The organism is Cupriavidus sp. FW306-01-F10A (assembly GCF_058782785.1).
The window spans coordinates 1-97579 of record NZ_JBYSYA010000023.1; the positions used below are offsets into that span (position 1 = coordinate 1).

General features: G+C 66.3%; 86 protein-coding genes, 5 pseudogenes and 2 riboswitches. Of the genes and pseudogenes, 61 read left to right on the forward strand and 30 right to left on the reverse strand.

All coding sequences use genetic code 11. The features are described 5' to 3' along the window. From AC3WLF_RS25325 to AC3WLF_RS25345, 5 genes and pseudogenes are all read left to right on the forward strand, one after another. A pseudogene (locus AC3WLF_RS25325) lies at positions 1–87 on the forward strand (ABC transporter ATP-binding protein); the annotation flags it as partial. Positions 88–97: 10 nt separating this feature from the next. After that, positions 98–982, forward strand: a complete 885-nt coding sequence (locus tag AC3WLF_RS25330) for a branched-chain amino acid ABC transporter permease (protein ID WP_492320632.1) — start codon at positions 98–100, stop codon at positions 980–982. Between the two features lie 71 nt (positions 983–1053). Further along, positions 1054–1998 carry a branched-chain amino acid ABC transporter permease gene (locus AC3WLF_RS25335; RefSeq protein ID WP_492340479.1) on the forward strand — a complete coding sequence of 315 codons (945 nt, stop codon included), beginning with the start codon at positions 1054–1056 and terminating at the stop codon, positions 1996–1998. Positions 1999–2290: 292 nt separating this feature from the next. Further along, complete coding sequence (locus AC3WLF_RS25340; RefSeq protein WP_492353471.1) at positions 2291–2698, forward strand: PAAR domain-containing protein; 408 nt, start codon at positions 2291–2293, stop codon at positions 2696–2698. 583 nt (positions 2699–3281) lie between these two features. Continuing rightward, positions 3282–3875 (forward strand): type VI secretion system amidase effector protein Tae4, encoded by a 594-nt coding sequence (locus AC3WLF_RS25345; protein ID WP_492320634.1) that lies wholly within the window; start codon positions 3282–3284, stop codon positions 3873–3875. 351 nt (positions 3876–4226) lie between these two features. On the opposite strand, the gene AC3WLF_RS25350 is transcribed toward AC3WLF_RS25345, so the two are convergent. After that, positions 4227–5540, reverse strand: a complete 1314-nt coding sequence (locus AC3WLF_RS25350) for a D-amino acid dehydrogenase (protein ID WP_492358989.1) — start codon at positions 5538–5540, stop codon at positions 4227–4229. A gap of 11 nt (positions 5541–5551) precedes the next feature. Next, a riboswitch (glycine riboswitch) is annotated at positions 5552–5670 on the reverse strand. Further along, positions 5671–5769, reverse strand: a riboswitch (glycine riboswitch). A 156-nt stretch (positions 5770–5925) separates the two neighbouring features. Between AC3WLF_RS25350 and AC3WLF_RS25355 the strand changes: the two genes are divergently transcribed. From AC3WLF_RS25355 to AC3WLF_RS25365, 3 genes are read left to right on the forward strand one after another with little or no spacing between them, the layout of a single operon-like run. Further along, positions 5926–8253 carry a TonB-dependent receptor gene (locus AC3WLF_RS25355; RefSeq protein WP_492358990.1) on the forward strand — a complete coding sequence of 776 codons (2328 nt, stop codon included), beginning with the start codon at positions 5926–5928 and terminating at the stop codon, positions 8251–8253. Positions 8254–8278: 25 nt separating this feature from the next. Continuing rightward, complete coding sequence (locus AC3WLF_RS25360; protein ID WP_492320637.1) at positions 8279–9502, forward strand: sialidase family protein; 1224 nt, start codon at positions 8279–8281, stop codon at positions 9500–9502. After that, complete coding sequence (locus AC3WLF_RS25365; RefSeq protein ID WP_492358991.1) at positions 9499–10002, forward strand: TlpA family protein disulfide reductase; 504 nt, start codon at positions 9499–9501, stop codon at positions 10000–10002. Before AC3WLF_RS25360 ends, AC3WLF_RS25365 begins: the two co-directional genes overlap by 4 nt. Positions 10003–10027: 25 nt before the next feature. Here the strand turns inward: AC3WLF_RS25365 and AC3WLF_RS25370 are convergent, their stop codons facing one another. The 3 genes from AC3WLF_RS25370 to AC3WLF_RS25380 all read right to left on the reverse strand — a co-directional run bounded on the left by AC3WLF_RS25370 (position 10028) and on the right by AC3WLF_RS25380 (position 12835). Continuing rightward, the gene (locus AC3WLF_RS25370) at positions 10028–11017 is read right to left on the reverse strand and encodes a Bug family tripartite tricarboxylate transporter substrate binding protein (protein WP_492320641.1); all 990 of its coding nucleotides are present in this window, start codon (positions 11015–11017) and stop codon (positions 10028–10030) included. A gap of 61 nt (positions 11018–11078) precedes the next feature. Further along, the gene (locus tag AC3WLF_RS25375; protein WP_492320642.1) at positions 11079–12059 is read right to left on the reverse strand and encodes a tripartite tricarboxylate transporter substrate binding protein; all 981 of its coding nucleotides are present in this window, start codon (positions 12057–12059) and stop codon (positions 11079–11081) included. 26 nt (positions 12060–12085) lie between these two features. After that, positions 12086–12835 carry a GntR family transcriptional regulator gene (locus AC3WLF_RS25380; protein WP_492320643.1) on the reverse strand — a complete coding sequence of 250 codons (750 nt, stop codon included), beginning with the start codon at positions 12833–12835 and terminating at the stop codon, positions 12086–12088. Positions 12836–12954: 119 nt separating this feature from the next. Here AC3WLF_RS25380 and AC3WLF_RS25385 point away from each other — a divergent pair, with 119 nt between their 5' ends. Beyond that, positions 12955–13809 (forward strand): amidohydrolase family protein, encoded by an 855-nt coding sequence (locus AC3WLF_RS25385; protein WP_492320644.1) that lies wholly within the window; start codon positions 12955–12957, stop codon positions 13807–13809. Between the two features lie 107 nt (positions 13810–13916). Further along, positions 13917–14532: pseudogene (locus tag AC3WLF_RS25390) on the forward strand (zinc-dependent alcohol dehydrogenase family protein); the annotation flags it as partial. Between the two features lie 16 nt (positions 14533–14548). Here the strand turns inward: AC3WLF_RS25390 and AC3WLF_RS25395 are convergent. From AC3WLF_RS25395 to AC3WLF_RS25410, 4 genes are read right to left on the reverse strand one after another with little or no spacing between them, the layout of a single operon-like run. Then, the gene (locus AC3WLF_RS25395; protein ID WP_492320645.1) at positions 14549–15244 is read right to left on the reverse strand and encodes a DUF2894 domain-containing protein; all 696 of its coding nucleotides are present in this window, start codon (positions 15242–15244) and stop codon (positions 14549–14551) included. After that, positions 15237–15884, reverse strand: a complete 648-nt coding sequence (locus tag AC3WLF_RS25400; protein ID WP_492320646.1) for an OmpA family protein — start codon at positions 15882–15884, stop codon at positions 15237–15239. Before AC3WLF_RS25400 ends, AC3WLF_RS25395 begins: the two co-directional genes overlap by 8 nt. After that, on the reverse strand, positions 15881–19018 hold the full coding sequence (locus AC3WLF_RS25405) for a DUF802 domain-containing protein (protein WP_492358992.1): 3138 nt from the start codon (positions 19016–19018) through the stop codon (positions 15881–15883). Before AC3WLF_RS25405 ends, AC3WLF_RS25400 begins: the two co-directional genes overlap by 4 nt. Before the next feature lie 10 nt (positions 19019–19028). Next, positions 19029–19769, reverse strand: a complete 741-nt coding sequence (locus AC3WLF_RS25410) for a DUF3348 domain-containing protein (protein ID WP_492320648.1) — start codon at positions 19767–19769, stop codon at positions 19029–19031. A gap of 116 nt (positions 19770–19885) precedes the next feature. Here AC3WLF_RS25410 and AC3WLF_RS25415 point away from each other — a divergent pair, with 116 nt between their 5' ends. The 5 genes from AC3WLF_RS25415 (at position 19886) to AC3WLF_RS25435 (ending at position 25790) form a co-directional block, all read left to right on the forward strand. After that, a complete protein-coding gene (locus AC3WLF_RS25415; RefSeq protein ID WP_492320649.1) occupies positions 19886–20494 on the forward strand; it encodes a glutathione S-transferase family protein in 609 nt (202 codons plus the stop codon). Positions 20495–20590: 96 nt separating this feature from the next. After that, positions 20591–21628, forward strand: a complete 1038-nt coding sequence (locus AC3WLF_RS25420; RefSeq protein WP_492358993.1) for a hypothetical protein — start codon at positions 20591–20593, stop codon at positions 21626–21628. 125 nt (positions 21629–21753) lie between these two features. Continuing rightward, a complete protein-coding gene (locus AC3WLF_RS25425; protein ID WP_492320651.1) occupies positions 21754–22443 on the forward strand; it encodes a LuxR C-terminal-related transcriptional regulator in 690 nt (229 codons plus the stop codon). Further along, positions 22440–24236: an ATP-binding response regulator gene (locus AC3WLF_RS25430; protein WP_492358994.1), complete on the forward strand. Its 1797-nt coding sequence runs from the start codon at positions 22440–22442 to the stop codon at positions 24234–24236. The genes AC3WLF_RS25425 and AC3WLF_RS25430 overlap by 4 nt, the downstream gene beginning before the upstream one ends. 177 nt (positions 24237–24413) lie before the next feature. Continuing rightward, complete coding sequence (locus AC3WLF_RS25435; protein WP_492356963.1) at positions 24414–25790, forward strand: DUF1214 domain-containing protein; 1377 nt, start codon at positions 24414–24416, stop codon at positions 25788–25790. A gap of 40 nt (positions 25791–25830) precedes the next feature. On the opposite strand, the gene AC3WLF_RS25440 is transcribed toward AC3WLF_RS25435, so the two are convergent. Further along, entirely contained in the window at positions 25831–26196 is a 366-nt protein-coding gene (locus AC3WLF_RS25440) for a glyoxalase superfamily protein (RefSeq protein WP_492356964.1), read from the reverse strand. A 155-nt stretch (positions 26197–26351) separates the two neighbouring features. On the opposite strand from AC3WLF_RS25440, the gene AC3WLF_RS25445 reads away from it, so the two are divergent. After that, a complete protein-coding gene (locus AC3WLF_RS25445; RefSeq protein ID WP_492356965.1) occupies positions 26352–27323 on the forward strand; it encodes an aliphatic sulfonate ABC transporter substrate-binding protein in 972 nt (323 codons plus the stop codon). A gap of 83 nt (positions 27324–27406) precedes the next feature. On the opposite strand, the gene AC3WLF_RS25450 is transcribed toward AC3WLF_RS25445, so the two are convergent. After that, positions 27407–29611: a phosphocholine-specific phospholipase C gene (locus AC3WLF_RS25450; RefSeq protein WP_492356966.1), complete on the reverse strand. Its 2205-nt coding sequence runs from the start codon at positions 29609–29611 to the stop codon at positions 27407–27409. Between the two features lie 47 nt (positions 29612–29658). Then, positions 29659–29868 carry a hypothetical protein gene (locus AC3WLF_RS25455; protein WP_492356967.1) on the reverse strand — a complete coding sequence of 70 codons (210 nt, stop codon included), beginning with the start codon at positions 29866–29868 and terminating at the stop codon, positions 29659–29661. A gap of 387 nt (positions 29869–30255) precedes the next feature. Here AC3WLF_RS25455 and AC3WLF_RS25460 point away from each other — a divergent pair, with 387 nt between their 5' ends. After that, positions 30256–30942, forward strand: a complete 687-nt coding sequence (locus tag AC3WLF_RS25460; protein ID WP_492320658.1) for a GntR family transcriptional regulator — start codon at positions 30256–30258, stop codon at positions 30940–30942. Positions 30943–30967: 25 nt separating this feature from the next. On the opposite strand, the gene AC3WLF_RS25465 is transcribed toward AC3WLF_RS25460, so the two are convergent. Further along, the gene (locus tag AC3WLF_RS25465; RefSeq protein WP_492320659.1) at positions 30968–31945 is read right to left on the reverse strand and encodes a Bug family tripartite tricarboxylate transporter substrate binding protein; all 978 of its coding nucleotides are present in this window, start codon (positions 31943–31945) and stop codon (positions 30968–30970) included. A 55-nt stretch (positions 31946–32000) separates the two neighbouring features. Then, the gene (locus AC3WLF_RS25470) at positions 32001–33236 is read right to left on the reverse strand and encodes a CaiB/BaiF CoA transferase family protein (RefSeq protein WP_492320660.1); all 1236 of its coding nucleotides are present in this window, start codon (positions 33234–33236) and stop codon (positions 32001–32003) included. 241 nt (positions 33237–33477) lie between these two features. Between AC3WLF_RS25470 and AC3WLF_RS25475 the strand changes: the two genes are divergently transcribed. Beyond that, positions 33478–34458: a quinone oxidoreductase family protein gene (locus tag AC3WLF_RS25475; RefSeq protein WP_492358995.1), complete on the forward strand. Its 981-nt coding sequence runs from the start codon at positions 33478–33480 to the stop codon at positions 34456–34458. Between the two features lie 76 nt (positions 34459–34534). Further along, a complete protein-coding gene (locus AC3WLF_RS25480; RefSeq protein ID WP_492320662.1) occupies positions 34535–35293 on the forward strand; it encodes an enoyl-CoA hydratase/isomerase family protein in 759 nt (252 codons plus the stop codon). 7 nt (positions 35294–35300) lie between these two features. On the opposite strand, the gene AC3WLF_RS25485 is transcribed toward AC3WLF_RS25480, so the two are convergent. After that, positions 35301–36191 carry a LysR family transcriptional regulator gene (locus tag AC3WLF_RS25485; protein WP_492320663.1) on the reverse strand — a complete coding sequence of 297 codons (891 nt, stop codon included), beginning with the start codon at positions 36189–36191 and terminating at the stop codon, positions 35301–35303. 111 nt (positions 36192–36302) lie between these two features. On the opposite strand from AC3WLF_RS25485, the gene AC3WLF_RS25490 reads away from it, so the two are divergent. The 17 genes from AC3WLF_RS25490 (at position 36303) to dmpG (ending at position 52245) form a co-directional block, all read left to right on the forward strand. Then, positions 36303–37421: a muconate/chloromuconate family cycloisomerase gene (locus tag AC3WLF_RS25490; RefSeq protein ID WP_492320664.1), complete on the forward strand. Its 1119-nt coding sequence runs from the start codon at positions 36303–36305 to the stop codon at positions 37419–37421. A 62-nt stretch (positions 37422–37483) separates the two neighbouring features. Continuing rightward, entirely contained in the window at positions 37484–38479 is a 996-nt protein-coding gene (locus tag AC3WLF_RS25495; protein WP_492320665.1) for a tripartite tricarboxylate transporter substrate binding protein, read from the forward strand. 143 nt (positions 38480–38622) lie between these two features. Beyond that, the gene (poxR, locus tag AC3WLF_RS25500) at positions 38623–40350 is read left to right on the forward strand and encodes a phenol degradation transcriptional regulator PoxR (RefSeq protein ID WP_492320666.1); all 1728 of its coding nucleotides are present in this window, start codon (positions 38623–38625) and stop codon (positions 40348–40350) included. Positions 40351–40871: 521 nt separating this feature from the next. Then, complete coding sequence (locus tag AC3WLF_RS25505; protein ID WP_013952185.1) at positions 40872–41096, forward strand: phenol hydroxylase subunit; 225 nt, start codon at positions 40872–40874, stop codon at positions 41094–41096. A gap of 50 nt (positions 41097–41146) precedes the next feature. Next, positions 41147–42142: an aromatic/alkene monooxygenase hydroxylase subunit beta gene (locus tag AC3WLF_RS25510; RefSeq protein ID WP_492352011.1), complete on the forward strand. Its 996-nt coding sequence runs from the start codon at positions 41147–41149 to the stop codon at positions 42140–42142. A 32-nt stretch (positions 42143–42174) separates the two neighbouring features. Next, on the forward strand, positions 42175–42456 hold the full coding sequence (locus AC3WLF_RS25515) for an MmoB/DmpM family protein (protein ID WP_010810419.1): 282 nt from the start codon (positions 42175–42177) through the stop codon (positions 42454–42456). A 35-nt stretch (positions 42457–42491) separates the two neighbouring features. Continuing rightward, complete coding sequence (locus tag AC3WLF_RS25520) at positions 42492–44012, forward strand: aromatic/alkene/methane monooxygenase hydroxylase/oxygenase subunit alpha (protein WP_492356968.1); 1521 nt, start codon at positions 42492–42494, stop codon at positions 44010–44012. Between the two features lie 32 nt (positions 44013–44044). Beyond that, entirely contained in the window at positions 44045–44404 is a 360-nt protein-coding gene (locus AC3WLF_RS25525; RefSeq protein WP_010810417.1) for a phenol hydroxylase subunit P4, read from the forward strand. Between the two features lie 37 nt (positions 44405–44441). Then, on the forward strand, positions 44442–45518 hold the full coding sequence (locus tag AC3WLF_RS25530; protein WP_492358996.1) for an NADH:ubiquinone reductase (Na(+)-transporting) subunit F: 1077 nt from the start codon (positions 44442–44444) through the stop codon (positions 45516–45518). 12 nt (positions 45519–45530) lie between these two features. After that, entirely contained in the window at positions 45531–45854 is a 324-nt protein-coding gene (locus AC3WLF_RS25535) for a 2Fe-2S iron-sulfur cluster binding domain-containing protein (RefSeq protein WP_492320672.1), read from the forward strand. Positions 45855–45923: 69 nt separating this feature from the next. After that, a complete protein-coding gene (locus AC3WLF_RS25540; protein WP_492320673.1) occupies positions 45924–46859 on the forward strand; it encodes a catechol 2,3-dioxygenase in 936 nt (311 codons plus the stop codon). A 48-nt stretch (positions 46860–46907) separates the two neighbouring features. Continuing rightward, the gene (locus tag AC3WLF_RS25545; protein ID WP_492320674.1) at positions 46908–48362 is read left to right on the forward strand and encodes a 2-hydroxymuconic semialdehyde dehydrogenase; all 1455 of its coding nucleotides are present in this window, start codon (positions 46908–46910) and stop codon (positions 48360–48362) included. A 9-nt stretch (positions 48363–48371) separates the two neighbouring features. Beyond that, entirely contained in the window at positions 48372–49154 is a 783-nt protein-coding gene (dmpE, locus tag AC3WLF_RS25550) for a 2-oxopent-4-enoate hydratase (RefSeq protein ID WP_492320675.1), read from the forward strand. Positions 49155–49190: 36 nt separating this feature from the next. Further along, positions 49191–49979, forward strand: coding sequence for a 2-oxo-3-hexenedioate decarboxylase (gene dmpH / locus AC3WLF_RS25555; protein WP_035816275.1), 789 nt, complete (start codon positions 49191–49193; stop codon positions 49977–49979). Continuing rightward, entirely contained in the window at positions 49976–50194 is a 219-nt protein-coding gene (gene thmT, locus AC3WLF_RS25560; RefSeq protein ID WP_492320728.1) for a 2-hydroxymuconate tautomerase, read from the forward strand. The genes dmpH and thmT overlap by 4 nt, the downstream gene beginning before the upstream one ends. A 24-nt stretch (positions 50195–50218) precedes the next feature. After that, complete coding sequence (locus AC3WLF_RS25565; RefSeq protein WP_492320676.1) at positions 50219–51163, forward strand: acetaldehyde dehydrogenase (acetylating); 945 nt, start codon at positions 50219–50221, stop codon at positions 51161–51163. A 17-nt stretch (positions 51164–51180) separates the two neighbouring features. Next, positions 51181–52245, forward strand: a complete 1065-nt coding sequence (gene dmpG / locus AC3WLF_RS25570) for a 4-hydroxy-2-oxovalerate aldolase (RefSeq protein WP_492320677.1) — start codon at positions 51181–51183, stop codon at positions 52243–52245. 37 nt (positions 52246–52282) lie between these two features. Here the strand turns inward: dmpG and AC3WLF_RS25575 are convergent. Together AC3WLF_RS25575 and AC3WLF_RS25580 are read right to left on the reverse strand one after the other, a co-directional pair. Beyond that, positions 52283–52381: pseudogene (locus AC3WLF_RS25575) on the reverse strand (SAM-dependent methyltransferase); the annotation flags it as partial. Between the two features lie 6 nt (positions 52382–52387). Beyond that, positions 52388–54112 (reverse strand): serine hydrolase, encoded by a 1725-nt coding sequence (locus AC3WLF_RS25580; RefSeq protein WP_492358997.1) that lies wholly within the window; start codon positions 54110–54112, stop codon positions 52388–52390. Positions 54113–54506: 394 nt separating this feature from the next. Here AC3WLF_RS25580 and AC3WLF_RS25585 point away from each other — a divergent pair, with 394 nt between their 5' ends. The 13 genes and pseudogenes from AC3WLF_RS25585 (at position 54507) to AC3WLF_RS25645 (ending at position 71184) form a co-directional block, all read left to right on the forward strand. After that, complete coding sequence (locus AC3WLF_RS25585) at positions 54507–56141, forward strand: methyl-accepting chemotaxis protein (RefSeq protein ID WP_492320679.1); 1635 nt, start codon at positions 54507–54509, stop codon at positions 56139–56141. A gap of 78 nt (positions 56142–56219) precedes the next feature. Then, positions 56220–57185 (forward strand): threo-3-hydroxy-L-aspartate ammonia-lyase, encoded by a 966-nt coding sequence (locus AC3WLF_RS25590; RefSeq protein WP_492320680.1) that lies wholly within the window; start codon positions 56220–56222, stop codon positions 57183–57185. Positions 57186–57260: 75 nt separating this feature from the next. Next, a complete protein-coding gene (locus tag AC3WLF_RS25595; protein WP_492320681.1) occupies positions 57261–58490 on the forward strand; it encodes an RtcB family protein in 1230 nt (409 codons plus the stop codon). Positions 58491–58536: 46 nt separating this feature from the next. Next, positions 58537–58713, forward strand: a pseudogene (locus AC3WLF_RS25600) (IS3 family transposase); the annotation flags it as partial. Positions 58714–59163: 450 nt separating this feature from the next. Beyond that, positions 59164–59361: pseudogene (locus tag AC3WLF_RS25605) on the forward strand (nucleotide sugar dehydrogenase); the annotation flags it as partial. A 205-nt stretch (positions 59362–59566) separates the two neighbouring features. Then, positions 59567–60835 (forward strand): flippase, encoded by a 1269-nt coding sequence (locus AC3WLF_RS25610; RefSeq protein WP_492352019.1) that lies wholly within the window; start codon positions 59567–59569, stop codon positions 60833–60835. After that, positions 60828–62060, forward strand: coding sequence for an O-antigen polymerase (locus tag AC3WLF_RS25615; RefSeq protein WP_492320683.1), 1233 nt, complete (start codon positions 60828–60830; stop codon positions 62058–62060). Before AC3WLF_RS25610 ends, AC3WLF_RS25615 begins: the two co-directional genes overlap by 8 nt. Next, complete coding sequence (locus AC3WLF_RS25620) at positions 62053–62997, forward strand: glycosyltransferase family 2 protein (RefSeq protein ID WP_492358998.1); 945 nt, start codon at positions 62053–62055, stop codon at positions 62995–62997. Before AC3WLF_RS25615 ends, AC3WLF_RS25620 begins: the two co-directional genes overlap by 8 nt. A gap of 412 nt (positions 62998–63409) precedes the next feature. Then, positions 63410–64657, forward strand: a complete 1248-nt coding sequence (locus AC3WLF_RS25625) for a hypothetical protein (protein ID WP_492358999.1) — start codon at positions 63410–63412, stop codon at positions 64655–64657. A 216-nt stretch (positions 64658–64873) separates the two neighbouring features. Then, entirely contained in the window at positions 64874–65383 is a 510-nt protein-coding gene (locus AC3WLF_RS25630) for a sigma-70 family RNA polymerase sigma factor (RefSeq protein ID WP_058698492.1), read from the forward strand. A 6-nt stretch (positions 65384–65389) separates the two neighbouring features. Further along, positions 65390–66406, forward strand: a complete 1017-nt coding sequence (locus tag AC3WLF_RS25635; protein WP_492356975.1) for a FecR domain-containing protein — start codon at positions 65390–65392, stop codon at positions 66404–66406. Between the two features lie 157 nt (positions 66407–66563). Further along, positions 66564–68732, forward strand: a complete 2169-nt coding sequence (locus AC3WLF_RS25640; protein WP_492359000.1) for a TonB-dependent receptor — start codon at positions 66564–66566, stop codon at positions 68730–68732. 10 nt (positions 68733–68742) lie between these two features. Further along, positions 68743–71184: a TonB-dependent siderophore receptor gene (locus tag AC3WLF_RS25645; protein ID WP_492320688.1), complete on the forward strand. Its 2442-nt coding sequence runs from the start codon at positions 68743–68745 to the stop codon at positions 71182–71184. Between the two features lie 158 nt (positions 71185–71342). On the opposite strand, the gene AC3WLF_RS25650 is transcribed toward AC3WLF_RS25645, so the two are convergent. Both AC3WLF_RS25650 and phnN read right to left on the reverse strand, forming a co-directional pair. After that, on the reverse strand, positions 71343–72335 hold the full coding sequence (locus AC3WLF_RS25650; RefSeq protein ID WP_492352024.1) for a tripartite tricarboxylate transporter substrate binding protein: 993 nt from the start codon (positions 72333–72335) through the stop codon (positions 71343–71345). 43 nt (positions 72336–72378) lie between these two features. Beyond that, complete coding sequence (gene phnN, locus AC3WLF_RS25655; RefSeq protein WP_492359001.1) at positions 72379–74184, reverse strand: phosphonate metabolism protein/1,5-bisphosphokinase (PRPP-forming) PhnN; 1806 nt, start codon at positions 74182–74184, stop codon at positions 72379–72381. Between the two features lie 354 nt (positions 74185–74538). Here phnN and AC3WLF_RS25660 point away from each other — a divergent pair, with 354 nt between their 5' ends. Beyond that, positions 74539–75084 (forward strand): MarR family winged helix-turn-helix transcriptional regulator, encoded by a 546-nt coding sequence (locus tag AC3WLF_RS25660; RefSeq protein WP_035816290.1) that lies wholly within the window; start codon positions 74539–74541, stop codon positions 75082–75084. A 108-nt stretch (positions 75085–75192) separates the two neighbouring features. Here the strand turns inward: AC3WLF_RS25660 and nadC are convergent, their stop codons facing one another. The 8 genes from nadC to fliL all read right to left on the reverse strand — a co-directional run bounded on the left by nadC (position 75193) and on the right by fliL (position 80534). Beyond that, complete coding sequence (gene nadC / locus AC3WLF_RS25665; protein ID WP_492320691.1) at positions 75193–76026, reverse strand: carboxylating nicotinate-nucleotide diphosphorylase; 834 nt, start codon at positions 76024–76026, stop codon at positions 75193–75195. Positions 76027–76149: 123 nt separating this feature from the next. Next, the gene (fliR, locus tag AC3WLF_RS25670; RefSeq protein WP_492320692.1) at positions 76150–76935 is read right to left on the reverse strand and encodes a flagellar biosynthetic protein FliR; all 786 of its coding nucleotides are present in this window, start codon (positions 76933–76935) and stop codon (positions 76150–76152) included. A 42-nt stretch (positions 76936–76977) separates the two neighbouring features. After that, a complete protein-coding gene (fliQ, locus tag AC3WLF_RS25675; RefSeq protein WP_492320693.1) occupies positions 76978–77247 on the reverse strand; it encodes a flagellar biosynthesis protein FliQ in 270 nt (89 codons plus the stop codon). Between the two features lie 40 nt (positions 77248–77287). Beyond that, on the reverse strand, positions 77288–78073 hold the full coding sequence (gene fliP, locus AC3WLF_RS25680) for a flagellar type III secretion system pore protein FliP (RefSeq protein WP_010810397.1): 786 nt from the start codon (positions 78071–78073) through the stop codon (positions 77288–77290). Then, the gene (gene fliO / locus AC3WLF_RS25685) at positions 78070–78525 is read right to left on the reverse strand and encodes a flagellar biosynthetic protein FliO (RefSeq protein WP_492320694.1); all 456 of its coding nucleotides are present in this window, start codon (positions 78523–78525) and stop codon (positions 78070–78072) included. Before fliO ends, fliP begins: the two co-directional genes overlap by 4 nt. Next, on the reverse strand, positions 78522–78971 hold the full coding sequence (gene fliN / locus AC3WLF_RS25690; RefSeq protein ID WP_010810395.1) for a flagellar motor switch protein FliN: 450 nt from the start codon (positions 78969–78971) through the stop codon (positions 78522–78524). Before fliN ends, fliO begins: the two co-directional genes overlap by 4 nt. Then, positions 78964–79983: a flagellar motor switch protein FliM gene (gene fliM / locus AC3WLF_RS25695; protein WP_010810394.1), complete on the reverse strand. Its 1020-nt coding sequence runs from the start codon at positions 79981–79983 to the stop codon at positions 78964–78966. The genes fliN and fliM overlap by 8 nt, the downstream gene beginning before the upstream one ends. 59 nt (positions 79984–80042) lie before the next feature. Then, complete coding sequence (gene fliL, locus AC3WLF_RS25700) at positions 80043–80534, reverse strand: flagellar basal body-associated protein FliL (RefSeq protein WP_011616679.1); 492 nt, start codon at positions 80532–80534, stop codon at positions 80043–80045. Positions 80535–81139: 605 nt separating this feature from the next. On the opposite strand from fliL, the gene acnB reads away from it, so the two are divergent. Further along, positions 81140–83731, forward strand: a complete 2592-nt coding sequence (gene acnB / locus AC3WLF_RS25705; RefSeq protein ID WP_492356982.1) for a bifunctional aconitate hydratase 2/2-methylisocitrate dehydratase — start codon at positions 81140–81142, stop codon at positions 83729–83731. A 158-nt stretch (positions 83732–83889) separates the two neighbouring features. Here the strand turns inward: acnB and AC3WLF_RS25710 are convergent, their stop codons facing one another. Continuing rightward, positions 83890–84549, reverse strand: coding sequence for a response regulator (locus AC3WLF_RS25710; RefSeq protein ID WP_492359002.1), 660 nt, complete (start codon positions 84547–84549; stop codon positions 83890–83892). Positions 84550–84773: 224 nt separating this feature from the next. On the opposite strand from AC3WLF_RS25710, the gene AC3WLF_RS25715 reads away from it, so the two are divergent. From AC3WLF_RS25715 to AC3WLF_RS25745, 7 genes are all read left to right on the forward strand, one after another. Then, positions 84774–86579 carry a hybrid sensor histidine kinase/response regulator gene (locus AC3WLF_RS25715; RefSeq protein ID WP_492357426.1) on the forward strand — a complete coding sequence of 602 codons (1806 nt, stop codon included), beginning with the start codon at positions 84774–84776 and terminating at the stop codon, positions 86577–86579. A gap of 101 nt (positions 86580–86680) precedes the next feature. After that, positions 86681–87385, forward strand: coding sequence for a glutathione S-transferase N-terminal domain-containing protein (locus AC3WLF_RS25720; protein WP_492352028.1), 705 nt, complete (start codon positions 86681–86683; stop codon positions 87383–87385). 141 nt (positions 87386–87526) lie between these two features. Then, on the forward strand, positions 87527–88858 hold the full coding sequence (locus AC3WLF_RS25725; protein WP_492357425.1) for a PQQ-dependent sugar dehydrogenase: 1332 nt from the start codon (positions 87527–87529) through the stop codon (positions 88856–88858). 77 nt (positions 88859–88935) lie between these two features. Beyond that, entirely contained in the window at positions 88936–89775 is an 840-nt protein-coding gene (locus AC3WLF_RS25730; protein WP_492359003.1) for an EamA family transporter, read from the forward strand. Positions 89776–89916: 141 nt separating this feature from the next. Continuing rightward, on the forward strand, positions 89917–90741 hold the full coding sequence (locus tag AC3WLF_RS25735; protein WP_492320700.1) for a class I SAM-dependent methyltransferase: 825 nt from the start codon (positions 89917–89919) through the stop codon (positions 90739–90741). A gap of 423 nt (positions 90742–91164) precedes the next feature. After that, entirely contained in the window at positions 91165–92244 is a 1080-nt protein-coding gene (locus AC3WLF_RS25740) for a type I restriction endonuclease (RefSeq protein ID WP_492320701.1), read from the forward strand. Positions 92245–92603: 359 nt separating this feature from the next. After that, positions 92604–92966 (forward strand): hypothetical protein, encoded by a 363-nt coding sequence (locus AC3WLF_RS25745; RefSeq protein ID WP_492352030.1) that lies wholly within the window; start codon positions 92604–92606, stop codon positions 92964–92966. A 127-nt stretch (positions 92967–93093) separates the two neighbouring features. On the opposite strand, the gene AC3WLF_RS25750 is transcribed toward AC3WLF_RS25745, so the two are convergent. Together AC3WLF_RS25750 and vapB are read right to left on the reverse strand one after the other, a co-directional pair. Continuing rightward, a complete protein-coding gene (locus tag AC3WLF_RS25750) occupies positions 93094–93504 on the reverse strand; it encodes a type II toxin-antitoxin system VapC family toxin (protein ID WP_492320703.1) in 411 nt (136 codons plus the stop codon). After that, the gene (gene vapB, locus AC3WLF_RS25755; protein ID WP_011616683.1) at positions 93504–93752 is read right to left on the reverse strand and encodes a type II toxin-antitoxin system VapB family antitoxin; all 249 of its coding nucleotides are present in this window, start codon (positions 93750–93752) and stop codon (positions 93504–93506) included. Before vapB ends, AC3WLF_RS25750 begins: the two co-directional genes overlap by 1 nt. Before the next feature lie 123 nt (positions 93753–93875). Here vapB and AC3WLF_RS25760 point away from each other — a divergent pair, with 123 nt between their 5' ends. After that, positions 93876–94736: a LysR family transcriptional regulator gene (locus tag AC3WLF_RS25760; protein ID WP_492359004.1), complete on the forward strand. Its 861-nt coding sequence runs from the start codon at positions 93876–93878 to the stop codon at positions 94734–94736. Between the two features lie 10 nt (positions 94737–94746). Here the strand turns inward: AC3WLF_RS25760 and AC3WLF_RS25765 are convergent, their stop codons facing one another. Then, the gene (locus AC3WLF_RS25765) at positions 94747–94995 is read right to left on the reverse strand and encodes a hypothetical protein (protein WP_492340463.1); all 249 of its coding nucleotides are present in this window, start codon (positions 94993–94995) and stop codon (positions 94747–94749) included. Positions 94996–95227: 232 nt separating this feature from the next. Here AC3WLF_RS25765 and AC3WLF_RS25770 point away from each other — a divergent pair, with 232 nt between their 5' ends. Both AC3WLF_RS25770 and AC3WLF_RS25775 read left to right on the forward strand, forming a co-directional pair. Further along, entirely contained in the window at positions 95228–96385 is a 1158-nt protein-coding gene (locus AC3WLF_RS25770; protein WP_492359005.1) for an acyl-CoA dehydrogenase family protein, read from the forward strand. Between the two features lie 325 nt (positions 96386–96710). After that, positions 96711–97579, forward strand: an 869-nt coding sequence (locus AC3WLF_RS25775; RefSeq protein WP_492359006.1) for a TolC family protein, incomplete at its 3' end; no start/stop codon positions are given.

Here is a 97579-nt window from a genome sequence, read left to right on the forward strand (position 1 = left end):
ATGGAGCATGGCAGCATCGTCGAACGCTTCGCAGCCAATGAGCTGGAGGCCAAGATGCCGGTGCTGCATGAACTGCTGGGCGTATAAGGAGCGACTCATGAACCTGTTTGAAATCCCGCTCCCGGCGCTGCTGTCGCAGTTGTTGCTCGGGCTCGTCAACGGCGCCTTCTACGCCATGCTGAGCCTGGGCCTGGCGGTGATCTTCGGGCTGCTGAACGTCATCAACTTCGCGCACGGTGCGCTCTTCATGCTGGGCGCGGTGCTGGCGTGGGCCGGCATGTCCTATGCCGGCCTCAGCTACTGGGTGATGCTGCTGCTGTCGCCGCTGGTGGTGGCCGCGCTGGGCGTGGGGATCGAGAAGACCATGCTGCGCTGGATCTACAAGCTCGACCACATCTACGGCCTGCTGCTGACGCTGGGCATCACGCTGGTGGTCGAAGGCATCTTCCGCTCGGTCTATGGCGTGTCCGGGCTGCCCTATGCGCCGCCCGAGGCGCTGCAGGGCGCCTCCGACCTCGGCTTCATGCGCTTGCCCAATTACCGCGTATGGGTGGTTGGGGCATCGCTGGCGGTCTGCCTGTCGACGTGGTACGTGATCGAGAAGACCAGGCTGGGCGCCTACCTGCGCGCCGGCACCGAGAACGCCAAGGTGGTCGAGGCGTTCGGCGTCAACGTGCCGCGGATGGTGACGCTGACCTACGGCTTCGGCGTGGCGCTGGCCGCGTTTGCCGGGGTGCTGGCCGCGCCGGTCATGCAGGTGTCGCCGCTGATGGGCCAGAACCTGATCATCGTCGTGTTCGCGGTGGTGGTGATCGGCGGCATGGGCTCGATCATGGGCGCGATCCTGACCGGGCTGGCGCTGGGCGTGATCGAAGGGCTGGCCAAGGTGTTGTACCCGGAAGCATCTTCCACCGTTGTCTTCGTCATCATGGTGGTGGTGCTGTTGTTGTGCCCGGCAGGGCTGTTCGGAAAGGAGAAGTGATGAGCGGACAATCTATCGCCGCAATCGGCATGCGGCAGCAGCAGGTGGCGGGGCGCCTGCCAAAGCAGGTGATGTACGGCGTGGTGCTGGCGTGCCTGCTGGCCGCGCCGCTGGCCGGTGCGTATCCGGTGTTCGTGCTCAAGGTGATGTGCTTCGCGCTGTTTGCGTGTGCCTTCAACCTGCTGATCGGCTATACCGGGCTGCTGTCGTTCGGCCATGCGGCCTTCTTCGGCGGCGCCGGCTATGCGGCCGGCCATGCGATGAAGGTGTGGGGCGTGACGCCGGAGATCGGCCTGGTCCTGGGCACCGGCACGGGTGCGCTGATCGGCTACGTGGTGGGCTCGCTGGCTATCCGCCGGCAGGGCATCTACTTCTCGATGATCACGCTGGCGCTGGCGCAGATGCTGTTCTTCATCTGCCTGCAGGCGCCCTTTACCGGCGGCGAGGACGGCCTGCAGGGCATCCCGCGCGGCAAGCTGTTCGGGGTGCTGCCGCTGTCGGACGACCTGACGCTGTACTACGTGGCGCTGGCGATCATCGTGGCCGCCTTTGCGCTGATCGTGCGCACGGTGCACTCGCCGTTCGGCCAGATCCTGAAGGCGATCAAGGAGAACGAGCCGCGCGCGGTCTCGCTCGGCTATGACGTCGACCGCTTCAAGCTGACCGCCTTTGTGCTGTCGGCGGCGCTGTCGGGGCTGGCCGGCTCGGTCAAGGCGCTGGTGCTGGGCTTCGAGACCCTCAGCGACGTGCACTGGTCGATGTCCGGCATGGTCATTCTGATGACGCTGCTGGGCGGGCTTGGCACGCTGACCGGGCCGATCGTCGGCGCGTTTGTTGTGATCGCGCTGGAGAACAAGCTTGGCGAACTGGGCAGCTACCTTGCGGCGGTGACGGGCATCGACTGGTTCAACGGGCTCGGGGAATCGGTGTCGATGGTGACCGGGATCATCTTCATCGTGTGCGTGCTGACGTTCCGCAAGGGGATTGTGGGGAGTTTGGGGCGACGCCCCGGGTGAGGCGAAAACCGTCTATGGAGTTTCTCCTCTCTCGCGCTTGCCGGAGAGGGGCCGGGGAGAGGGTATCCCTCCCTCAATGCGGCCTACAAGATGGGGCTGGAAGCCCACACGCGGCTCGCGCAGGCGATCGGGGAACTGATAGTGCGGGCGCAGGCCGAGCGTGCGGCTGCCGCACCGAGCGCCCCACAGCCAGGAGGCCGGTTGCGGTCGTCCCGCGAACAATAGGCTTCCGGCCGCCCGGCCGTCATGTAAGACTTTTGAAAAATCATCCCCAAATTTAGGCCATGTCTGATTGACTGCCGATTTCGGCTCAATGGCATTCGGCAAAAAAGCCGTTTCCAACCCAGGATCAATGATGCAAGACACGAAAACCAAGAAGATTTACGTTGCAGCATTCGAAGGTGCGAAGACCGCCAACGGCGGTGAAGTCGTGAAGGGTTCCAGCAATCAAAGCTACGATGGCCGTCCCATCGTCCGGGTTGGCGACGTGGCGACCTACCAGGATGGCAGTACAGCGGTGATTATGGCGGGCGCAGGCAACGCGTGCGAGTCAGCAGGCGTGCCGGTGGCCCTCATCGGCAGCCCCCGCAATGGGGACACCATTGTGTTCAGTCCCGTGACGGCGCTGGAATTCCACGAATCGGCAGACAAGCCTATCCTTGGCCTGCTCGATCCCGCCTACTATCCCGTGCGCGCCTAAGATGCCGTCATGCCGGATATTCGCTACGCACTCCGGAACGGAGACAAGACAAGCTCGGGCGGCATACTCATCGCCACGGGCCGCAGCATATTCCATCATGACCTGATAGTCGGTGTCGAAGGCGACCATGCAACCTGCCCCGCCTGCAAGGTGGGGGGGCGGTGATGAATGACTGTTATTGGCCGTCGATATAGACGGCAAACAGATGTTGGTGACTGGTGCGCGAGTCAATTGCAAGTGCCCGACTCACCCGGTTGTCATCCACTCGCGGACGGATTTCATTATTGAGGTGAACCGGGGAGGCCGCAATGCGCCGCCGCCGCCATCGTCCGCGTCCTTGGCCTCTTCGAACCTGACTTCGCCCGCGACAGGTGACTACGACGAGCAAGTCCGAGTCCGAGTCCGAGCGGGTAATACACCCTTGGAAGGCTACCCCTACTTCATCGAGACGCCCGACGGGCGAGCATTCTCTGGGTGTATAGACGAAAGCGGCAAGCTACCCCGCATATATACAGAGAATCTCAACGAGTACGCAATTTATTGGGGCGATGACGCTCTAGCAAGACAGGAAGAGGTATGAGGTATGCCCAATAAGAAAACGATCGTGACAACAAACGCGACACCGAATTCCATTAAGGAGGTGCAGCTTAAGGTGGTAACGTTTCAGGAACTCTGGGCCAACTATCCGTCGGGCAATCCATATGACAATCCGGCCTATTCCGATCAGTGCGCGATCCGAATGAGTGTTACTCTTCATCGGGTCGGCATCGAGATGAAGTCCTTTTCATCGAAGCTTGTGAAGCCGCTGTCCGGGCAGCCGAGTATCGGGCGTATTATTCTTCCGGCAGACGGGAAGGCCACTGCCACGCGAGCAAACGAACTCGGGGAGTGGTTGAAATTGCAGCCTTTTGCCGGGCTAGGGAAGGCGGAGAATATTACAGGGCGGGACTGGGTGGGCAAAGTAAAGGGGCGAACCGGAATAATAATGTTCGATGGCTATTGGGCGCGTGACGGAGAGGCGGCAGGGAATGCTAGCGGAGGCCATATCGATTTATGGAATGGGGAAAAACTTACAGGCTTTGGTACTGGTCTAAGAGTAAGTTGGAATATTGTGGTTCCAGGTGTTTGGTCAGATTTTCGCAACTCGAAGACAATTATTTTCTTCCCCATAAAATGAAGATACTGAGAGCAGTCATCGGCGCTATTGTTGGCGCTGTCCTGGCTACGCTTGCTGCTTGGGGCGGGTTATATCTCTTCGGCATTGTAGTGTTGCGCGGGACAGGAAGTTTGTTCGACACGAAGCAGCATGCAGCGAATCTGTTCTTTGTTGGCTGGTTCGTGTCTATGGTCGCAGCCTCATTAATTGGTGGATGGCTTGGATACTCATCCGGGCGAAGATAGGGCATCACGTCCACTATTCTTCAAGCGTATACATGCGCCGCCCCATGCTTCCATCATGGCGCGGCGCTGTTCGAGCACAGTGGCCCCTATCCCACAAGTGGGAGAGTGGGAGAAAACACCCGCGAACTCAGGCCTTGGCCAATGCCAGCGGCGCACCCGGCGCGACTGCCACGTTCGCGCCGAAATGCTGGTCGACAACTCCCGCCACCATATCAGCCGTCACCGCCGACAAAGTCCACCCCAGGTGCCCGTGCCCGGTGTTGTAGAAGATGCATGCCGCCCGCCCGCGCCCCACGCGCGGCAGCATATCCGGCATCATCGGCCGCAGCCCGGCCCAAGGCACCACGCTGCGCGTGCTGACGCCGGGGAAGCACTGCTGCACCCATTCCACCAGCGGGCGGATGCGGTCGGCGCGGATATCGCGGTTGTAGCCGTTGAACTCGGCGGTGCCGGCCACACGGAAGCGGTCGTCGCCGAGGCGGCTGGTGACCAGCTTGGTTTCGTCGTCGAGCAGGCTGACCACCGGTGCGGCGGCGCGGCTGGCCTCGTCGGTCAGGTTGACCGTGATCGAATAGCCCTTGACCGGATAGATGTTGACCCGGTCGCCCAGCCCCGCGGCCAGCGCGCGGCTGGCGGTGCCGGCGCAGATCACGGCGCCATCGAAGCTGGAGGTGGCCGTGTCGGCGCCGTCCTGCACGGTCACGGTGGCGCGCCTGCCGTCGGCCTTCACCGCCCGCACGTCCTGGCCGTACAGGCAGCGCACGCCCAGCCGATCGATGGCTGCGGCCAGGCCGCTGGTGAACTTGTGGATGTCGCCGGTGGAATCGCTCTCGGTGAAGTAGCCGCCGTAGTACGAGCCGGCCAGCGTCGGCTCGATCGCGCGCATCTCCTCGGGCGTCACGGCGCGCCGCTCCAGCCCGCCCTGCGCCAGCAGCGCCGAGACCCGGCCGGCATGCTCGAAGCCGGCCTTGTCGCGGTAGATATGGAGGATGCCTTCCTTCTTCAGGTCGAAATCGATGCCTTCCTGCGCCGCCCAGGCGAACAGGTGTTCACGCGCGGCGATGGCCAGGCGCGCGGTCTCGATGGTGTTGCGGCGGTAGTGGGGGATGGCGGCGATGAACTCGGCGAACCAGGACAGCTTGTGCCAGTTGGGCCGGGGATTGACCAGCAGCGGGGCGTCGTTGCGCAGCATCCATTTCATGCCCTTGACGATGGTCGACCAGTGGGTCCAGACCTCGGCGTTGGAGGCCGACAACTGGCCGCCATTGGCGAACGAGGTCTCCATGGCGGCATAGCGGTGGCGTTCGAACAGTGTGACGGAGAATCCGCGCCGGGCCAGCGCGTAGGCCGTGGTGACACCCGTGATGCCACCGCCGATGACAGCGATTGATTTCATGATCTGCAGGTTCCAGGAACGTCGATGGTGGGAGCCCGGACGCAATATGCGTGGCGGACGCCCCCTCTGTTCTGGACCTGAGAGATTCACGACACCCGGCCGCGAGGGCGGGGCGCGCTTGCTCCTTCGGTATGCCGGCGGACGATAGCGTCCGGCATTCTTCAGAGTGTACTGACTGGTGATGCCGGTCCTTTTGCCTGAGAGTTTCCGGGGCGGTTGCTCCTTCGGCGCTGTCCGCGGCGGGCGCCGCGACAGTCTCTCCCTGCATCACATTGGCTTGATGCCAATCGGGGCAATGTAGTGACAAGGCTCGACGTTGGATATGCGGGTTAACGCTTAGGCGGCCTGCCGCCCGCGTCGCTATGTCGCATCGGCCTGCGTCCCCGTGCCCCATAAAATGTCAGCGCTCGCTCTCGGGGAGAGGCGCCGTATGCTGCGCTCAGGTGGAGTGAGTCGAAAAAGACGACAACAAGGTTTTCCAGTGAAGAAAAATCGCATTGCACTGGCCGTTTCGGCGGTGCTGATGGGCCCCGCCGTCGCCGCCGCCCAGGTGGTGGACGCGCCCGAGCCGCTGCAGGAGGTGGTGGTCTCGGCCAAGTCGGAGCGCGCCGAGACGCCGGCGATACCGCCCAACACGCCCTCGCCGGCCTACGGCATCAGCAGCCGCCGCATGGCCGACTTCAATGTGGTGAACACGGAAGACGCCCTCAAGTACGCGCCCAACCTCGCCGTACGCAAGCGCTTCATCGGCGATATGAACTCGATCATCTCGGTGCGCAGCACCAGTTCGCGCCAGTCGGCGCGCGGGCTGGTGTATGCGGACGGCCTGCTGCTGTCCAACCTGCTGGGGTCGGACTTCAGCTTCCCGCCGCGCTGGTCGCTGGTCAACAGCGCCGAGATCGAGCGCATGGATGTGCTGTACGGCCCGTATTCGGCGCTATATCCCGGCAACTCGCTGGGTGCGACGGTGCTGATCACCACGCGCACGCCGGAGAAGCTCGAGGGCGATGCCAGCGTGCAGCTGTTCACGCAGCGCTTCAGCCTGTACGGCACGCACGACAACTTCAACGGGGTCCACGCCAACGCCTATGTGGGCGACCGCGTCGGCCCGTTCTCGTGGCTGGTCAGCGTGGACCGGCAGGACAGCAAGAGCCAGCCGTTGAGCTTCTATACCGCGGCACGCTCCACGGCCCGTGCCACTTCTGCCGACAAGCCGGTCACCGGCGCCTACTTCGACCAGGACCAGACCGGCCGCGACCGCGTGGTGATGGGCGTGAACAGCGAGGGCGTCACGCACACGGTGCAGGACCAGCTCAAGCTCAAGCTTGGCTACGACATCACCAATACCCTGCAGGCGCAGTTCACCGCGGCCTATTGGCAGCAGGACCGATCCAGCGCCACCGGCAGCTACCTGCGCGATGCCGATGGCAATGTTGTGTCGAGCGGTCCCGTGAATATCGGCGGCTATCGCTATGTGATTCCCGCCAACGCCTTTGCCCCCAGCAATGGCGAGGACGCGCGCTGGCTCTATGGCCTGTCGCTGCGCACGCGCAATGAGACCGGCTGGAATTTCTCGGGCGTGGCGTCGCTGTTCGATGTCAGCAAGGACATCAGCCGCAGCGCCAACACCGCCGGCAGCGGGCCGGGCACGGTGACCTATGGCGACGGCACCGGCTGGCGCACGCTCGACCTGAAGGCCGACTACCGCCCGCAGCAGCTGCAGGGCGGGCACTGGGTCACGTTCGGCTACCACTATGACAATTACCGGCTGAGCAACACCACCTACAACACCTCGGACTGGCAGGCGGTCACCATCACCGCCTTCAACAACGCCTTTGCCGGCAAGACCGAGACCCAGGCGCTCTATGCGCAGGACGCCTGGTACTTTGCCGAGGACTGGAAGCTGATCCCCGGCGTGCGCTATGAACACTGGCGCGCCTATGACGGCAGCCGCAGCCAGCCCGGCGTGGATATCGGCTACCCGGTGCGCAGCGAATCCAACTGGTCGCCCAAGCTGGCGCTGGAGAAGGCCTTCGGGCAGGACTGGCTGGGCCGGCTGTCGCTGGGCCAGGCCTATCGCTACCCGACTGTCAGCGAGCTGTTCCAGGGCCGCATCACCGGCACCGCGCTGATCAACAACGATCCCAACCTGCGGCCCGAGCGGTCATTCTCGAAGGACCTGACCTTCGAGCGCACGCTGGATTCGTCGTACTTCCGGGTCTCGGTGTATGAGGACGATATCCACGATGCCCTGGTCAGCCAGACCAATACCACGGTATTCCCGACCGTCACCAGTTTCCAGAACGTCGACCGCGTGCGCACCCGCGGCATCGAACTGGCCTATGACGCGCGCGATGTGTTCGTCAGCGGCTTCGACCTGTCGGCCAGCGGGGCCTACAACCATTCGAAGACGCTCGAGAACGCCAACAACCCGGCCTCGGTGGGCAAGTACTTCTACCGCATTCCCAAGTGGCGGGCCAACCTGATGGGCACCTATCGCATCACGCCGGCCTGGGCCGGCACGCTGGCCATGACCTATTCGGGGCGGCAGTACAATACGCTCGACAATTCCGACGTCAATCCCGACACCTTCGGCGGCACCAGCAGCTTCCTGACCTTTGATGTCAAGCTGACGTACCGGCCTGCGAAGAACGTGCGCCTCGGGCTTGGCATCGACAACCTCACCGACCAGCGCTACTACGTCTACCACCCGTATCCGGGCCGGACGTTCTACGCCGAGGCGAAACTTTCCTTCTGAGCACGTGAACAGGCTGACCATATCCATGCAAGGCGTTCGCCCCGGTTTCCGCTTGATCGTTGCCGGGCTGATGATGGCCGGTGCCGCGCTGGCCGCGACCGCGCAAACGCACGGCGATCACAGCGGCCACGGCGCGCAGGCCAAGGCCGCGAAGATGAGCGAGCTTGGCACCGGCGCCGCGTTCGACCGAAACGGCAAGCTGTGGGTCGCCTACAAGGACGGCCCTTACGTCGCGGTACGTGCATCGACCGACTACGGCCGCAGCTTCGGGCCGGCGCAGCATGTCAACAACGTGCCGGAGCAGGTCGCCGCCGATCATGAAAGCCGGCCCAAGGTCGCCGCGGGGCGCGACGGCGAGATCTTCGTCACCTGGACCCAGCCGCTGCCCAAGCCGTGGACCGGCTTTATCCGCTTTGCGCATTCCGCCGATGGCGGCAAGTCCTTTGCCGAACCGCTGACGGTGCATGCCAACCGCGACCAGATCGCCCACCGCTTCGACGCCATCGCGGTGGACAACGCCGGGCGCGTCTTCGTCAGCTGGATCGACAAGCGCGACGTGGTTGCCGCCGAGGCGCGCAAGCAGCCGTACGCCGGCGCCGCGGTCTACTACGCGGTTTCCGCCGACCAGGGCAAGACCTTCCAGGGCGACTACAAGATCGCCGACCAGTCGTGCGAATGCTGCCGCATCGCGCTGTCGCCCACGCCCGACGGCAAGATGCTGGCGCTGTGGCGCCATGTGTTCCCGCCCAACGCGCGCGACCACGCGCTGGCGCTGCTGGGCACCGACGGCAAGGCCACGCCGATGCAGCGCGCCACCTTTGACGACTGGCGCATCGACGCCTGCCCGCACCACGGCCCCGGCGCTTCGGTGGCGCCCGATGGCACGGTGCACATGGTCTGGTTCAACGTGCGCGAAGGCAAGCCCACGGTCTCGGTGGGGCGCTGGAAGGACGGCAAGCTGCAGGCACAGCGCCCGCTGGACGACCCGCGCGCGCAGCATGCCGACATCGTCGCGCTGAACGACAACGAGATCGCGGTGGCCTGGAAATCGTTCGACGGCCAGCAGACGCGGCTGTCCGCGATGCTGTCGCACGATGGCGGCAAGACCTGGCAGACGCGCAAGCTGGCCGGCACGGAGCGCGACTCGGACCAGCCGCACCTGCTGCAGCATGCGGGCCGCGCCTACGTGCTGTGGCGTACCGAGGCCGAGGGCTTCCAGGTGTTCCCGCTGGGCAAGGAGGGTGCATGATGCCATCCCGCCGCAAGCTGCTCGCCGCTGCCGTCCTGACCCTGGCGATGACGGCCGCCAATGCCGGTAGTCAACCGGCCGACCGCGTCGCCGTGTTCGCATCGGCCAGCGCCGCCCAGCTGGCGGCCAGCCAGAAGGGCAAGCCCTTTGTACTGGTGGTGTGGTCGCTCGACTGCGTCTATTGCAAGCGCAACTTCGACGCCATCGGCAAGCTGCGCGCGCGGCATCCGGACCTGCGCGTCGTCACGCTGGCGACGGACAACCCCGACGCGCTGCCACAGGTGCAGCAATTGCTCCAGCGCGTCAGGCTCACGCGCAACGCGTGGGTGTTCGGGCACGAGCCGCAGGAGCGGCTGCGCTATGCGGTCGATCCGGACTGGATGGGCGAGATGCCGCGCACCTACTTCTATCGCGCCGATGGCCAGCGGCACGGCGTGTCCGGCGTGATCAGCGACGCGGATTGGGACAAGCACCTGCGCTGGGCTGGCATCGCCGGCTGAGGCTGCGCCGGGAGCGGCTGTCCGTTCAATCCGGCTTGATTCCCGCGCGCGCAATGATGGGCTTCCAGCGCTGCTGCTCCTGCGCGATAAAGCGCGAGAACTCGGCCGGCGTGTCGCCCACCACAATCGCCGCATCCGCGCTCAGGCGCTCGACCGACGACTTGCTCTTCACTGCTTTCACGGTGGCGTCCGCCAGCTTGTCGGCGGCCGCCTGGGGCAGAGATGCCGGTGCCAGCAGGCCATACCACTGCGTCATTTCGAAGCCGGGATAGCCTTGTTCGGCAACCGTTGGCACGTCGGGCAGCTGGGGAATGCGCTGGGTCGTGCCGGTGGCGATGCAGCGCACCTTGCCGGCCTTGATGAACTGGATGATCGCCGGCGCGCCGACCGCGGCTGCGTCCAACCGCCCCGACAGCAGGTCAGTGATCTGCGGACCGCTGCCGCGATACGGCACATGGGTGATGAAGGTGCCGGTCGCGGCCTTCAGGTATTCAAAGGCCAGATGGCCGGCGCTGCCGTTGCCGGCCGAACCGTAGTTCAGCTTGCCGGGCTTGCTCTTGGCCAACGCCACGAACTCCTTCAGGTTCTTCGCGGGGACGTCCGGGTGGACCACGTACAGGCTCGGCACCTTGGACAGCAGCGAGATCGCGCGGAAGTCCTTGACGGGGTCATAGGGCAGCTTCGGGAAGATAAACGGATTGACCGCCAGCGTGCCGATATGGCCGAGGATCAGCGTGTGGTTGTCATCGGCGCGCGCGACTTCGCCCATGGCGATATTGCCGGCCGCGCCGGGCTTGTTCTCGACGAAGACTGACACGCCTAGCAGCTTGGTCAGCTCCGCCGCGGTGGAGCGGGCCACGATCTCCGAGCTGCCGCCCGGCGCGAACGGCACCACCAGCCGGATCGGCTTGGCCGGCCAGGCCTGGGCACGCGCCAGCGTTGGCGCCAGCGCGCACGCGCCCAGTGCGGCGGTGGTCTTGAGCAGATGGCGGCGAAGGGGATTTATCGGGGTCATGCATTTCTCCTGAAAGTTCTGTAGCTGGGCCGTGGTGGGGCAGAGTCGGTGCCAGTTGGTGCTATTCGGGCTTGATGTTGCCGTCCCGGATGACCTTGGCCCACAGCCGGGCCTGCCCGTCGATGAATTGCCGTGCCTGTGCTGGCGGCGCAGCGACGATCTCGCCGCCCAGCTCGGCCACGCGTTGCCGGATCTCGGGGCTGGTCATGACTTTCTGCAGGGCGTCAGCGAGCTTCGCTGCGATCGGGTCCGGCGTTGCGGCGGGCAGGAAGGCCGCGTTCCATTCATAGACCTCGTAGCTCGCCACGCCGGCTTCCTGCATGGTGGGCACGGACGGCAATGCCTGGGTGCGGGCATGGCTGGTCACCGCCAGCGGCTTCAGCTTGCCGGCCTTGATGTGCTGCAGGCTCGAAGCGACGTTGGCAAAGAACAGCGGCACCTGGCCGGCGATGACATCGGTCATGGCGGGGCCGCCGCCCTTGTAGGGCACATGCAATAGGTCGACCCCCGCGCGCTGCTCGAACAGCACGCCGGCCAGATGCTGCGCCGAGCCATTGCCCGAGGACGCAAAGGCGACCGAGCCCGGCTTTTGCCTGGCCATGGCCAGGACGTCGCTGACCTTGCTGGCGGGAAAGCCCGCCGTGGCCACCAGCACGTTGGGATAGCGCGCCAGCACGCCGACCGGCCGGAAGGCCTTGTCCGGATCGTAGGGCAGGCGCGGATAGAGGCTGGGATTCACCGCATAAGAGGAGGCATCGACCATCATGGTGTAGCCGTCCGGTGCCGCCTTGGCGACATAGGCGGCACCGATCTGCCCGCCGGCACCCGGGCGGTTCTCGACGACGACGGTCTGGCCCAGCTCGCGCCCGAGACCCGGCGCGATCAGCCGTGCCATCAGGTCCGCGCCGCCGCCCGGCGGATACGTCACCACGATCGTGATGGGCCGTGCCGGCCAGGCCGCGGCGGTGTCGGCGGCCTGCGCCAGCGTGGTGGTGGCGATCAGGGCAGCGACCGTGGCGGCGATCGCGTGGCGTGCGTGCATGGGTCTGTCTCCTCGGGTGCGGTCCGTCAGCGGACGTCCGCGGTATAGCGAAAGGCAAAGGCGTCGCCCCGCGTCAGCCGGTATTCGATGCAGTTGCCGCCCAGGTCGAAGGCATGCCGGGTCACGACCGCGCACGGATGCGCATCCGGCAAGTCCAGCAACGCTGCCTCGTCTGCTGCCAGCGTGCGGAAGGTCACTTCGTCAACGGCGCGATGGACCGTGATGCCGCAGGCGCTGCCCAGCAGCGGGTAGAGCAGGTCGCCCCACTGCGCCGCAGGGAGTTGCTGCAGGGCTTCGCAGCGCGGCAGCGGCAGCCAGATCGATTCCAGCAGCCGGGGCGTGTCCTCCAGCCAGCGGCGGCGCGAGATCGCCAGCCCGCGCGCACCGGTCGGCAGCCCGAAGCGGGTTGCCATGGCCTTGTCCAGGCGCACGGTGCGGCACGACAGGATTTCCGAGCGCGGCACCGCCGGCGCGCCATCGGCGCCGCCGAAGCGGAAAAACCGCATCAGGCTGGCCCCGTTGAGCCCCTTGCGCACGAAGGTGCCCTTGCCCTGCACGCGCTCCAGCAGGCCCTGCTGGACCAGCACGGCGATGGCCTGCCGGATGGTGCCCAGCGCAATGCCGAACTCCTTGGCCAGCGCGCCTTCCGCAGGGATGGCGCTGCCGGGCGCCCACGCGCCCGAAACAATATTTGCCTGCAGTTCCGCCGCGATCTGGCCGTAGCGGCTCAGGCCCGCGGCGGTGGTTGTAGTCTGGAGCAGCGCGTTGTCTGGCATGCCGAACCCGTGCTAAATTGATGTCGATGTCCTCTAGAGGACTAGAATACTGACGCGGGTTCGGATGCCATATCCGGATATACCCGCGCCACTGAGCCGCGCCACGGAGGGGCTGACTGATGAGCAAGCGCGCTTTGCCGCTGGTGGATACCCACTTCCACGTGTTCGATGCCGGAGTGGCCGCGCCATCGGCCCGCTACCGGCCGCCCTATGCCGCTGACCTGAAGGACTGGCACGCCCGGCTTGCCGGATTGGGGGATCTGTATGGGGTGGTGGTGCAGACCAGTTTTCTCGGCACCGACAATGCGGCGCTGCTGGCCGCGCTGCAGGCCATGCCCGGGCGCTTGCGCGGCGTCGCGGTGGTCGGCCCTGAGGTAACGGATGCGGAACTGGCTACGTTGCACGCGGCCGGCGTGCGGGGCATCCGCCTGAACCTGTATGGCGATCCGGACTGGCAGCGCATTTCCACCGCGCCGTGGCGCGGGCTGTTCGCCAGGATCGCCGGGCTCGGCTGGCATGTCGAACTCCATACCCGCAACGGTGATGGCGCCATGGTGCTGGCGCAGCTTGACGCGGCCCTTGGCGATGCCGGCGCGCCGGTCGTGCTTGACCACTTCGGCCGGCCTGGTGCAGAGGGAGCCGAGGACACGATCTTCGACGTTGCGACTGCCGTGCGCGCGCGCCGCCAGGTCTGGGTGAAGATCAGCGCGCCGTACCGGCTTGCATCCCCTCAGGACTGGACCAGGTTTGCGCAGCGATGGCACGAAGTCGTGGGAGCTGACCGGCTGCTGTGGGGCAGCGACTGGCCATGGACCAACCACGAGGCGCCGGCTCGGGTCGACGAGTGCCGGATGCTTGCCGCATGGCCGGGGCAAGGGGCGCCCGGTGACAGCGAAGCGGCCGGCGCGGCCTTGTCCGCTGCGCTCCGGTGGCGCAACGCGGCAGCGCTGTACGGGTTTGCGGTGAAGGGATAGCGGGCGGCTGGCGCCGCCGGCTTCAATCCAGCGCCAGCACCCCGGGAATCGCTTCCACCAGCAAATCGATCGTCACCCTCAGCTTGTTCGGCAGGAAACGGGCTGGCCTGGACGCCGCGCAGGCCAGTACGCTGACCTGCGCCGGCCTGACGGCCTGGCAAGCCCTGGCCGAGGCCACGGTGACGCGGCCCGGCGACACCGTCGTGGTGATCGGCACCGGCGGCGTGGCCCTGTTTGCGGTGCAGATCGCCCGCGCACAGGGCGCGCGCGTGATCGTGGTGTCAGGCAGCGACGACAAGCTGGCGCGCGTGCAGGAGCTGGGCGCGGCGCATGGCGTCCATCGCGGCCGCACCGCTGACTGGCCGGCTGCCGTGCGCGAGCTGACCGGCGGCGGCGGTGCCGACCATGTGCTGGAACTGGCTGGCGGAGACAACTTCGGCCGGTCGCTTGCCGCGCTGGCGCAGGGCGGCCGGATCTCGGTGATCGGCAATCTTCAGGGGGATGAGCTGCGCGCCAGCGTCTTATCCGGTCCTGCATGGCCGCGTGACCGTGCAGGGGATCGGCGTGTCGCACCGGCGCGCGCTGCAGGACCTGGTGCGTGCCGTGGACTGGCTGGCGCTGCGTCCGGTGATCGAGAGCGAGTATGGGTTCGGGGACTTGCCCGCGGCGCTCGACCACCTGGAACGCGGGGCCTTCGGCAAGGTGGTGGGGCGGCTGCGCTGAGGCGCGGGCCGGACTGCTATTTGCGAGCCTTGCCGCGCACGCTCTTTTTGGCCGCGGCGGCGCGCGCCGCTTCTTTTTCGGCCGCTGCCGCCGCGCCCAACTGCTCCAGCCAGGCCATGCCCTCGACATAGGACAGGAAATGCCGCAGGTATTCCGGCGACGTCTCGCGCATCAGGGACAGCGAACGATGCACGAGATGGTCGGTATTGAGCGGCCCGGCATTCTCCGGCACGCGCTCCAGCGACAGGCGGAAGTGCTGCTCGACGCTGACCCTGGCCCAAGTCTCGCGGAAGTAGTCGGCCAGGGCATCGACCAGCGGCGCGTCGGACTGGGGTGCGGTTGCCGGCACCGGCGTGGGCGATCGTGCATCGTTTGAGGCAACCGCGAGGGCGGGCCTGGCGCGCGCGGTGATGTCGTGCACGAGTGCGCCAAGCGCGCTGGCTGCCGGGCCGGCTGTTGGCGTGGGCGGCGCGGTACCATCGGCAACATCGCTGTCCTGAACTGTGTACCGCTGCACGATGGCTGCATACGCGGCGGCCAGGCCACGCAGGCGCTCATCCAGCAAGCTCCGCACCGCGCCACTGTGTGCGGCGGCGCGGCGGGCCAGCGCTTGCATCAGGCGGAAGCGCACGGGATCGGCATAGTCGGCGCCGCTGGCCTGCCAGGCGTCCAGTTGCGCGCGGATATCGGCTGCCACGTCGAGGCTAGCCATGTGCCTTCACCGTGCCTGCGGTCACGCGCGGCACCGGCGAGATCTCGACGCGCCGGTTCTTTGCGCGGCCCTCGGCATCGGCATTCGGTGTCACCGGCTGCTGCGAACCGAAGGCGGCCGAGAACACTGAGGTGGGCGGGATGCCGGCATCGATCAGGGTGCGGGTCACGGTCAGGGCGCGCTGCGCCGACAGCTCCCAGTTGTCGGCAAAGCGGCGGTTGCCTTCGCGCACCTGCTGGTCGTCGGTAAACCCGCTCACCATCAGGATCTCGTCGCGGCTGCGCAGGTAGGCCGACAACGGCTGCGCCAGGCTTTTCAGCAGATCGCGGCCGTCAGGTTGCAGCTGGTCTGAGTTGAGCGCAAACAGCACGTTGCCGCTGATGCCGATGCGGCCGTTCACCAGCGTCACGCGGCCGGCCGCCAGCGGCCCTGCCAGTGCCTTTTCCAGCGTCTCGCGGCGCTGTGCTTCCTCCTGCCGCTGCTTCACCTCGGCTTCCAGCCTTGCTGACAGTTCCATCTGCACGCCGATGACCCCCAGCAGGACCAGCACGAACGCGCCCAGCAGCACCGACATCAGGTCGCCAAAGACGGCCCACGCGGGAACGGTCGGCTCGACGCCGGCGTCAAGGTCCTCTCTCATGCCGCCTCTGCGCTGGGCGCTTGCTGGCCGGCGCGCTGCTGCAGGTCCTCAAGGATCTGCTTTTGCGACAGCATGCTCAGGTCGACGACTTCGCGCGCCTGCGCCACGTAGTAGGCCAGTTGCTCGTCGCTGCGCGTCATCGACTTGTCCAGCGCGGCCTCGATGCGCTGCAGGTGGTCGATCAGCTTGCCGTTGGATTCGCTGAACAGCTGCACCGCCACGCCAAAGGCCTCGCCCAGGCTCGCGACTTCGACCGCGCTGCCGGTGACCTGCGCGGCGATGTCGGTGAGCTTGCCGGTTTCGGATTCGACCTTGTCGGTAAAGCGCGTGCCGACGCGGTCCAGCAGGTCCGCCGTGGTGGCGACCAGGGTGTCGACCGCGCTGCGCTGCTCAGTGGAGGCGTGGCTCACGGCATCGAGCAGCGTGCCCAGCGTTTCCAGCATGCGGCTGCGTTCTTCCAGCATGGCGTTGTCGCGCGCCATGCCGTCGGTGAGCTTCTCGCGCAGTTCCGCGATGACCTCCGCGGCGGCCTTGGGCGCTTCGGATGCGGCCTGCATCAGGTGGGCGACTTCGGCGATGGTGCCGGTGGCCTGGGCCTGCGCCTGGGCTGCCATGTCGCGCGCGGTGACGGCCAGCGTCTCGCAGATTTCCTGCTGGCGGCTGACGGTGTGCGCGCTGGTCTGTTCCCATTCCTGGCGCAGCGATGCGGCCATGGTGCCGAGCGTGTCGGTCCAGGCGGCCATGCGTTGCGCGTCCTGCGATGCCAGTTCCGCCTGCAATGTGGTGGCGGCCTTGGGTGCCTCGGCCGCGGCTTGCACCAGGCGGTCGATTTCGGCGAGGGTGGTGCTGGCATGCGCCTGCGTCTCGGTCGAGATCGCGCGCGCGGTCTGCGCCAGCGCCTCGCAGATCTCCTGCTGGCGCGTGGCGGCGTGCGTGCTGGCCTGTTCCCACTGCTGGCGCAGCGTGGCGGCGATGGTGCCGAGCGTATCGGTCCAGCCGGCAAAGCGCTGTTCATCGCGCGCAGCCAGTTCGGCCTGCAGCGTGATGGCCGCCTTTGGCGCGTCCGTTGCGGCCTGCACCAGACGGTCGATCTCAGCGAGGGTGCGGTTGGCATGCGCCTGGGTCTGGGCCGAGATCTCGCGCACGCTCTGCGCCAGCGTCGTGCTGATCTCGTCCTGGCGGCTTACCGTGTGCGCGTTCAGCTGTTCCCACTCCTGGCGCAGGGCAGTCGTCATGGAGCCGAGCGTATCGGTCCAGGCGGCGAAGCGCTGTGCATCGCGCGCAGCCAGTTCCGCCTGCAGTGCAACGGCCGCCTTCGGCGCGTCCGACGCGGCTTGCACCAGGCGGTCGATCTCCGCAAGGGTCTGGCTCGCATGCGCCTGGGTCTGGGCCGAGACGTCGCGCACGCTCTGCGCCAGCGTCGTGCTGATCTCGTCCTGGCGGCTTACCGTGTGGGCGTTCAGTTGCTCCCACTCCTGGCGCAGCGCTGCGGTCATGCTGTCGAGCGTATCGGCCCAGGTGGCAAAGCGCTGTTCGTCGCGCGAGGCCAGTTCCGCCTGCAGCGCAACGGCCGCCTTCGGCGCGTCCGAAGCGGCTTGCACAAGGCGGTCGATTTCCGCGAGGGTCTGGCTGGCATGCGCCTGGGTCTGGGCCGAGATCTCGCGCACGCTCTGCGCCAGCGTCGTGCTGATCTCGTCCTGGCGGCTTACCGTATGCGCGTTCAGTTGCTCCCACTCCTGGCGCAGGGCAGCCGTCATGGTGCCGAGCGTATCGGTCCAGGCCGCCAGGCGCTGCGCGTCGTGCGCGGCCAGCTGCGTCTGCAGCCCGGCATGCGACTCGCCCACGGTGCGCACCAGTGTCGCCGCATGCTCGCCGAACGCGGCTGCGGCGGCCGTCAGGGCCTGCCGGTTGTCGCCGGCGAGCTTCTCGCCGGTGCGCTCCTGGCGCGACAGCGCCTCGCGCCATGCGTCGGCAGCGCTGGCGGCTGCCGTGTCGAGCCGGGTGGCGACATTGTCCAGCAGCTCGGCCGAGCGTTGTTCAAAGGTCTGGGCAAAGCCGTCGAGGGATGTGCGCAGGTCCGCTGCCAGTGCCTCGCTCGCGCGTTGATGCCCGGCCAGCGCCTGGTTCCAGGTATCCGCAACGCCCGCGGTGGCGCTCTCGAAGCGGCTCGATACCCCATCCAGGTGCTGTTGCACGGCTTGGGTCACGTTGTCGCGCAAGGCCGTGGTTTCGCGTGCCAGGCCCGCCATGGTCGCGTCCACCGCAGGCTGGATCGCTGCGCTTGCGGCACGGGCGCTGTCGGCAATGCTGTCCTTCAGCGATTGCTCCACCGAAGACGCCAGGCGCGTGTAGACCACTTCGGTCTTGCCGTGGAAGGCGTCCTGGCTGGCGGCCAGGCGCTCGGTCAGGGCCTGGTTCTGTTCGGCCATCGTGGTCATCATGGCCTGCATGCGCTCGACCAGTGCCGGCATCACGTCGGCCTGGCGCTGCAGCAGCCGGAACGCTTCATCACGCTGGTGGCCGCGCGAGTAGGGGCGCAGCGTGGTGGCGATGCGGGCATCCAGCGCCTGCGCGGCCTGGATCCGCTCGCGCCGGCACAATGCCGACAACAGCCCCAGCATCGCGGACGTGGCCACGCCCGCGACCGAGGTGCCGAACGCAAAGCCCAGGCCCTTGACCGGTGCGGCCAGTGAGGCGCGGATGGCCTGCAGGTCGGTGGCGGTCTCCAGCGCGATGCCGGTGCCGCGCAGGGTCGCCACCATGCCCAGGAACGTGCCCAGCATGCCCAGCAGCACCAGCAGGCCGACCAGGTAGGGTGTCAGCGCGGGCCCGGGCAGGCCGACGCGCTCGCCTTCCACGCGCAGGCGGGCGCTGTCGCGCAGGCTGGGATGCAGCCGTTCCAGCCAGCTGCCAAGGCTGGCCGGCGCTTCGGACAATCCGGCGGCGGCCTGCGCCAGCGTGGCGGTGGCCTGGCGGTAGCGGTACAGCTCCAACGCCCCCGCCAGGTAGCAGCCGCCGATCAGCAGCGTCACGGCCAGCGCCAGGAAGTTCGTGCCTGCATAGCCGGCGGCGATCCAGCACACGATGGCCAGGCCCGCCAGGAAAGCGACAATATGGGTAAGGTATCGGGTCATGATGTTCTGGTTAGCTGTCTTGCAGCGCCGCCAGCAAGCCTTCAAGGGGCTGCCAGCGGATGTCGAGTTCGGCGAGCAATACGCTCTGCATATCCTTGCGGAATACCGCCAGCCACGCACCGGGCCTGGCCGTTGCGGGCTGTCCCGCGGCCTGGGCTTCGGCCAGCGCCGCGGCTTCGGCCTGGCGCAGGCGCTGGAAGTGCGGCTCCAGCATCGTCGGCAAGGCGCCCAGCAGGCTCTGTTCGCGCGCGCCCAGCACGCGCTCCATCACGGCATCGACCATGGCCAGCTTGGCCATGCCGGGTGCGTGGCCGGACAACGCGCCGCGCAGGCGCCCGCGCAGGTCGCCGATCGAGGTCTCCATGGTCTGTTGCAGCGTGAGGTAGCGCTGGCGATAGACCGCGTAGTCGACCTGCGCGTCCACGGGGTCGGGCAGCGCGGACGGCCGGGCCGGCCCGCGCCGCTTGCCGGCTAGCGTGGTGTCTTCCACGATGGCATCGGCCAGCGCGGCGCGCACGCGCGCGCATTCGCGTGCCTCAGTGCTGTCGGCAGCACGTGCGGCAGGCGGCGTTGCCGGCGCATTGGCCTTCAGCGCCGATGACAGCGCGATCGCATCCGCCCAGCCAAGCCATTGGCTCAGCTGGCTCGAGAGCGAGCTTGCAGGAGGAGGGGCATCGGCGTCAGTCAGGCGAGCCAGCAGGCGGACGAGCGTCGGGCCGCTGAAACCTGTGCGCCGGGGCACTTGTAACATTGCGCCGGATTCGAAAAATCCAGCAGTTTACACGCCCGCGCGGTGGCGCGGCCGGCTGGCGTGGTGGATGATTGGCGGGAATCCGTCCCGGACCCATCCCACCACGGAGTGAAACCATGAGACTGGTTGGCATGCTTGATTCCCCTTATGTCCGCCGCACGGCGATCTCGCTGCGCCTGCTCGGGTTGCCGTTCACGCATGAGTCGGTGTCCGTCTTCCGTGAATTCGAGCGTTTCCATGGCATCAACCCGGTGGTCAAGGCGCCATCGCTGGTCTGCGACAACGGGGTCGTGCTGATGGACTCGACGCTTATCATCGACTATGCCGAGTCGCTGGCGGGCCGCAGCCTGATGCCGGCGCAAACCGCGTCACGGCAGGCCGCGCTGCGCATCGTCGGGCTGGCGCTGGCGGCGAGCGAGAAGGTGGTGCAGAACTTCTATGAGCACAGCCAGCGGCCGGCGGGCAAGCTGCACCAGCCGTGGCTGGACCGTGTCGATGCCCAGCGCGAGAGCGCCTTTGCACTGCTGGAGGCGGAACTCGCCACGCGTCCGGTCCCGGCTGGCGAGGCGGAAACCGGCCAGGCCGAGCTGACCGCCGCGGTCAGCTGGACCTTCGCGCAGTTCATGATGCCGGGCGCGGTCGATCCGGCGCGGCATCCGGCGCTGGTCGCGCTGACCGCGGCACTTGAGCGGCTGCCCGCATTTGAGGCATTGCCCTGCGCATAGGTGGCTGCTGGCGCGCCTACCGCGGTAGGGTGCCAATCGCAGGCATTCCGATGCAACATCAGTCCCCCTGTGGAACGCGATTTCAAAGGGGAACACATGAAGACCAGACTGCATCGCCTGAAAGTCCTGAGCGCAGTCCTCTGCGTGGCCCTGGCCGCTTGCGGCGGGGGCGGTGACGACAACGGCGGCAGCGGCTCGTCGGGCGGCACTGGCAACAGCGGCAATACCAGCGGCACTGGCGGCACCGGCGGCAGCACCGCAACGCGGACGGTGATGTTCGAGGATACGCCCGTGACCGGGACCAGCGCCGAGTTCCTGACCCAGCTGAATGGCCAGGGTGCACGTGGCTTCCGTTTCGTCAGCGGCTTCTATTTCCTCGGAAACCCGGCAGGTTCCGAGCAGAAGGGGGTCTACGTCAAGGACGCGCAGACGACCTATACCTATGAACTGCCGCAGGAACCGGGCGGCGCCGATGTCCAGGCGTGGGCCACGGCGTACGAGGCCTGGCTGAACAGCCATGGCGCGCGCGGCTTCGTCTGGGGCGGGCCCTACATGGTGGGCGGCCAGATTTATGCGCTGATGCGCAAGGACAACGGGTCGTCGTCGACTTTCTCGTACAAGGTCATGGTGGTGGACACCAATGCCAGCCTGTCGGCCTTTGTCCAGAACCAGGCCAACCCGCTGGGCGCGGACGGCTACTACCTGGCGGTTCCGGCGTACCTGGGCCCGTTCGGCGTGAGCAGCACCGTGGCCATCTTCCGCAAGGACCTGCAGGGCAGCGCCCGCTATGGCTATGAGGTCCTGTCGAATCCGGCCAGCGACGGCGATGTCGTCGCCCAGATCAACACGCAGGGTGCGCGCGGCTATCGCTTCAAGGTGCCGTTCGTCAGCGGCGGCACGCAGGTCAACCTCTACGAGAAGGACCTGTCGCAGTCCAGCACCTTCCGCTTCTACGACTTCGCGTCGCAGCAGACCAGCGCGGGCTTCCTGGCCCAGGCCAACGCCGAAGGGCAGAAGGGCTCTAGCCTGATGGGCGCCTACGGGTTGCCGAGCGGCACCATCCGGGACTTCTACTTCGAACCGGCCAGCTGCACCGGCTTCCTCTGCGATACGCGCAGCCTGTTCGGCCTGTAAGCGCCAGGCGCCGGGGCTTGCCCCGGCGCCGGCGTGCCCATGTGCAGTCAAGGTAATACAATCCACCTGACCAGGCGACGAGACCAATCGACAAGTCCATACGCGCGAACCGGGGTGGGAAACTCATGACAAGAAGTCAAGGCGCCGCAGAGAACAATAGCGGCGCCAACATCGACGCCAGCGCGTGCCGCAACTATGCCATCGTGGTGGATGACCACCCGTTGATGGCGCGCGGCATTGCCGGCTACCTTGCGGCGCATTGCGGGTTTGACGCTGCCCTGCATGCAGCCGATGCGCGGGAATGCGCGGCGCTGACGGAACGGGAGGGATGCCCGGCGCTGCTGGTGGTGGATTTCTGGCTGCCGGACGGCACCGCGGTCGGGTTGCTGCGCGAAGCCGCGGCGCGCCTGCCCGCCTGCAAGCTGCTGGTGATGAGCGCCGACGACGATGCGCGCGTTTGCATCAAGGCGCGCGAGGCCGGCGCGCACGGCTTTATCCTGAAGAACGAGCCCCCGGAGGTGTTCGCCACCGCGGTAGCGTCGCTGCGCCAGGGCCGGCGCTGGTTCCAGCAGGCAGGGCCGCCGTCGGCGCGGCGCGAGTTGCCGCTGGAGCCCAGCGAACTGGGCCTGACGGCGCGCCAGGCCGAGGTGCTTGGCATGATGCTGCGCGGCCTGCCGAACAAGCGCATCGCCCTGACCCTGTCGGTGTCGGAGCAGACCGTCAAGGAGCACGTCACCGCGATCCTCGGCAAGCTTGGCGTGCGCAACCGGATCGAGGCCATCGCCCTGCTGCACGGGCGCAGGCTGGAATCTTGAAGAAGGCCCTCGCCCGGCTGCTTGGCTTGTCGCGCCCGGATGCGGATGCCGGCATCAGCCCGCGCGCGCGTGCGCGGCTGCTGGACATGACGTTCGGGCGCCTGGTGTTCAGCGTCAATGCGATTCCGTTCGTAGGGGTGCCTTTCGTCATCTGGCTGTATGTCCAGAAGCTGGACGGCGGCGCGCTGCTGGCCTGGACACTGGGGTATGGCGCCGCGGCGGTGTGGATGCAATTGCGCTTCCGGCGCTACAAGCAAGAGCGGGAAGACGATGACGCCCTGGTCCGGCGCTGGCTGCCGTTTGTGCAGCGCGTGGCGCTGGTGCACGGTTTCTGCCTGTCGCTGGCCGCGGTCCTGACGGCCAGCCTGGGGGGCTTTGACTTCAAGCTGCTGCTGTATATCAGCATCGCCGCCATCGTGGCGGCCAATGCCACGCACCAGACGCCGATCCTCGGTGTATTCCAGCGCTTCTTCGTTGCCTGCTGGACTTTGCAGATCGTCAACACCCCGCGCAGCTTCCCCGAGCACTGGCCGTTCGTGCTGCCGCTCGCGTTGCTGTATGCGCTGGCCATCTACCGGCACGCGCTGATCGCCAACCAGTTCTTCCGGCAGCAGGTACGGATGGAGGATGACGGCATCCGCCTGGCCGAGCGCTACCGGCTGGCCAAGGAAGAGGCCGAGAAAGCCCTGCATGCCAAGAACCTGTTTCTCACCACCGCCAGCCACGACCTGCGCCAGCCCGTGCATGCCATGGGCTTCCTGATCGAAGCCATTGCGCGGCGCAACCGCGACCCGGCCCTGATCCCGCCGCTGGACGACCTGCGGCGCAGCGTGCGCTCGGTGCACCTGATGTTCAACTCACTGCTCGATCTGTCCCGGATCGAAGGCGGCATTGCCAGCCCGCGCAATACCGCCGTGGCATTTGCGCCCTTGGTCGAAGAGGTGGCGTCGCTGTTCCGGGAAGAGGCGCGCAGCCGCGGCCTGGACCTGCGCGTGCGCCTGCCCGCAGGCGCCGCCGCGGTGCTGGCCGATCCCGCATTGCTGCGCCAGTCCTTGGTCAACCTGGTGCACAACGCGCTGCGCTATACCAAGCGCGGCGGGGTGCTGGTGTCCGCGCGGCGGCGCGGCAGCCACTGGCTGCTGGAGGTCTGGGACACCGGCGTGGGGATCGCGATCGAAGAGAAGGGGCGGGTCTACTCGCCGTTCTATCGCAACGAACATGCGTGGCGCATCGACAGCGCGGGCCATGGTCTGGGCCTTGCCGTGGTGGCGCGCTGCGCCACGCTGATGGGCGCCACCTACGGGCTGGACTCGGTGGAGCGCCGCGGCTCCAGGTTCTGGCTGCGCTTTCCCGAAGCGAAGCCGCTGGCGCCGGCGGCGATCGAGCCGGTCTACGAGCCCGATGGCCTGTCGGCCTCCACCCTGCTGCAGGGCGTCTGCCTGGTCGTCGAGGACGACCCGCTGGTGACCGCCGCGTGGACCAGCCTGATGGAGGCCTGGGGCGTGCAGGCGGCGTGCGCGGCGTCGGGGCAGGAAGCCCTGGCACTGGTCGATTCCGGCCTGCAGCCCCAGGCGATCCTGTGCGACCAGCGCCTGCGCTCCGGCGAGAGCGGCTTCGAGGTGCTCAAGGCGCTGTTCGAACGCTGCCCGGACGCAAGCGGCGCCATGGTCAGCGGCGAGTTCGATTCCGAGGCGCTCCAGCAGGCCGAGCGCGAAGGCTACCTGGTCCTGCACAAGCCACTGGAGCCGTCGCAGCTGCATGCCCTGTTGTTCCAATGGCTTTGTGCTGCCTGACAGCATGGATTGGTGGGTCTGCCTGCGGCGGTGGTCCCACTCAGGCATTTCCGGGGCGAAAGAAGTGTCCGGATCGATTTTATTCAGATCACCTGAAGAATTTATTTAGTTCACTTTTTTCGACCTCTCAGCGACAGTCTAGCGACCGCAAATCGCGATACTGGAAAGAGAGGGCCCATGTCTATCTCAAACCGCGCTGTCGCTGCCTCCATGCTGGCCGTTTCCATGTTGGCGGGCCTCGCCGGATGCCATAGCCCGTCGGCCGCGGCGTTGGCTGCGGCGTCGGCTGTCACGTCGGGCTCCGCGACGGCCGCGGTGTCGGAACAGGACATCAACGATGCCTACGTCTACCTGCTGGGCCGGCTGCTTGTCCTGCGCCAGCAGCAAATCGACTTCCGGAAGGAAGGTTTCCAGTGGAACCGGATCATTCATCGCGACGTCGGCGGTGTGTCGTGGGCCAACCCCAACCTGGATGTCGCCTACAGCGAGGCCTGGGTTGCGGTCGACGAAAAGACCTGCACGGTCTTCAGCGTGCCGGCCATCAAGGGGCGCTACTACACCATTCAGTTCCTGAACGGCTGGGGCGAAACCGTCGCCAATATCAACGAACGCAACTATCCGCACCATCCAGGCGGCGAATTCGCGATGTGCCTGAAGGGTGCCAGTGCGGCACTTTCGCCCAATGCCAGGCGCATCGACCTGCCGGGCAAGACCGCACGGGTGCTGGCCCGGGTGGAAATCGGCGCAGACAAGAAGCAGGCCATTGCCCTGCAGCATCAGATCACGACACGGATCACTGGCACGGCGACGATTGCCCCGGTGCCTGCCACGCCCGCCTTCAGCAATGACAAGCTCCCCGGCGTTGAAGCCTTTGACTCGGCAGCCGTTGCGCTTGGCTCGGAGCCGGACATCAATCCGGGCATGGAGCCCATCCAGGCCAAGGTGCGCGCGGTGAGTGCCGCGGTGGCCAGCAGCCCCGCCGAACGCGCGCGGGTGGACAAGGTCATCCGCGAGAAGACGCTGCCGGCGTTCTTACAGTCGTTCTCCACCGCAGGTACCATCAGGAACGGCTGGAACCGGCCCGCTACCATCGGCAAGTACGGCAGCGACTACCACACCCGCACCCGCATCAACCTGGGCGGGATCTGGGCCAACAGCACCGATGAGGTCGTCTATTTCAAGACGGATGCAGACGGGACCGGCACCAAGCTCGACGGCGGCAATACCTACACCATCACCTTCCCGAAGGACGAGCTGCCCGCCCGCCACGTCAAATACTTCTGGTCGGTGATTGCGGTGGATGCCAAAAACTTCCGCGTGATCCCGAATGCGAAGAACCGGTTCCTGATCAACAAGCAGTCCAGGCTGAGCTATGGCGAGGACGGTTCGCTGACGCTGTACTTCGCGCCTGCCAGGCCGAAAGATGCGCCTGACGGCAACTGGCTGCCCACGCCCAAGGGAAAGAACTACCACCTGACGTTCCGGCTCTATGGGGCGGACCAGCCGGTCCTGTCCGGGGAGTGGTTCCCGGCGCCGCTGGTCAAGCGTAACTGAGCGGGCCAGTCTTGGCAGGAAGGCGCCTGCCAGTGCTGACCTAATCCTCCGCCACCTCGCAAAACCGCAGCCGGTTCCCGAACGGATCGGCCACCTGCAGCATCCGCCCCCAGCCCACATCCTCCACACCGGGCCTCGCGTACGGATAGTCCTTGGCCGACAGCTCCCGCTGCAGCGCATCGATATCCTCCACCGTCACGAATACCGCCGATCCGGGCGTGGCGTCGCCATGGTGCTCGCTCAGGTGCAGCGTCAGGCCGCTGCGCCTGACCTGCGCGTACAGCGGAAATCCCTCTTCATACCGATGCTCCCAGTCGAGCGTGAAGCCGAGGAAGTCGAGGTAGAACTCCTTGGCCTTGTCGACCGAGAAGATCCGGAGGATGGGGATGCCGGCAGACAGGCTCATGGCTTTCCGTTCGGTAGTTGCGCAGGAATGCCGGATGATAACGCCGGCCCGCGGTGATCCGCGCGGCCGGCGCATAAGCATCCGCGACAATCTTCGTTGGCTTTGTGCGGGCCCGTGTCTAAGCTGGCGCTCCAGTGAAATCCCGGAACACCGCTATGAACCCGACCCACGACTCACGCCGCCGCCTGCTTCTGACGGCAGCGGGCGCCGCGGCTGCCGCCAGTGTGCTGCCAGGCGTCAGCTGGGGGCAAGGACAGACCGCGCTGCGCATCGGCTACCAGAAGTCCTCCACGCTGATGATCCTGCTGAAGTCGCGGCAGACGCTGGAGAAGGCGCTGGCGCCCAAGGGGGTGACGGTGCAGTGGTACGAATTCACCTCGGGCTTGCCGCTGCTTGAAGCGCTGAACCTCGGCAATATCGACCTGAGCGCCGACGTGGCCGATGCGGTGCCGCCGTTTGCGCTGGCCGCGGGTGCCGCGCTGACCTACTACGCCAGCGAGACGCCTTCGCCGCAGGCACAGGCCATTGTCGTGCGTGGCGACTCGCCGATCCGTGAGGTGGCGCAGCTCAAGGGGCAGCGGGTGGCATTTGCCAAGGGCGCAGGCGCGCACTACCTGGTGCTGGAAGCGCTGGCGCGCGCGGGTCTGTCGATCCGCGATATCGAACCGGCATACCTGAGCCCGGCCGACGCCCGCGCGGCGTTCGAGCGCGGCAGCGTGGCGGCATGGGTGATCTGGGACCCGTTCCTGGCCGCGGTGCAGCGCCAGGCCAATGCGCGTGTGCTGCGCGATGGCGAGGGGCTGGCCAGCTATCGGCGCTTCTACCTGGCGGCGACGCCGTTCGCGCGCGCGCATGCCGAGGTGCTCGAGGTGGTGTTCGATGCGTTGCGCGACGCGGGCGACTGGGTCAAGCGCAATCCGGCCGAGGCAGCGCGCTGGCACGCGCCGCTGATCGGCCTGGATGCGGCCACCGTGGAAGCCGCGAACGCGCGGCGCAGCTATGCGGTGCACACGGTCGACGCCGCCGCGCTGGCCGAGCAGCAGCGCATCGCCGATGCCTTCACCGCGCAGCAGATCCTGCCGCGCAAGGTAGCGATCTCGGCGTCGCCGGTCTGGCGCAAGGCGTAGCCGGCAGGGCGCCGGCCACGCTTACGCGACTTGCGTCGCACAATCTGCCCCTGGGCTCAACGCGAGCCCAGGGGCGTGCCGCATCAAACCACTCCCATCTCCGGATCGCTGACCGCGTCCTCGCCGGTCTCCATCCGCCCCGCAAAGCGCCGCGCGAACGACGGACTGGCCTCGCAGGTCACGACGAAGTCGTACCAGTTGCCGCTGTCGGCCACCGGCCATTCCAGCATTTCCACCTTGCCGCGCTTCACGGTTTGCGTCCACGGGCCGTCGTCGCGGTAGGCCAGTGCCGTGACGGTGAAGGTCACGTCGGCGTCGCTGTCGTTATGCAGCTTCACCTGGATCGTGGGCTTCTTGCACGGGTTGTAGCAGACCTGGATTTCGGTGGACGTGGTCACCGCTTCGTTGATGTCGCCGGAGAAGGCGCGGTGATAGCCGTTGGGCCCGAGCACCCACAGGTCGTACTTGCCGCCGTCGGCATTGATGTCCCACGCATCGTCCAGCGTCTTGCCGGCTTCGACCACGTAGCGGCGCGGAATGCGGTCGAGGTGCAGCTTGTCATAGACGTGGAACAGCGCGCCGGCCTGGTTGGTGCTGGCGTTGGCGAACAGCAGGCGGACTGCCCTGGATGCGGCGTCGACGCGTGCACTGGTGTGCAGTTCATATGGCAGCTTGCGCGACGGACGCGTGCCGGTGTCCTGCTCCGGCAGCGCGGGCGTGGCCGGCACCGGGATCGCCGGCTGGGTCTGCTGCCAGGCGGTCAGGCTGGTGGCGTCGGCACGGGTGGTGCGCCCCGCCAGCGTGGGCAGGGTCTCGGTGTTGGGCGTGGCGAAGTTGAAGGCGCTGGTCAGGTCGCCGCAGATGGCACGACGGTAGGCGCTGATCTGCGGCTCCATCACGCCGAAGCGCGCCTCCAGGAAGCGCAGCACCGAGGTGTGGTCGAACACTTCAGAGTTGACCCAGCCGCCGCGGCTCCACGGCGACACCACCCACATCGGCACGCGCGGGCCGGGGCCGAAGGGCTTGCCGTCCTGCGGCGGCTGCTTGGCCGTGGCGGGCTGGAAGTTGAAGTACTCGTAGGCCATCTGCGCGTCGTCGAGGGTCGACTTGCCGGCCAGCGTGCCGTCCAGGTTGCGCGACGGCGCGGTCGGCGGCGGGCTGTGGTCGAAGAAGCCGTCGTTCTCGTCGAAGTTGATCAGCAGCACGGTCTTGCTCCAGACCTCGGGCGATGCCGTCAGCGCGTCCAGGATGGCCTGCACGTACCAGCCGCCCTTGGCCGGGCTGGACGGGCCGGGGTGCTCGCTGAACTCGGCCGGCGGGATGATCCACGACACCTCGGGCAGCTTGCCGTTGAGCACGTCGTCGCGCAGCGACTGCAGGAAGCCGCCGTCGGGCATGGTGTTGCAGAAGCCCTTGGCCAGCGGGCTGTACTGGTCGTCGATGTCCGGGTTGTAGGGCGGGTTGACGCCGGTGCCGGCGGTGTTGGAGAGCTTGCGCCCGACGGGCATCTTCTCCATCTCGGCGCGCCAGTGCCGGAAACTCATCATCTGGTTGCAGCCATAGTTGTCCGGCACGTTCTGGTAGACCTTCCAGCCCACGCCCGCGGCCTGCAGGCGGTCGGCGTAGGTCTTCCAGGTCCAGCCTTCGGTGGAGGGACCAACATCGGCGCCCGCGTTGAACTCATTGATCATCACCGCGACGTTGTCGCCGGTGGGACCGTTGCTGCCGGTCCAGTAGAACAGGCGGTTGGGGATGGTGCCGGTGTGCATCGCGCAGTGGTAGGCATCGCACAGCGTGAAGGCGTCGGCCAGCGCGCGCTGGAACGGGATCTCGGCGTCATCGTAGTAGCCCATCGACAGCGCCTTCTTGGCCACCGGCCAGCGGTCCATGCGGCCGTGGTCCCACGCGGCCTGCGCATCGGGCCAGGTGTGCGGCGTGCCGCCGGCGCGCTGCGCGTTGCCCAGGGTTTCGTCCAGGTGGTAGGGCGTCAGGAGATTGCCGTTGGCATCGGTCTGGTAGAACGCGTTCTTGCCATTGGGCAACGGGATCGCGAAGCGGTCACCGTAGCCGCGCACGCCCTTGAAGGTGCCGAAGTAATTGTCGAACGAGCGGTTCTCCAGCATCACCATCACGACGTGCTTGACGTCCTGGATGGTGCCGGTGGCGTTGTTGGCCTCGATCGCGAGCGCGCGGCGGATGCTGGGCGGAAAGCTGGCCAGCACCGCGGCGGCGGCGCCGGTGCCGAGGCTGGTCTTCAGGAACTGTCTTTTTGACGGGTTGAAGGTCATGGCTGTGGCTGGGTCGGTCTGTCGCTGGATCGAAAAAGGGGCCCGCTTCACGGGGCGCAACGCGTGGAGCAGGCGCCGGGCTGGTCAGGTTTGCCGGCGTTTTCCGGTTGGTTGCCGTTGGCGGCGGTGGGCTGCAGGGTGCCGCCGCTCGCGCCCGGCGAGTCGTCGCCGCCGCAGGCGGCAAGCATCAGTGCGAGGGTGATGGTGCCGGCCGCCAGCCATGGGCGGGTGGGACGCAACAGCAATGAGGGTCTCATTTGGTGCATTGCCTTGTAGTCGTTGAGGGGGATAACGATTGCCGAGCCCATGCGCCGACATCAGATGCAGGCGCATGGACTTCCGCAGCGCGGACGACAAGTGCGGGGAACTGGCCGGTTCGGGTGCGGTTGGCCTTGGCTTGTCGCGACAGCGGGCGATTGTTGATTGGTCAAATGTCAGATGTTTGACATCAAACATATTTGGCGATTTGGTTTTGTAACCAAAAGTGTCGCACTGGCAGAGTTGCCATTGCTGGCTGGCCCCGCCCACTCTTAGTCAAGCTGGCGTGCCGTGAGGCCACATCGTGTGCACACAACAGGCATCAATGAATACGCAGGGCAGGGTAGAATCACGCCATCCCCGTCCTCCGCACGCCGCCGCAGTCCATGTCTGAAGAAAAGAAGAGCCTGTCCGAAACCATCCGCGCCGCGATCGAGCAGGAGATTCTTTCTGGAAAGCTTCCCAGCGGCACCCAGCTGGAAGAGCAGCAACTGCTGGCGCGCTTCGGCGTGTCCCGCACGCCGGTGCGTGAGGCCCTGATCCAGCTTGAGTCGGCCGGCCTGGTGGACCTGGTCCCGCGCCAGGGCGCGATCGTATCGTCGATCACCCTGCGCGAGTACGCGGCGATGAACGAGATCCTGGTGCAGTTGGAGGCGCTGGCGGCGCGGCTGGCGGCGCGCCGTATCTCGGCGGCTCAGCGCACGGCGATGCAGGCCGCGTTCGAAGACTGCCGCGCGGCCGCGGAGCGTGCCGATTCCGACCGCTACCGCGAAGCCAACGATGCCTTCCATGACGTCATCTACGCGGCCTGCTGCAATGACATCCTGTCGCGGCAGATCCGCACCATGCGCGCGCGCATGCGCGGCATGCGCGACCTGCGCTTCGAGAAGCCCGCCCGCATCCTGGCCTCGCTGGCCGAGCATGAGGCGGTGATGAGCGCCATCGTGCGCGGCAACGAGGACGATGCCGCGGCCGCGATGGTCCGGCATATCGCCACCGGGGGCGACGTCTACGCGGACATGATCGCTTCCATGCCCGGCGACGAGGCCGGCGGCAAGCGCGGCCGGCGCTAGTCAATGACCGCGGGGGCAGGCAGGCTCAGTCCAGCTTGACGCCGGCCTGCTCGATCCGCGTCACGGCCGACTTGCCGTCAGCCGCGGCCCATTTGCCGAACTCCGCTGGCGACGCCGAGGTGGAGACCTCGCTGCCATTGGAAGCGAGCTTCGCGCGCAGCTGCGGATCAGCCATCACCTTGGCGGTGGCGGCAAAGAGCTTGTCGCGGATGCCGTCGGGCAGCCCGGCCGGCCCGTACAGCCCGAACCAGAAGGTGAAATCAAAGCCCGGCAACCCCATCTCCGCCAGCGCCGGCAGGCCTGGCGCGACCGCCGATGGCTTGGGCGTGGTCACGCCGATCATTTTCACCACACCCTGCGTGCCCATCGGCAACACCGACGCCGCCGTGCCAAACGACAACTCCACCTCGCCCGCGGCAACGGCCTGCAGCGACGGTGCGCCGCCCTTGTAGGGCACGTGCGTCATCTTGACTCCGGTGGCCTTCTCGAACTGCAGCCCGGCGATATGCGGCGAGCCGCCGATGCCGGACGACGAGTAGTTGAACTTGCCCGGCTGCGCGCGCGCCTTGGCCACCAGGGTCTTGACGTCGTTGACGTTCAGGTTCTTGTTGACGGCCAGGATCAGCGGCGACACGGTCAGCCGCGTCACCGGGGTGAAGTCGGTCGCCTTGTAGCGGGCCTTGTAGAGCTGCTGGTCGATGCCATACAGCGTGGCCGTGGCCAGGCCCAGGGTGTAGCCGTCGGGGGCCGCCTGCGCCAGTGCCGCGGAAGCCAGCGTGCTGCCGGCGCCGGGCTTGTTGTCCACCAGCACGGTCTGGCCAAGCTCCTTCGACAAGGCCTCGCCGAACACGCGCGCGACATAGTCGGCCGCGCCCGCCGGCGTGTAGCCCACCAGCAGCCGGATCGGCCGGGTCGGGTAGTCCTGCGCAGCGGCCATGCCGGGCAACGCAGCCAGGGTGGCAAGAGCGGTGCCGATCGCGGCGCGCCCGAGGGTGTGTTTCATTGCTGTCTCCTTTTGTGTTCTCGTTGTCGCTATCGCGTGTCCTGGCCGCTGGCGCTCATGACGCCACCTTGGCTTCGCGCAGGGCCGCGACGCCGGCTTCGTCATAGCCAAGCCCGCGCAGGATCTCGTCGGTGTGCTCGCCGGGATCGGGTGCGGCGCGGGCAAAGCGCTCGGGGTGCGGCGCGGCCGACAGGTTGATCGGCGAACGCAGCAGTTCCAGTGGCCCCAGCGCCGGGTGCTCGGCGGGCCGGGTCATGCGCAGGTGGCGCACCTGCGCATCCTCGAAGGCCTGGCCGATATCGAACACCGGCCCGCACGGCACGCCGGCGGCATTCAGGCGCGAAGTCAGTTCGGCCGCGGTGAAAGCAGCGGTGCACTGGTTGATGGCCTGGTCCAGCCGGTGGCGGTCGGCGGCACGGCCCGCGGCGGTCTGGAACGCGGGGTCTTCCAGCAGCCAGACGGCCTCGACGGTGCGGCAGAAGTTGGCCCACATGCGGTCAGTGCTGGCGGCGATATTGACCACGCCGTCGCGGCAGCGGTAGGTGCCCATCGGCACCAGCGTCGGGTGCGCATTGCCCTGCTGGCTCGGCACTTCGCCGTCGACGGTGTAGCGCGTGGCCTGGAAGTCCAGCTTGTTGAGCATGCCCTCGATCAGCGAGGTATGGACCCATTGGCCGCGGCCGGTGCGCGCGCGGTGCAGCAGCGCCAGCAGGATGCCCTGGCCCAGGAACATGCCCGCGGTGGTGTCGGAGATGGCAATGCCCACGCGCAGCGGGCCTTTGCCGGGCTCGCCGGTGACCGAACTCAGCCCCGACATGCCCTGCACGATCTGGTCCAGTCCCGGGCGCTCGCAATAGGGCCCGTCCTGGCCGAAGCCCGAGATGCTGGCCAGGATCACGCGCGGATTGATCGCGCTCAGGCGCTCATAGCTCAGCCCCAGCCGTTCCTTGACCACCGAGCGGAAGTTCTCCACCACCACGTCCGACCGGCGCACCAGGCGCGCCAGCACCTCGGCGCCCTGCGGCGTCTTCAGGTCCAGGCACAGGCTGCGCTTGTTGCGATGCAGGTTCTGCTCGTCCGAGCCGCGCCGCCGCCCGGTGACGGAACCGCGGTCCTGCGGCGGGGGCGGCTCCACGCGGATCACGTCGGCGCCCCAGTCCGACAGCAGGCGCACCGCCGCCGGGCCGGCGCGGGCGATGGACAGGTCCAGCACGGTGATGCCGGACAGCGGCAGGTCCGCGGGGGGGGCGTGAGGCCCGGCGGCTTCAGTGCCGGGAGGCAAAGACGTCATGGCAGTTCCTTGGCGATGGATTGTGCAAGTATACAAATAAAAATCATAAAAATACGTATACGGAGTTTCCACGATGCGGAGTGCTGCGGGAAGGCGTAGGCTGCGAGGGCATTCATGCGGATTTGCGTCACCTGGATCCCATGGAAATGCCATTCGAGTCATATGGAATAGCGCGATCGGCGGCCAGGCGGCCGGGTCCAATCACCCTGTGTCCGACCGACGCCCGAATTTGAGGATTTGTATGCTGACAGATACCGTCTGTATTAACAGGGTGGGCGGACCTGAGGTGCTGGAGTCCTGCCAGGTCACCGTACCGCCGCCCGGTCCTGGCGAACTGCAGCTGCGCCAGTCGGCCATCGGCCTGAATTTCGCGGACATCTACCAGCGCAAGGGCGCGCATGGCCCGCACACCGCGGCGCCGTTCCCGGTCACGCTGGGCTCGGTTGGCGCCGGCAGGGTGACCGCGGTCGGTCCTGGCGTAGAAGGGTTCGAGGTTGGCCAGCGCGTCGCCTGCATGCATCCCGGCGCCTACCAGGTGACGCGCAACGTGCCAGCGGGCCGGGTCGTGCCTTTGCCGCACGCAATCCCGGAAGAGGTGGCCGGCGCCACGCTGCTGCGCGGGCTGACTGCCGAGTACCTGCTGCGCCGGCTCTACGCAGTGCAGCCGGGCGACGCCGTGCTGGTGCACGCGGCGGCCGGGGGCATGGGCGTGCTGCTGTCGCAGTGGGCGCGCGCGCTCGGCGCGATCGTGATCGGCACCGTGGGCAGCGAGGCCAAGCGCGCGGTGGCGCTGGCACATGGCTGCCACCATGTCATCAATTACCGCGAGGCGGACTTCGTGGCCGAAGTGCAGGCGCTGACCGGCGGCGAGGGCGTGGCGGTGGTCTACGACGCCGTCGGCAAGAACGTGTTCGTGCCGTCGCTGCAATGCCTGCGGCCGTGCGGCATGGCGATCAACTACGGCACCGCGTCGGGCGACGTGGAGGCCTTCGACCTGCAGCTGCTGCACGCGCGCTCGCTGATCGTGTCGCGGCCCACGCTGCGCACCTACATTGCGAGCCCGCAGGCGCTGGCCAATGCCGCGGCCACACTGTTCGCCGCGGTCGCTGCCGGGCAGCTGCGGCTGGAGGTCAACCACCGTTACCCGCTGGCCGCCGTGCGCGACGCGCACCGCGACCTGGAGGGCCGGGCCACCACGGGCTCGGCCGTGCTGATTCCCTGAACCCGGCGAGCGCGAGGCGAATCGCCGTCGCGCCCCGCAGGCCGGTGCCCAATGATCCTTACCTGGAGTATTCCCGATGCACACTGATGGTTCCCTTCCTTCGCTCGACATTGCCGGTCATGTCGCCACGATCACGCTGCGCCGCCCGGCGGTGGCCAACCGCCTCGGGCCGGATGACCTGGCCGAGCTGCAACGGCATGTCGATGCCGTGAACGACAGCGACGTGCGCGTGCTGCGCCTGCGCGGCGCCGGCAAGTACTTCTGCAGCGGCTTCGATATCGGCAGGCTCGCGGCCGGGCAGCGCGGCGCCGGCTTCGAGACCCTGGTCAACGCGGTGGAAGACTGCCGTGCGGTGACCATTGCCGAGATCCACGGCGGCGTCTACGGCGGCGGCACGGACCTGGCGCTGGCGTGCGATTTCCGGCTCGGCACCGCCGCGGCGGACATGTTCATGCCCGCGGCGCGGCTGGGGCTGCATTTCTACCAGCGCGGCATGGAGCGCTATATCAGCCGGCTGGGCCTGAACCACGCCAAGCACCTGTTCCTGACCGCCGAGCGCATCGACGCCGACGAGATGTTCCGCCGCGGTTTCCTGACCGAGCTGCTGCCGGCGGAGCGCCTGCGCGAGCGCGCCGACCAGCTCAGCGACACCGTGGCCGGGCTGGCGCCGCTGGCGGTGCAAGGCATGAAGCGGCACCTGAACGCGATCGGGCGCGGCGCGCTGGATGCCGAGGCGCTGGCCGCCGACATCAGCCGGGCCACGCAGTCGCAGGACATCCGCGAAGGCGCGCTGGCCTGGAAGGAAAAGCGCAAGCCGCAGTTCACCGGCACCTGATGTAGGCCTACTGCGCCTGCCGCATCACCCATTCCACCGCCCGCGCCAGGAACGGTGACGTGTCGCCTTCGCGATAGCTCATGATCACCGGCGAGACGAAGCCCGGCGCGTCGATCGGGCAGTAGCGCACGTCGTCGCGATGCAGGCGCTGGATCGATGCCGGCACCAGGGTGATGCCGATGCCGGCCGCCACCAGCCCCAGCGCGGTCTGCAGCTCGTTGGCCTCCTGCGCCACACGCAACTGCAGGCCCTGCGCGCGGAACAGCGACAGCAGGTGGTCGGCATAGCTGGGCCGCGGCCGGGCCGGGTAAAGAATGAACGGCTGCGCCGCCAGCGCCTGTGGCGTCAGCGCCTTGCGGCGCGGCGCGGGCAGGCGTGCCGGCAGCGCGGCCACCAGGGGTTCGGCCATCACCACCTGCTGGCGGATGGCGGGGTCGTTCAGCGCGATGCGCCCAAAGCCCAGGTCGATGCGGCCGGCCTTGAGCGCCTCGATCTGCTCGACGGTGATCATCTCGGCCAGTCCCACCTCTACCTGCTGGTCGTGCCGGTCTGATTCGCGCAGCTCGCGGATCAGTTCCGGCAGCACGCCATACAGCACTGACGGCACGAAGCCGATGCCGAACCAGCGCTTGTCCTGCCGCCCGATGCGGCGCGTGCCTTCGATGGTCTCTTCCAGCCGCTGCGTCAGCTGCGTGGTCTGCTCCAGCAGGAAGCGGCCCGCTTCGGTCAGGCGCAGCCCGCGGCCGACGCGGTCGAACAGCGCCACGCCCACTTCATCTTCCAGCTGGCGGATCTGGCGCGACAGCGGCGGCTGTGCCATATGCAGCCGCTCGGCGGCGCGGGTGACGTTCAGTTCCTGGGCCACGACCTGGAAATAACGCAGGTGCCGGAGTTCCATTGCTGTCCTGTTTCCATACCTGCAAGGTATCGATCGAGACATCATCGGTCTTGGACGCAGGCAAAGTCAAGCCGCATACTTGGCCCCAATATCCATTTGCATCGACAAGGTATGACCACGACTATCACTTCGGTGGAGGCCATCCTGGTGGACCTGCCCACCATCCGGGCACACCAGCTGGCCATGGCCACCATGCAGCAGCAGACCCTGGTGATCGTGCGGCTGCGCTGCAGCGACGGCGTGGAGGGCATCGGCGAGGCCACCACCATCGGCGGCCTGTCCTATGGCGACGAAAGCCCGGAAGGCATCAAGCTGACCATCGACACCTACCTGGCCCCTGCGCTGGCCGGCCAGGATGCCACCAACGTGCATGGCGCGATGGCGCGCCTGGGCAAGGTCGCGCGCGGCAACCGCTTCGCCAAGTCAGCGCTGGAGACCGCCTTGCTGGATGCGCAGGGCAAGCGCCTGGGCGTGCCGCTGGCCACGCTGCTGGGGGGCGCGGTGCGCTCGACCCTGCCGGTGCTGTGGACGCTTGCCAGCGGCGACACCGCCCGCGACATCGCGGAGGCCGAGCAACTGCTGGCCGAGCGCCGCCACCATACCTTCAAGCTGAAGATCGGCCGGCGCAGCGTGCGCGACGACGTGGCCCACGTGGCCGCGATCAAGCGCGCGCTGGGCGAGCGGGCGCGCGTCACCGTCGACGTCAACCAGGCCTGGAACGAGGCCGACGCCGCCACCGGCATCGCCATGCTGGAAGCCGCCGGCATCGACCTGATCGAGCAGCCGACTCCGCGTGAGCAGCGCATGGCGCTGGCGCGTCTGGCAGCGCGCTTCGTGGTGCCGATCATGGCCGATGAAGCGGTGTGCGGCCCGGAAGACGCGATGGAGCTGGCGCGCATCGGCGGCGCCGACGTGTTCGCGCTGAAGATCGCCAAGGCCGGCGGCATCTTCGGCATGCTGCGCACCGCCGCGGTGGGCGACGCCGCCGGCATCGCGCTGTACGGCGGCACCATGCTGGAGGGCAGCGTCGGCACCATCGCCGCGGCGCATGGCTTCTGCACGCTGCCGCATCTGGCCTGGGGCACTGAGCTGTTCGGACCGCTGCTGCTCAAGGACGATATCGTGCAGCAGCGCCCCGAGTACCGCGACTTCAGCCTGCACCTGCCTGAAGGCCCCGGCCTGGGGCTGGCGCTGGACGAAGACAAGCTGGCGCACTACCGGCGCGGCTGAACTGGCAGGCCGCGCCCCCCGCATGGCACACCGGTGCCTGCACGCATCAAGTGAGGAGACCAATGAAGACGTTATTCCAGCGGCTGGCAAGCACCAGCCGCGCAGGGGCGCTGGCACTGGCTGCCGGCCTGTCGTTCGCAGCGCCGGCCGCGCACGCGGCCTATCCCGACCATCCGATCCGCTGGATCGTGCCGTTCCCCGCGGGCGGTGCCATGGACAACATCGCCCGCACGCTGGGCGAAGACATGTCGCGCACGCTGGGCCAGGCCATCGTGGTCGAGAACCGGCCGGGCGCCGGCGGCAATATCGGCGCCGAACTGGTGGCGCGCGCGCCCGCCGACGGCTACACGCTGATCATCGTCGCCAACGGCATGGCCGTGAACCCGGCGCTGTACGGCCGGCTGAGCTACGACCCGGTCAAGGACTTCGCGCCGGTGTCGCTGCTGGCGGTGGTGCCCAACGTGCTGGTGGCCAGCAAGGCGCGGCGCCAGGAAAGCACCGTCAAGGATGTGGTGGCGCACGCCAAGGCGGCGCCGGGCAAGTACACCTATGCCTCCGCCGGCAACGGCACCTCGATCCACCTGGCGGGCGAGCTGTTCACCTCGATGGCCGGCGTCGACATGCTGCATATCCCCTACAAGGGCAGCGGCCCGGCCATGACGGATCTGCTGGGCGGCCAGGTCGACTACATGTTCGACAGCATCACCTCGGCCAGGCCGCATATCGAATCGGGCAAGCTGACGGCGATCGCGGTCACCACCAGCAAGCGCTCCAGTGCGCTGCCCAACGTGCCGACGGTAGCGGAAGCCGGCCTGCCGGGCTATGAGCTGTCGCCGTGGTTTGCCGCCTTCGTGCCGGCGAAGACGCCGCAGCCGGTCATCGACGCGCTCAACCGCGCCATGCTCGAGGCTTTGGGGAAGCCGGCCGTGCAGAAGCGGCTGGCGCTGATCGGCGCCGAGCCGATCGGCAGTTCACCGGCGGTGCTGCGCGAGCACCTGGCGAAGGAAACCGATAAGTGGGGTGTGCTGATCCGCCAGCGGGGTATCCGGGCGGATTGAACGGCCCGGCCCAGCGCGGCCGGTTGGGGTAGTCCCCGGGCAATGTCATTGCCCACCCCCGTTTCCCTTGGCACATAATGTGCATAAGCTGCCAGCCGAAAGGCACACTCGAGCGGATCACCCGCCGGCACTGAGGGGAGACAATGAGCAGTTCAACCGACAAGTTCTCGGCCACCATGCGCGATGGCCTGGCCGATCTTGCCCGCCGCCTGCGCTTCGCCATGGAGGAGGGTGCGATCTGGCTGGACGAGCAGCGCATGATCCTGATCCATACCGCCGCCCTGGGCGCGCTGCGCAAGGAACTGGTGGACACCCTGGGCATGGAGCGGGCGCGCGGCCTGTTCATGCGCATGGGCTTCCATTCGGGCATGCGCGACGCTGAGGTCGCGCGCAAGCTGCGCGCAGGCCACAGCGACTTTGGCCAGCTGGAGATCGGGCCCTGCCTGCATACCATCGAGGGGGTGGTGCGGGTCACGCCGGTCAAGGTCGACATCGACATCGCCGCCGGCATCTACGATGGCGAATTCCTGTGGGAAGACTCCTTCGAGGGCGACGTCCACCGCCAGCTGTTCGGCATCGTCGACGAGCCTGCCTGCTGGATGCAGATCGGCTACGCCACCGGCTACACCTCGGCGCTGATGGGGCGCACCATCCTGTATCGCGAGGTCGAGTGCATCGCCTGCGGGCACGCGCACTGCCGCATCATCGGCAAGCCGGTGGAAGCCTGGGAAGACGGCGCGCAGGCGCTGGCGCTGTACCAGCCCGATCCCGTGATCGAAACCATCATCGCCTTGCAGAGCGAGGTCGAGCACCTGCGCGCGCTGCAGGGCACCCCGGCCACGCCGGCCGACCTGGTTGGCACCTCGCCAGGCTTTCGCGCCGCCTGGAGCCTGCTGCAACGCGCCGCGGCCAGCAACGTGACGGTGCTGCTGCTGGGCGAGACCGGCGTGGGCAAGGAGCGGTTCGCGCAGGCGCTGCATAGCGTGAGCGGGCGCGCCGACAAGCCCTTCATTGCCGTGAACTGCGCGGCGATTCCCGATGAGCTGATCGAGTCCGAGCTGTTCGGCGTGGAAAAGGGCGCCTTCACCGGCGCCAGCCAGTCGCGCCCCGGGCGCTTCGAGCGAGCGCATGGCGGCACCCTGTTCCTGGACGAACTGGGCGAACTCTCGGCCTCGGCCCAGTCCAAGCTGCTGCGCGTGCTGCAGGAGGGCGAGGTCGAGCGCGTGGGCGGCACCGGCACGCGCAAGGTGGACGTGCGGCTGGTGGCCGCCACCAATGTCGACCTGGCCGAAGCCGTGAAGCAGGGCACTTTCCGCAAGGACCTGTACTACCGCCTCAATGTCTACCCGGTCACGATCCCGCCGCTGCGCGAGCGCCTGGACGATATCCGGCCGCTGGCCGAGCGCTTCGTGGCCCGCTACGGCGCGCGCCACGGCAAGCGCATCGTCGGCATCACCGACCGCGCGCTGGCCGAGCTGCGCCACTATGACTGGCCCGGCAACGTGCGCGAACTGGAGAACGTGATCGAGCGCGGCGTGATCCTGGCCAGCCAGGGCGGCCAGATCACCGCCGACCACCTGTTCCTGCCGGGCACCGTGGCACCGGTGGTGGATACCGCGCCGCGGCTGGGCGCGGGCGGCACCTTGCCAGACCTGCGCGAAGCCGCGGTCCATGCGCTGCTGGACCAGATGTCAGAGCAGCAGCTGGCGCTGGGCGACGTCGAGACCGTGCTGATGGAGGCGGCCATGCAGCGGGCCGACGGCAATATGAGCCAGGCGGCGCGGTTGCTGGGCATTACGCGGCCGCAGCTGGCGTATCGGTGGAAGATGCGCGGCACGCGTGGGGGCAACGGGCACGGCAACGGTAACTGAGGCCGCTTTCAAGCTTCAAATGCTGAGGGTGTGCTCCCTCTCCCGCAAGCGGGAGAGGGAGCACACCCGCGTAGATCAAGCGCGTCCACACGATCCCCTGCGCCACCCATCTCCTCCGCTTCTCCCGGCTCCTCGCATTTCCCCCCTTGATCATTTGATGCAGCCCCGCCCGGCCGCGCATCGGCCCGAAGTTGCCCGATGCTGCACCGCGCCAGCGATTTTTCCCTGCCAGATCAAGTCTTCTCACCCAGCTTGCCCAGGCACGCTGCTGCGCCGCAGGGCAATCCCATCCGCATTGGCTCGCTGCCCGCAAACGCCCGCCCGGCGCGGCTTTTGATCATTTGATCAAGGCTTGCGGACAGCTTCATCAATTCATCGACAGGTTTCGCGCGGACCTTTCCGGGTTAACGCGCACGCTCGTCATCGCCAATTCCCCGCAACCCTTGTCCCACAACGCTTCGCGCTCGCTGGCACGGTCTTCGCAGTAAGGCCTGCGTCCAGCCAACGCAAAGGAGCGCGCCATGAACACCCCGTCGGTTCCCCTGTTCGAAGCCACGCCGCGCTATGTGCGGGTCGAGGGCCGCACCCCCGAAGGGTTTGTGCAGTTCGCCTTCAGCGTGGCCGACCCGGAGCTCAACGTCGAACTGATCATGCCGGAGCCGATGTTCGAAGCCTTCTGCTGCGTCAACCGCGTGCGCTTCCTGCCCCCGCTGGAAGCCGCGCCGCAGCCGCAAGCCGACGACTGACGCCGCAGCCACCGCATCACAAAGAGAGAAGGGATACAGGAGACCAAGCGATGCAAGTCGATATCAAGACCCAGCAGATCCAGCCGCTGCGCCAGACCTACGGCCATGTCGCGCGCCGCTTCGGCGACAAGCCGGCGTCGCGCTACCAGGAGGCGACCTACGACGTGCAGTCGGAGGTGAACTTCCACTACCGCCCCACCTGGGACCCCGGCTTCGCGCTGTATGACAAGCGCCGCACGGCGATCGTGATGCAGGACTGGTACGCGCTGAAGGACCCGCGCCAGTTCTACTACGGCGCCTACGTGACCGCGCGCGGGCGCCAGCAGGATGCCACCGAAAAGAGCTTTGCCTTCGTCGAGAAGCGCGGGCTGCTGCAGGCGCTGCCGGCCGAATGGCAGGAACGCCTGGCCACCGGCCTGCTGCCGCTGCGCCATGTGGAGTGGGGCGCCAACATGAACAACTTCTACTGCGCCGACTATGGCTGGGGCACGGCCATCACGCAGGCCTGCACCTATTGCGCGATGGACCGCCTGGGTATCGCCCAATACCTGTCGCGCATCGGCATGCTGCTGGACGGCAATACCGGCGTGGCGCTGGAGCGTGCCAGGGTGGCCTGGTTGGAGAGCGCCGCGTGGCAGCCGCTGCGCCGCTTTGTCGAGCACACCTTTGTCACCGGGGACTGGTTCGAGACCTTCGTCGCCCAGAACCTGGTGCTCGACGGGCTGCTCTACCCGCTGGTCTACCAGCATGCCGACGCGGTGATCGCGCGCGCCTGCGGCACCGGGCTGGCGGTGCTGACCGAATTCATGAACGACTGGCGCGACGAGCACGCACGCTGGGTCGATGCCGTGATCCAGGCCGCAGCGGCCGAGTCCGACGCCAACCGCGTGCTGCTGTCCGGCTGGGCGCGCGCCGCCTGCGCCGAGGTGGCGCAGGCGCTGGTGCCGGTGGCCGATGCGCTCACCGGCGAGGACGGCGCGCAGATGGTGGCGCTGTGCCGCGAGCAGTTCGAAGTCCGCCTGGGCAAGCTCGGCCTGGCTGCCTGATCCGCCCACAACGAACCCCACGGAGACACGCCATGTCAGCCACCGCTGCCAACGTCTACATCGCCCTGCAGAACAACGACGACACCCGCCCCATCATCGACGCCATCACTGAAGCCAACCCGCATGCGGTGGTGTCGCAGTTTCCCGCCATGGTCAAGATCGACGCCCCCGGCCACCTGACCATCGTGCGCGAACTGGTGGCCGGCAAGCTCGGCCGCGACTGGGACCTGCAGGAGATCCACCTGAACCTGATCTCGCTGTGCGGAAACATCGACGAGGACGAAGACGCCTTCACGCTGCGCTGGAACGCCTGACCCGGCAGCGGCATAGAGAACATCACGGAGACATCATGGACGCACGCAAGAAGCTCAACCTGCGCGAGAAGTACGCCTCGATGACGCGGGACCTGGCCTGGGAAACGACCTACGAGCCGATGGACAAGGTCTTCCCGTTCGACAAGTACGAGGGCATCCGCATCCACGACTGGGACAAATGGGAAGACCCGTTCCGCATGACCATGGATGCCTACTGGAAATACCAGTCGGAGAAGGAGCGCAAGCTGTACGCGATCATCGACTCGTTCGTGCAGAACAACGGCCACCTGAACGTATCCGATCCGCGCTACCTGAACGCGCTGCGGCTGTTCCTGACCGGCGTGACGCCGCTGGAATACGCCGCCCACCGCGGCTACGCGCACCTGGGCCGGCATTTCCGCGGCGCCGGCGCGCGCGTGGCGGCGCAGATGCAGTCGGTCGACGAGCTGCGCCATGCCCAGACCCAGCTGCACACGCTGTCGGTCTACAACAAGTACTTCCACGGCTTTGGCGAATGGCGCCACATGCACGACCGGGTCTGGTACCTGTCGGTGCCCAAGTCCTACTTCGAGGACGCGATGAGCGCGGGGCCGTTCGAGTTCATCACCGCGATCTCGTTCTCGTTCGAGTATGTGCTGACCAACCTGCTGTTCATGCCGTTCATGTCGGGCGCCGCCTACAACGGCGACATGGCCACGGTGACCTTCGGCTTCTCCGCGCAGTCCGACGAGTCGCGCCACATGACGCTTGGTTTGGAAGTGGTCAAGTTCCTGTGCGAGCAGGATCCCGGCAATATCCCGATCCTGCAGAAGTGGCTGGACAAGTGGTTCTGGCGCGGTTTCCGCCTGCTCACGCTGGTCGGCATGATGATGGACTACATGCTGCCCAAGCGCGTGATGTCGTGGGCCGAGGCCTGGGAGATGTACTTCGAGCAGGCGGGCGGGGCGCTGTTCAAGGACCTGGAGCGCTACGGCCTGCGCATGCCCAAGTACCACGAAGTGGCCACCCAGACCAAGGACCGCATCACGCACGAGGCCTGGGCCACCTTCTACAACTACGCGGGCGCGGCCGGCTTCCACACTTGGGTGCCCAAGGCCGACGAGATGGCATGGCTGGCCGAGAAGTATCCGCAGACCTTCGAGCGCTACTACAAGCCGCGCCTGGACCACTGGCAGGAGCGCCAGCAGGCCGGCGACCGCTTCTACAACGCCACGCTGCCGATGCTGTGCCAGACCTGCCAGATCCCGATGGTGTTCTCGGAGCCGGACGACCCGACCCAGACCTGCTACCGCGAGAGCACCTACCACGGCATGAAGTTCCACTTCTGCTCGGACGGCTGCAAGGACATCTTCGACGACGAGCCCGCCAAGTACGCGCAGGCCTGGCTGCCGGTGCACCAGATCTACCAGGGCAACTGCGGCGGCGCCACGCTGGAGGACGTGCTCAAGTGGTACCGGCTGGACCCGGGCGCTGACAACCTGGACTTCGAGGGCTCGCAGGACCAGCGCAACTGGAACGCGTGGAAGGGCATCGGGCCTGCCGCGGACGCCGCCTGAAGCGGCCCCCATCACAAGACAAGGAGACAACCATGCCCGTCGTATCCATCGGCGACTACGCCTTCGAGGCGGCCGACCGCGAGGCCGTGTTCCACGGCAACCGGCTGCTCTATATCGGCTGGGACGGCCACCTGCTGTTCTGCGCGCCGCATTGCTTCCCGTTCCCGCCGTCCATGCCGCTGCGCGACGTGGTCGACAAGGTGCTGCCCGGCGTCTACGGCTACCACCCCGACTTTGCCCGCATCGACTGGGGCCAGGTGCAGTGGCTGCGCGGCGGCCAGCCCTGGCAGCCCGACCTGGACCGCTCGCTGGAAGAGAACGGCCTGGGCCACAAGGACGTGATCCGCTTCCGCACGCCGGGGCTGGACGGCATCGGCGGCAGCCGCAGCTGAGGCGCATGGTCGAACGCACCACCGGAAGGAGACCAAGATGTATTCGCTGACCATTGAACCGATCGGGCAGACCATCCCCATCGCTCCCGGGCAGACCGTGCTGGACGCGTGCCTGCGCAACGGCGTGTGGTTGCCCCATGCCTGCTGCCACGGGCTGTGCGCCACCTGCAAGGTGCAGGTGGTGGACGGCGAGGTCGAGCAGGGCGAGGCCTCCAGCTTCGCGCTGATGGATTTCGAGCGCGACAACGGCCAGTGCCTGGCCTGCTGCGCGACCGCGCAGTCGGACCTGGTGATCGAGGCCGACATCGAGGAAGACGCCGATGCGCTGGGCCTGCCGCTGGCCGACTATCGCGCCGAAGTTGTCGAGACGCGCGCCCTGACGCCCACCATCCTGGGCATCTGGCTGCGTGTGAAGGATGGCGGACGCACGGCCTTCCAGGCCGGTCAGTACGTCAACCTGAACGTGCCGGGCTGCGACCAGCCGCGCGCGTTCTCGCTGGCCAACGCGCCGGGCGACGACCTGGTCGAGCTGCACGTGCGGCGCGTGCCGGACGGGCAGGCCACCGGCTACCTGCACGACCAGCTGGCGGTCGGCGACGAACTATCGTTCTCGGCGCCCTATGGCCGCTTCTTCGTGCGCAAGTCGGCGCAGGTGCCGATGCTGTTCCTGGCGGGCGGGTCCGGCCTGTCGAGCCCGCGCGCGATGATCCTGGACCTGCTGGCCGCCGGCGAAACCCTGCCGATCACGCTGGTGCAGGGCGCGCGCAACCGCAGCGAGCTGTATTACGACGCGGAGTTCCAGGCGCTGGCGCAGGCCCACCCCAACTTCCGCTACGTGGCGGCGCTGTCGGACGAACCCGCAGACAGCGGCTGGAACGGCGCGCGCGGCTACGTGCACGATGTGCTGCGCCAGCTCTACGCGAACGGGAACGAGGACGGCAACGCTGACTTCCGCGGCCACAAAGCCTATCTGTGCGGGCCGCCGCCGATGATCGAAGCGTGTATCCGCACGCTGATGCAGGGGCGGCTGTTCGAGGCGGACATCCACACCGAGAAGTTCCTGTCCGCGGCCGATGCGCAGAACAGCGCGCGCAGCCCGCTGTTCAAGATCTGAGGGAGGCGCGCCATGCATACCGTCGAGATCGCCGGCAGCGGGCTGCGTTATCCGTGCGCACCGGAGCAGAACCTGCTGCGGGCCATGGAAGTGCTGGGCCGGCGCGGCATTCCCGCCGGCTGCCGCGGCGGCGGCTGCGGCGTGTGCAAGGTCCGCATCGAGGCCGGGCATTACCACGCCGGCAAGGTCAGCCGGGCCTGCCTGTCCGAAGCGGAGGAGCGCGACGGACTGGTGCTGGCCTGCAAGACCTATCCGGACAGCGATATCCGGCTGCAGCCGGTGGCCCTGCTGCAGCGCTGCCTGGAAAAGCAGTGGCGGCGCGAGCAGGGCCGGTAGCAAGCGAACGAAGCACAAGCAAAGAAGGTGGCACCCACACAACGCCACCACCACACCAGGAGACCCATCATGGCATTGACAGGCGTATTGCGACCGGGGCACGTGGCCCTGCGCGTGCTGGAGCTGGAGCCGGCGCTGAAACACTATACCGAGGTGCTCGGCTTGATCGAAACCGCGCGCGATGCGCAGGGCCGGGTGTTCCTGAAGGCCTGGGACGAGCATGACCATCACAGCGTGGTGCTGCGCGAGGCCGACAGCCCGGGCATGGACTACATGGGCTTCCGCGTCGACAGCGGCCACACGCTGGAGCGGCTGGCGCGGGAGGTGGAGCAATCCGGCCTGGCCGCCGATTGCCAGTGGATCCCCGCCGGCGAGCATCCGCACACCGGCGTGCGCTTTCGCTTCACCATCCCGACCGGCCATGCCATCGAGTTGTTCGCCGACAAGGACAAGCTCGGCTGCAACACCGGCGACCTCAACCCCGATCCCTGGCCGGACGACCTGCGCGGCATGGCGCCCAGCCGCTTCGACCACTGCCTGCTGTACGGCGACGATGTCGACGGCACGGTCAGGCTGTTCCGCGAAGTGCTGGGCTTCTCGCTGGCCGAGCAGGTGGTGGCGGGGCCGGACGGCGAAATGCTGATCGGCGCCTTCCTGACCTGCTCCAACAAGGCGCACGACATCGCCTTTATCCGCCACCCGGAGAAGAACCGCTTCCACCACGCCTCGTTCCTGCTCGACAACTGGAGCGAAGTGCTGAAGGCGGCCGACATCATCTCCAAGAAGGACGTCTCGCTCGATATCGGCCCGACCCGCCACGGCATCACGCGCGGCGCGACGATCTATTTCTTCGACCCCTCCGGCAACCGCAACGAGGTCTTCTCCGGCGGCTATATCCACTATCCGGACAAGCCCACCATCACCTGGACCGACAACGAACTCGGGCGCGCGATCTTCTACCACGACAGGAAGCTGAACGAAGCATTCCTGAATGTGCTGACCTGAGTCCCCGCCCTGGCTCAATCGAAGAGGCTGAAACTCAAGAGAACCAACATGAAAGACTTCAAGAACTTCATCAACGGTGAGTGGGTCGGCACCGCACGCACGTTCGAGAACCGGAACCCCGCCGACAACAGCGTGATCGGCCACGTGCACGAGGCCGGCCAGGCCGAGGTCGACGCCGCGGTACAGGCCGCGCGCCGTGCGCTGCACGGCCCCTGGGGCCGCATGACCGTCGCGCAGCGGGTCGAGCTGCTGCACGCGGTGGCCGACGGCATCAACCGCCGCTTCGACGAATTCGTGCAGGCCGAGATTGCCGATACAGGCAAGCCCTTCGGGCTGGCCAGCCATATCGACATCCCGCGCGGCGCGGCCAACTTCAAGGTCTTTGCCGACCTGATCCGCAACGTGCCGACCGAGAGCTTTGCCATGGACACGCCCGATGGCGGCAAGGCCATCAACTACGCGGTGCGCAGCCCGCGCGGCGTGATCGGCGTGGTGTGCCCGTGGAACCTGCCGCTGCTGCTGATGACGTGGAAGGTCGGGCCGGCGCTGGCCTGCGGCAATACCGTGGTGGTCAAGCCCTCGGAGGAGACCCCTGCCACCGCGACGCTGCTGGGCGAGGTGATGAACGAGGCCGGCGTGCCGCCCGGCGTCTACAACGTGGTGCACGGCTTTGGCCCGGATTCGGCCGGCGCGTTCCTGACCGCGCACCCGCAGGTCAACGGCATCACCTTCACCGGCGAGACCCGCACCGGCGAGGCCATCATGAAGGCCGCGGCCAACGGCGTGCGGCCGGTGTCGTTCGAGCTGGGCGGCAAGAACGCGGGCATCGTGTTCGCCGATGCGGACTTCGACAAGGCCGTGGCCGGCATCATGCGCTCGGCGTTCGAGAACAGCGGCCAGGTGTGCCTGGGCACCGAGCGCGTCTACGTGCAGCGGCCGATCTTCGAGCGCTTTGTCGCCGCGCTGAAGGCGAAGGCGGAGGGCCTGAAGCTGGGCCGGCCCAGCGAGCCCGGCGTGAACATGGGCCCGCTGGTGTCGCACGAGCATCGCGACAAGGTGCTGTCCTATTACCGCAAGGCCGCCGAGGCCGGCGCGACCGTGGTCACCGGCGGTGGCGTGCCGCAGATGCCGGGGGCGCTGGCCGAAGGCGCCTGGGTGCAGCCCACCATCTGGACCGGCCTGCCGGAAAGCGCCGCCGTAATCCGCGAGGAGATCTTCGGGCCCTGCTGCCATATCGCCCCGTTCGACACCGAAGAGGAAGTCATCGCGCTGGCCAACGACACCCCGTACGGCCTGGCCGCCACGGTCTGGACCGGCGACCTCGGCACCGCGCACCGCATGGGCAGCGCGCTGGACGTTGGCATCTGCTGGATCAATGCCTGGTTCCTGCGCGACCTGCGCACCGCCTTTGGCGGCGCCAGGCAGTCCGGCATCGGCCGCGAGGGCGGTGTCCATTCGCTCGAGTTCTACACCGAGCTGCGCAACGTCTGCGTCCGCCTGTGAGGTTCCGTCATGCATAACGAACTTATCCTTGAGATCGGCGCCAGCCTGCACCATGCTCTGGCCTCCCGTCGCCCGGTGGCGCCGCTGACCGAATCGTGGCCGGAGCTGAGCATCGACGATGCCTACCGCATCCAGCTGGCGATGGTGCAGCACCGGCTCGACGCCGGCGAGCGCGTGGTCGGCAAGAAGATCGGTGTGACCAGCCGCGTGGTGATGGACATGCTCGACGTGCGCCAGCCCGACTTTGGCCACCTGCTGTCCGGCATGGTCTACCCCGACGGCGCGGCGATTCCCGCCGACACCCTGATCGCGCCCAAGGCCGAAGGCGAGATTGCCTTCGTGCTGAAGGAAGACCTGGAGGGGCCGGGCGTGACCAATGCCGACGTGCTGCGCGCCACCGCCTATGTGCTGCCTTGCTTCGAGATCGTCGATTCGCGCATCCGCGACTGGAAGATCCGCATCCAGGACACCGTGGCTGACAACGCATCGTCAGGCGTGTTCGTGCTGGGCGATGCCGCGGTGGACCCGCGCAGCGTGGACCTGGGCACGGTCGGCATGACGCTGGAGAAGAACGGCGAGATCGTCGCCACCGGCGCCGGCGCGGCCGCGCTCGGGCATCCCGTCAATGCGGTGGCGTGGCTGGCCAATACCCTTGGCCGGCTGGGCATTGGCCTGAAGCGGGGCGAGGTGATCCTGTCCGGCTCTCTTGCCGCGATGGTGCCCGTAACCGCCGGCGACCAGCTGCGCATCAGCCTGGGCGGCATCGGCTCGGCCGGCGTGCGCTTCGTCTGAACCCGACCCTTTTTCCAATTCAGCGCAGGACAAGCCATGAACCTGACACAAGACACCATTGCCCGGCTCGCCGAGCACCTGGAGAACGCCGAGCTGCAGCGCGAGGCGGTGCGCAAGATCACCGACGAATACCCGGACATGGACTGGGACGATGCCTACGCCATCCAGGACGCCATCCGCGCGCGCAAGGAGGCGCGCGGCACCCGTATCGCCGGGCTCAAGATGGGCCTGACTTCGTTCGCCAAGATGCGCCAGATGGGCGTGAGCGACCCGGTGTACGGCTTCCTCACCGACTATGGCGCCTGCATGGACGGCGCGGCCATCGATACCGGCACGCTGATCCACCCCAAGGTGGAAGCGGAGATCGCCTTCGTGCTGAAGGCGCCGCTCAAGGGGCCAGGCTGCCATATCGGCGACGTGCTGGCCGCGACGGACTTCGTGGTGCCGGCGGTGGAGGTGATCGACTCGCGCTACGAGAACTTCCGCTTCGACCTGAAGAGCGTGATTGCCGACAACACCTCGTCGGCGCGCTTCGTCGTGGGCGGCACGCACCGCGGCGCCGAGGGGCTGGACCTGAAGAACCTGGGCGTGGTGCTGGAGAAGAACGGCGAGGTGGTGGCCACCGCCGCCGGCGCGGCGGTGCTCGGGCATCCGGCCAACAGCGTCGCCATGCTGGCCAACATGCTGGGGGCGCGCGGGCGCGAGCTGCCGGCGGGCACTTTCATCATGACCGGCGGCGTGACCGAGGCCATCGCGGTGGCGGCCGGCGACAACATCACTGTTCGCTACCAGCACCTGGGCACGGTATCGATGCGCTTCACCTGAACCGCGTAGCAAGGAGACACACCATGCCAATCATGCAGGTCTTCCTGATCGAAGGCCGTACCGACGAACAGAAGGCGCGCCTGATCCGCGCGCTCACCGATGCCGCGGTCGAAGCGGTGGGCGCGCCGGTGGAAACCGTGCGCGTGATGATCACCGAGGTGCCGAAGGCGCAGTTCGGCATCGGCGGCAAGACCGCCATGGAACTGGGCCGCTGACACCCACGCGAAAAGGACAACGACATGGACATGAAAACAAGCTGCCGCCACAAGGTGGCCATCATCGGGTCCGGCAATATCGGCACCGACCTGATGATCAAGGTGATGCGCCACGGCCGGAGCCTGGAGATGGGCGCCATGGTGGGTATCGATGCCGCGTCGGACGGGCTGGCCCGCGCCGCGCGCCTGGGCGTGCCGACCACGGCCGCGGGCATCGACGGGCTGGTCGGCATGCCGGGCTTCGGCGATATCCACATCGCCTTCGATGCCACCTCGGCCGGTGCCCATGCGCACCACAACCGCGTGCTGCAGCAGCACGGCGTGCGCGTGATCGACCTGACGCCGGCGTCGATCGGCCCGTACGTGGTGCCCGTGGTCAACCTGGACCAGCACCTGGACGCCCCCAACATCAATATGGTCACCTGCGGCGGCCAGGCCACCATCCCCATGGTGGCGGCGGTGTCGCGCGTGGCCAGAGTGCACTACGCCGAGATCGTGGCGTCGATCTCGAGCAGGTCGGCCGGGCCGGGCACGCGCGCCAATATCGACGAGTTCACCGAGACCACCAGCCAGGCGCTGTGCTCGGTGGGCGGTGCCGCGCGCGGCAAGGCCATCATCGTGCTCAACCCGGCGGAACCGCCGCTGATGATGCGCGACACGGTCTTCACCTTGTCGGAGGACGGCGATGAAGCGGAAATTGCGGCGAGCGTCGAAGCGATGGCGCAGGCAGTGCAGGGCTACGTACCGGGTTACCGGCTCAAGCAGCGCGTGCAGTTCGAGCGTATCGCCGCGTCGGCGCCATTGAATATCCCTGGCCTGGGACCGATGAGCGGGCTCAAGACCTCGATCTTCCTGGAAGTGGAGGGCGCCGCCCACTACCTGCCGGCCTATGCCGGCAACCTCGACATCATGACCAGCGCCGCGCTGGCATGCGCCGAGCGCCTGGCCGAGACCCGGCTGTCCGCATGAGCCGCAGGGAGACAAAGATGACCGCACAACCCACCAAGAAGCTCTACATCTCGGACGTGACGCTGCGCGACGGCAGCCACGCCATCCGCCACCAGTACAGCCTGGCCCACGTGCGCCGCATCGCGGCCGCGCTCGACGCCGCGCGCGTGGATTCGATCGAGGTCGCGCACGGCGACGGGCTGTCGGGCTCCAGCTTCAACTATGGCTTTGGCGCCCATACCGACCTGGAATGGATCGCCGCCGTGGCCGAGACCGTGCGCCATGCGCGCGTGGCCACGCTGCTGCTGCCGGGGGTGGGCACCGTGCACGACCTGCGCGCCGCCTACGACGCCGGCGCGCGCGTGGTGCGCGTGGCCACGCACTGCACCGAAGCCGATGTCTCGCGCCAGCACATCGAATATGCGCGCGAACTCGGCATGGACACCGTTGGCTTCCTGATGATGAGCCACATGACCACGCCCGCGGCGCTGGCGCAGCAGGCGAAGCTGATGGAAAGCTACGGCGCCCAATGCGTGTATGTGGTCGATTCCGGCGGTGCGCTGGGCATGCAGGACGTGCGCGAGCGCTTCCGCGCCTTCAAGGACGTGCTCAGGCCGGAAACCCAGACCGGCATGCACGCCCATCACAACCTGAGCCTGGGCGTGGCCAACTCCATCGTCGCGGTGGAAGAGGGCTGCGACCGCATCGACGCGAGCCTGGCCGGCATGGGCGCCGGCGCTGGCAACGCCCCGCTGGAAGTCTTCATCGCCGCCGCCGAGCGCCTGGGCTGGCAGCATGGCTGCGACCTCTACACGCTGATGGATGCCGCCGACGACATCGTGCGCCCGCTGCAGGACCGCCCGGTGCGCGTCGACCGCGAGACCCTGGCGCTGGGCTACGCCGGGGTCTATTCCAGCTTCCTGCGCCATGCCGAGGCCGCCGCGGCGCGCTACGGCCTGGGCACGGTCGACATCCTGGTCGAGCTGGGCCGGCGGCGCATGGTGGGCGGGCAGGAAGACATGATCGTGGATGTGGCGCTGGACTTGCTGGCGCGGCGCAGTGCGCAGGCGGGGCAGGGCGTGTCGTCGGCGGCGGTGGCCTGACCGTCGGCAGGGGCGGTCGGGGCGACGCCGGCGCGGCCCTTGCCGCAACGATCGCCAGCATCGGGCGCTCACGCTCCATGGCCAGGGCCGGCTGCGCGGCAACCTGCGCGTCAGTCGGTCCCCATTCCTCCACGTGCGCAAGTCATGTTGCACCCCCATGAAGGAGGTCGATTTCAGCCTTCAACGCCAGGAACGTCCCGTTCGGCTGGCAAAACACCAGCGCGTCGACGCAGCCTTCTGCCGGCGCACGAAACTCCACGCGCCAGCCGGGCAACTCCACGATCTCGAAGGTCCGTCCCTCGGACGGCAGCAGGTGGTAGCGGGGTTGCCCGGTAATGGTCATGTGCAGGTGCCCGGCCGCATCCAGTGCGACCTCGATGCGCTGCACGCTGTGCCGGTACTCGCCGACGCAGCGTGCGCGGAAGGCGGCCGTGGTTGCGTCGCCGCTTGCCATGCGGTGGAAGACAATATCGTCGACCAGCGGCTCCAGCGGTGCCGCAATGCGGTCAATGGTGCCTTCCCGGTTGTAGAGGAAGGTGAGGGCCAGGTTGTCGGGATAGATCTCGGCGGGCTTTTCGGCGGTGCTGAACACATCGTAGTGGCGATGGGCGAGCTGGCCGGCCATGCCGCGCCAGCGCCAGGAGAGCGTATCGCCAGCCACACCGATGGTGACCTGCCCGTACGCGGGGTGCGAGTAGTCGCCCGCGTAATCTTGCAGCGGATGGCTGGGGCTGGTGCCGGTATGCTGCCGCGCTTGCCGTGCCGCCTGGTTGATCTGCAGCTGCGCGAGCATTTCGTGGCGCCGGGCCTGCATGCGGGTGAACCAGTCGATGGGCGGGTGCCCGCACAACTGGTCCAGGGCCGCATACGTCAGCAGCGCGGTCACCGCGCTGGGTGCCCGGTTGGTCAGCACCGCAATGCCGATGCGCCTGGATGGCATCAGCGTCATCAGCGTCGCCCAGCCCAGCCAGCTGCCGGAGTGCGAGACCGTGCGCTCGCCGCGGTATTGCTCGACCGTGAGGCCAAGGCCGTAATGCTGATCGCCGACTTCCGCGAACTCCGACATGCCGATATGCACGCCTGGCGTCATCATGTCGCGCACGATCGCCGGCGATAGCAGCGCTCGCCCGCCAACCCTGCCTTCATCCAGCAGGCAGCGCATCCATTTCGTCAGGTCCTCCACCGAGGTGGCGAGGCCACCGGCCGGTTTCACAATGGAGGACCAGTTTGCACGCAAGCACTCGCTTGCAACCATCGTATGCGGGTGCGCGTGGTCGGGAGCTGCGGCCAGGGCCTCGGCGGAGAAACCGAAGCGTGAGAAGCCGAGCGGGCGCAGCAGGCGTTCCTCGGTGAAGTCCTCCCAGCGCTGGCCGCTGAGGCGCTCGGCCACATGGCCGGCGATCACGTAGCCAAGATTCTGGTACTGCCAGCGTTCGCGCAGGTCACGGCTGGGCGCCAGGTGGCACAGCCGTGCCAGCAGCTCGCTGGTATCAAGGTCACCCGGTGTATGGAGCCAGTCGTGGCGCGGCATGCCGCTGTGGTGGCAGAGCAGGTCGCGAAGCGTGATGCGCTCGGTGGCGACGGCATCGTGCAGCCGGAATCCCGGGATCAGGTCGCGCACGGGCGTGGCCCAGTCGAGCCTGCGCTCGTCCACCAGCAGGCCCAGGCCGGCGGCGGTGAAGGACTTGGTGATCGAGCACAGCATGAACTGCGTGGCCGTTGTCACCGGTGCTGGTCCGGCGCTGTCGCGGACGCCGTAGCCCCGCATCAGGACAGGCTCGCCGTCGCGGATCACGGCCAGCGCAAGCCCGGGGATCTTCCAATCGGCCATCGACTTTTCAACCAGTGCATCGAATCCGTTCAGCATGGGGCGTTCCTGGGGACACGGGCTCCGTATGCTGCCATGTCCTGGCGACGCAGTCGCCGCCTGGCCGAAGTGACTGTGCCTTGTTCGCGACATCCCAGCGTTGTCATTGGCTCACTTGTGATTGTTGATGCACTCTATGCGACCATTCCTCCTGCTGGCGACTCCATGCCCCTCTCTGGTAGGGATCAGTTTGGCCCGTCGCGTCCGTTAGCCAGCGCAACAAAGAGCACGGATACGCCGGAAAGTGGCCAGGGCAAAGTACCCCCGGCCAGATCGCGGACGCCGGGCCGACCAGCAGGAACGGGCGCGCAGTGGCATGCCGCCGTGGGGCATGCAAGATGGATCCATAACGAACGAAGCGCATACGTCTTATTGGACGGTGAGGGGAGCGATCATGAATTTCAGGAGTCTGTCTATCCGCACGCGGCTGCTGGCCGGGTTCGGCACGCTGGCGGGCATGGTGCTGGTGGTGTCGGCGTATTCGCTGCATGCGCTCGGCGATGCGACCGCAGGTTTCAATGACTATTTGAACGGGCTGAATGCCCGCGCTGACATGGCCGCGCAGGTGCGCAGCGCGGTGGACCGGCGTGCCATCGCGGCGCGCAACCTGGTGCTGGTGACCGACGCGGGCGAGCTGGAGCGCGAGAAGGCCGAGGCCCTGCGCGCGCACCAGGACGTGCAGACCCGGCTGGCGCGGCTGACCGAGATGGTGCGCCAGTCCGGCATCAGCGACGACGCGCGCAAGCTGGTGGAGGATGTGGTGAAGGTCGAGGCCCAGTACGGCCCGGTCGCCACGGGCATCGTCGGCCTGGCGGTGGAGCGCAAGATCGAGGAAGCCGTGTCCCGTATCGACAAGCAATGCCGCCCGTTGCTGGCGGCGCTGATCAAGGCGACCGACGCCTACGCCGAGTTCACCCTGGCGCGCCAGAAGGAGATGGAGCGCAGGCTGGAGGCGGATTATGAGCGCCAGCGCAACCTGCTGATCCTGATTTCCATGGTATCGGCGGCCATCGCCGTCGTTGGCGGCTTGCTGATTACGCGTGCCATCACGCGGCCGATCCAGCGCGCCGTGGACGTGGCCGGCGCCGTGGCCAGCGGCGACCTGGGCGCGCGCATCGAGGTCGATCGCGATGACGAGACCGGTCGCCTGCTTGCCGCGCTGCGCGACATGAACGAGCGCCTTACCGCCACCGTTACCCAGGTGCGCGCAGGCAGCGGCAATATTGCCGTGAGCACCAGCGAGATCGCGCGCGGCAACGCTGACCTGAGCAGCCGCACCGAGGAACAGGCGGCGTCGCTGGAAGAAACCGCGGCCAGCATGGAAGAGCTGACCGAGACCGTGCGCCAGAATACCGACAACGCCCGCCAGGCCAGCGAGCTGGCGCGCAGCGCGGCCGACGTGGCGCAGCGCGGCAGCGCCACGGTGCAGCGCGTGGTCGGCACGATGCAGGACATCAGTGCCAGTTCGTCAAAGATTGCCGAGATCACCGGCATCATCGAAGGCATTGCCTTCCAGACCAACATCCTGGCGCTGAACGCGGCGGTTGAGGCTGCGCGTGCAGGCGAGCAGGGCCGCGGCTTTGCCGTGGTGGCCAGCGAGGTGCGCGGCCTGGCGCAGCGCTCATCGAGCGCGGCCAAGGAGATCAAGGACCTGATCGAGGCGTCGGGACGCCAGGTGCACGACGGTGCGTCGCTGGCGGCAGAGGCCGGCCAGACCATGGCCGAGGTGACCCAGGCGGTGGCGCGCGTGACCGGCATCGTGGAAGAGATTGCCACGGCGTCGGCCGAACAGACCCGCGGCATCGAGCAGGTCAACCAGGCCATCGTGCAGATCGACCAGGTGACGCAGCAGAACGCGTCGCTGGTGAGTGAAGCTGCCAATGCGTCGCGCGCGCTGGAAGAGCAGGGCCGCGAACTCACTGAGGTGGTGGCGTTCTTCCGCCTGCCGGGCGAAGGCGGCGCCTCGCACCGGGGTGCCGATACGCTGGCCACGCAGCGGCGCGCGGCGCACAGGCTGGCTGCGGCATAGCGCCACGCCGGGGCGGCGTGGCTGCAAGGTGGCCCCGGGGCGGGTAAACTGGCCGGTCCCAGCCTCCTTGCCACCGCCATGACCGCCCTGCCTATCTCCTTCGACGACGTCGCTGCCGCCCACGAACGCATTCGCGCGGCGGCCCACCGCACCCCGGTGCTGACTTCCGCCACCGCTGACGCGGCCACCGGCGCGCAGCTGTTCTTCAAGGCCGAGAACTTCCAGCGCATCGGCGCCTTCAAGTTCCGCGGCGCCTACAACGCCATCGCCCAGTTCACGCCGCAGCAGAAGGCGGGTGGCGTGCTGGCGTTCTCTTCGGGCAACCATGCGCAGGCGATCGCGCTGTCGGCCCGGCTGCTGGGCGTGCAGGCGGTGATCGTGATGCCGCAGGACGCCCCCGCGATCAAGATCGAGGCCACGCGCGGCTACGGCGCCGAAGTGGTGCTGTACGACCGCTACCAGGACGATCGCGAGGCGCTGGGCCGGCGCATCGCCGCCGAGCGCGGCATGACGCTGATCCCGCCGTATGACCATCCGCACGTGATGGCGGGGCAGGGCACGGCCGCCAAGGAGCTGTTCGAGGAAACCGGCCCGCTGGACATGCTGGTGGTGTGCCTGGGCGGCGGCGGGCTGCTGTCTGGCTGCGCGGTGGCGGCGCAGGCGATGTCGCCCGGCTGCGCCGTGTACGGCGTCGAACCCGAGGCCGGCAACGACGGCCAGCGCAGCCTGCGCAGCGGCGAGATCGTCCGCATCGACACTCCGCGCACCATCGCCGATGGCGCGCAGACGCCGTTCCTGGGCAACCACACCTTTGCCGTGATCCGCGAACTGGTGACGGACATCGTCACGGTGTCGGATGCGGAACTGGTCGATACCATGAAGTTCTTCGCCGGGCGCATGAAGATCGTGGCTGAGCCCACCGGCTGCCTGGCCGCCGCCGCGGTGCTGCACGGCAAGCTGGATGTGAAGGGCAAGCGCGTGGGGGTCATCATCTCGGGCGGCAATGTCGACCTGGGCGCCTTCGGCAGCTTCCTGTTGGCTTGAGTCGGGCGGCAGGGAATCCTGGACTGGCCCTGGCCGTCTAACCTGCAATCCGCGACGACAAAGCCAGGGGCGGCCATGACGGACAAGCGCCACTATGACGTGCTGGACACCGGCGCCGGCAAGCCGGTCAAGCTGTGGACGCGCGGCGTCCCGGTGGAAGGCGCTGCCCGCGAGCAACTGCTGAACACGGCGCGGATGCCGTTCATCTTCCGCCATCTTGCGGTGATGCCGGATGTACATCTGGGCAAGGGCTCGACCATCGGCTCGGTGATCCCGACCGTGGGCGCGGTGATTCCCGCCGCGGTGGGCGTGGACATCGGCTGCGGCATGATGGCCGTGAAGACCTCGCTCACCGCCGCTGACCTGCCCGACAACCTCGGGCCACTGCGCAGCGCGATCGAGCACGCCGTTCCGCACGGGCGCACCGCGCAAGGCGGGCGGCGCGACCAGGGGGCCTGGGGCTCGGCGCCGGCGCCCGTTGACGCGGCATGGGCCGAAATGGCGCCGGGCTTTCAGCGCATCACCGACAAGTATCCGCACCTGGCGCGCACCAACCATCGCAATCACCTGGGCACGCTCGGCACCGGCAACCACTTTATCGAGGTGTGCCTGGACGAGGCCCAGTCAGTCTGGTTCATGCTGCACAGCGGCTCGCGCGGCGTCGGCAATGCTATCGGCACGACCTTCATTTCGCTGGCGCAGCAGGACATGCGCAAGCACCTCGCCAACCTGCCGGACCGCGACCTGGCCTACCTGGTCGAAGGCTCCACGCACTACGAGGACTACATCTTCGCCGTGTCATGGGCCCAGGCCTACGCGCGCCGCAACCGCGAGCTGATGATGGAGGCGGTGCTGGCCGCGGCGCAGCGCGTGCTGCGCAGGCCGTTCCAGGCGCGGCTGGAGGCGGTCAACTGCCACCACAACTACGTGCAGAAGGAACACCACTTTGGCGCCGACGTGCTGGTCACGCGCAAGGGCGCGGTCAGTGCGCGCGTGGGCGAGCTGGGCATCATCCCGGGATCGATGGGCGCGCGCTCCTTCATCGTGCGCGGCAAGGGCAACCCGGAATCGTTCTGCTCATGCAGCCACGGCGCGGGGCGCACCATGAGCCGCAGCGAGGCCAAGCGCCGCTTCACCGTGGCCGACCAGGTGCATGCGACCGAGGGGGTCGAATGCCGCAAGGACGCCGCGGTGATCGACGAGATCCCGATGGCGTACAAGGACATCGACGCGGTGATGGCGGCGCAGGCTGACCTGGTGGAGATCGTGCACACATTGCGGCAGGTGGTGTGCGTGAAAGGCTGAACGGCTGTTGCCCCCCGCCGTGAGCGGCCTCTGGCAAGCCGGCGCTGCGGCGCCGGGGCTGATCCACCACTCCGACCGCGGCCGCCAAGCCTTCCAGGCCAAGCTTGCTGGCTATGGCATGGTCTGCTCGGTGAGTCGCAAAGCGAATTGTTGGGACAATGCCCCCAGCGAAAGCTTCTTCAATAGCTTGAAGAACGAGCGCGTGCACGGCCAGCGCTGCCGCCATGGCACATGTGGGTGATTCTTAGTTCTCTTTACGACAGAGTGTACGGATTTTCATCGTTGTAAGGGGCTCGCCCGGACGGGGAACTTATAGCGAGTTGTGCTTGTGGTTCAGCCGAATGGCTGATCCGCTGCCCCGGGCTTGCTGGAGCGTTTCCTGATCGAATCCAGACATACATGAGAAAAATATGTCGCGTTAGTGAAGAATTGCGCGTAGATAGCTATGGCCCCGGCATCTGGGCGAAGCACCAACGTGCGGACCGCCTGGCATTAACTTGCTACTGGACTTTCGCGCGGACATACCTTGCTGACCGTGCGTCGATGGCGGCGTCGATGCGGCACCGAAGAAATGCTTATATGTGGTGCCGCACATAAATACTCTCTGACGCTGCCAGCACCGCCGATAATTCTTGAAACAAGAGAAGACGCCAGAACATCCATTTGTCCGGACCTGACCCACAAGGCTGAGATGCTGGGCTATCACCCGCAAGTCATTCTGGCCGGTGGTTGCATCAATGATGGCATGGCGGTGTGTGTGGCACAGCAGACGGTAAAGAAGATCATTCAGTCTGGAAACGCGGTGAAGCGTGCGAAGGTGATCGTCCTAGGACTGACCTTTAAGGAGAATTGTGCGTATTTGCACAATAGCTCTTGGCGACGTTGCATATGGTAAGTCACCGAGATATCGGAACTTCCGTCCTGGTGATATACGCGATAGTCAGGCCGATATTGTGAAAGCCAGAAATCTAATTGGTTACGATCCGAAATATCGTGTCAGAACAGGCATTGAGCAGGCGATGCCATGGTATCTGATGAGATTGCGAGGCTCGATCTCAGGTTGAAATCGGTAGATCATGCGGCTATCCCATATTTCGTGGAATCTAGCTGGATTGGCGCTCCCATTACTCGTCGCCGCTGTCACGGTCCCGCAACTCATACAGAAACTCGGGAACGAACGGTTTGGGTTGCTGGCGCTGGCATGGGGATTGATCGGCTATGCGGGTGCGCTAGATCTCGGGATCGGTCGTGCACTGACGCAGTTGGTATCCAGTCTACGGGGCGCAGACGATCTAGCGGATATCCCGGACGTGCTGGCGACAGCGCGGCGGATTACTCTTGTGACAGGGCTGGTCGGTGGTAGTTTCGTCGCGGCGACCGCGTTGCTGGGTGGATACGCTTGGATCGATGCGCATGGTACCCCCCCTCTTGAGATCCGCTCGGCCATGATATTGCTAGCGATTGCGTTACCGGCACAGGCGATGAGTGCCACCTATCGCGGCATGAACGAAGCCTTTCTGAACTTCAAAGGCATTAGTTTATTGCGCGCGGGACTCGGCGTAATCAATTTTGGTGGGCCGTATCTGGTGACCCTCTACACCAATCAACTTCCGTGGCTGATTGCAACGTTAGTAGTCAGTAGGGTTCTTGCCTTGTTCGCATTTGATCACTTAGCTGCCCGATGCATGCGGATTGGTGGGGTTGGATATAAGGGCGTCTATTCTTCGAAGATCGCGCGATCACTGTTCGCTTTCGGCGGATGGGTGACGGTCAGTAGCATAGTAAGCCCGATCTTAGTCCAAGCGGATCGTTTTGTTATCGCCTCGGTCATCTCTGCTGCAGCGGTGACTGTCTATGTTTTGCCGTACGAGATGGTGACGCAGAGCTTGATATTGGTGAGCTCAGTATCGTCCGTAATGTTCCCAACCTTGAGCCAGTTGATGCGTGAACGTCCTGGCGAGTGGCGCGCCTATTTTCGTCGCTGGTTATACATCATGATTGGATTAATGGCGGTGGTGAGCATATTAATGGCTTTGCTTCTGCCGGAGGTACTCTTATGGTGGATAAAGGATCATCTAAATTCCGAGTCAATTGTAATCGGTCAAGTGCTGTGTCTCGGAGTCTTTGCCAATGCGATCGGCTCCATGTTTTACGCGTTGATTCAGGCGGACGGGCGAGCCAATTTGACCGCAACATTGCACGTGATTGAATTGCCGTTTTTTGTTGTTGCGCTATATTTTCTCCTGAATAACTATGGTATTCATGGTGCGGCTTGGGCCTGGGTGGGTCGCATGATTTTCGACGCCAGCGCGTTAGCATACTATTCCAGGAGGCGGAATGTTTGAGATATTGTTGCTCATTACGTTGGCGGGGCTGCTGACAGCGAGTCGGCGGCAATTGGGATTCGGGAATCCATTTCAGATTTACTTCTTCGTTTGGTTCTTTTTGCTATTTGGATATTATTTGTCTCGGGATACTTTTATCTCGGTTTCGGTAGAATTTATCCTTATTATTTTGACGGCAAAGCTTCTTGCGTTGTTTATTATGATCTCATGCTGTCTCCGACTTCGGGTGGGGGGCGCAGAAGTTTGGCGGCACGGGGTCATTGCGAGAAAGAGTAGATTTATTGACCTGGCGCAGTTAGTGGCGATCATTGCGCTCCCGTTCGTCTACGGGCGAGCTACGGAAATTGCGGATGGTGAGAGCATTTTTACTGTGTTGGGTTATATAAAACTCCGTGCGGCGATAACGGAGGATGGAGAGGGTTATGGGATATTGGCATACTTGTGGGTACTTTCTTTTGTGACTACCTCCGTGTCGATATTTCTTTACCGCCAATCAAATTTGGGAGGTGGTCGCCTGTGGCTTTCCGTCGCGGTGAGTCTATGTTACTGCTATCTCAGCACTGGTCGGACATACATCTTGTTCTTTTTGTGTCTGGCTCTTGTTCCGTTGATGAATGTTGGTGCAATTCGTATGCGTGGGTTACTCATCGCGCTGGTTATCTTTGCGGCTTTATCGATATTTGTAGCGGCGATGACTGCGAAGGGGATTTCCGCGGATGAGGGTATTGCGGAGAATATTGAGTCTTTTCTCGAAAGCCTGAGAGGCTATGTAGTTGGTCCGTTTCTTGCATTTTCCCGACTTGTGGAATGGAATCCGGATTTAAGTTGGGGGGAGAATACGTTTCGCTTGTTTGTGTCCCTTCAATATGCCCTGGGTATTTCAGATAAGGCCCCGGTATCTTTGGTCAAAGGATATGCGTTCGTACCGGATCCAACCAATGTGTATACGGTATACGAGGTTTATTTTCGAGACTTTTCGTACATCGGAGTGCTAATTCCGCCGGTGTTTTTGATGGTGCACTATTGGTTGTATAGGAGAGCGCGTTCGAGCGGTGGAGTCTGGATCTTTTATTATTCGGCTTCGGTGTACCCGTTGGTGATGCAGTTCTTCCAGGATCAGTATTTTTCGTTGCTATCAACCTGGATTCAGGTCTGGTTTTGGTATTGGCTGTTTATGACACCGTACCGATTCAGATGGCAAAAGGGAGGGCTCGGTCATGCTTGATATTGTTTTGGTTAATTGGAATAGCCGAGGGCAACTCTCGGATGCAATCACAAGCATTGTGCAGCATCACGGCGGATTGGTTAAATCGGTAATTATTGTCGATAATGCCTCAAGTGACGATTCTCTGTCGTTGGCAAAGGTGGTGGCGTCTAATTCACCATTTGATGTAAAGGTAATAGTTAATGCCTGGAATCGCGGCTTTGGCGCGGCCTGCAACCAAGGCGCGGCGCTTGCTGAGGGAGAGTTTGTGCTCTTCTTGAATCCGGATGCGAGAATATTTTCCGAGTCGTTGCTCAGACCCTTGACTTACCTTAAGGAACCTGGGGCGGCGGACGTGGGGATTGTCGGTGTTTCACTTGTGGATGAGAAGAATCAGGTGGCTCGCAGTTGCTCGCGTTTTCCGACGGTGGCATCTTTTTTTGTCAACGCTACCGGACTTAATCGCCTTCCAGGCCTGCAGCGATGGACGCAAGCCATGGTGGAATGGCCTCACGATTCGAATAGGCAAGTAGACCAGGTGATAGGAGCTTTCTTTTTAATGCGTCGTGACCTATTTATGGCACTGCACGGATTTGACGAACGATTCTTTGTTTACTTTGAAGAGGTTGATTTATCGCTACGTGCTCGTCAAGCCGGATTCCGGAGCATGTATATAGCTGACGTCCAGGCGTATCACGCTGGCGGCGGCACCTCGCAACAGGTAAAGGGGCATCGGTTGTTTTACTCTTTGCGTAGCCGCTTACTTTACGGGTTCAAACATTTTAAGCGGATACCTGCGTGGACGTTGGTTTTTGTAACTCTTTGCTTGGAGCCGTTAAGTCGCATAGGTTTTTCGCTAATCGCCGGTAGAATTGATGATGCTCGCAATACGTTGATGGCCTATCGTATGCTGATTGCTGATCTCGGCGATATATTGATGAGGGCGAGCCGGCCGTGAAAGTACTTGTGCGCTCTCGCTATGAGCCAACGGGGGAGGCGCTTGTATCAATTCCTGTCTGCGCATCAAGCGAAAGACGTGGAACCCGTCATCGCTCCATTAGTGTGCGATGAAAAGCTGACGGAAGAATACCGCTCTGGTGGATACCGGGTAGCTAGCTTGATCGATGCGAGAGTGGAGTTGCCAGGATATGAGTAATAGGCGGAGGATTCTTTTCGGAGGACTTGCAACGAGCATCGGTGTTTCGCTGCTCCGGTGGCAAACAAGTCTCGCAGGCACTGAGGAGCGCTCTCCGTCGCATCGTCCGGGGGATGAACCGACAAGCGTAAGAAAGTTTGGTGCGCGGGGAGATGGTGTTGCCGATGACACTGCTGCCGTCGCGGCTGCCGTGGCGGGGATTAGGGATGGCGGCATGTTAGTGTTTCCGGCCGGCGGTCGCTACAGGCTGACGGAGGTGGACCTTACTGGAAAGGCGGTCACGCTCATTGCGTACGGGGCCGAAATCATATGTGCCATGGAAGGCAAGGGAGCTATCAGGAAAAGCGATCACGGAAAGAAGCTGACAATCTGCGGTGGCAGATTCACTGGACGGGGTATCGGCGTCAGGTGGGTGACCGGCACCAGCACTACTCAATACGATGATTTCTTGCTGGTCGGCGTCAAATTCATGAATGCCGACTACGGCGTGTATCTCGATGGGGTGCGCGAGGGGGCGCTAGTTGGATGTTCCTTTGACGGTACGTTTGGTAACAAGGGGGTCTATCGTGTCAGGACAGTCAATACGCAGCTTATAGGCTGTAATTGGAAGAATACGGCGTACATGGTTAATGATGACGGTGACTACAGCCCTTATTCTGCTGGTCTGGTTATCAATGGCGGTGTCGCCATCGGCTGTGCAACTGGCATCTATTCGCAGGGAACTGATTTGGTAACAATCACTGGGGGAGTGGTTATTGACTATTGTGATGCCCCCGTTGTGCTACGTGGGGTTGACTGCGTCGAGATCAACGGTGGGTGCTACCTATCAAGTCGCGCGCTTCGCGGGGGGGGATCTAATCCCGCGTTGGATGTCAATTTGGCTGACAACGGCGACCCCACGAGAAATCTCAAGATTGGCTTTATTTCAGCACTGAACCATTCGAACGGTGCCGGAGCTGATTGCATCAGGCTGCGGGGCGTGGCCTCGGGATTCTTGGTGCACTGTACGATTTCATTCTTTAGACGGTTTGGGATCGATTTCGCTGGCTGCACACGCTTCCAGGTTAACGAGAACACGCTGGCTCGAGGGGCGGGCTCGCCTGCCACGATGGCAATCATTGAGTCGGCGGATGGTGACAGTAGCAACGGCGTGAGTCGAAATGATACTGGGGGGCTGCGGATATCTACGCTATTCGCCAGGGTTGAAGCCAACCTAGGGTTCGCTACCGAGGGATGTGGCGAGGCAATGGCAGCTGCAGATGCATCTGCCATGGCGGTGAAGCATGGTTTGAGCTATACCCCGTCTAAGAGCGAAATTGTATTGACAGCGACCAACCGAGAGGCAGCGAATGCCAGGCCGTATATCGCGGCCGTATCACCTACTACATTCACGATCGGTTTTGCATCTGCTACGACGTCAAGTGCGAGCGTCGCTTGGCATGTAAAGAGAAAAACGTTCTGACGGGGCGCTGGGTACCCAGCGCGGCCGTGATTCACTTGGGATCGTGAGGGAGCGGTTCCGCCCAGCAGCGGCCCGCGGGCCGCTGCGAAGGGGTGAGGGGGCGAGCGTTGCCAGGAAGCGCTTGCGGCATCCGTGGATTCCGCCTTAAAATAGAAATAATTCTCATTTGCATAGTGCGCGCATCGTTGGGTGCGGAAATGAACGAGGGTTTCGCAGGTGGGCGCCGCCGACATTCCGGGCAATCAGCAGGTTCATGTTCTCTATTGCGACCACCACCGGTGGTTGCAGGGGTGGCTGCGCCGTCAGCTTGGCAATGCCTGCGACGCTGCTGATCTCGCCCAGGACGTATTCCTGCGCCTCTTGCGGCGTGAACCCTGCGATATCCGCGAGCCGCGCACCTACCTGAGCACCATCGCGCGTGGTCTGGTCATCGAGCACTGGCGCCGCCGCGAACTGGAACTGGCGTGGCTGGAGACGCTGGCCCAGCTGCCCGAACCACAAGCGCCGTCGCCTGAGAGCCGGCTCCAGTTTCTCGAGACGCTGATCGCGATCGACCGCATCCTCGATGCCTTGAAGCCGCGGGTGCGCACCGCATTCCTGTGGGCGCAGCTCGAAGGGCTGAGTTGCCGCCAGATTGGCGAGCGTCTGGGGGTATCGCTGGCCACGGCGGAACGTTACGTGGCCACGGCGCTGCGGCATTGCTACACGCTGCGCTTTGGCGAGTAGGCGCCGGTGACCGATCCAGGCAGGCCCGCGCAGCCGCGGCCTGAGCTCTCTGTTCCGTCCGATGTCGTCGACCAGGCCATCCGCTGGATGGTCAAGCTCGACTTTGGCGAGGGCGATGCCGTTGCGCACAAGGGTTTTGCACAATGGCTGGCCGCCAGTCCGCTGCATGGCGTGGCCTGGCAACGCGTGCAGGGTCTGAAGGACGATTTCAGCCGGATGCCGCCGGCCCTGGCGCTCGATACGCTGAAGACCGTGGGCAAGCGTCGTGGCACGCGCGGCATCCGGCGGCGCCAGGCTATCAAGATCCTTGCGCTGGCTGGTGTTTCGGTACTGGCTGCCGGCGCAGCGCGCGAGCTGGCCCCGTGGCAGCGCCTGCTGGCCGATGCCAGCACCGCCACCGGCGAGCAGCGCACGGTGCGGTTCGACGACGGCAGCACGATCGTGCTGAATACCGACACCGCGATCAGCACCCGCTTCGACGCCACGCGACGCGTCGTGACGTTGCGGCGTGGAGAGATCCTGGTTGCCACCGGCCACGATACGCCCGTTGCAATGCGGCCGTTCTGGGTAGAGACGCCATTTGGCGGACTACGCGCCCTGGGCACGCGCTTTGTGGTGCGGCTGGAGGACGGGCACGCGCGCGTCAGCGTGCTCGAAGGGGCGGTCGCCCTGCATCCCGCCAACGGCCGGGCCGCCGATCACAACGCAAAGGTGGCGCGAGCCGGCACGAACTGGTGGCTCGCAGCCGACGGCAGCGCACCAGCACCGGCCCGGCCGTTCACGGACGACGGCTGGGCCGAAGGCGTGATCGCCGGCAACGACATGCGGCTTGCGGACCTGCTGGCCGAGCTGTCGCGCTACCGGAGCGGGCGCATCGTCTGCGACCCGTCCGTGGCGGACCTGCGCGTGTCCGGCGCATACCAGGTGCGAGACACCGATCGGGCACTGGCATTCCTTGCGCAGGCGCAGCCCATCAGCATTCGCTACCGCACGCGCTTCTGGGTCAGCGTGGGGCCGCGCTGAACCACGATGCCGGGCGGGCGAGAAATATTTTCAGGAAAAGTGAGGGGATTCCGGTTCTCGACCGGCCAACAGCATAGGAAACCAAAACCTGTCGCTGCCGGAGAGAATGATGTCTGTATCTTGTTTTACCCACGCCCGCCCTGCAAAGTCGCCTCGCATGGCCTGCACGCCGCAACCCCGGCCGCTGGCCATCGCGCTGCACCGTGCCTGCGTCTGCCTGACCTTGGGGGCCGCCGTGGCACCGTTTGAAGCCCTGGCGCAGGCCGCCGATCCACAAACGCTGCCGGCCGTGACCGTCAGCGCCAGCGCCGATGGCGCCGGCGACCTGCCCGCGGCGTACGCGGGCGGACAGGTCGCGCGCGGCGGCCGGCTCGGGCTGCTTGGCAACAAGGGGGTGATGGACACCCCGTTCGCGACGACCAGCTACACCGCACAACGCTTGGAGGACCAGCAAGCCGTGACGCTGGCGGAAGTGCTGGGGAGCGACCCGTCCACGCGCTTCACCGGCCAGATCGGCGGCGTGACCGATTCGTTCTACATCCGCGGCTTCCCGATCAACGAGGGCAACCTGTCCGAGGTGGCCTTCGACGGCGTCTACGGGGTCTCGCCCAACTATCACCTGTTCACCGAATACCTGGAGCGGGTCGAGGTGCTCAAGGGCCCGGCCGCCTTACTGTATGGCATGTCGCCCAACAGCGGCGTGGGCGGCGTGGTCAACGTGGTGCCCAAGCGCGCGCTGGCCACGGACCTGACGCGCTTTACGCTGGACTATGCTTCCGACGCGCAGGTGGGCGGCGCCGTCGACCTGAGCCGCCGCTTCGGCGAGAAGCGCGAATGGGGGGTGCGCTTCAACGGGCTGCACCGCCAGGGCCCGACCCCGCTGGACCACCAGAAGTCGCGCGCCGAGGTGGCCGCATTGTCGCTGGACTATCAGGGCGAGCGCCTGCGCGCCTCGCTCGACGTGATCGAGCAGTACCAGTGGGTCGATGCTCCCACGCGTCCGTTCCTTGTCGCCCCGGGCGTGGAGGTGCCAGCGGCACCTGACGGCCGGCGCAATGTCTCGCAGCCATGGGGCTGGTGGAAGTCCAACGACCTCTCGACGCTGCTGCGCGCCGAGTACGACCTGACTGACAACGTCACCATCTTTGCCGATGCCGGCGGCACCCGCTCGGACGTGGCGCGCTTCTCCGACCAGACCCCCACCATCCTGAACGCCGGCGGCGACACCTCGGCCGTGCCGCAGAACTGGAAGTTCCGGATCAATCGCTCCTTGTTCGATACCGGTGTGCGGGCCAGATTCGGGACCGGCTCAGTCAGGCATGCACTGGCGCTGCAGGCCAACCTCTACACGGACAGGATCGCGAGTGCCAGCAGAGCGGGCACGGCGGTGCGGTCCAATATCTATGACCCGGTCGCCAGCCCCGAGCAGAGCGTGGCAGCACCCGCCTCCGTGCCCAAGGTGTCGGACTCCACGCTGTCCGGCGTGGCGCTGGCCGACACGCTGAGCGCATTCGACGAGCGCCTGCAGCTGACGCTGGGCCTGCGCTACCAGCAGGTAAAGTCCGGCAACTACAGCAGCAGCGGCGCCAAGACCGCTTCGTATGACGAGAGCGCGGTCACGCCGCTGGCCGGCATCGTGTACAAGCCCTGGCAGCATGTGTCCCTGTACGCCAACTACGTGGAAGGCCTGAGCAAGGGCGATATCGCGCCCGCCACCGCGTCGAACGCGGGCCAGGTGTTCGCACCGTACAAGACCAAGCAGCAGGAGGTGGGCGTGAAGCTCGATGCCGGCAAGGTCATGGCCACGCTGGCGGTGTTCCGCATGAGCAAGCCCAGCGGCCAGCTGTTCGGCACGGTCTATGCGATCGACAGCGAGCAGCGCAACCAGGGCATCGAGCTCACGCTGTCCGGGGAAGCCTGGAAGGGTGTGCGCCTGCTCGGCGGCGTGACCCTGCTGGACGGCGAGCTGACCAAGACCAACAGCGCCGCGACCCTCGGCAACCGCCCGGTGGGCGTGCCCAAGGTGATGGCCAACGCGGGCGCCGAGTGGGACCTGCCGTGGGTACAGGGCCTGACGCTGACCGGCGCGGTGAACTACACCGGCAATGCTTACGTCAACCAGGCCAATACCCAGCACGTGCCGTCGTGGACCACGGTGGACCTGGGCGCGCGCTACCGCACCAAGGTCAGCGGTCATGCCACCACCTTCCGCGCGGCGCTGATCAACGCCTTCGATCGCAAGTACTGGTCGGGCGTGGCATCGTACGGGACCATTTCGCAGGGTGTCCCGCGCACCTTCATGGCGTCCGTGGCCGTGGACTTCTGAGCGGAGCGGCGTGAGGAAGCGGCAGTCGCAACGATCCCCGGGCGCGGTGTGGCGCACGCGGAGCGCTTCGGCCGCCGCGGGGGCGTGGCTCGCTGTCCTGACGCTGGGGACCGCCGCGCTGCCGGCGCTGGGGCAAGACAAGGGCAGTGCCGTCGCCATGCGCGCCTTCGCCATCGCGCCCGGCCCGCTCACGGTCACGCTGAACCGCTTTGCCAGCGCCGCAGGCATCAATCTGTCCTACGATGCCGCGCAGCTGGCCGGGCTGCGCAGCGAGGGGTTGCATGGCAGCTATGCCGTTCCCGAGGGCTTTCACGTGCTGCTGGCCGGCACCGGGCTGGAGGCTGTGCCGATGGACGGCGGCGGCTACGCCGTGCGCCGCGCCGCGGTGCAAGGTGAACGCGCGCCCGCAACGCTGCCCGAGGTGCGCGTCGTCGGCACGCATGACAGCGAACCGCCGTTGCTGGCCGGTGGACAGGTCACACAAGGCGTGCGCCTGGGTTTGCTCGGCAACACCGACAACATGGATGCACCGTTCAATGCCGTGGGCTACAGCGCCGGCTTCATCGAAAACCAGCAGGCACGCACCGTTGGCGACGTGCTGGCCAACGATGCATCGGTGCGCTATGTCAGCCAGCCCGGCGGCATCCTGGATGCGTTCAGCATCCGCGGGTTTCCGGTGGGCAACGGCAACTTCGGCGAGATCGCGTTCGATGGCATCTATGGCGTGGCGTCCAACTATCGCGTTTCCACCAGCTATGTCGAGCGCGTGGAACTGATCAAGGGCCCCACGGCGGTGCTCAACGGCATGGCGCCCAGCGGCAGCGTGGGCGGCGGCATCAACATCGTGCCCAAGCGCGCGGGTGCCGTCGACGTGACGCGCTTCACGGCCGACTACGCGGCGGCGTCGCAGTTCGGGGGCAGCGTGGATATCAGCCGCCGCCTGGGCAGTGCCAGCCAGTTCGGCATTCGCTTCAATGGCAGCTACCTGGGTGGCGGTACCGCGCTCGACAACCAGTCGCGCCGCGCCACCTCGGGCGCGCTGGCGCTGGACTACCAGGGCGAGCGCTTGCGCACCACGCTGGATCTGATCGGCCAGCGCGAACGGATTTCCGCGCCGTCGCGGTTGCTGCATATCGTGCCAGGCATCGCCGTGCCCGACGCGCCGGATGGCCGCCGCAATATCTCGCAGCCGTGGGAGCAATCCCATATCCGCGACGGCTCGCAGCTGCTGCGCGCGGAATACGACCTTGCCGACGGCGTGACCTGGTTTGCCGATGCCGGTGGCGGGCAGACGCACGTGGCGCGGCTGTTTGTCATCACGCCAACCATCATCGATGCCGCGGGCGATGTGGCGGTAGCCGACTCCAACTATCGCTTCCAGGTGGCGCGTGTCAGCGCCGACACCGGCGTGCGCGCGCGTTTCCAGACCGGCCCCGTGAGTCACCAGCTCAGCGTCGTGGCCAGTGGCTACCACGACAAGCTCGGGCGCGCGTACAACACTGCCAGCACGACCGCGCTGACCAACCTCTACGCGCCCGCGACGCTGCCGTTCCAGGATGTGCCGGCGCCGTCTGGCGTGCCGACGGTATCGAAGACACGGCTCACCGGCGTGGCATTGGCCGATACGCTCTCGGTCCTTGACCGCCGCCTGCAACTGACGCTTGGCCTGCGCCGCCAGCGTGTGCAGTCGGACAACTTCAACGCGGACGGAGGACTGGCCTCGCGCTACGACCAGGGCGCGTGGACGACGCTGGCGGGGTTGGTGGTCAGGCCCTGGCAGCAGGTATCGTTCTACGCCAATCGTATCGAGGGGCTCAGCAAGGGCGAAATCGCGCCGGGTAGTGCCAGCAATGCCGGTGAAGTGTTCGCCCCGTACAAGTCGCGCCAGTACGAGGTAGGGGTAAAGCTGGAACAAGGCGGCATGCGCGCCACCATCAGCGCATTCCAGATCAGCAAGCCCGGCGGGGAGCTTGCTGGCTCGTGGTTCGCCGTCAACGGCGAGCAGCGTAGCCGGGGTCTCGAGTTCGGGCTGTACGGCGAGCTCGCCAGCAACGTGCGCTTGCTGGCGAGCGCTGCACTGCTTGACGCAACCATCACCCGCGACGCGGACGCCGGCACGGTGGGCAGGTCCGTCATCGGCGCCCCGTCGCTGCAGGTGAACCTTGGCGCCGAATGGGATGCCGCCTGGCTTCCCGGCCTGACACTGAGCGGCGCGCTTGCCTACACCGGGCGCCAGTATGTTGACCAGGCCAATACCCAGAGCTTGCCAGCCTGGACGCGCGTGGACCTGGGTGCGCGCTACCGGACCAGGATGGCCGGGAAAGACGCGATTCTTCGCCTCTATCTGCGCAATGTGTTCGACCGCCGTTATTGGGCGGCGGTGGACAGCTATGGCGGCCTGGCCATTGGCGAGCCGCGCACGTTGATGATGTCGGCGACGGTCGGCTTCTGATCCGGCCTGGAGGCGGCCCGGCGCCACCGGATCGTCGCGGCCATCCCGCAGGCACGAACACGCTCTCACGGGGGCTGGCTTGCGCCCGCGTGGCAACGATGTACTACGGGAAGTCGGGGGGATCCGCCTGCTGTGGCCTGGCCGGTGCCCCAGCCGGGTCAGTCGACGAGCAGATTGATCTTCGTCGTGAATTTCTGCCAGCGATCGATGTCGGAACTCACCAGCTTCTGGAATTCAGCGGGCGTGCTTGTCGTCGTGGCAAAGCCGAGTTGCGTCAGCGATGCCTTGACCTCGGGCTTGGCGATGGCCCTGGCGATTTCCGTGTTGAGCCTTTGCACGATCTCGGGCGGCGTATTTGCCGGGGCGAGGATGCCGAACCATTGGTCGACGTCATAGCCGGCCACGCCAAGCTCGCTCACGGTGGGTACGTCGGGCAGGAACGGCGAGCGTGCCTTCGACGTGACGGCCAGCGCGCGCAGCTTGTTGCTTTTCAGGTAGGGGATGGTGTTGGTCAGCGTGTTGACGCTGACATCGGCCTGGTTGCCGAGTACGTCGGCGATGGCGGGGGCGCAACCCTTGTATGGCACGTGCAGCATGTCCATCCTTGCCGAAACCTTGAGCAGTTCGCCTGCCAGATGCTGCGGGGTGCCGTTGCCGCACGACGCATAGCTGGGGGGGGAGGCGCTCTTGCCTGCCGCCAGCAGGTCGCTGAAAGTGCGGAGTTTCGAGTGCGATGGCACGGCGATCACCGATGGCACCGAAGCGAAGGTGATGACGGCGCTGAAATCGGACTTGGGATTGAACTGCAGCTTCTTGAAGACACTCGGGTTGATGGCAAAGCTGCTGTTGACGATGAGCAGCGTATAGCCGTCGGCGGGACTCTTGGCGACGAACTCGGCGCCAATATTGCCGCTGGCGCCGGGCCGGTTGTCGATCACCACCGGCTGCCCCAGCGACTTGCTGATGTCGGCCCCGATCAGGCGCGCGAGAGAATCGGTCCCCCCTCCGGCCGGGAACGTCACCACCATGCGGATCGGCTTTTGCGGGAAGGTACTGGCGATATTGGCTTCGGCGCGCCCGGGCAGGGTGCCCAGGCTGCCTGCGACAAACAGGAGCGATGCCAGACTGCTGACGACGGATAGGGGTCTCATTGATATGCCTCGTCGGTTAGGGTGAAGGAAGCGGGAAAGCCGGTCAATCGGGGTCTATACGCACCGCCTGGCAGCACTCGCCGCCGGCGCGCACCAGTGCCGCAGCCGCCTCTAGCGCTTCAGCGAAGCCGGCGTGAATACGGTAGAGCGGTTGCCCTGGCGCCACCCTTGCACCGATCGCGCACAGCATGTCGACCCCGGCACCGCCATCGCGCGGCGCGCCGGCGGCGCGCGCCACGCCGGAAATCTGCAGGCCATCGACGCCCGTGACCCGGCCCTGCGTGGCGGCGGGAACGACCAGCGTATGCGTACCCGGCGCCACTGGATCGCAGCGAACGCCCTGCGCGGCGGCGATGCGCTCGAACGCGGCCCTGGCCTTGCCTTCATGCAGCAGCGCCGCCGCAATTTGCATGCCGTGTTCGGGGGAGCCCACGCGGGGATCGAATGCGATGATTTCGCCGGCAAAGCGCAGGGCCTTGTCACGCAGGTCGGCGGGCGCATCGGGAGCGTTGTCGAGCACGAGTCGGACGTCGCGCACTTCCAGTGCGGGGCCGATGCCGCGCCCGATCGGGCGGCTGCCGTCCGTGACCAGTGCGCGTACGTGCAGGCCCAGTCCCTTGCCGACGTGTTCGAACAGCGCGCCCAGCGCCTCGGCGTCGGCGCGCGTTGCCAGCTTGGTTTGCGGCCCGTAGGGCAGGTCGACGATGACATGGGTGGCGCCGGCGGTGTACTTCTTCGACAGGATCGACGCCACCGACCAGCGCCGCGAATCCAGCCGCAGCGGCCGCGTGATGGCGTTCATCACATCGTCGACCACGGAATGGTTCAGCCGTCCGTTCCAGGCGATGCAGGCGCGCGCCTGGGCCACGCAGCGGCGCACGTCCTCGTGCGCCAGGTCGACCCGTGCGATGGTCTCCATGGCATCGGCGGTGCCGGCGGCAGAGGTGATCGCGCGCGACGATGTCTTGGGCATCGCCAGCCCGTAGGCCGCGACAATCGGCACCACGATCAGCGTGATGCGGCTGCCGGGAACGCCGCCCATCGAATGCTTGTCGACGACTACCGGTTCGTCCCAGTCGATGCGGGGTGTGAAGGTGGTACGCGCGCGCGCCAGTGCCACCACTTCCTCGTCCGTGAGCGTGCGGGTTGCGGCAACGAGGAACTCGGTCAGCTCGGCCTCGGTGTAGCGCCCGGCGATGGCGTCCTGCAGCACGGCGACGTAGGCAGCTTCGTCGAGCGGCTCGCCGCGCAGCTTGGCCATCAGGTTGGTGCGGCTGGCCGGCCGTTCGGCGGCGGATGCCCTGGTGCCGTTGCGCAAGGCTTCGACAAAGCGTGCCGTGCCTGCTTCCAGCGTGCTGTCGTTCGACACCGTGATACACGGAACGTGTGGCGGCACCGGAGCTCCCGCGCGTGCCACGCGGCTGGCAACCTGGTCGCCCGATTCCCGCCCGCGCGCGGCAATGCGCCGGGCAAGCACGTCATGCGGTGCCGTCACCACGACCACTACGAAGCGGGGCAAGCGCGCCGCGAGTTCCGCGATGACGCCGCGCGAGCCATTGGCCACGACGTTGCGGCCGCGTTCGAGCTCGCACATCAGGGACCTGGGCAATCCGTAGCGCAGGTCGTGCGCGTCCCAGGTCACCAGGAACTCTCCGCTTCGCTGGCGCCGCGCGAACTCGGTCTCCGTGACACCTTCGTGCGCTTCGCCAGCAGACCCGTCGGGACGCGTGATGACGCGCCGCGCAAAAACGTAGTCGCCGTCGAGCGCGGCACGTGCACCGTCGATCAGGGAGTCCTTGCCAGCGCCACTGGGCCCCACAACAAAGAAGAATGTGCCGGTCGCCTTCATGAGCATTACCTTAGATGTCGAAGTTATGTGGCTATGCTAGCACCGGCCAGGGGGGTGTCAAGATAAGTTCGATGTCTAAGGTAATGCAAGCAATGGGCCAGCGCCCGCAAATCCAGTGTGTACGCGGGATTCGCGGGCTTATAGGGGAAAACACGGGGAGCAGGGTGCGCGGTGACGGTGCCCCGTGCATGGGTTGAGGGCATCGTGCACTGATGGAGTGAACGCTACATGGAGAGGCCTTGCCGACGAAGCGGTGGTGTCGGCGTGCGGGCGCCGGAGGCGCTATCATGTGCGCTGTCGCTGGCACCGGGTCGTCCGGTGCCGCATGCATACGCTCTACTTTCCCTCACGACTATGGCCACAAAGAAACCGGATGCTCCGGTCCCGATCACGCCTGCGGATGAAGCCGATGAAGAGCGGCTTGCCCACCTGGTGAAGGATGCCGCCCGGGCCTATATCCGGGCGCTGCAGCTGCGCCTGGCGGAACATTCGGTTTCGTATGGCCACTGGACCATCCTGCGTATCCTGTGGCGCCATGACGGCGTGTCGCAGCGAGAGCTGAGCGAACGCGCCGGGGTGACCGAGCCGACGACGTTTGCAGCAGTCAAGGCGCTGGAGGCGCTGGGCTACGTGGAACGCACGCATCTTCCCGGCAACAAGAAGAAGGTGCATGTGTTCCTGAGCAAGACCGGACGCGCGCTGCGCCGCAAGCTTGAACCGCTGGCGACCGAGGTGAATGAACTCAGCGTGGAAGGGCTGAGCGAAGAGGATGTGCTGACCACGCGCCGCGTGCTGATCACGATTGCGAAGCGGCTGGTCGCCGACGAAGCCGCGTCGGCGGAACATGGCCGGCGGGTCCCGTCCACACAGGAGGTGGGGCGCCTGCTCTCGGACCTGTAGACGACCCGCAACGGAAAAGACCCTCGCCGGGCGAGACCGGCAAGGGTGAATGCCTTGGGTAGAAGGCGTGAATCGGTTAGAGCGATCAGGGGGCTGGTCCCCCCGGTGTCAGGCTTCGTCGAGCCCGATGTCGACGGCAGGGGCGGACTGGGTGATCTTGCTCGTGGAGATATAGTCCACGCCCGTTTCCGCCACGGCCCGGATCGTTTCCAGGCGGATGCCGCCTGATGCCTCGACCTTGGTCCGGCCATTGACGATCTGCACGGCTTCCTTCATGTCGGGCACCGACATGTTGTCCAGCATGATCACGTCGACACCGGCTGCCAGTGCTTCGTGCACCTGTTCCAGCCGGTCGCATTCCACTTCCAGCTTGGTCAGCACGGGCAGCTTGCGGCGCACGCGTGCCACGGCGGCAGCGATGCTGCCGCATACGGCGATGTGGTTGTCCTTGATCATCACGCCGTTGTCCAGGCTCAGCCGGTGGTTCAGGCCGCCGCCGCAGGTCACCGCATGCTTTTCCAGCGCGCGCAGGCCCGGCGTGGTCTTGCGGCTGTCGATCAGGCGCGCCTTGGTATGGGCAATAGCCTGGGCATAGGTTGCCGTATGGTTGGCGATGCCGCACAGCCGCTGCATGATGTTAAGAGCGGTGCGCTCGGCCGTCAGGACGCTGCGTGCATTGCCGCTCACGTTAAGCAGCACCGCGCCTTTTTCAACCTTGTCGCCATCGGCGACGCGCACATCGACCGACAGCGTCGGATCGTAGCGCGCGAAGATGCGTGCCCCCACGTCGATGCCGGCGATAAGCATCGGCTCGCGGGCGTTCATGCAGAAGGTGCCGGTCTCTCCCGGTTCAATCATGGTCTGGACGGTCAAGTCGCAGATGCCGATGTCTTCGGTCAGCCAGAGGTCGATCAGCTTGTCGGTAGCGAAAATGTCGTACATGAAGGGCTCCTGAACGGTGGTTGCGGTACCTCAAAAATCTTAGAGATCGAAGTACATGGCGCAATACTAGCCCTTCCATGCGCCATGTCAAGTAATATTCGAGATCTAAGATAAGACGCAAACCTACCGCGCAAACTGCCCCAGCACCGTCCCGACTGCCTCCAGCCCCGCCTCGATCATGTGCTGCATGTAGGTGCCCATCTGCGGCATCACCAGCATCAGCACCAGCAGGCCGCCGGACAGCGTGACCGGGAAGCCGACCGCAAAGATCGACAGTTGCGGCGAGGCGCGGTTCAGGATGCCCATCGCCAGGTTCAGCGTCAGCAGCGCCGCGATCATCGGCAGCGCCAGCAGCAGTCCGGACGAGAACACCATGCCGCCGGCGCGGGCCACGGCCATGGCGCCGCCGGCGGACAGCGGCGTGCCGCCGATGGGCAGGCCGTTGAAGCTGTCGACCAGCGCGCCCAGCATCAGCAGGTGGCCGTCCAGCGCCAGGAACAGCAGCATCGCGATCAGGTTCAGGAAGCGCGACAGCACCATGGTCTGGCCGCCGGCGGCGCGGTCGAAGAACGAGGCAAAGGACAGGCCCATCTGCAGGCCGATGATTTCGCCGGCTTGCTGCACGGTGGCAAAGACCAGCCGCATGGCGAAGCCGGTGGCCAGGCCGATGCCGACTTCGTTGAGGATGATCATCAGCCCCCCGAAGGAGTACACCGGCACCACTGGCAGCTGCGCGATGGTGGGCGACACCACCATCGCGATCATCGCGGACAGCGCGATCTTGGCGCGGCGCGGGATGGTGGACTCACCGAACAGCGGCGCGGTGCCGATCAGGGCCAGGATGCGGAAGAAGGGCCACAGGAACGCCGCGAGCCAGCTGTAGAGCTGGGCTGAGGTGAATTCGACCACGGCGGGGAGTCAGGGGCGGAAGGGCGGGGGGACTGGCCAGCGTCAGTGCGCCAGCGCGGGAATGCTCTGGAACACCCCGCGCATGTAGTCGACCATGGAATTGATCATCCACGGCCCGGCCAGCACCATGGTGGCGAACAGCGCGATCAGCTTGGGGATGAAGCTCAGCGTCATCTCGTTGATCTGCGTCGCGGCCTGGAACAGGCTCACCACCAGGCCGGCGGCCAGCGCCACCAGCAGCAGCGGGGCGGCCAGCAGCAGGGTCATCTTCATTGCCTGGGTGGCGATGGTCATTACGGTCTCGGGTGTCATGGCTCGGACTCTGCGGTGGGTGGCGGGCGCTGGGGCCGCCTCAGTTCATGAAGCTCTGCGCCAGCGAACCCAGCAGCAGCTGCCAGCCGTCGACCAGCACGAACAGCATCAGCTTGAACGGCAGCGAGATGGTGGCCGGCGGCACCATCATCATCCCCATCGCCATCAGCACGCTGGCGACGACCAGGTCGATGATCAGGAACGGGATGAAGATGGTGAAGCCGATCTGGAACGCGGTCTTCAGCTCGCTGGTGACGAAGGCCGGCACCAGGATGCTGAGCGGCACTTCCTCGGGGCCCTGCATTTCAGGCGCCTTGGCCATCTGCGCGAACATGGCCAGGTCCTTCTCGCGGGTCTGGCGCAGCATGAAGGCCTTGAGCGGCTCCGCGGCCTTGGCCGCGGCGGCCTCCAGGCTGATCTTGTTTTCCGACAGCGGCTTGTAGGCGTCGTTGTAGACGCGGTCGAACACCGGTGCCATCACGAAGAAGGTCAGGAACAGCGACAGGCCCACCAGCACCTGGTTGGGCGGCGAGGTGGCGGTGCCCAGTGCGCTGCGCAGCAGGCCCAGCACGATAATGATGCGGGTGAAGCCGGTCATCAGCAGCATCGCTGCCGGCAGGAACGACAGCGAGGTCAGCAGCACCAGCGTCTGCACCGGCAGCGACCAGATCTGGCCGCCGCCCGGGGCGGGCTTGCTGATGACGCCGGGCAGTGCCTGGGCCCAGGCCGGCGCGGGCGCCAGCGCGGCAATGGCCAGCATCAGCGCGAGCAGGGACAGCAGCGGGCCCGGCAGCGGGCGCCGCAGCGCGGCACGCGGGGAATTCATGACTTGAAGTGATTTTGCATCGAACGCAGCAGCTTTTCGGCAAAGGTGCCGCCACCCGGCTGTTGCGAAGGGCCTGCACCGCCGGTGGCGGCGAGGGGATTGGCTGCGGTGGTGCCCGCAGGCAGGGTATGCAGCGGCCGGATTTCGCCGGGGCTCACGCCCAGCACCAGCCAGGTATCGCCCACTTCCACCAGCACCAGGCGCTGGCGTGCGCCGAGCATGGTGCTGCCGACCACCTTCATCGCGCCGCCGGTGGCGTGACGGACCAGGCCGGCACGCCGGGCCACCCAGGCCATGCCCAGGATCAGCGCGACGATGGCGAACAGCCCCAGCCCGGCCTGCGCCAGGCTGGCCGCGCCGCTGATGGCCGGCGCGTGCGTGCCGTCGGCGGCCATGGCGGCCCCCGGCAGCGCCGCAAGCACGGCCAGGCTGGCGCGCGTCTGCATGCTCATTTGTTCAGCTTGCGGATGCGCTCGGACGGCGTGATGATGTCCGTCAGGCGGATGCCGAACTTGTCGTTTACCACCACCACCTCGCCCTGCGCGATCAGGTAGCCGTTGACCAGCACGTCCATCGGCTCGCCGGCCAGGCCGTCCAGCTCCACCACCGAGCCCTGCGCCAGCTGCAGCAGGTTCTTGATGGGCACCTTGGTGCGGCCCAGTTCCACGGTCAGTTGCACCGGGATATCGAGAATCATCTCGATATCGTTGCGGAAGCCGCTCGGCGCTTCCTTCGCCAGCGGCTGGAACACGGTGGCGGCGGCCGGAGTGGCCGCGGGTTGGGCCGCCGGTGCGGCGGCTGCGGGGATCCCGGCGGATGTGGCGCTGGTCTGCTCGGCCAGCGCGCTGGCCCAGTCGTCCATCGGATCGACGGGCTTGTCCTCGATGCCGTCACTCATAATCGCTGTCCTCGGTGTCCAGGTGGGAATCGCCGTCCTGGTGATTGATCATTCGTTCTACCCGCAGCGCGTACTGGCCGTTCATCGTGCCGAAGCCGCATTGCATGACGGGCACGCCGTCCACCTTGCCGAACACCTTCTCCGGCAGCTCGATCGGCAGCACGTCGCCGGCGCGCATCGCCAGCACTTCGGCCACGGTGCTCTGCAGGTGCGCGAACTCGGCCACCAGCTCCACCTCGGCCGCGCGCAGCTGCGTGGACAGTTGCGTGACCCAGCCCTTGTCGACTTCCTTCTCGTCCTGCAGCGGATTCATCAGCAGGTCCTTGAGCGGCTCGATCATCGCGTACGGCAGGCACACGTGGAGCTGCCCGCCGACGGCGCCCAGTTCGATATGGAAGGCGGTGGTCACCACGGCCTCGTTATGGGTGGCGACGTTGGCAAACTTGGGGTGCATCTCCGAGCGGATGTACTCGGTCTCGATCGGGTGCACGGTGCGCCAGGCGTTGCCGTAGCTGGCCAGCGTCAGCTCCAGCATGCGCTGGATGATGCGCTGCTCGGTCTGGGTGAAGTCGCGGCCTTCCACGCGGGTGTGGAAGCGGCCGTCGCCGCCGAACAGGTTGTCCACCACCAGAAACACCAGGTTCGGGTCGTAGACGAACAGCGCCGTGCCGCGCAGCGGCTTCAGGTGGACCAGGTTCAGGTTGGTCGGCATCGGCAGGTTGCGCGCGAAGTCGCCGAACTTTTCGATCCTGATGCTGCCCACGGTGATGTCCGCGCCGCGGCGGATGAAATTGAACAGCGCCGTGCGCATCGAGCGCGCAAAGCGCTCGTTGATGATTTCCAGCGTGTGCAGGCGGCCGCGGATGATGCGTTCCTGCGTGGCCAGGTTGTAGGGGCGCACACCGCCCTCGTCGAGCGCAGGCTCGCTGGCCTTGGGCGTATCGGCTTCGCCGGATACGCCCTTGAGCAGCTCGTCGACCTCGTCTTGCGAGAGGAACTTGTCGTAGGCCATCTAGTGTCCTGCCCCTTGTGCGGCGTTATGGATGAATCCGGTGCGGCCCTGGCTTGCGCTTACTGCACCACGAAAGAGGTGAAGAGCACGTCCAGCACCCGCTGCGCCGGCAGGCCGCTGGCAAACGGCTTGCTGATGGTGTCGCGGATGTCGTCGGCCAGCTTGCGCTTGCCTTCGACGGTGGCCAGGTCGGCCGGCTGCCTGGCCGACAGCAGCAGCAGGATGCGGCTGCGTGCCTCGGGCAGGTACTGGGCCAGGCGAGCCTGGGTCTCGGCATCGGCCACCTTCAGCGACAGGCCGGTGTGCAGGAAGCGGTCGCCGTCGTCGCTGCGCAGGTTGACGGTGAACGCGTCCAGCGGCACGAAGATCGGCGGCGGCACGACCGGGGCGGCGGGCGCGGCGGGCGCCGCCGGCTGGCGGTTGCTCAGCACGCTGCCCAGCACGAAGCCTCCGGCGCCCAGTGCCACCACCAGCACGCCGGCGCCGATCAGCAGCAGCCGGCCGCGCTTGCCTGTGTTGCCAGTCCGGGGAGGGGAAGCCGTGTTCGCCATGAGAAGCCTGTATCGGAATGCCTGCCATTCTTCCGGAATCGCAGGCCAGCAAAGGGCCGAAAAAAAGGGGGAAACCCTTTCAGCTTGGCCATTTGAGCGGAAAGGGAGCAGGCACGGCAAGCGTCCTGCTTCGTAGATAGGTTGTCGAAATGAAATGGTTCGGTTGGTCGTCAGGCTAGGCGCGAGGAGGCGCCATAGCCATAGCTATGGCAACGACGAGCAACGACGCATGGCGGCCGACCGGGCTATTTCATGACAAGCTATCTGCGAAGCAGGGCGCTAAAGCGAGCGGGCGCTGCGAGATACGCGCCTGCAGGCTGGTTAACGCTTGATGGCGTGTGAACTTGAGTGCTGGTGCGAGTTGCCGCGATTCCTGGCCGGGCCGCCGGGCAGGTTGCGGGAGTGCCGCCATGCATTCCCTACTACGCTAGTCGGGTAGTGATTCATGTGGGTTCGCAGATAACTCGGCTTCCAACGCATTGATTTGCATGATATTTTTATTTTTTACTCTTATATAAGATATAAGACATTTGACCAGGGGGCGTCTTCAGACTACAATCGCGACGTAACGAGATTTTCTAAACCTAATTACTCAGCAGGTTCCCATGCTTGAAAACTATCGCGCACATGTGGCCGAGCGCGCCGCGCTTGGCATCCCCCCTCTGCCCCTGACCGCCAAGCAGACGGCCGAGCTGGTCGAACTGCTGAAGAACCCGCCCGCCGGTGAAGAGCAGACCCTGGTGGATCTGATCACCTACCGCGTGCCGGCCGGTGTGGATGACGCCGCCAAGGTCAAGGCCTCGTACCTGGCCGCCGTGGCGCTGGGCAAGGAAAAGTGCGCGCTGATCTCGCGCGCCAAGGCGACCGAGCTGCTGGGCACCATGCTGGGCGGCTACAACATCTCGCCGCTGATCGAGCTGCTGGACGATGCCGAAGTCGGCACCGTCGCCGCCGAAGCGCTGAAGAAGACCCTGCTGATGTTCGACGCCTTCCACGACGTGAAGGAAAAGGCCGACCAGGGCAATGCCAACGCCAAGGCCGTGCTGCAAAGCTGGGCCGACGCCGAGTGGTTCACCAGCCGTCCGGAAGTGCCGCAAAGCCTGACCATCACCGTGTTCAAGGTGCCGGGCGAAACCAACACCGACGACCTGTCGCCGGCTCCGGACGCCACCACCCGCCCGGACATCCCGATGCACGCGCTGGCGATGCTGAAGAACAAGCGCGAAGGCGCTGCGTTCCAGCCGGAAGAAGACGGCAAGCGCGGCCCGGTCAAGTTCATTGAATCGCTGAAGGAAAAGGGCCACCTGGTCGCCTACGTGGGCGACGTGGTCGGTACCGGCTCCAGCCGCAAGTCCGCCACCAACTCGGTGCTGTGGTTCACCGGCGAAGACATCCCGTTCATCCCGAACAAGCGCTTCGGCGGCGTGTGCCTGGGCAACAAGATCGCCCCGATCTTCTACAACACCATGGAAGACGCCGGCGCGCTGCCGATCGAGCTGGACGTGTCGAAGATGGAAATGGGCGACGTGGTCGAACTGCGCCCGTATGAAGGCAAGGCCCTGAAGGACGGCGCAGTGATCGCCGAGTTCAAGGTCAAGTCCGACGTGCTGTTCGATGAAGTCCGCGCTGGCGGCCGTATTCCCCTGATCGTCGGCCGTGGCCTGACCGCCAAGGCGCGCGAAGCGCTGGGCCTGGCCCCGTCGACGCTGTTCCGCCTGCCGCAGAACCCGGCCGATACCGGCAAGGGCTTCACGCTGGCGCAGAAGATGGTCGGCCGCGCCTGCGGCCTGCCTGAAGGCAAGGGCATCCGCCCGGGCACCTACTGCGAACCGAAGATGACTTCGGTTGGCTCGCAGGACACCACCGGCCCGATGACCCGCGACGAGTTGAAGGACCTGGCCTGCCTGGGCTTCTCGGCCGACCTGGTGATGCAGTCGTTCTGCCACACCGCCGCCTACCCGAAGCCGGTCGACGTCAAGACCCACCACACGCTGCCCGAGTTCATCAGCACGCGCGGCGGCATCTCGCTGCGCCCGGGCGACGGCGTGATCCACTCGTGGCTGAACCGCATGCTGCTGCCCGACACCGTCGGCACCGGCGGCGATTCGCACACCCGCTTCCCGATCGGCATCAGCTTCCCCGCAGGTTCGGGCCTGGTGGCCTTTGCCGCCGCCACCGGCGTGATGCCGCTGGACATGCCGGAATCGGTGCTGGTCCGCTTCAAGGGCAAGATGCAGCCCGGCGTTACGCTGCGCGACCTGGTCAACGCGATTCCGCTGTACGCGATCAAGCAAGGCCTGCTGACCGTGGCCAAGCAAGGCAAGAAGAACATCTTCTCGGGCCGCGTCCTGGAAATCGAAGGCCTGCCCGACCTGAAGGTCGAGCAAGCATTCGAGCTGTCGGATGCATCGGCTGAGCGCTCGGCCGCCGGTTGCACGGTGCGCCTGAACAAGGACCCGATCATCGAATACATCAACAGCAACATCACGCTGCTGAAGTGGATGATCGCCCAGGGCTACCAGGACCCGCGCAGCCTGCAGCGCCGCATCAAGGCCATGGAAGCGTGGCTGGCCGATCCCAGGCTGCTGGAGCCGGACGCCGACGCCGAGTACGCCGCCGTGATCGAGATCGACCTGGCCGACGTGCATGAGCCGATCGTGGCCTGCCCGAACGACCCGGACGACGTCAAGACGCTGTCCGAGGTGGCCGGCGCCAAGATCGACGAAGTGTTCATCGGTTCGTGCATGACCAACATCGGCCACTTCCGCGCAGCTTCCAAGCTGCTGGAAGGCAAGCGCGACATCCCGGTCAAGCTGTGGGTGGCTCCGCCGACCAAGATGGACCAGAAGCAGCTGACCGAGGAAGGCCACTACGGCGTGTTCGGCACCGCCGGTGCCCGCACCGAAATGCCGGGCTGCTCGCTGTGCATGGGCAACCAGGCACAGGTGCGCGAAGGCGCCACGGTGATGTCGACCAGCACGCGTAACTTCCCGAACCGCCTGGGCAAGAACACCAACGTGTACCTGGGTTCCGCCGAACTGGCGGCGATCTGCTCGCGCCTGGGCCGCATTCCGACCAAGGAAGAGTACATGGCCGACATGGGCGTGCTCAACGCCAATGGCGACAAGATCTACAAGTACATGAACTTCGACCAGATCGAGGACTTCAAGGAAGTGGCCGACGGCGTGACGGTGTAAGCTGCCCAGTCAGGCTGACATGAAGAAGGGGCCCCGCTTGCGGGGCCCCTTTTGTATTTGGCTTTTGTCGGCTTGACGGGTGGCATACGCCACCACCACCACTGAATCACCGCTGGGGTGCTCCCTCTCCCCATGAGGGGAGAGGGAGAACACCTTGCTCAGGCTAGTTCGGGCGGCTTTGGAGCACCCAGCGGAATCCCCTGACGCGCGGCGTACGCCACCACCTCCGCGGTATTGTGCAGGTCGAGCTTGCGCATCAGGTTCTCGCGGTGCTTGCGCGCAGTCAGCGGGCTGATGTCGAGTTGCGCGGCAATGTCGCCGGCGGTGGCGCCGCGCGCGATCAGCATCAGGATCTGCAGTTCGCGCCGGGTGAGCGTGGCAATGCCGTCCGGTGCCGCGGTGGCCGGTGCAGTGGCGCGCGCGGCCACGAAGTTGCGGCCCTCGCGCAGGGCCATGAGCGCGGGCACCAGTTCGCTGATATCGCCGCTCTTGACTAGGTAGCCATTGGCGCCCGCATCGATCGCCGCGTGGGCCATGCCCGCGCCCGCGCTGCCGGTCAGCACCAGGATGCGCAGCGCGGGATGCCTGGTGCGCAGGCGTTCCACGAAGGCCAGGCCATCGACGCCGGGCATGCCCAGGTCCATCACCAGCAGGTCGGTCGGTACCCGTTCCAGGAGCCCCAGCAGTTGCGCGCCATCTGCTGCCGCGCCCGCCAGCACCAGGTTGCCGACGCCGGACAGCACCTGCTTGAGGCCCTCCAGCACGATGGCATGGTCATCGGCGAGGGCCACGCGGGTCGGGACGGGAAAGCGGCTCATCGCGGCAGGTGCATCGGTGGCGAATGGGAAAGGGAAGGTGGTATAAAACGGCAGCCCGTCAGTCCGGCAGCTGCAGGTGGCCTGCTGAATGCCCCAATGAACCGGCGGCCGGCTGGATTATAGCGTTGCACGCCCAACCTGCCCCACGGCCTATCTAGCATGCGCAAGCTCCCGTTGTCCTGTTGCCGTACCGTTTCCTGCCGCCCGCAGCGGGCGCTCGCATCATGACGGCCACAGGCACCGGATTGCCGCCGGCCTGGCAGCCCGGCGATGTGCCGGCGGCGATGGTGGACCTGCTCTACCGCCAGTCCAACGCGGTCCTGTTTGCCAACTTCGTCATTGCGCTGCCGGTGGTCTACGTGCTGCGTCCCAGCGTGCCGCTGCCCATGCTGGCCGGCTGGATGGCCGCGGTGTACCTGCTGACCACGCTGCGCATCGGCCTGTCGTGGCGCTACTTCCGGCGCGACGGCAGCACGCCGCCGCAGGCGTGGGCGCGCCGCTTCATGGTGCTGTCCTGGCTGTCCAGCCTGCTGTGGGGCGCCGTGGGCTCTGCCATCCTGCTGCCGCCCGAACCGCAGCTGGTGGCGTTCTGCTGCATCGTGCTGGCCGGCATGTCCAGTGGCGCGATCCCGTCGCTGTCGGCGCATCCGGCCACCTACCGCGGTTCAGTCGCGGCCATGCTGCTGCCGTTCACCATCTATTGCCTGGTGCAGCAGGGGCCGGTGTATGGCGTCTACGCGGGCTTTGCCGCGTGCCTGCTGTGCGTCAACATCTACTACAGCCAGGTCACCTATCGCGCGCTGCGCGATGGCGTGACACTGCGCTTCGAGAACGTCGCGCTGATCGGCGAGCTTGAGCGCGAGCGCGACCGCGCCACCGCCGCGGACCGGGCCAAGACGCGCTTCCTGGCGGCCGCCGGGCACGACCTGCGCCAGCCGGTGTATGCCATCGGCCTGCAGGCGGCATCGCTGCTGACACTGGGCGAGCGCGGCGACGTGGCAGGCAGCCAGGCGCATGCCATCGGCCACCGGCTGCAAGCCACGCTGGCGCGCATGGACAACCTGCTCGACGGCCTGCTCGACGCCTCGCGCCTGGATGCCGGCGTGATGCCGGTGCGCCGCCAGCCGCTGCAGCTGGCGCGGCTGCTGGCCGAGCTGCGCGACGAGTACGCCGAGCAGGCGTGCCAGCGCGGCAGCGTGCTGCGGGTGGTGCCGGCGCGCGCGTGGATCGACAGCGATCCGGACCTGCTCAAGCGCATCCTCGACAACCTGGTGGCCAATGCGCTGCGCCATGCGCCGCGTGCCAGCATCCTGGTGGGCGCGCGGCGCCGCGGCGATGCCATGGAGATCCAGGTGATCGACACCGGCCCGGGCATCGCCGCGGCCCAGCAGTCGCGCGTGTTCGACGAATACGCCCAGGTGCCGGGCCTTGCCACGGCAGGCGACGACCAGGCGGGCGCAAAGGGACTGGGCCTGGGCCTGGCGATCGTGCGGCGCCTGGCGGCGCTGCTTGGCCACCAGGTGGGCCTGCGTTCCGCACCGGGGCGCGGCTGCGTGTTCTCGGTGCGCGTGCCGCTGGCTGCCGCCGCGGCACAGGTGCATCCAGCCACCCCCGCCATTCCCGCGGCCGCTGGCGAGCCGCTCTGCGTGATGCTGGTCGACGACGACGCGCAGGTGCTGGGCGCGCTCACCGAACTGCTGATGCTCTGGGGCCATGTGGTCTACGGCGGGCGCACCGTTGCCGCAGTGCGCGCTGCGTACCGCGCCGCCAGCCAGGACGGGCCCGCCCCGGTCCACCTGATCCTGGCCGACTACCGGCTGGCCGAAGGCCTGACCGGCATCGCCGCGGTCGGCATGCTGCGCGCCAGCCTGGGCCGCGCGGTGCCGGCGCTGATCGTCACCGGCGACACCGCGCCAGACCGGCTGCAGGCGCTGCATGACAGCGGCTTCCCGGTGTTGCACAAGCCGATCCTGGGCGAGGCCTTGCGCGCGGCCCTGCAGCGCGCGGTGCAGCCGGCCGAGGCCGCCTGAGGCCCTGCGCTGCATGCATGGCAGGAGCGGTTTATGATCGGGTTTTTCCGTTGTCCGGCGCCTTCTTGCGCAGTGCGCAAGCGCCTGAACCAGGAGCCAGTGTGCCCGATCTGTCCGCTTTCCCCATCACCCGCAAATGGCCGGCGCAGCATCCCGACCGCATCCAGCTGTATTCCCTGCCCACGCCCAACGGGGTCAAGGTGTCGATCATGCTGGAGGAGACCGGCCTGCCGTATGAACCGCACCTGGTGCGCTTCGACGCCAACGACCAGATGTCGCCGGAGTTCCTGTCGCTGAGCCCGAACAACAAGATTCCCGCCATCCTCGATCCCAACGGCCCGGGCGGCAAGCCGCTGGCGCTGTTCGAATCGGGCGCGATCCTGCTTTACCTGGCCGACAAGTCGGGCCAGCTGATCCCGGCCGACCCCGCGCGCCGCTATGAAACCATCCAGTGGGTGATGTTCCAGATGGGCGGCATCGGGCCGATGTTCGGGCAGGTGGGCTTTTTCCACAAGTTCGCCGGCAAGGAGTACGAGGACAAGCGCCCGCGCGACCGCTACGTGGCCGAAAGCCGGCGCCTGCTGAATGTGCTGAACCAGCGGCTGGAAGGGCGCGACTGGATCATGGGCGACGCCTACACCATTGCCGATATCGCTACCTTCCCGTGGGTGCGCAACCTGCTTGGCTTCTATGAGGCGGGCGAACTGGTTGGCATCCAGGACTTCCCGCATGTCAGGCGCGTGCTGGAGGCGTTCGTGAAGCGCCCGGCGGTGGTGAAGGGGCTCGATACGCCGCACCGCGGCTGAGGCAGCCTGCGGCGTGCACGCCGCGGGCGTGGGCATCGTCCTACACGGGGGCCTCCCCGGCGCCTACAGAGGGGCGGGCGGCGCGCATCCTATAGTCCAGGAACAGGCGCGCCGCCCCGCGTTGCCTGAGGAGCCCGGACCATGCCGATGCCCACCACCTTTTCCCTGTTGCGTGTCGTTCTTCTGGCGGGCGCCACCGCTGCGCTCGCCGCCTGCGGTGAAACGGCCAAGCTGCCTTCCGAAGCGGGCTTTGGCCCCACGCCGCAGCTGCCGCCACCCAACCAGACCGCGATCCCCACCGTCAAGATCGCGCCGGCCATCGGCTGGGCCGCGGGCCAGCGCCCGGTGCCGGCCGCAGGCATGGCGGTGACGGCCTTCGCCGACAAGCTGGACCATCCGCGCTGGGTCTATGTGCTGCCCAACGGCGACGTGCTGGTGGCCGAGAGCAATGCCCCGCCCAAGCCCGACGACGGCAAGGGCTTCCGCGGCTGGATCATGAAGAAGGTGATGAAGCGCGCGGGTGCCGGCACCCCCAGCGCCAACCGCATCACGCTGCTGCGCGACACCAACGGCGACGGCGTGGCCGACCAGCGCTCGGTGTTCCTGAAGGACCTGAACTCGCCGTTCGGCATGGCCCTGGTCGGCAACGACTTCTACGTGGCTGCCACCGACGCGGTGCTGCGCTTCCCGTACCAGCCCGGACAGACCCAGATCACGGCCGCGCCCCAGAAGGTGGTGGACCTGCCCGGCGGGCCGCTCAACCATCACTGGACCAAGAGCCTGATCGCCAGCCGCGATGGCAGCAAGCTGTACGTGACGGTGGGCTCCAACAGCAACGTGGGCGAGCACGGCATGGACAAGGAGGTCGGCCGCGCCGCCATCTGGGAGGTCGACCCGAAGGCCGGCACGCACCGGATCTTTGCCAGCGGCCTGCGCAATCCCAACGGCATGGCGTGGGAACCGGTCACCGGCATGCTCTGGACCGCCGTCAACGAGCGCGATGAAATCGGCAGCGACCTGGTGCCGGACTATATCACCTCGGTGCGCGACGGCGGCTTCTATGGCTGGCCCTACAGCTACTACGGCCAGCATGTCGACGCACGCGTGAAGCCGCCGGCGCCGGACCTGGTGGCCAGGGCCATTGTGCCGGACTATGCCGTGGGGGCGCACACCGCGTCGCTCGGGCTGGCCGCCGCCGGCGGCAACAGCCTGCCGGCGCGCTTCAGCGAAGGCATGTTCGTGGGCCTGCACGGTTCGTGGAACCGCAGGCCGCTGGCGGGCTACAAGGTGATCTTCGTGCCGTTCAGCAAGGGCCGGCCCAACGGCGCGCCGTTCGACGTGCTGACCGGTTTTCTCGATGAGGACGGCAACGCGCGCGGGCGGCCGGTGGGCGTGGCGATCGACAAGCAAGGCGGTTTGCTGGTGGCCGACGATGTCGGCAATACCGTGTGGCGGGTCAGCGGCGCGAAGTAGGCGGACCAGGGCGCGGCAGCGGCGGCACCGCACCGCTAGAATGACGGCGTCCCCACACGCCGGGCCCGCTGCCGTCCATGTCTCTCACGGTCTTCGCTGTCGTCCTGCTCGCCGCGTTCCTGCATGCCGCCTGGAACGCGGTGGTCAAGGGCGGCGGCGACAAGATGCTGTCGACGGTGATGGTGGCGGTGAGCGCCGGACTGATGGGCGCCGTGGCGCTGCCGGCGTTGCCGCAGCCGGCGCCGGCGAGCTGGCCGTTCATCGCCGCGTCAGTGGGCGTGCACGTGGTGTATTTCGCGCTGGTGGCACGCATCTACCACACCGCGGACATGAGCCAGACCTACCCCCTGATGCGCGGCACCGCGCCGCTGCTGGTGGCGGTGGCCAGCGTGGGCTGGCTGGGCGAGCACCTGTCGGCGCTGGCGTGGAGCGGCATCGCCGTGATCAGCCTGGGCATCCTGGCCATGGCGGGTGGCGCCCGCGGTGCCCCTGGCAGCCGTGAGGGCATGTGGCTGGCGCTGCTGAACGCAGTGGTGATCGCCGCCTATACGCTGATCGACGGCACCGGCGTGCGCCGCTCCGGCGCGCCGGTAGCGTATGCGTTCTGGATCTTCGTGCTGACCGCGGTGCCGCTGGCGGCGTGGGCGCTGGTGGCGCGCCGGCCGGCACTGGGCGGCTATGTGCGGCGCAACCTGGTGTTCGCGCTGGTGGGCGGCGGCGGCACGCTGGCGTCCTACGGGCTGTCGCTGTGGGCGATGACACGCGCGCCGGTGGCCCCGCTAGCCGCCCTGCGTGAGTCCTCGATCCTGTTCGGCGCGCTGATCTCCGGGCTGCTGCTCAAGGAGCGCGTGGGCGCCGCCCGCCTGGGCGCGGCCTGCCTGATCGCCGCCGGCGTGGCCACACTGCGCTTTGCCTGAGGGCACGTCTGGGTGCCGGTCTGAATGCCTGGCCGCTGCGCGCCGCCGGCGCTGTCTATACTTGGTTTTACCGGGGTCAGAGGCGGAGGGGCACTGTGTCCGCGCAAACCGGCAGCCTGGCATCGACGCCGAGGAGAGGGCATGGACCACACCGCAGATTCGTTTCGGGCCTTTGAGCTGGCTGGCTGGGAAGATCCCGAGGTCGTCAGCCAGTACCAGGAGCATCTGTCGCATGTGACCCGGCAATCGGTCGAGTCCCTGCTTGACGAGGCCCATGTGGCCAGCGGGCTGCGCGTGCTGGATGTGGCCACCGGCTCTGGCCATGTCGCGGCGGGGGCGGTGCGGCGCGGTGCCGAATCCGTCGGCATCGATTTCTCGCTGGCGCAGGTGCAGCTGGCGCGCAAGCTCCATCCGGATGTTCATTACGAGCAGGCCGATGCGCAGGCGCTGCCGTTCGGCGATGCCAGCTTCGATGCCGTGGTCAATGGCTTCGGCATGTGCCACCTGTCCGACCCCGATACCGCGCTGGCCGAGGCCTTCCGCGTGCTGCGCCCGGGCGGGCGCATTGCCTTCACCGTGTGGGACACGCCCGAGCGCGCGGTCGGTTTCGGCGCGGTCTATGCCGCGATCCGCGCCTACGGCTCGATGGAGGTCGATATCCCCGTGGGGCCGAACTTCTTCCTGTTCAGCGATCCGGGCCATTGCCGCACCGCGTTGCAGCAGGCCGGCTTTGTCTCGCCCACCTGCCGCAACGTGCCGCAGGTATGGCGCTTCTCCACGCCCGACCAGCTGTTCGATGCGCTGGCCCAGGGCACCGTGCGCGCCGCCGCCACGCTGCGCGCGCAGACCCCCAAGGCCCGCGACGAGATCCGCGCCGTGCTGCGCGGCACCGTCGCCGCTTACATGCGCGGCAGCGGCTTCGAGGTGCCGATGCCGGCAGTGCTGGCGGCAGCGGTCAAGCCCTGAGGGCGGGGCTGTTGGACGGGCCCCGTCTTGTTTTTGCCACTGCAGTGTCTCCCTTGCGCAACATTTGAAGGGGCAGGGGAATTCCGAGCCGCCTTAAGTGATAAAACGGTGATTGCCTATCGCACCAGGCAGTGACCAGGGTTTGCCGTGTCCCTACGCCCGGCTACCGCGCGGAGTGTCCATTGATGAAGCGCAGACAGGTGATCTGGCAGGTAAATTGCACGAAGCTTGCCGAGCCCTATTTTCTCGGGCACCTGATTTGGTCGTGGCCGAGTTTCTCCGTACCTCTGCGTTCTGCCTGTCGACCGGCGCTACGGCAAGCCCCCTTTTAAGCGGGTTTTCGCCGCTAGGAAACGATGCCAGAATGTATGCGGGGTAAATTACATCCGCATGGGGTTGTAATAAGAACAAGGAGAAAGAGACGTGGACTTTATCGATGAAGTAAGAGCACTCGCATCTCGCGTTGCTGCGGCGAAGGATATGTTGCAGACCGAAGAAGCAACCAAGAATGCCATGGTAATGCCATTCATTCATCTTCTTGGCTACAACGTTTTTGACCCGCTGGAGGTCACACCGGAACTCATCGCCGATGTCGGAACCAAGAAGGGCGAGAAGGTTGACTATGCAATCCTCAGGGATGGGAAGCCAATCATGCTCTTTGAATGCAAGAAGAGCGGTGGAGATCTCCATATTAATCATGCAAGCCAGCTCTTTCGGTACTTCCATGTTACGGAGGCTCGGTTCGGCGTCCTGACAAACGGTCTTACTTACCGCTTCTTCACGGACCTTGAAAAACCAAACAAGATGGATGAGAAGCCGTTCTTCGAATTCAGTATCCTGGATTTTAGGGATCAGGATGTAGAAGAGCTTAAGAAGTTTGCCAAGTCAAATTTTGACCTTGAAAACATTCTTACAACTGCGAACCATCTTAAGTACACCCGTGCGATCAAGAATACCCTCGGCGAGTGGATGTCCAATCCGCCGGAAGAGTTTGTCCGAATGGTGTCTGCCGATTTTCTGGCGGGGAAGCAGTTTAGGGCGGCGGTTAAAGATCAGTTCACGCAGATCACTAAGCATGCTTTTCAACAATTAATTGCCGATAAGATCAACGAACGCCTGAAGGGTGCCATGACGCCGGAGCCGTCATTGACACCGGTGCGTGACGCTGAACTGGCCGCTACGGAGCTCTCCGCAGTCAGTGAACCATCGGTCGTCGAGATGGAGGCATTCCAGATCATCAGAGCAATCTTGCGGCCCATCGTGGCTCCTGCGCGTGTCGCAATACGGGACGCTGCCAGCTACTGCGCGATTCTGTTCGACGACAATAATCGCAGGCCGATCTGCCGGCTACGGTTCAACAACGAATCTCGGCTGGTCATTGGCCTCTTTGATGAAAACAAGGAAGAAGAGCGCATTCCGCTGAAGAGTCTTGATGACATCTTCGACCACTCCGACCGGCTACAGGCATGCGTCAGCTCATATCTTCAACCATCCGAAGGATGAAGATCTGAACACTCGGTGCCGGCTGCCGCTGTTGTACGCGGGGCCCGCTTTCCCAAACCGGCGAGGCGGTGGAATCGGCCACGCTAGGGCACCGCGGTCGGGCAAGCGCGGCCTACGTGGATGCTTCTGGTCGGTCATCCGCCCTGACGGGAAACCCTGTGCGACAGGGGGTGTTGGGTAGCGACAGACATCCCTGCCGCCAGCGTCGGCCTGGCCCCACCATCCCATTCCCGGAAAGTGCCGTAATCCACGCCGCAACCAGCCTTGTGGCGGTGGCACGGTCATTGCGCAACGGACAGCGAGCGCGGCGCCGCGGCTCGTTGTGCCACCAGCCAGCAATGGCTTGCCGGAGAATCCCGATGTACACCCGACCCCAATGCCAGACAGGGCAGGCCGCGCCGCGCCCATCCGCAATCCTGCACCGCTCGCGCCAGGCCATGGCGCTGCTGCGTGTGCTGGGCTTATGCATCAACAGTGTCGCCTGCGCCCAGTCCGAAGCGCCGCAGGCTGCAGCGCCTGCCGTGCAGGCCGTGACGCCGGAACAGAAGTTTGCGCCCGGATACCTGGAGGCCGTTGCCACCGGTTATGACAATGGGTTGGCCTTGCGGGAGCCGGAAGGCCTCGCGCCGCTGAGGCCGCCGCGCGAGGCGCGCAGCGCGCCGGCGGCAGGCGCCGTGCCGGTTGCCATGCCAGCGGCGGTGCGGCCGCAGCCGGCGCGCTGACCTGGCGGGGCTCCCGGGAGCAGGGTGGCGAAACAAGTGGCGCAGTGCGGGCCTTTAGCGCCTGACCTGTTCCTGTTCGTCCCGCCCTGCCGACATGAAGTCGTTCGGGAAGGCTGGGTACTTGAGTTCAGCCTTGGGGTGACGCGGTCCAGTCTTCGATGCGCAGGCCCGGATACGTCGCAAAGTCGCGCACGTTGCGCGTGACCACTGTCAGATCCTCCGCAATGGCATGGGCGGCAATCAGCTTGTCCATGACATCTGCCTTGCGTTCGCGCGTGGCGGCACGAATCGGGCCGTAGGCGCGCGCGGCTTCGGCGTTCAGCGGCAGCACTGGGACCCGCGCGACCAGCCCTTGCAACGCGCGCCGCGCACCCTCCGGATTGCCAGAGACGGTTACACCGTATTCGAGTTCGGCCAGGGTAATCGCAGACAGCACCACATCGCCCTCGAAGCATTGAGCAAAGCGTTCGGCTACCTGGGGCGGCTGGTGCTTCATCAGGTAGATGCACATGTTGGTGTCGAACATATACCTGGCCATCAGAATCCCTCCCGCTCAGCCTGCTCCTGGTCGCCGCGGCCTTGTGCCATGAAGTCGGCCGGGAACGCGGCGAAGGCGTCGAGCAGGCCTGTCAGGCGCTGTCGCACGGGGCGGATCCGCAACTCATCGCCGATCCGCTCGATTTCCAGCTGCATATCGGTGTCGGGGTAGGCCAGTTCCGCGGGAATGCGCACCGCTTGGGAGTTTCCGTTACGGAAGATCCGGGTGAAAGGCATTGTGGTTTCCATGTACATCCTTGTATGTACGAGCATAGCACCATCTAATCAGAAGTACATCTGCGTGTGTACGTCCATAATTCTCAATCTCGTCTGTCATTACCTACAATTCGTCACACTGGTAATTCCCCGCCCATGGACATCGATCTCGCCCGCACCTTCCTGCAAGTCGTCCGCACCGGCAGCCTGCTGGCCGCGGCCGACAAGCTGCATGTCACCCAGACCGCCGTGACCGCGCGCATCAAGAGCCTGGAATCGCAGCTCAACTGCCGCCTGTTCGAGCGCAACAAGGCGGGCGCACGGCTGACGCCCGATGGTCAGCGCTTTCTCGGCTACGCCAGCCAGCTGGTGCAGACCTGGGAGGCGGCCTGCCGCGAGCTGCCGTTGCCGGCCGGGCTGGCCAGCCTGTTTCGTTTCGGCACGGAAATCAGCTTGGGCAGTCCGCTGGTGCTGCTGTGGACCACGCGCCTGCGCCAGCTGATGCCGGCGCAGGCGGTGCGGGCGGAGGTGGGGGAAGGGGCGGAGCTGCAGCGCAAGCTGCAGTCAGGCACGCTGGATGCGGCGCTGGTCTACCAGCCGGAGTACGCGCCCGGCATGCATGTCGAGGCGCTGATGGAAGAGAAGCTGATCCTGATCCGCTCAACGCAGCGCGACGGCGGCTATGTCTATGTCGACTGGGGACCGGAATTCCGCCGCCAGCATGACAGCGCGCTGCCGGAGCATGCGCGCGCCTCGCTGTACTTCAACCTGGGGCCGCTGGCGCTGCAGTACATCCTGCAGTTCGGTGGCAGCGGGTATTTCCGGACACGCGTGGTGCAAAGCTACCTGGACAGCGGGGTGCTGGCGCGCGTGGAAGGCGCGTCAGAGTTCTCTTATCCGGTATTCCTTGTCTGCGCCAGGACCCCCGCAGGGGCGTCGCAGGATGCCGTGCGCATCCTGCGTGACATCGTGAGCGAAGAATCCGACTGGTCGCAGCGCTGGGACTTCCCGCAATAGCGCAAAGCGGTCAGATCCGGACCGGCACCAGTTGGCCCATCGGGCCGGGCACGGCCACCAGGCGCCATTGCCGCACGCGCCTCACCCGGCGGCCGCGCCCGCCGCCGCGCGGCGGGCGCGGTTCCAGCCCGGCAAAGCGGCCATGCCGCTGCGCGCGTTCGAACACCGGCTCGGGCACCCGCGTCCCGATCAGCCAGGTGACGGTGCCTCCCAGTGCCACCAGTGCCAGCGCCAGGGCAATCCAGAGGACGGCTTCCATGTTCCCCGCTCCATCGAATAGGTATCTGTGCTTCCAGTATTGTGCAAAGCGTTCCGGCGGGTAAATGAAAGTTATTTCCACTTCATATCAATAAAATTGCATTCAAGCCGGCTTCTCCTTCAAACCTGGCCGTTCGGCTGCGGGAGGAAAAATCATCCTTTCCGACGAATCTCATAGACGCTGCACGGCAGACACTCAGCCGGTCACTCTCAAAAACACCAGGAGACCCCGCATGCAACGCCTGATCTTCGAAGCCGAACACGACGCCTTCCGCGAATCCGCCCGCCGCTTCTACCAGCGCGAGGTGGGGCCGCACGGCGAGCGCTGGCGCGAACAGGGCTGTGTGGACCGCGAAGTGTTCCGCAAGGCCGGCGAGCAGGGCTACCTGCTGATGTGGGCTGACGAGAAATACGGCGGCGCCGGCGTGGAGGACTTCCGCTATGAGCAGATCCTGATCGAGGAAAACGCGCGCCACGGCGACTCGGGCTTCTTCGGCACGCTGCACTCGCGGCTGGTGGCGCCGTATATCGGCCGCATCGGCAACGAGGAACAACGCCAGCGCCTGCTGCCGGCGGCCGCGCGCGGCGAGTCGATCTTTGCCATTGCCATGACCGAGCCGCAGGCGGGCTCCGACCTGGCCGGCATGCGCACGCGTGCCGAGGACCATGGCGACCACTGGGTGCTGAACGGCGCCAAGACCTATATCTCGAACGGCCAGCTGGCCGACTACGTGGTGGTGGTCGCGCGCACCGATCCGGAGCGCAGCCATGGCCTTGGCCTCTTTATCGTCGAGCGCGGCATGCCCGGCTTCGAGCGCGGGCGCAAGCTGCGCAAGATGGGCCTGCACTCGCAGGACACCTCGGAGCTGTTCTTCGACAACGTCAAGGTGCCCAAGGCCAACGTGCTGGGCGAGCCCGGCCAGGGCTTCCGCTACCTGACGCGCCACCTGGCCGAAGAGCGGCTGATTGGCGCCTGCGGCTACATGGCGTCGGCGCAGGTGGCGTTCGACCTCACGCTGGACTATGTCAGGGAGCGCAAGGCCTTCGGCCGGGCCATCGGCACGTTCCAGAACTCGCGCTTCAAGCTGGCCGAGCTGCGGGCACAGCTGGATGCGCTGCAGACCTTCGTCGACCAATGCGTGCTGCAGCACAACGCCGGCACGCTGACCGTGGAGACGGCGGCGTCGGCCAAGCTGCTCACGTCGGAACTGCAGGGGCGCATGGTCGACGAGGGCGTGCAGCTGCACGGTGGCGCCGGCTATATGGAGGAGTACCGCATCTGCCGCATGTACACCGACGCGCGCATCTCGCGCATCTACGCCGGCAGCAGCGAGATCATGAAGGAGATCATCGGCCGCAGCCTGGGGCTGGATGACCGCGTGAAGGGGTAACCCGCCTGGCAGTGCAGACGGCACGGCCGGCAACGGCCGTGCCGTTTTTCATGGTTTTCCGATTGGCTAGGGTTTTCGCGCAGTTAAAGGCTTTTGTCAGCTTTATGAAAGCCGCTTGTAATGCGATTCGGTTTGAATGCGTGCGGGAGATCGTGTCCGGTGGCGTCTGATGCACCAGGACAGCAGGCGAGGGCGCACCAGGACAGCCACGCTTCGCGGCCGCATTGGCGGGATCAGGGTCGGATGAATATTTGCCGCCCTGGTGCACCGTTCGGCGAGCACGGTCGTTTACCGCAGACCGTTGTCGAACCGAGCCTGACTGACCGTGCCTTTTGTCTTTTCCCGAATTGCCGTAGGTGCCCTGCTGCTACTGGGGGTTCTGGCCCGGCCCGCGGCAGTCCTTGCCGCCGAAGGCCCCGCCGATCCGCTTCCTTCCGCTGATTCCGCAGATGCTGCCGGTCCTTGCGTGCCGCCGCCGGCGGGCGCGACGCTGACCCTGGCGCAGGCGCGCCTGGACGCACTGCGCTGCAACCGCGACATCATCGCCGCCCGCCGCGGCGTCGAAGCCAGCCAGGCGGACATACAGATCGCTTCGCAGCGGCCCAACCCGGTGCTGAGCCTGGGCGTGACCAACATCAACCCGCATGCCGGCATCGGCTCGGGCAACCTGCGCAGCAAGACCGTGGATTCCACCCTGCGCGTGGACCAGCTGATCGAGACCGCCAACAAGGGCGGCCTGCGCGTGGACGCCGCGCGCAAGGCCAGCGCGGCCGCCGGCGAAGTGGTGCAGGCGGTGGTGGCGCAGCAGAGCGCCGCGGCGGAGCAGGCTTTTTATGACGCGGTGGTCAGCCAGGAGCGCGTGGCGGTGCTCAAGGAGATGCTGGCGCTCTACGACCGCACGCGCCAGGCCAGCGAGACCCGCCTGAAGGCCGGCGACGTCTCGCGCGCCGACGTGACCAAGCTGCAGCTTGACGCGCTGCGCGCGCAGAGCGACATGCGCCAGGCCATGACCGACCACGCGCGCGACAAGGCCCAGCTGGCGCAGGCCATGGGCGTGCCCGGCACGCTTGCCGGCAACCGGCTGGTGCCGGACTGGCCGCCGCTGGATACCCCCGTGCCGCAGGTCGATCCCGACACATTGCAGCGCCGCCCCGACGTGACTGCCGCCGAGGCCCGCCTGGCCGCCGCCGCCGC

Excerpts from the sequence above, each read along its gene's own strand:
- AC3WLF_RS25330 (WP_492320632.1), top strand. The coding sequence starts at position 98 with ATGAACCTGTTTGAAATCCCGCTCCCGGCGCTGCTGTCGCAGTTGTTG.
- AC3WLF_RS25335 (WP_492340479.1), top strand. The coding sequence starts at position 1,054 with ATGTACGGCGTGGTGCTGGCGTGCCTGCTGGCCGCGCCGCTGGCCGGT.
- AC3WLF_RS25345 (WP_492320634.1), top strand. The coding sequence starts at position 3,282 with ATGCCCAATAAGAAAACGATCGTGACAACAAACGCGACACCGAATTCC.
- AC3WLF_RS25355 (WP_492358990.1), top strand. The coding sequence starts at position 5,926 with ATGCTGCGCTCAGGTGGAGTGAGTCGAAAAAGACGACAACAAGGTTTT.
- AC3WLF_RS25360 (WP_492320637.1), top strand. The coding sequence starts at position 8,279 with ATGCAAGGCGTTCGCCCCGGTTTCCGCTTGATCGTTGCCGGGCTGATG.
- AC3WLF_RS25365 (WP_492358991.1), top strand. The coding sequence starts at position 9,499 with ATGATGCCATCCCGCCGCAAGCTGCTCGCCGCTGCCGTCCTGACCCTG.
- AC3WLF_RS25370 (WP_492320641.1), bottom strand. The coding sequence starts at position 11,017 with ATGACCCCGATAAATCCCCTTCGCCGCCATCTGCTCAAGACCACCGCC.
- AC3WLF_RS25375 (WP_492320642.1), bottom strand. The coding sequence starts at position 12,059 with ATGCACGCACGCCACGCGATCGCCGCCACGGTCGCTGCCCTGATCGCC.
- AC3WLF_RS25380 (WP_492320643.1), bottom strand. The coding sequence starts at position 12,835 with ATGCCAGACAACGCGCTGCTCCAGACTACAACCACCGCCGCGGGCCTG.
- AC3WLF_RS25385 (WP_492320644.1), top strand. The coding sequence starts at position 12,955 with ATGAGCAAGCGCGCTTTGCCGCTGGTGGATACCCACTTCCACGTGTTC.
- AC3WLF_RS25395 (WP_492320645.1), bottom strand. The coding sequence starts at position 15,244 with ATGGCTAGCCTCGACGTGGCAGCCGATATCCGCGCGCAACTGGACGCC.
- AC3WLF_RS25400 (WP_492320646.1), bottom strand. The coding sequence starts at position 15,884 with ATGAGAGAGGACCTTGACGCCGGCGTCGAGCCGACCGTTCCCGCGTGG.
- AC3WLF_RS25405 (WP_492358992.1), bottom strand. The coding sequence starts at position 19,018 with ATGACCCGATACCTTACCCATATTGTCGCTTTCCTGGCGGGCCTGGCC.
- AC3WLF_RS25410 (WP_492320648.1), bottom strand. The coding sequence starts at position 19,769 with ATGTTACAAGTGCCCCGGCGCACAGGTTTCAGCGGCCCGACGCTCGTC.
- AC3WLF_RS25415 (WP_492320649.1), top strand. The coding sequence starts at position 19,886 with ATGAGACTGGTTGGCATGCTTGATTCCCCTTATGTCCGCCGCACGGCG.
- AC3WLF_RS25420 (WP_492358993.1), top strand. The coding sequence starts at position 20,591 with ATGAAGACCAGACTGCATCGCCTGAAAGTCCTGAGCGCAGTCCTCTGC.
- AC3WLF_RS25425 (WP_492320651.1), top strand. The coding sequence starts at position 21,754 with ATGACAAGAAGTCAAGGCGCCGCAGAGAACAATAGCGGCGCCAACATC.
- AC3WLF_RS25435 (WP_492356963.1), top strand. The coding sequence starts at position 24,414 with ATGTCTATCTCAAACCGCGCTGTCGCTGCCTCCATGCTGGCCGTTTCC.
- AC3WLF_RS25440 (WP_492356964.1), bottom strand. The coding sequence starts at position 26,196 with ATGAGCCTGTCTGCCGGCATCCCCATCCTCCGGATCTTCTCGGTCGAC.
- AC3WLF_RS25445 (WP_492356965.1), top strand. The coding sequence starts at position 26,352 with ATGAACCCGACCCACGACTCACGCCGCCGCCTGCTTCTGACGGCAGCG.
- AC3WLF_RS25450 (WP_492356966.1), bottom strand. The coding sequence starts at position 29,611 with ATGACCTTCAACCCGTCAAAAAGACAGTTCCTGAAGACCAGCCTCGGC.
- AC3WLF_RS25455 (WP_492356967.1), bottom strand. The coding sequence starts at position 29,868 with ATGAGACCCTCATTGCTGTTGCGTCCCACCCGCCCATGGCTGGCGGCC.
- AC3WLF_RS25460 (WP_492320658.1), top strand. The coding sequence starts at position 30,256 with ATGTCTGAAGAAAAGAAGAGCCTGTCCGAAACCATCCGCGCCGCGATC.
- AC3WLF_RS25465 (WP_492320659.1), bottom strand. The coding sequence starts at position 31,945 with ATGAAACACACCCTCGGGCGCGCCGCGATCGGCACCGCTCTTGCCACC.
- AC3WLF_RS25470 (WP_492320660.1), bottom strand. The coding sequence starts at position 33,236 with ATGACGTCTTTGCCTCCCGGCACTGAAGCCGCCGGGCCTCACGCCCCC.
- AC3WLF_RS25475 (WP_492358995.1), top strand. The coding sequence starts at position 33,478 with ATGCTGACAGATACCGTCTGTATTAACAGGGTGGGCGGACCTGAGGTG.
- AC3WLF_RS25480 (WP_492320662.1), top strand. The coding sequence starts at position 34,535 with ATGCACACTGATGGTTCCCTTCCTTCGCTCGACATTGCCGGTCATGTC.
- AC3WLF_RS25485 (WP_492320663.1), bottom strand. The coding sequence starts at position 36,191 with ATGGAACTCCGGCACCTGCGTTATTTCCAGGTCGTGGCCCAGGAACTG.
- AC3WLF_RS25490 (WP_492320664.1), top strand. The coding sequence starts at position 36,303 with ATGACCACGACTATCACTTCGGTGGAGGCCATCCTGGTGGACCTGCCC.
- AC3WLF_RS25495 (WP_492320665.1), top strand. The coding sequence starts at position 37,484 with ATGAAGACGTTATTCCAGCGGCTGGCAAGCACCAGCCGCGCAGGGGCG.
- poxR (WP_492320666.1), top strand. The coding sequence starts at position 38,623 with ATGAGCAGTTCAACCGACAAGTTCTCGGCCACCATGCGCGATGGCCTG.
- AC3WLF_RS25505 (WP_013952185.1), top strand. The coding sequence starts at position 40,872 with ATGAACACCCCGTCGGTTCCCCTGTTCGAAGCCACGCCGCGCTATGTG.
- AC3WLF_RS25510 (WP_492352011.1), top strand. The coding sequence starts at position 41,147 with ATGCAAGTCGATATCAAGACCCAGCAGATCCAGCCGCTGCGCCAGACC.
- AC3WLF_RS25515 (WP_010810419.1), top strand. The coding sequence starts at position 42,175 with ATGTCAGCCACCGCTGCCAACGTCTACATCGCCCTGCAGAACAACGAC.
- AC3WLF_RS25520 (WP_492356968.1), top strand. The coding sequence starts at position 42,492 with ATGGACGCACGCAAGAAGCTCAACCTGCGCGAGAAGTACGCCTCGATG.
- AC3WLF_RS25525 (WP_010810417.1), top strand. The coding sequence starts at position 44,045 with ATGCCCGTCGTATCCATCGGCGACTACGCCTTCGAGGCGGCCGACCGC.
- AC3WLF_RS25530 (WP_492358996.1), top strand. The coding sequence starts at position 44,442 with ATGTATTCGCTGACCATTGAACCGATCGGGCAGACCATCCCCATCGCT.
- AC3WLF_RS25535 (WP_492320672.1), top strand. The coding sequence starts at position 45,531 with ATGCATACCGTCGAGATCGCCGGCAGCGGGCTGCGTTATCCGTGCGCA.
- AC3WLF_RS25540 (WP_492320673.1), top strand. The coding sequence starts at position 45,924 with ATGGCATTGACAGGCGTATTGCGACCGGGGCACGTGGCCCTGCGCGTG.
- AC3WLF_RS25545 (WP_492320674.1), top strand. The coding sequence starts at position 46,908 with ATGAAAGACTTCAAGAACTTCATCAACGGTGAGTGGGTCGGCACCGCA.
- dmpE (WP_492320675.1), top strand. The coding sequence starts at position 48,372 with ATGCATAACGAACTTATCCTTGAGATCGGCGCCAGCCTGCACCATGCT.
- dmpH (WP_035816275.1), top strand. The coding sequence starts at position 49,191 with ATGAACCTGACACAAGACACCATTGCCCGGCTCGCCGAGCACCTGGAG.
- AC3WLF_RS25565 (WP_492320676.1), top strand. The coding sequence starts at position 50,219 with ATGGACATGAAAACAAGCTGCCGCCACAAGGTGGCCATCATCGGGTCC.
- dmpG (WP_492320677.1), top strand. The coding sequence starts at position 51,181 with ATGACCGCACAACCCACCAAGAAGCTCTACATCTCGGACGTGACGCTG.
- AC3WLF_RS25580 (WP_492358997.1), bottom strand. The coding sequence starts at position 54,112 with ATGCTGAACGGATTCGATGCACTGGTTGAAAAGTCGATGGCCGATTGG.
- AC3WLF_RS25585 (WP_492320679.1), top strand. The coding sequence starts at position 54,507 with ATGAATTTCAGGAGTCTGTCTATCCGCACGCGGCTGCTGGCCGGGTTC.
- AC3WLF_RS25590 (WP_492320680.1), top strand. The coding sequence starts at position 56,220 with ATGACCGCCCTGCCTATCTCCTTCGACGACGTCGCTGCCGCCCACGAA.
- AC3WLF_RS25595 (WP_492320681.1), top strand. The coding sequence starts at position 57,261 with ATGACGGACAAGCGCCACTATGACGTGCTGGACACCGGCGCCGGCAAG.
- AC3WLF_RS25610 (WP_492352019.1), top strand. The coding sequence starts at position 59,567 with ATGCGGCTATCCCATATTTCGTGGAATCTAGCTGGATTGGCGCTCCCA.
- AC3WLF_RS25615 (WP_492320683.1), top strand. The coding sequence starts at position 60,828 with ATGTTTGAGATATTGTTGCTCATTACGTTGGCGGGGCTGCTGACAGCG.
- AC3WLF_RS25620 (WP_492358998.1), top strand. The coding sequence starts at position 62,053 with ATGCTTGATATTGTTTTGGTTAATTGGAATAGCCGAGGGCAACTCTCG.
- AC3WLF_RS25625 (WP_492358999.1), top strand. The coding sequence starts at position 63,410 with ATGTTAGTGTTTCCGGCCGGCGGTCGCTACAGGCTGACGGAGGTGGAC.
- AC3WLF_RS25640 (WP_492359000.1), top strand. The coding sequence starts at position 66,564 with ATGGCCTGCACGCCGCAACCCCGGCCGCTGGCCATCGCGCTGCACCGT.
- AC3WLF_RS25650 (WP_492352024.1), bottom strand. The coding sequence starts at position 72,335 with ATGAGACCCCTATCCGTCGTCAGCAGTCTGGCATCGCTCCTGTTTGTC.
- phnN (WP_492359001.1), bottom strand. The coding sequence starts at position 74,184 with ATGAAGGCGACCGGCACATTCTTCTTTGTTGTGGGGCCCAGTGGCGCT.
- AC3WLF_RS25660 (WP_035816290.1), top strand. The coding sequence starts at position 74,539 with ATGGCCACAAAGAAACCGGATGCTCCGGTCCCGATCACGCCTGCGGAT.
- nadC (WP_492320691.1), bottom strand. The coding sequence starts at position 76,026 with ATGTACGACATTTTCGCTACCGACAAGCTGATCGACCTCTGGCTGACC.
- fliQ (WP_492320693.1), bottom strand. The coding sequence starts at position 77,247 with ATGACACCCGAGACCGTAATGACCATCGCCACCCAGGCAATGAAGATG.
- fliP (WP_010810397.1), bottom strand. The coding sequence starts at position 78,073 with ATGAATTCCCCGCGTGCCGCGCTGCGGCGCCCGCTGCCGGGCCCGCTG.
- fliO (WP_492320694.1), bottom strand. The coding sequence starts at position 78,525 with ATGAGCATGCAGACGCGCGCCAGCCTGGCCGTGCTTGCGGCGCTGCCG.
- fliN (WP_010810395.1), bottom strand. The coding sequence starts at position 78,971 with ATGAGTGACGGCATCGAGGACAAGCCCGTCGATCCGATGGACGACTGG.
- fliM (WP_010810394.1), bottom strand. The coding sequence starts at position 79,983 with ATGGCCTACGACAAGTTCCTCTCGCAAGACGAGGTCGACGAGCTGCTC.
- fliL (WP_011616679.1), bottom strand. The coding sequence starts at position 80,534 with ATGGCGAACACGGCTTCCCCTCCCCGGACTGGCAACACAGGCAAGCGC.
- acnB (WP_492356982.1), top strand. The coding sequence starts at position 81,140 with ATGCTTGAAAACTATCGCGCACATGTGGCCGAGCGCGCCGCGCTTGGC.
- AC3WLF_RS25710 (WP_492359002.1), bottom strand. The coding sequence starts at position 84,549 with ATGAGCCGCTTTCCCGTCCCGACCCGCGTGGCCCTCGCCGATGACCAT.
- AC3WLF_RS25715 (WP_492357426.1), top strand. The coding sequence starts at position 84,774 with ATGACGGCCACAGGCACCGGATTGCCGCCGGCCTGGCAGCCCGGCGAT.
- AC3WLF_RS25725 (WP_492357425.1), top strand. The coding sequence starts at position 87,527 with ATGCCGATGCCCACCACCTTTTCCCTGTTGCGTGTCGTTCTTCTGGCG.
- AC3WLF_RS25730 (WP_492359003.1), top strand. The coding sequence starts at position 88,936 with ATGTCTCTCACGGTCTTCGCTGTCGTCCTGCTCGCCGCGTTCCTGCAT.
- AC3WLF_RS25735 (WP_492320700.1), top strand. The coding sequence starts at position 89,917 with ATGGACCACACCGCAGATTCGTTTCGGGCCTTTGAGCTGGCTGGCTGG.
- AC3WLF_RS25745 (WP_492352030.1), top strand. The coding sequence starts at position 92,604 with ATGTACACCCGACCCCAATGCCAGACAGGGCAGGCCGCGCCGCGCCCA.
- AC3WLF_RS25750 (WP_492320703.1), bottom strand. The coding sequence starts at position 93,504 with ATGGCCAGGTATATGTTCGACACCAACATGTGCATCTACCTGATGAAG.
- vapB (WP_011616683.1), bottom strand. The coding sequence starts at position 93,752 with ATGGAAACCACAATGCCTTTCACCCGGATCTTCCGTAACGGAAACTCC.
- AC3WLF_RS25760 (WP_492359004.1), top strand. The coding sequence starts at position 93,876 with ATGGACATCGATCTCGCCCGCACCTTCCTGCAAGTCGTCCGCACCGGC.
- AC3WLF_RS25765 (WP_492340463.1), bottom strand. The coding sequence starts at position 94,995 with ATGGAAGCCGTCCTCTGGATTGCCCTGGCGCTGGCACTGGTGGCACTG.
- AC3WLF_RS25770 (WP_492359005.1), top strand. The coding sequence starts at position 95,228 with ATGCAACGCCTGATCTTCGAAGCCGAACACGACGCCTTCCGCGAATCC.